90 protein-coding genes (1 of these 90 running past the window's edge) are annotated in these 115,343 nt (G+C 35.2%); 20 read left to right on the top strand and 70 right to left on the bottom strand.

The features are described 5' to 3' along the window. From J2Y60_RS11120 to J2Y60_RS11100, 5 genes are all read right to left on the bottom strand, one after another. Positions 1 to 692: the 5' end (the start) of a RagB/SusD family nutrient uptake outer membrane protein gene (locus J2Y60_RS11120; RefSeq protein ID WP_309917809.1), read on the bottom strand. The gene continues 1,108 nt to the left of window position 1, outside the view; the window shows 692 of its 1,800 coding nt (coding positions 1-692); it begins with the start codon at positions 690 to 692; its stop codon lies beyond the left edge, outside the window. 12 nt (positions 693 to 704) lie between these two features. Then, complete coding sequence (locus J2Y60_RS11115; RefSeq protein ID WP_309917812.1) at positions 705 to 4,052, bottom strand: TonB-dependent receptor; 3,348 nt, start codon at positions 4,050 to 4,052, stop codon at positions 705 to 707. A gap of 155 nt (positions 4,053 to 4,207) precedes the next feature. Next, a complete protein-coding gene (locus J2Y60_RS11110) occupies positions 4,208 to 5,206 on the bottom strand; it encodes a FecR domain-containing protein (RefSeq protein WP_309917815.1) in 999 nt (332 codons plus the stop codon). A gap of 99 nt (positions 5,207 to 5,305) precedes the next feature. Then, positions 5,306 to 5,905 (bottom strand): sigma-70 family RNA polymerase sigma factor, encoded by a 600-nt coding sequence (locus tag J2Y60_RS11105; RefSeq protein WP_309917818.1) that lies wholly within the window; start codon positions 5,903 to 5,905, stop codon positions 5,306 to 5,308. Positions 5,906 to 6,112: 207 nt separating this feature from the next. Next, positions 6,113 to 7,480 carry a replication initiation protein gene (locus J2Y60_RS11100; RefSeq protein WP_309917821.1) on the bottom strand — a complete coding sequence of 456 codons (1,368 nt, stop codon included), beginning with the start codon at positions 7,478 to 7,480 and terminating at the stop codon, positions 6,113 to 6,115. A gap of 934 nt (positions 7,481 to 8,414) precedes the next feature. Here J2Y60_RS11100 and J2Y60_RS11095 point away from each other — a divergent pair. Continuing rightward, the gene (locus tag J2Y60_RS11095; protein WP_309917825.1) at positions 8,415 to 9,374 is read left to right on the top strand and encodes a ParA family protein; all 960 of its coding nucleotides are present in this window, start codon (positions 8,415 to 8,417) and stop codon (positions 9,372 to 9,374) included. Between the two features lie 7 nt (positions 9,375 to 9,381). Further along, positions 9,382 to 10,269 carry a hypothetical protein gene (locus J2Y60_RS11090; RefSeq protein ID WP_309917828.1) on the top strand — a complete coding sequence of 296 codons (888 nt, stop codon included), beginning with the start codon at positions 9,382 to 9,384 and terminating at the stop codon, positions 10,267 to 10,269. A 282-nt stretch (positions 10,270 to 10,551) separates the two neighbouring features. Here J2Y60_RS11090 and J2Y60_RS11085 read toward each other — a convergent pair whose 3' ends face one another. The 4 genes from J2Y60_RS11085 to J2Y60_RS11070 all read right to left on the bottom strand — a co-directional run bounded on the left by J2Y60_RS11085 (position 10,552) and on the right by J2Y60_RS11070 (position 13,385). Then, positions 10,552 to 11,376 (bottom strand): type 1 glutamine amidotransferase domain-containing protein, encoded by an 825-nt coding sequence (locus J2Y60_RS11085; RefSeq protein ID WP_309917831.1) that lies wholly within the window; start codon positions 11,374 to 11,376, stop codon positions 10,552 to 10,554. 75 nt (positions 11,377 to 11,451) lie between these two features. Next, on the bottom strand, positions 11,452 to 11,631 hold the full coding sequence (locus J2Y60_RS11080; protein ID WP_409014223.1) for a putative quinol monooxygenase: 180 nt from the start codon (positions 11,629 to 11,631) through the stop codon (positions 11,452 to 11,454). A gap of 203 nt (positions 11,632 to 11,834) precedes the next feature. Next, positions 11,835 to 12,506 (bottom strand): type 1 glutamine amidotransferase domain-containing protein, encoded by a 672-nt coding sequence (locus J2Y60_RS11075; protein WP_309917835.1) that lies wholly within the window; start codon positions 12,504 to 12,506, stop codon positions 11,835 to 11,837. Between the two features lie 318 nt (positions 12,507 to 12,824). After that, entirely contained in the window at positions 12,825 to 13,385 is a 561-nt protein-coding gene (locus tag J2Y60_RS11070) for a Crp/Fnr family transcriptional regulator (protein WP_309917838.1), read from the bottom strand. A 214-nt stretch (positions 13,386 to 13,599) separates the two neighbouring features. Between J2Y60_RS11070 and J2Y60_RS11065 the strand changes: the two genes are divergently transcribed. Further along, a complete protein-coding gene (locus J2Y60_RS11065) occupies positions 13,600 to 14,883 on the top strand; it encodes an ATP-binding protein (protein WP_309917841.1) in 1,284 nt (427 codons plus the stop codon). Positions 14,884 to 14,916: 33 nt separating this feature from the next. Here J2Y60_RS11065 and J2Y60_RS11060 read toward each other — a convergent pair whose 3' ends face one another. Both J2Y60_RS11060 and J2Y60_RS11055 read right to left on the bottom strand, forming a co-directional pair. Beyond that, positions 14,917 to 15,636, bottom strand: a complete 720-nt coding sequence (locus tag J2Y60_RS11060) for a LytTR family DNA-binding domain-containing protein (RefSeq protein ID WP_309917844.1) — start codon at positions 15,634 to 15,636, stop codon at positions 14,917 to 14,919. Then, on the bottom strand, positions 15,626 to 16,654 hold the full coding sequence (locus J2Y60_RS11055) for a histidine kinase (protein ID WP_309917848.1): 1,029 nt from the start codon (positions 16,652 to 16,654) through the stop codon (positions 15,626 to 15,628). The genes J2Y60_RS11060 and J2Y60_RS11055 overlap by 11 nt, the downstream gene beginning before the upstream one ends. A 205-nt stretch (positions 16,655 to 16,859) precedes the next feature. Here J2Y60_RS11055 and J2Y60_RS11050 point away from each other — a divergent pair, with 205 nt between their 5' ends. Then, entirely contained in the window at positions 16,860 to 19,244 is a 2,385-nt protein-coding gene (locus J2Y60_RS11050; protein WP_309917852.1) for an outer membrane beta-barrel protein, read from the top strand. A 284-nt stretch (positions 19,245 to 19,528) separates the two neighbouring features. On the opposite strand, the gene J2Y60_RS11045 is transcribed toward J2Y60_RS11050, so the two are convergent. From J2Y60_RS11045 to J2Y60_RS11035, 3 genes are all read right to left on the bottom strand, one after another. Further along, on the bottom strand, positions 19,529 to 20,152 hold the full coding sequence (locus J2Y60_RS11045) for a pyridoxamine 5'-phosphate oxidase family protein (protein WP_309917855.1): 624 nt from the start codon (positions 20,150 to 20,152) through the stop codon (positions 19,529 to 19,531). Between the two features lie 8 nt (positions 20,153 to 20,160). Beyond that, positions 20,161 to 20,337: a hypothetical protein gene (locus J2Y60_RS11040; RefSeq protein WP_309917858.1), complete on the bottom strand. Its 177-nt coding sequence runs from the start codon at positions 20,335 to 20,337 to the stop codon at positions 20,161 to 20,163. 65 nt (positions 20,338 to 20,402) lie between these two features. Beyond that, positions 20,403 to 20,933: a TetR/AcrR family transcriptional regulator gene (locus J2Y60_RS11035; protein WP_309917861.1), complete on the bottom strand. Its 531-nt coding sequence runs from the start codon at positions 20,931 to 20,933 to the stop codon at positions 20,403 to 20,405. Positions 20,934 to 21,696: 763 nt separating this feature from the next. Between J2Y60_RS11035 and J2Y60_RS11030 the strand changes: the two genes are divergently transcribed. From J2Y60_RS11030 to J2Y60_RS10995, 8 genes are all read left to right on the top strand, one after another. Next, the gene (locus J2Y60_RS11030; protein ID WP_309917864.1) at positions 21,697 to 22,128 is read left to right on the top strand and encodes a hypothetical protein; all 432 of its coding nucleotides are present in this window, start codon (positions 21,697 to 21,699) and stop codon (positions 22,126 to 22,128) included. Positions 22,129 to 22,484: 356 nt separating this feature from the next. Further along, positions 22,485 to 22,733: a transposase gene (locus J2Y60_RS11025; protein ID WP_309917867.1), complete on the top strand. Its 249-nt coding sequence runs from the start codon at positions 22,485 to 22,487 to the stop codon at positions 22,731 to 22,733. A gap of 35 nt (positions 22,734 to 22,768) precedes the next feature. Then, positions 22,769 to 23,563: a transposase gene (locus J2Y60_RS11020; protein WP_309959115.1), complete on the top strand. Its 795-nt coding sequence runs from the start codon at positions 22,769 to 22,771 to the stop codon at positions 23,561 to 23,563. A gap of 270 nt (positions 23,564 to 23,833) precedes the next feature. Next, complete coding sequence (locus J2Y60_RS11015; protein ID WP_309917870.1) at positions 23,834 to 24,607, top strand: alpha/beta hydrolase; 774 nt, start codon at positions 23,834 to 23,836, stop codon at positions 24,605 to 24,607. A gap of 41 nt (positions 24,608 to 24,648) precedes the next feature. Beyond that, positions 24,649 to 25,467, top strand: coding sequence for an alpha/beta fold hydrolase (locus J2Y60_RS11010; RefSeq protein ID WP_309917873.1), 819 nt, complete (start codon positions 24,649 to 24,651; stop codon positions 25,465 to 25,467). Between the two features lie 24 nt (positions 25,468 to 25,491). Continuing rightward, a complete protein-coding gene (locus J2Y60_RS11005; protein ID WP_309917876.1) occupies positions 25,492 to 26,289 on the top strand; it encodes an alpha/beta fold hydrolase in 798 nt (265 codons plus the stop codon). Between the two features lie 123 nt (positions 26,290 to 26,412). Next, positions 26,413 to 27,279 carry an alpha/beta hydrolase gene (locus J2Y60_RS11000; RefSeq protein ID WP_309917879.1) on the top strand — a complete coding sequence of 289 codons (867 nt, stop codon included), beginning with the start codon at positions 26,413 to 26,415 and terminating at the stop codon, positions 27,277 to 27,279. A gap of 376 nt (positions 27,280 to 27,655) precedes the next feature. Then, on the top strand, positions 27,656 to 28,237 hold the full coding sequence (locus J2Y60_RS10995; RefSeq protein ID WP_309917883.1) for a Crp/Fnr family transcriptional regulator: 582 nt from the start codon (positions 27,656 to 27,658) through the stop codon (positions 28,235 to 28,237). 342 nt (positions 28,238 to 28,579) lie between these two features. Here J2Y60_RS10995 and J2Y60_RS10990 read toward each other — a convergent pair whose 3' ends face one another. The 7 genes from J2Y60_RS10990 to J2Y60_RS10960 form a co-directional block, all read right to left on the bottom strand. Then, complete coding sequence (locus tag J2Y60_RS10990) at positions 28,580 to 29,047, bottom strand: hypothetical protein (RefSeq protein ID WP_309917885.1); 468 nt, start codon at positions 29,045 to 29,047, stop codon at positions 28,580 to 28,582. 357 nt (positions 29,048 to 29,404) lie between these two features. Continuing rightward, positions 29,405 to 31,987, bottom strand: coding sequence for a hypothetical protein (locus J2Y60_RS10985; RefSeq protein WP_309917888.1), 2,583 nt, complete (start codon positions 31,985 to 31,987; stop codon positions 29,405 to 29,407). A 30-nt stretch (positions 31,988 to 32,017) separates the two neighbouring features. Further along, a complete protein-coding gene (locus tag J2Y60_RS10980; protein ID WP_309917891.1) occupies positions 32,018 to 33,139 on the bottom strand; it encodes an AAA family ATPase in 1,122 nt (373 codons plus the stop codon). Continuing rightward, positions 33,139 to 34,371 carry a VWA-like domain-containing protein gene (locus J2Y60_RS10975; protein ID WP_309917894.1) on the bottom strand — a complete coding sequence of 411 codons (1,233 nt, stop codon included), beginning with the start codon at positions 34,369 to 34,371 and terminating at the stop codon, positions 33,139 to 33,141. The genes J2Y60_RS10980 and J2Y60_RS10975 overlap by 1 nt, the downstream gene beginning before the upstream one ends. Before the next feature lie 50 nt (positions 34,372 to 34,421). Continuing rightward, positions 34,422 to 35,135 carry a hypothetical protein gene (locus tag J2Y60_RS10970; protein ID WP_309917897.1) on the bottom strand — a complete coding sequence of 238 codons (714 nt, stop codon included), beginning with the start codon at positions 35,133 to 35,135 and terminating at the stop codon, positions 34,422 to 34,424. Between the two features lie 4 nt (positions 35,136 to 35,139). Further along, positions 35,140 to 38,874 carry a hypothetical protein gene (locus J2Y60_RS10965; RefSeq protein WP_309917899.1) on the bottom strand — a complete coding sequence of 1,245 codons (3,735 nt, stop codon included), beginning with the start codon at positions 38,872 to 38,874 and terminating at the stop codon, positions 35,140 to 35,142. A gap of 1,271 nt (positions 38,875 to 40,145) precedes the next feature. After that, positions 40,146 to 40,574: a helix-turn-helix domain-containing protein gene (locus tag J2Y60_RS10960; protein ID WP_309917901.1), complete on the bottom strand. Its 429-nt coding sequence runs from the start codon at positions 40,572 to 40,574 to the stop codon at positions 40,146 to 40,148. 117 nt (positions 40,575 to 40,691) lie between these two features. On the opposite strand from J2Y60_RS10960, the gene J2Y60_RS10955 reads away from it, so the two are divergent. From J2Y60_RS10955 to J2Y60_RS10945, 3 genes are all read left to right on the top strand, one after another. Continuing rightward, positions 40,692 to 41,492, top strand: coding sequence for an SDR family oxidoreductase (locus tag J2Y60_RS10955; protein WP_309917905.1), 801 nt, complete (start codon positions 40,692 to 40,694; stop codon positions 41,490 to 41,492). Between the two features lie 44 nt (positions 41,493 to 41,536). After that, complete coding sequence (locus tag J2Y60_RS10950; protein ID WP_309917909.1) at positions 41,537 to 42,400, top strand: alpha/beta hydrolase; 864 nt, start codon at positions 41,537 to 41,539, stop codon at positions 42,398 to 42,400. A 133-nt stretch (positions 42,401 to 42,533) separates the two neighbouring features. Then, positions 42,534 to 43,538, top strand: coding sequence for an NADP-dependent oxidoreductase (locus tag J2Y60_RS10945; protein WP_309917911.1), 1,005 nt, complete (start codon positions 42,534 to 42,536; stop codon positions 43,536 to 43,538). 270 nt (positions 43,539 to 43,808) lie between these two features. Here J2Y60_RS10945 and J2Y60_RS10940 read toward each other — a convergent pair whose 3' ends face one another. From J2Y60_RS10940 to J2Y60_RS10915, 6 genes are all read right to left on the bottom strand, one after another. Further along, the gene (locus J2Y60_RS10940; RefSeq protein ID WP_309917913.1) at positions 43,809 to 44,153 is read right to left on the bottom strand and encodes a hypothetical protein; all 345 of its coding nucleotides are present in this window, start codon (positions 44,151 to 44,153) and stop codon (positions 43,809 to 43,811) included. Positions 44,154 to 44,286: 133 nt separating this feature from the next. Next, complete coding sequence (locus tag J2Y60_RS10935; protein ID WP_309917916.1) at positions 44,287 to 44,880, bottom strand: TetR/AcrR family transcriptional regulator; 594 nt, start codon at positions 44,878 to 44,880, stop codon at positions 44,287 to 44,289. A gap of 6 nt (positions 44,881 to 44,886) precedes the next feature. Next, positions 44,887 to 46,170 carry a TolC family protein gene (locus J2Y60_RS10930; RefSeq protein WP_309917918.1) on the bottom strand — a complete coding sequence of 428 codons (1,284 nt, stop codon included), beginning with the start codon at positions 46,168 to 46,170 and terminating at the stop codon, positions 44,887 to 44,889. A gap of 136 nt (positions 46,171 to 46,306) precedes the next feature. Next, entirely contained in the window at positions 46,307 to 49,429 is a 3,123-nt protein-coding gene (locus tag J2Y60_RS10925; RefSeq protein ID WP_309917921.1) for an efflux RND transporter permease subunit, read from the bottom strand. Between the two features lie 38 nt (positions 49,430 to 49,467). Next, the gene (locus J2Y60_RS10920; protein WP_309917925.1) at positions 49,468 to 50,505 is read right to left on the bottom strand and encodes an efflux RND transporter periplasmic adaptor subunit; all 1,038 of its coding nucleotides are present in this window, start codon (positions 50,503 to 50,505) and stop codon (positions 49,468 to 49,470) included. Positions 50,506 to 50,674: 169 nt separating this feature from the next. Further along, positions 50,675 to 51,586, bottom strand: coding sequence for a helix-turn-helix domain-containing protein (locus J2Y60_RS10915; RefSeq protein ID WP_309917927.1), 912 nt, complete (start codon positions 51,584 to 51,586; stop codon positions 50,675 to 50,677). Positions 51,587 to 51,971: 385 nt separating this feature from the next. Between J2Y60_RS10915 and J2Y60_RS10910 the strand changes: the two genes are divergently transcribed. Continuing rightward, positions 51,972 to 52,136, top strand: coding sequence for a hypothetical protein (locus J2Y60_RS10910; RefSeq protein ID WP_309917929.1), 165 nt, complete (start codon positions 51,972 to 51,974; stop codon positions 52,134 to 52,136). A 274-nt stretch (positions 52,137 to 52,410) separates the two neighbouring features. On the opposite strand, the gene J2Y60_RS10905 is transcribed toward J2Y60_RS10910, so the two are convergent. The 17 genes from J2Y60_RS10905 to J2Y60_RS10825 form a co-directional block, all read right to left on the bottom strand. Then, positions 52,411 to 54,030, bottom strand: coding sequence for a glycoside hydrolase family 31 protein (locus J2Y60_RS10905; protein ID WP_309917932.1), 1,620 nt, complete (start codon positions 54,028 to 54,030; stop codon positions 52,411 to 52,413). A 39-nt stretch (positions 54,031 to 54,069) separates the two neighbouring features. Beyond that, positions 54,070 to 56,211 carry a LamG domain-containing protein gene (locus J2Y60_RS10900; RefSeq protein WP_309917935.1) on the bottom strand — a complete coding sequence of 714 codons (2,142 nt, stop codon included), beginning with the start codon at positions 56,209 to 56,211 and terminating at the stop codon, positions 54,070 to 54,072. A gap of 1 nt (position 56,212) precedes the next feature. Next, positions 56,213 to 57,724, bottom strand: coding sequence for a GH39 family glycosyl hydrolase (locus J2Y60_RS10895; RefSeq protein ID WP_309994626.1), 1,512 nt, complete (start codon positions 57,722 to 57,724; stop codon positions 56,213 to 56,215). 69 nt (positions 57,725 to 57,793) lie between these two features. Beyond that, positions 57,794 to 58,558, bottom strand: a complete 765-nt coding sequence (locus tag J2Y60_RS10890) for an SDR family oxidoreductase (RefSeq protein WP_309918070.1) — start codon at positions 58,556 to 58,558, stop codon at positions 57,794 to 57,796. A gap of 18 nt (positions 58,559 to 58,576) precedes the next feature. Continuing rightward, positions 58,577 to 59,587: a zinc-binding dehydrogenase gene (locus tag J2Y60_RS10885; protein ID WP_309917940.1), complete on the bottom strand. Its 1,011-nt coding sequence runs from the start codon at positions 59,585 to 59,587 to the stop codon at positions 58,577 to 58,579. 52 nt (positions 59,588 to 59,639) lie between these two features. After that, positions 59,640 to 60,026: a VOC family protein gene (locus J2Y60_RS10880; protein ID WP_309917943.1), complete on the bottom strand. Its 387-nt coding sequence runs from the start codon at positions 60,024 to 60,026 to the stop codon at positions 59,640 to 59,642. 78 nt (positions 60,027 to 60,104) lie between these two features. Continuing rightward, positions 60,105 to 60,524 (bottom strand): VOC family protein, encoded by a 420-nt coding sequence (locus tag J2Y60_RS10875; RefSeq protein ID WP_309917945.1) that lies wholly within the window; start codon positions 60,522 to 60,524, stop codon positions 60,105 to 60,107. Next, positions 60,524 to 62,581 (bottom strand): heparinase II/III family protein, encoded by a 2,058-nt coding sequence (locus J2Y60_RS10870; protein WP_309917947.1) that lies wholly within the window; start codon positions 62,579 to 62,581, stop codon positions 60,524 to 60,526. Before J2Y60_RS10870 ends, J2Y60_RS10875 begins: the two co-directional genes overlap by 1 nt. A 1-nt stretch (position 62,582) precedes the next feature. After that, positions 62,583 to 63,272, bottom strand: coding sequence for an RraA family protein (locus J2Y60_RS10865; RefSeq protein ID WP_309917950.1), 690 nt, complete (start codon positions 63,270 to 63,272; stop codon positions 62,583 to 62,585). After that, positions 63,272 to 63,970 (bottom strand): SDR family oxidoreductase, encoded by a 699-nt coding sequence (locus tag J2Y60_RS10860; RefSeq protein ID WP_309917953.1) that lies wholly within the window; start codon positions 63,968 to 63,970, stop codon positions 63,272 to 63,274. Before J2Y60_RS10860 ends, J2Y60_RS10865 begins: the two co-directional genes overlap by 1 nt. Continuing rightward, positions 63,967 to 65,625 (bottom strand): sodium:solute symporter family protein, encoded by a 1,659-nt coding sequence (locus tag J2Y60_RS10855; RefSeq protein WP_309917956.1) that lies wholly within the window; start codon positions 65,623 to 65,625, stop codon positions 63,967 to 63,969. The genes J2Y60_RS10860 and J2Y60_RS10855 overlap by 4 nt, the downstream gene beginning before the upstream one ends. A gap of 2 nt (positions 65,626 to 65,627) precedes the next feature. Beyond that, a complete protein-coding gene (locus J2Y60_RS10850) occupies positions 65,628 to 67,127 on the bottom strand; it encodes a glycoside hydrolase family 88 protein (RefSeq protein WP_309917959.1) in 1,500 nt (499 codons plus the stop codon). Positions 67,128 to 67,134: 7 nt separating this feature from the next. After that, positions 67,135 to 69,090: a DUF4861 family protein gene (locus J2Y60_RS10845; protein WP_309917962.1), complete on the bottom strand. Its 1,956-nt coding sequence runs from the start codon at positions 69,088 to 69,090 to the stop codon at positions 67,135 to 67,137. A gap of 98 nt (positions 69,091 to 69,188) precedes the next feature. Beyond that, positions 69,189 to 71,102 (bottom strand): heparinase II/III family protein, encoded by a 1,914-nt coding sequence (locus J2Y60_RS10840; RefSeq protein WP_309917965.1) that lies wholly within the window; start codon positions 71,100 to 71,102, stop codon positions 69,189 to 69,191. A gap of 99 nt (positions 71,103 to 71,201) precedes the next feature. Further along, on the bottom strand, positions 71,202 to 72,659 hold the full coding sequence (locus tag J2Y60_RS10835) for a GH39 family glycosyl hydrolase (protein ID WP_309917969.1): 1,458 nt from the start codon (positions 72,657 to 72,659) through the stop codon (positions 71,202 to 71,204). Positions 72,660 to 72,783: 124 nt separating this feature from the next. Next, on the bottom strand, positions 72,784 to 74,496 hold the full coding sequence (locus J2Y60_RS10830) for a RagB/SusD family nutrient uptake outer membrane protein (RefSeq protein WP_309917971.1): 1,713 nt from the start codon (positions 74,494 to 74,496) through the stop codon (positions 72,784 to 72,786). A 64-nt stretch (positions 74,497 to 74,560) separates the two neighbouring features. After that, positions 74,561 to 77,620 (bottom strand): TonB-dependent receptor, encoded by a 3,060-nt coding sequence (locus tag J2Y60_RS10825; protein WP_309917974.1) that lies wholly within the window; start codon positions 77,618 to 77,620, stop codon positions 74,561 to 74,563. Between the two features lie 284 nt (positions 77,621 to 77,904). Here J2Y60_RS10825 and J2Y60_RS10820 point away from each other — a divergent pair, with 284 nt between their 5' ends. Beyond that, positions 77,905 to 78,657 (top strand): IclR family transcriptional regulator C-terminal domain-containing protein, encoded by a 753-nt coding sequence (locus J2Y60_RS10820; protein WP_309917977.1) that lies wholly within the window; start codon positions 77,905 to 77,907, stop codon positions 78,655 to 78,657. A 147-nt stretch (positions 78,658 to 78,804) separates the two neighbouring features. Here J2Y60_RS10820 and J2Y60_RS10815 read toward each other — a convergent pair whose 3' ends face one another. Further along, positions 78,805 to 78,963 (bottom strand): hypothetical protein, encoded by a 159-nt coding sequence (locus tag J2Y60_RS10815; RefSeq protein ID WP_309917980.1) that lies wholly within the window; start codon positions 78,961 to 78,963, stop codon positions 78,805 to 78,807. A gap of 308 nt (positions 78,964 to 79,271) precedes the next feature. On the opposite strand from J2Y60_RS10815, the gene J2Y60_RS10810 reads away from it, so the two are divergent. Next, positions 79,272 to 79,439 carry a hypothetical protein gene (locus J2Y60_RS10810; RefSeq protein ID WP_309994625.1) on the top strand — a complete coding sequence of 56 codons (168 nt, stop codon included), beginning with the start codon at positions 79,272 to 79,274 and terminating at the stop codon, positions 79,437 to 79,439. Positions 79,440 to 79,450: 11 nt separating this feature from the next. Here J2Y60_RS10810 and J2Y60_RS10805 read toward each other — a convergent pair whose 3' ends face one another. Genes J2Y60_RS10805 through J2Y60_RS10795 form a run of 3 tightly spaced genes read right to left on the bottom strand, consistent with a single transcriptional unit; the run spans position 79,451 to position 83,372 of the window. Continuing rightward, entirely contained in the window at positions 79,451 to 80,260 is an 810-nt protein-coding gene (locus J2Y60_RS10805) for a TIM barrel protein (protein ID WP_309917983.1), read from the bottom strand. 36 nt (positions 80,261 to 80,296) lie between these two features. Then, positions 80,297 to 81,133, bottom strand: a complete 837-nt coding sequence (locus tag J2Y60_RS10800; RefSeq protein WP_309917986.1) for a phytanoyl-CoA dioxygenase family protein — start codon at positions 81,131 to 81,133, stop codon at positions 80,297 to 80,299. A gap of 58 nt (positions 81,134 to 81,191) precedes the next feature. Next, positions 81,192 to 83,372 (bottom strand): alpha-galactosidase, encoded by a 2,181-nt coding sequence (locus J2Y60_RS10795; protein ID WP_309917989.1) that lies wholly within the window; start codon positions 83,370 to 83,372, stop codon positions 81,192 to 81,194. 126 nt (positions 83,373 to 83,498) lie between these two features. Between J2Y60_RS10795 and J2Y60_RS10790 the strand changes: the two genes are divergently transcribed. Further along, positions 83,499 to 84,380 carry an AraC family transcriptional regulator gene (locus J2Y60_RS10790; protein WP_309917992.1) on the top strand — a complete coding sequence of 294 codons (882 nt, stop codon included), beginning with the start codon at positions 83,499 to 83,501 and terminating at the stop codon, positions 84,378 to 84,380. A gap of 6 nt (positions 84,381 to 84,386) precedes the next feature. Here the strand turns inward: J2Y60_RS10790 and J2Y60_RS10785 are convergent, their stop codons facing one another. The 3 genes from J2Y60_RS10785 to J2Y60_RS10775 are packed head-to-tail and all read right to left on the bottom strand — an operon-like array spanning position 84,387 to position 87,975. Further along, positions 84,387 to 85,580: a Gfo/Idh/MocA family oxidoreductase gene (locus J2Y60_RS10785; protein WP_309917995.1), complete on the bottom strand. Its 1,194-nt coding sequence runs from the start codon at positions 85,578 to 85,580 to the stop codon at positions 84,387 to 84,389. Positions 85,581 to 85,630: 50 nt separating this feature from the next. Next, entirely contained in the window at positions 85,631 to 87,016 is a 1,386-nt protein-coding gene (locus tag J2Y60_RS10780; protein ID WP_309917998.1) for a Gfo/Idh/MocA family oxidoreductase, read from the bottom strand. Positions 87,017 to 87,057: 41 nt separating this feature from the next. Next, positions 87,058 to 87,975 (bottom strand): sugar phosphate isomerase/epimerase, encoded by a 918-nt coding sequence (locus tag J2Y60_RS10775; protein WP_309918001.1) that lies wholly within the window; start codon positions 87,973 to 87,975, stop codon positions 87,058 to 87,060. Positions 87,976 to 88,086: 111 nt separating this feature from the next. On the opposite strand from J2Y60_RS10775, the gene J2Y60_RS10770 reads away from it, so the two are divergent. Continuing rightward, on the top strand, positions 88,087 to 88,971 hold the full coding sequence (locus J2Y60_RS10770) for an AraC family transcriptional regulator (RefSeq protein WP_309994624.1): 885 nt from the start codon (positions 88,087 to 88,089) through the stop codon (positions 88,969 to 88,971). Here the strand turns inward: J2Y60_RS10770 and J2Y60_RS10765 are convergent, their stop codons facing one another. From J2Y60_RS10765 to J2Y60_RS10675, 19 genes are all read right to left on the bottom strand, one after another. Continuing rightward, complete coding sequence (locus J2Y60_RS10765; RefSeq protein WP_309918006.1) at positions 88,972 to 89,403, bottom strand: cytochrome c; 432 nt, start codon at positions 89,401 to 89,403, stop codon at positions 88,972 to 88,974. It abuts the gene before it with no gap. A gap of 75 nt (positions 89,404 to 89,478) precedes the next feature. Further along, positions 89,479 to 90,780, bottom strand: coding sequence for a PQQ-dependent sugar dehydrogenase (locus J2Y60_RS10760; RefSeq protein WP_309918009.1), 1,302 nt, complete (start codon positions 90,778 to 90,780; stop codon positions 89,479 to 89,481). 68 nt (positions 90,781 to 90,848) lie between these two features. After that, positions 90,849 to 92,147: an acetylxylan esterase gene (locus J2Y60_RS10755; RefSeq protein WP_309918011.1), complete on the bottom strand. Its 1,299-nt coding sequence runs from the start codon at positions 92,145 to 92,147 to the stop codon at positions 90,849 to 90,851. 103 nt (positions 92,148 to 92,250) lie between these two features. Then, complete coding sequence (locus tag J2Y60_RS10750; RefSeq protein WP_309918015.1) at positions 92,251 to 93,021, bottom strand: ThuA domain-containing protein; 771 nt, start codon at positions 93,019 to 93,021, stop codon at positions 92,251 to 92,253. Positions 93,022 to 93,042: 21 nt separating this feature from the next. Further along, entirely contained in the window at positions 93,043 to 95,109 is a 2,067-nt protein-coding gene (locus J2Y60_RS10745) for an alpha-galactosidase (RefSeq protein WP_309918019.1), read from the bottom strand. A 10-nt stretch (positions 95,110 to 95,119) separates the two neighbouring features. Next, positions 95,120 to 96,223 (bottom strand): right-handed parallel beta-helix repeat-containing protein, encoded by a 1,104-nt coding sequence (locus tag J2Y60_RS10740; protein WP_309918022.1) that lies wholly within the window; start codon positions 96,221 to 96,223, stop codon positions 95,120 to 95,122. A 101-nt stretch (positions 96,224 to 96,324) separates the two neighbouring features. After that, complete coding sequence (locus J2Y60_RS10735) at positions 96,325 to 97,797, bottom strand: endo-1,4-beta-xylanase (RefSeq protein WP_309918025.1); 1,473 nt, start codon at positions 97,795 to 97,797, stop codon at positions 96,325 to 96,327. Between the two features lie 32 nt (positions 97,798 to 97,829). Beyond that, positions 97,830 to 99,746, bottom strand: a complete 1,917-nt coding sequence (locus tag J2Y60_RS10730; protein ID WP_309918026.1) for a glycoside hydrolase — start codon at positions 99,744 to 99,746, stop codon at positions 97,830 to 97,832. 39 nt (positions 99,747 to 99,785) lie between these two features. Then, a complete protein-coding gene (locus J2Y60_RS10725) occupies positions 99,786 to 101,255 on the bottom strand; it encodes a hypothetical protein (protein ID WP_309918028.1) in 1,470 nt (489 codons plus the stop codon). Between the two features lie 23 nt (positions 101,256 to 101,278). Beyond that, a complete protein-coding gene (locus J2Y60_RS10720) occupies positions 101,279 to 103,060 on the bottom strand; it encodes an endo-1,4-beta-xylanase (protein ID WP_309918033.1) in 1,782 nt (593 codons plus the stop codon). 32 nt (positions 103,061 to 103,092) lie between these two features. Beyond that, a complete protein-coding gene (locus J2Y60_RS10715; protein WP_309918036.1) occupies positions 103,093 to 103,950 on the bottom strand; it encodes a sugar phosphate isomerase/epimerase in 858 nt (285 codons plus the stop codon). Positions 103,951 to 103,983: 33 nt separating this feature from the next. Next, positions 103,984 to 104,931, bottom strand: coding sequence for a nucleoside hydrolase (locus J2Y60_RS10710; protein WP_309918038.1), 948 nt, complete (start codon positions 104,929 to 104,931; stop codon positions 103,984 to 103,986). Between the two features lie 156 nt (positions 104,932 to 105,087). Continuing rightward, a complete protein-coding gene (locus tag J2Y60_RS10705; protein ID WP_309918041.1) occupies positions 105,088 to 106,533 on the bottom strand; it encodes a hypothetical protein in 1,446 nt (481 codons plus the stop codon). A gap of 16 nt (positions 106,534 to 106,549) precedes the next feature. Then, positions 106,550 to 107,557 (bottom strand): hypothetical protein, encoded by a 1,008-nt coding sequence (locus J2Y60_RS10700; protein WP_309918044.1) that lies wholly within the window; start codon positions 107,555 to 107,557, stop codon positions 106,550 to 106,552. 46 nt (positions 107,558 to 107,603) lie between these two features. Further along, positions 107,604 to 108,689, bottom strand: coding sequence for a glycosyl hydrolase (locus J2Y60_RS10695; RefSeq protein WP_309918047.1), 1,086 nt, complete (start codon positions 108,687 to 108,689; stop codon positions 107,604 to 107,606). A gap of 43 nt (positions 108,690 to 108,732) precedes the next feature. Then, complete coding sequence (locus J2Y60_RS10690; RefSeq protein WP_309918050.1) at positions 108,733 to 110,904, bottom strand: SUMF1/EgtB/PvdO family nonheme iron enzyme; 2,172 nt, start codon at positions 110,902 to 110,904, stop codon at positions 108,733 to 108,735. A gap of 23 nt (positions 110,905 to 110,927) precedes the next feature. Next, positions 110,928 to 112,406, bottom strand: coding sequence for a glycosyl hydrolase family 28 protein (locus J2Y60_RS10685; protein ID WP_309918055.1), 1,479 nt, complete (start codon positions 112,404 to 112,406; stop codon positions 110,928 to 110,930). Positions 112,407 to 112,444: 38 nt separating this feature from the next. Then, positions 112,445 to 113,569 (bottom strand): glycosyl hydrolase, encoded by a 1,125-nt coding sequence (locus tag J2Y60_RS10680; protein WP_309918058.1) that lies wholly within the window; start codon positions 113,567 to 113,569, stop codon positions 112,445 to 112,447. A 34-nt stretch (positions 113,570 to 113,603) separates the two neighbouring features. Further along, complete coding sequence (locus J2Y60_RS10675) at positions 113,604 to 115,115, bottom strand: glycosyl hydrolase family 28 protein (protein WP_309918060.1); 1,512 nt, start codon at positions 115,113 to 115,115, stop codon at positions 113,604 to 113,606. Positions 115,116 to 115,343 lie beyond the last annotated feature (228 nt).

Here is a 115,343-nt window from a genome sequence, read left to right as displayed (position 1 = left end):
TCAGTCGCTTCTCCTACATATTTTTCCCATGTTGCCTCATAAAGTAAAACTCTAGCTTTGAAAGCCATCGCTGCCCATTTACTCACATGTCCTTTCTCGGCAGTACTAATGGTTTGTTCAATAGGCAAGTCTTTAATTGCTAAGTCTAAGTCATTAATGATTTGCTTAGTCAATTCATATCTGGTTGCTCTTTTTGAATATAGTTCTGGCGAATCAACATCAAGAACGGTAGTAATGATAGGTACTCCACCAAAACGTTTTAATAAAAAGAAGTAGTGCCATGCTCTAAAAAAATAAGCCTCTGCGACATATTGTTTTATTCCCTCTTTATTATCTGGGTACTCTTGGGCTTTTTTTAGGAGTATATTATTATTCCTAATATATTTATAAGGGTTTCTCCAGTAAATATCTATGGCATTTGTGATGCCCCCGCCTTGTCCATATACAGTAGTTTTGGTTGTTAAGTCAGACCCTACATCCATCCAATCATAAATGGAACTATCGTCTATTTTTCTCCATGAAATCATTTTGGTGTAGAAATCATTTGCTGCGGCTTTGAACTGTTCGGGTGTATTGAAATAGACAAATTCTGTTGTTTGATCAATGGGCTGTAAATCAAGCACTTCTTCTTCACAACTCAACAGTCCTATGAATAGTATGATAACTTTAAAAAATGTATATCGTTGTTTCATTGACAATACCCTTTAAAAATGTAATTCAAGACCCATCGACCAAGTTCTGGCAAAGGGGTACGTCTGATTAGTGTTTTCGCCAAACTCTGGGTCAAAGCCATCTTTGATGGTAGTCCATTCCCATAAATCATTACCCGATACATACAAACGACATTTATCAAGACCTATTTTTTTAACTAAATTATTAGGAAGTGAATACCCCAACACAAATGTTTTTAGTCTTAGATAACGGAGCTTCTGAACCATAATATCGGTATTATTATAATTCCAGTTATTTCTTTGAGATACTAGAGAGAGCCTTGGAAAAGCGGCATTAGTATTATCGGGCGTCCAAGTATTTCCTAAAAAATTAGGATTTTGATTCACATACATCACCCTAAAAGGAGCATTAAGATAACCCCATCTTAACATATTTTGACTGCCAACTCCTTGCAGAAAAGTAGTTAAATCAAACCCTTTCCACGTAAAGCCCATATTAAAACCATACGTAAAATGTGGGGCATTATCTCCGATGTACTGTAGGTCACCTGTGCTTCCGTTTTGATTAGCATTTCCTATCGCACTAATGTATCCATTCCCATCTAAATCAAGTTTTCTCAAATCGCCAGGGCGTAGTTTCTGGGTGCCTACGGTAGGTAGTTCTCCATCATTAATGGCTGTATATTTCGCATAATAAGCATCTACTTCTTCTTGCGTTTGAAAGTACCCATCTGTTTTATACACAAAAATTGCGTTAAGAGGATAGCCCTGTATTTGGGATACCAAACCCGTATTCCAAGCGTTCTTGCCTTCCATGGCAATCAATTTATTTCGATTATCGCTTATGTTAAAAGAGAGATTATAGGCAAAGTCTTCTCCTATTTTATCTTTCCAGTTTACCTGAAATTCCCATCCTTTTATCGCTAATATGCCATTATTAGTTTTGGGAGCAGTTGCACCCAATAGCTCTGGATACGCGACATCCACCAGCATTCCACTATTTCGTTTCAAAAAATAATCAAATGAACCACTTAGTTTATTATTGATAATGCCAAAATCAAACCCTATATTTTTCACACTAATACGTTCCCAAGTGCGGGTAGTACTAGTCATTCCTGTCAAAGAAGCCGTTTGTTGAATCGTGTAAGGTTCTCCGAAAATGGTAGTGCCTGTATTAATCGTTGACAAATAATCGTAAAGTCCTATACCCGACTGTCCGCCTGTCTCGCCATAACCACCCCTGATTTTCAATTCATTAATAAAAGGTATTTCTTCCATAAATTTCTCTTTGGAAATCAGCCATCCTACCGAAACGCTTCCGAAAGTAGACCACTTAAAGCCCTTTGCAAAACGTGAAGAGCCATCCCTCCTACCTGTCAATTCAAGTATATATTTCCCTTCATAATCATAATTTAAGCGACTGACATAAGAAAACAAACCCCAGTGGCTTGCTCCTCCTGCATTGGTAGCATTAACAGGGTCAGCGGTATTTAAATCATACAATCCTGGATAGAGAAGGCGCATTCTTTTACCCATTAAACTTTTGTTGTCGTTGAGTTCAGTAGTGATACCCACCATTGCAGAAAAACTGTGCTTAGCAAAAGTCTTTTTATAATCCAGAAAACCTCCATAATTTTGATACGTAGTATTATAAACATCTTCTTGAATGGTTGGATCTGGGTTTTGGATATTTGTAACCCTGTCCCCTATCCAATTGTATAATTTGTAGGTTTGATAATACTGTTTTCGCCATCCTCTGAGGTTGACATTAGATAGTTGACTACTAAAGGTAACATTCTTCCATAATTTGGCAGAAAGCTTTAAATTAAGCCTTATAATATCGTCAGTCGTCGTTACTCTCCCACTTTCTGCTGTTTTGGCTATAGGGTTCCGAAAACCAAAATCATCATACCAATTTCCTTTACTATTATAAACAGGAAAGATGGGTGGGTCATACCATCCATCTCCAATACCAGCAATCGGGAAAGAAACTTCTCTCTTATCATAAGAAATACCCGTTTCAATTTTTACTTTTTCTGAGAGCGCATAGTCATAATTGACTCGCATATTATATTTTTTTTCTCCATCATAAGCAGGCTTCAATAGCCCTTTATTGTTAGCATAAGCTAATGAAATTCTGTAATTTGATTTATCTGTACTACTGCTTAAACTAAGGTTGTGTTGCTGAGATACTGCCATACCATACAACGCTTTCATCCAGTTATTATCTTGATATACTTGCTCATAGCCTGTTAAGGGGTTATTCCATAGAAATGTTTCTCCACGTTTCATTTTTTCCAGCCTTTCTCTGTCATAAATCCAATAATAGCCCAAGCCATCTTGCTCAGAGGCTTCTAATAATAACTGGGCATATTGTGACATATTAGATACAGGCGTTGTTCTTCCTAAAGTAGAAGCCCTGATATTGGAATGGTAGGTTAATTTCATTTTCCCATCCTTTCCTCTTTTGGTCGTAATCAAAATTACCCCTCCAGCAGACCTTGCACCATAAATAGCAGCCGAGGCATCTTTCAACACACTAATTGAAGCGATATCGTCAGTATTCAATTGACTCAGCTCCCAAGTACCTAATGTAGGAATACCATCAATCACTATCAGTGGATCAACATCAGTAATGGATGATTCTCCCCGAATTCTGATTTTTAACCCTTCATTGCCAGGTCTTGAAGAACTCCGTGTAATCACTAAGCCAGAGGTAGAACCCTGAAGGGCCAAAGCCGCATTACTAATCGCCCTATCCTTAAATGTCTCTGCACCAATGGTAGCAATCGACCCTGTAAGATTTTGTTTTTTTTGAATACCATAGCCTACTACTACTACTTCTGACAGAGGACTATTATCAATTTTGAGGGCTACTTCTATCAAGCGTTTGTCATTGATAGCAACTTCTTCCTTCAAATAGCCAATGCTAGAAATGATTAATACGGCGTTCTCTTTAGGAACAGTTAATGTAAAATTACCTTCTTTATCGGTTGAAGTCCCTTTAGAAAACCCTTTGATAAGGATGCTTACTCCTTGAAGGGTTTCATTTCCATCTTCACTCTTTACTTTTCCTTTGATGATTACGCCTTCAGCAGGTCTATTCGTTGTTTTTTTTATCTCAACGCCTATTTTTTTTTTTATGTTAATAGTGGGGTCATAAATAAGATAAGATTGTTCGTTAAATTTTTCAAATTTAAACGAGAAGGGTTTAATAAGGAAGTCGAGCGTTTTTTCAAGGGTAGAATATTTATTAAGTGCCGACAATTCGACGGTTTTATCGGCTAATAATTTGTCATTGTACTCAAAAATTACATGATGATGTTTACCTAAAATTTCGATGGCTTCGACTAATGAAATTTTTAAGGGTGAATTAGACAACCCTTTTTTTCTTTGTGCAGTAGATTGGCTACATAAAGAAAAACACATTAAAAGCAGTAAAAAGATATTTCTAAGTAATTTTCGATACATTAATTTATTAGCCAAAAATAATGCTAGTTTCTCTGTTACTAATGAGCGTCGTTACAAAATCTATATTATTTTAAATGTATATTATCTCCCTTTTTAGTGACTTGTATCGGATATAGTTTTTGTAATTTCACAAAGAAAACATCCACTGAATCCGTCGGGAATGAACCTGTAAATGTTTCGTTTTTCAAGGTTGGGTTATCTATTATTATGTTTATATCATACCATTCCTTCATCATTACCGCAATCTCTGCCAAAGATTTTTGTTTAAAAAGTGTTATTTTATCTTTCCAAGAGGTGTAATAACGGGTATCTATTTCTTGTTTGATGAGCGTAATTTGCTCTTGAGATTGACTAACACCTTCACCAGGGCGTAATATTACAGTGTTGGCTATATTATTTTCATCTGTAACTTTTACTGAACCATGCTGTAAAGCAATATCTTTTTTATCCCTCCGATTTGACACGCTAAAAATAGTACCAAGTACTTCAACATTCAGATTGTCGGCATGCACTACGAAGGGGATTTTTTCACCATTAACTTCTTGCTTACTTACTTCAAAAATAGCATCGCCCTTTATCCATACTTCACGATTTGAATTTGCATACCACCCATTTTTATAAATAATGGATGAGTTTGCATTCAGTGTCACAACAGAGCCGTCGTTGAGTAAAACCTTCTTTGTTTCTCTAAAAGTGGTACTCGTTTCTTGTGTTCTGAAGCGATAAAAATACAATGCGACCGAACAAATAATTATCAATGAGCAGGCAACTGCCAACCAACTCCAGTTACTTTTTAGTCTTACTTTTTTATAATTACTTTGGTCTTTTTCAAGGTTCGATTCAATATACGACCACATTTTAGCGCGTTCTGACGGTGTCCATTTTTCATTAAAATCAACTTTTTTAATAAAGTGCATGGCATTATCTATCTCTTTTTTCTTTTCTGGATGTGCTAAAATCCATTGCGTCCAAAACTTATCACTATCCTCATCTGGTGCTTTTACCCATTTTTGGAAAAAATCATCCATTATAAAATCTTCTATGTCAAATTCTAAATAGTTCATTTTCAAATGGGAAGCTATTAATGATTAAGGATTATATAGTTAAAGATATAAATTATGGCTTTTGTAACCTTTCCAGTATTTTTTTATTAAGAAAAAGCATTAATTCCTTAATAAACAAGCAAATAACAATAGCATCAAAGGCAATAACAGGTCTATTTTATCAGAAAGATTATGTCTTAAACTTTTGATGGCTCTGTATAAAGTATTGCGAAGAATCTGATAGTCTAGCCCTGTCACTTCTGAAATAGCTTCGTAGCTCATATTTTCAAAGAATCTTAGAAATACCAATTCTTGTTGTCGTGGTGGGAGCGTCCTAATAGCACCTTGTAAAATATTATCAATGTCAGGAACATCTAATTCTGTTATTTGGCTATAATTATTTACGAAATAATCGTCATCAGAATTCGTATCTAATTGTTTTCTATCGTCAATAACACTTTTTAGAATAATCCTTCTCAGTGAAGCTATTAGATAATATTTTACAGAATTTGGGGTAGTCAAGTTTTTCCTACGATTCCATATTTGGACAAAAAGCTCTTGAACAGCATCACGCACTAAATCCCTATTATACACTATCGAAAGTCCATATTTCAAGAGGGTATCAGCATATTTTTGGTAAAAATATCCTAGTGCTTCTTGATCTCCATCAAGAAGGCGTAGCCACCAATCGGTTTCAGTATTTGGTAATTCTGAATACAAGTTTTAATAATTTCAAGAAAAAACATCATTCGTATAATACGCAAGATAAAACAAGAATCTAGGGTTTACAAAGAAAAGTAATGATGATGTTAAAAAAGCTTTTAAGACTTACTATAAAATGAAGGAGGAATTTATCTAAATTGACAATATTAGTTCATGCCGTTATTAATGCTTATTGTCGTTTTTAGTTAGAAATTCTTATTATAACTACTGTAAGCTGTGTAATCTATTATGAAGCCGAGTCATTTCTTTGTTGAATTGATTCATTAATGACTGATATTCAGGAAACATTTCAAATAATATTGCTGTTCGCAACCCTTTGATGCTATCTCGTTCTAAATTATTTTCTAACGATTGCTTATGATCATAAAAACTATTCGCTTGAATTTTATCAATTATTTGTTGGTAAAGAACAGGATTTTCTAATAAATAGCGTTTATCCAGCCCAGCAAGCGCTTTTTCATATTCCTGTTGTAACATATTGATGTTTTCTTTTAACATCGATATTTCGCTATTTTTTTCAGTATTACGCTTAACTACTTTTTTTACTTTTTCTTTCTTTACTTCGTATTTATCAAAAAGATTAGGCGTATAAACCATTGTATTGAGGAATCCACCAATATTTTCTATGCTTTTCCCTGATGCTAACGTATGGAGGGTATAGGTAATAGCTCTTTCTACTTGCTCTGCTGGCACCTCTCCTACCCACTTCTTTACTTGCTGTATGGTAACATATTTTTCTACTTTCTGAAATAATGTTTCAACCACATTATCAACAGCAATTATTTCTATGCCTTTTTCCGTAGTTTTTGCAGAAGCAACAGATTCTACTTTCAATCGTTGGTTTTTTGTATTCTCGAAAATATAGAAAGTAACAGCTACTACTTTCCTTTTCTGAATTTCTTCTTCAAACTGAAAATATATATCTGTGTACTTAGCCAAGTCTTTTTCTGCTCGTTTGATTAAGCCTTTAAAATGACCATAGAGTTGGTATTCGTGTGATTCTATCGACAGCAATTCCTTTAGTTCATCCAGCATGAACTTTCTTTTGCCTATCTTTTGGTATTGTTTTAGTAATTCAAATAGCCTAACAGAATAAATACTGGTTAGACTCAGAATATTTCTGATATCATATACTAAGTATCTGGCTTTTAGTTCTAATAAAAATTGTTTGAGCGCAGGATGAAAACTAAGCTTGATATAATTTTCCTTAGCGCCTTCTTCTGGGTTAGCCGTTGATGCCACTAAGTGTGTTTTAAAATACTCTCGCTTTCCTTCGGCTGTAGTGCGAAGTATTTCAACTTTTTTATCAAGCAATTTTTCAGCAGCTTTTTTTATACTATCGTATACTAACCCTGAGTCATGCAAATTAAACTCTCGCACGATATCTCCAGTGTTGATAGTATATTCATTAAAGTCTGTATCATTATGTTTAATAAGTGTTAGCATATAAGCAAAAACCCTTGTTTCCCAAATATCAAATTTATATCGGGCTTCTACCAATTCGTTAGCTTTTCGAATTAGCTTAATATCCGAATCGGTGGTTAATGGAGCTTTTTTCTTTTTGGTTGCCATTCATTAAAAAGGTAAATGCTCGTAAAAATATGTGAATACTTATTAAAAAACAATAAATATATCACATTAAAAAATGGATGTGATATATTGAATTTTTAAAGGTAATTAATTACTCCGAATTATTTGTGATAGATAAATAAAGCCTTTTGTATTTTTGAAAGTAACATTTTAATAAGATAGATGTTATTACATTTATTTTCCGTATCCGTTGTGATAGTTGATAAGTCATGGTTCTCTATAACTTCTATTATAGAATGACTTTTCAAAAAACACATTAATTACTCCGAATTATTTGTGATAGTTGGATACAAAGAATAGCTAAATAATAGGCATATCAAAGGTAATAAGACATAAAAAGATGATTGGTATAATTGGTACATTTAACATCGGTTAAATAATCATTAAATGTGAAATATTAAGGAAAAGATTGTACAAAAAAACATTGAAAATTAGCTTAAACACATTTCCGAATTATTTGTGATAGATAAAACTATTGACATTTATACACAAACGTTACTACGTCAATATTTGCTCCGAATTTTATGCGATACTTCTCCGAATTATTTGTGATACTTCTCCGAATTATTTGCGATAGATAAGTGCCTTTTTCCGAATTATTTGTGATAGATACCGAATTATTTGTGATAGATAGGCTCATAATACACTAATTTTCAAATAGTTACAACGGCAGAAAGTATTTAAAATAATAAATTAAAATAAAACAACATTGTTATTGTTTATGTTTTTTATTAAAAAATAAAACTGAAATTGATATTTGACTACTATTAGTAGTATCCAAATATCATCAAGAGATACTACTAATAGTTTAAAATTAGGCTGTAATATATAACCTCCTTAATATAAAAAATGTATTTTACTTAGTAATATTAAATACAGGACTTATATTTGCACAACTTATTTTATACTATAAAAAATGCTGACAACCGAATTATTGATAAGATTCTTGAATAGGAATCCGGCCTTAACAATCACAGGCATTGAGAAAGAAGCGGGCATGCCTACAAGGTCGCTGACGCAAATTATTAATCTCAAAAGAGAACTATCAGATAAACAACGCTTGAAACTATTACCGATTTTGATGAAGTATGGTTATAGCGAGACGTTCAATTTAAAAGCTACTACAATTGCGATTGCTAATAACAAGGGTGGCGTTGGTAAAACAACCACAACGGCTTATCTAGGAGAGGCATTATCGAACAGAGGGCTAAAAGTACTTTTAGTAGATTTAGATTCTCAGGGAAATTTGAGCCAAATTTTTAATGTAACTACTGACGAGGGACAGGTGTTCAATTCGTTGATTAATTTTAATGAAACGTTGCATATCAAGCAAATTACAGAAAATCTGCATATTGCACCATCTGATTTAGAATTGCAAAAGGCTGAGTTATCTCTGCTTTCAGCTCCTGCTAATCAACAACGTTTACAACGAGCTTTAGTACCATTTTTAGATGTGTATGACTTTATTTTAATAGATTGCCCCCCTTCCCTATCTGTTTTGACGTTAAATGCCCTAAATGCGTCTAATTCATGTATTGTAGCCATGCAGCCTGAAATGAATGCTGTGAACGGGTTAAATTCTTTGTTTGGTGTAATTCTTGAAACACAAATTTTATCTAATCCAGGACTGAGAATAGAAGGCATCTTGTTTACGATTGTTGAAAAGAATACTGTGCATATTGGCTTGAAAGAAGCTGTTCGTGAAACGTATAGCAGCGTAAATATTTTTGAAACAGAAATTAAGAAAGGAATAGAAATCAAGAAAGCACAAGCGCTTAAATCACTAATTTTTGACTTTGATAAGAACTCAGCCGCTGCTAAGTCTTATGATCAATTGGCAGTAGAGCTTCTTAATAACTTGAACAATAAAAAGTAATCAGGGAATGGCAAAAAAGATTGATTTTAAAACACAGATGAAATCTAATGTTACGCAGACAGTAACTTCTGGTTTGATTTCTAATGAAACAATAAAACAAAAAATAGTTATCTTAGATGAGCTCAAGAATCTTATTGAGCCTTTGCAAGAGGAAGAATTACAAGGTTTAGAGAGCAATATTCTTGCCAATGGATGTAAAGATTCTTTAATCATCTGGCAGACTACCGAAAAAGTAATAAATCCAGAAGCTATTACAGATACTGAACGGTTTGTATTAGTAGATGGACATAACCGTTATAAAATTTGCACCAAACATAACATTTCTTTTAATGTTATGCTGATGTTTTTTCATAGCTTACAGGATGTCAAAAATTACATGCTTGACCTTCAGATGGGTAGGAGGAACCTGAGCCAAATTCAAATGGCATATTATCGTGGGCTGAGGTACAATAATGAAAAAATTACGAGCAAAGCTGAAAATTTTAGCAAAGACGCAGGTGATGAAAAAACATCTCAAAAAATAGCAAAGCAATTTAATGTAGATGAAAAAACTATTCGCCGTGACGGTGAATTCGCGATTGGATTAGAAAAACTTAGTCCCGCTTTTAAGAAAGAGGTGCTTGCCGGGAAACAAAAAGTTTCAAAGAAATCGGTACAACAACTAACGAAAGTGGCCGTAGATAATTCGATAGAATCTATTGAAGATTTAGAAAAGGTATTGTCTAAGAAAGATAGTGCGGAAACAACTCTTGTAACGGAAAGAAAAATAAATAGAGATACTATTCTAACAATTCAGAATATGCTTGAGAAAGTATATGAAACCAATAGTTTAGATGATTATCAATCTTTAAAAGTAAAAGTAGAGGAACTAGGAAAGATACTTTCTGAGGCTTAATTAGAAATTTTCTCCAAGTGGACATAATGTCCACTTGGAGAAAACCATGTTTAGCTTTACATCTGTCGTTTGGCATTAAATTGGATTCATTTAACTAAGTAATCATTTTAACATTTACAATAATCATACAAAGCACTGTTTTTATTTGGGATACTGTATGTATTAAGCCATTAAAATACGATTGTTACAGTGCAAAGAACCAAATTGTGCTGGTTAAAAAATATCTATTTTAATAACTTTATCTTTTAAATGTTTGAATGAAAGTATTAGTAGAATCTGAGCTTATTTTTGGGTTAACCAGTTTTCTACGGCTCTCGAAAAATCGGCTACGTCAATAGGGTGTCTGCTAGTAATAATGTTTCCGTCTGTTACTACTGGAGCTTCTAGTACATTGCCACCAGCATTTTTTAAATCAACCTGAATATTCCAATAGCCTGTTAGTTTTCTTCCTTTCAAAATATCTGCCGAAGCCAGTACAACAGGAGCATGGCAGATAGCTGCTATGAGTTTCCCTGATTTATTGAACTCCTGAATAAACTTAATTACGTCTTTGTCATTGCGTAAGTTATCAGGATTCCATGCACCTCCTGGAATGAATACAGCATCATAATCTGCTACTTTTATCTGATCTGCCGTTCTATCAAATTTTATCCACCCTACTGGTTGAATATATTGAATAGCCATTACATGAGTTTTTGACATTTCAGGATAAGAAAGTCCGAATCTTTCTGGAGCTGGGTTGAATTTTGGAGCAACGATTTCCACTTCAGCACCTAGCTCTTTGAAATACCATACTGGACCTGTCAATTCAATTTCTTCAAATCCGTCGGCTACAATTACAGCTATTTTTTTCCCTTTTAAAACAGTCTTATTTTTTACGGGTGTGAAGAAGAAGTCTTTCAACGCTTCATTACCCGGAGCATTCAATAATTGACTAACTGGCATATTAACAACAGCAGGCTGAGTAGATAATCTATTGATAATTTCTAACTCATTTGAGTGATTTGTTTTCATTTCCTTTGTGCTTTGTTTAGTTTGAGCATTAGTATTTAATGTTGCAAGCAAACAGAACGTACTTGCAACAATGAGTTGATATATAGTTTTCATTGTTTTAACAGTATTAGTACTACTTTCTTTGATACTTTCCGAAGAGTAATGCTCAGATAATTTGTGCTATTTTTACTATATTTGATGGGTCGAATAAACTTCTCTATTAGCTAATAGCGGGACAATTTTGTTGACAACTATACTTTGAAAATGTGCTGAATTTCTATGATCATTCAATGCACTCTCATCTTTATACGCTTCCGAGAATTGCAATGTGTTTGTATCTGTTTGACTTTGATGGACTTTATAAAACAGATTGCCAGACTCTAATCTACTTTTTGGGCAACTTCATTTAAAAGGTCTAATACGTTTGACAATTGGCTTTCTGAAACCTGCCATTTAGCAAATACAAAAATTGCATTTGAGCTCATGTCTTTACAAATTTGAGTTTGTTTGAAAATTTTATCTGAAAGATAGTCCTTGCTCTTATGATTCAGATAAGAGCAAGGATAGGAAATTTAGGCCGCTAAGATGGCAATGATTTTTTCGGCAACACCTTTGGCAGAAGCTGGATTTTGACCAGTTACAATGTGTCCATCGGCGATACTATTGGCAGACCACGGTTCGGCAGCGTGGAAGATAGCTCCTTGCTTAATAAGTGCCGATTGAAGGTCGAATGACACATCAGGACGAGCGTAATTATCTTCTTCAGCTGTGGTAAACGAAGCAACATTTTTACCATTCACTAAATAGCTTCCATCACTCAATTTTACATTTAGTAAAGAAACAGGGCCATGACAAACAGCACCTACTACAGCACCACGTTCGTAAGTATCAGCGATTACTTTTTTCAACAAAGGTTCTTCGACCATATCTACCATCGGAGCTAAACCACCCGGAATGAAAATCGCATCATATTGACTTACATCAACGTCTGATAGTTTAGTTGCTTTTTGCATTTTAGCCCAACCATCACCTGTTAAGAAAGCCAAGTTATCTGGGTCGTCAGCTAAAAATAAGGCATCTAAATACGGCGTGTCGCCAGTTAAAGTTGCAAAATCAATTTGGTAGCCAGCTCTTTTAAATTCAGCATAGGGGTGGGCTACTTCAGGTAAAAATGTACCTGTTCTTCTATTATGAGGACCAATTGCATTGGCATTTGAAGCGATGATTAATACTTTGGTTTCCATGACTTTAAATAGTTTAATTGTTACATCTAATAGTAGAATTTGAACATCATCGTGAGCTGCTCCATGTCGATTTTGTTCTGATTTCTGATGTAAAATTACTAGGTGTAAGCCCCCCAATCGAAGGAAGTAAATCACTTTGTTTCTGTGATTTGAGTCACACAAAACACCCAAAGCGTACAGATATTGATATTTTTTGGTGACTGTATATTAGCTAGTATATATTAAAAAAAATGTAGCTATTATTGACCTATTTTAACTAGCAAATTAGTCCGTTTTCATAGGTTTAAAGATTTGACTAAAAATAGAAATAGCTGTTTATTATTGATACAAACGGCTCAGGGTTTCTCGGCTTACTCCTAAAAACTCTGCGATTAACTTTTTGGGTATTTGTTGCATTAAGTTAGGGTATAGTCTAGCAAATTCCTCATAACGTTGTTGAGGTGTTCCCGAAAGTAAAAGCTTGATTCTTAATTGTAGTGCAACATAACCATTGGTCAGTTTTACTCTAAAAAAATGTTCCATTTTATGAAAAGTTGCTGAAAGCTTTTCTCTATTTTGCAGAGTTAAACATAACACTTCACCTTCTACCAAACATTCTATGTACATGGTTGCATCTTTTTGTTTAAAGAAAGAAGGATAATCTGACATCCACCAATTTTCTTGTGCAAATTGTAATATATACTCTTTCTCTTGCCCATCAATATAAAAGACTTTATAAATACCAGATAGCACAAAGTACTCATGTTTTACTTCATCGCCTTCGCTGAGAAGGTATTGCCCTTTTCTAACTTTTTTGAGCGTGAAATGAGTTTTTATTTCTTCAAACTCCTCATCATTGATGGGGGCAATATGTTGAATATGTGTTCGTAGTTTTTCCATGCGATATAAATTCACTTTTTACAAATATAGAGTATAGTCAAATTTTAGTCGCAAATACGATGGCTTTATTTTAGATTATCTTGTAGTTTGCTTTTCAGCTTCATGACAAAGCCGATGTATTTAAGGGTTATAGGATTTTTGTTTGAATAAGTGTATATGCTTTCACTTATTCATTGATAAAAATGTATATTTGTACAAATAATCAAACTAAAAAATGTTAAGAGACCTTTATAAAGATTTAGTTCATTGGAAAAATTCACCCAATCGAAAACCGCTTATCTTGCAAGGAGCAAGACAAGTTGGAAAAACTTGGCTGATGAAAGACTTTGGGAAACAGGAGTTTGACAATACAGTTTACCTAAATTTCGAGAGTAGCGAAAGACTAAAAAGCTTATTTTCAGTCGATTTTGATATACAACGTATCATTACTACGATTGAAATTGAAGTAGGCTACAAAATTCTGGCAGACAAATGTTTAATTATTTTTGATGAAATTCAAGAAGCTGATAAAGGACTTACTGCTCTAAAGTACTTCTACGAACAAGCATCCCATTATTTTATTATCGCTGCTGGCTCGCTTTTGGGCGTTTCTTTACAAAAAAGCACTTCTTTTCCAGTGGGGAAAGTAGATTTTTTGCAGATGTACCCGATGAGCTTTGCCGAGTTTTTAGAAAATACGGGTCAGCAATTACTCTTAGATCAACTTAAAGTTGAAAATTGGGCTGTAATAGATACCTTTCACGATAAATTGGTCGATTTACTACGACGGTATTATTTCGTTGGAGGAATGCCTGAAGCGGTTGATAATTATATTCAATTTCAGGATTTATACCAAGTTAGAGAAATTCAAAACAAAATCCTACTGGGTTATGAAAACGATTTTGCCAAACATGCTCCAATCGAAACAGTGCCAAGAATTCGATTGGTTTGGAGCCATTTGATTAGCCAATTGTCTAAAGAAAATAGAAAGTTTATTTACGGACAAATCAAGAAAGGTTCAAGGGCAAAAGACTTTGAAACAGCAATCAGATGGCTTACGGATGCGGGTTTAGTACTGAAAGTAAATATCGTTGAAAAACCCAATATTCCGCTAAGTGCCTACGCAGATATTGATATTTTCAAATTATTTTGTTTAGATGTGGGCTTACTCAATGCGATGGCAGGTATTTCGCCAAAAATACTTTTAGAAAAAAACAGTATTTTAACGGAATTTAAAGGGGCATTAACCGAGCAATTTGTGGCACAGCAATTGAAAATCAAACATGAAATCTATTATTGGTCTGCTCAAAACGCTACGGCTGAAATTGATTTTATGATTCAAAAAGAGCAAACAATTATTCCGATAGAAGTAAAGGCCGAAGAAAATCTCAAATCGAAAAGCTTGAAAGTATTTGTAGATAAGTTTAAAACACAACAGAATATACGTTTTTCAATGAATAACCACAGAGTACAAGACTGGATGATAAACACTCCATTGTATGCGGTGAATAATTTATAAAAAGCCTTTTAAACAGAAATTACTAATGAAGAATCAATTGCTAATTCCCAAACTTTTCAAAAAATCTGCTCTGTAATTTCCGCCGATGGGTATTTCCGTTTTACCAATAAATACCCTATTTCCTTCAACATGGCTTATTTTGGATTTATTTATCACAAATGACCGATGAAGTCTTAGGAAATTTTGATTGGGTAATAATTCTAAAAAATCACTAAATGTCATGATTGGGAAAATAGTCTGATTTTCGGAAACAATTAGTACATTATTTCCTTTGGCCTCAGCATAGAGTAATGAGCCAAAATCCACTTTGTGTATTTTTCCATCAGCTTTTATAAAAGTAAAATCTTCTGTGGTTTCTTCTATCGATTTTATAGAAGGTTGTTTTAATAGCGCTAGTTTTTCTTTGACTTTATCAACAGCAATAATAAACCTATCCAAAGAAAAAGGTTTGAGCAAATAATCTATTGCTGAAAGGTCAAAGGCATCAAGGGCGAACTCCTTGTATGCCGTAGTAAATATGACACAGGGTGGATTTTTAAGTGTTTTTAAAAATGCTATTCCATCCAAAACAGGCATATTAATGTCCAAAAAAAGTAAATCAACAGATTGACTTTCTAATATTTTCTTAGCGACAAAAACATTTTCGCAACTCGCCAATAGCTCAATTTCAGGCAAATGTGAACAGTATTTTTCTATAATTTGTCTGGCTATAGGTTCATCATCTACAATAAGACACGATATTTTATTTTCCATTTATCCTGAGTTTTACTTCGTAGTTAGTTGTAGTCTCATTGATTTCCAAATCATACTCGCCTTTATATATCAAATCCAACCTTTTTTTTACGTTATCTAGGCCAAATCCACTATGTTTTTGCTTGTCATTGTACATATTATTATGTGAGTTTACAACCGAAAATAGTATTGAATTTCCCCAAGTTTTTAGGTTTATTTCTATATTTATCACATTATCCAGACTGTTTTTGGAGTGTTTAAACGCATTTTCTACAAAAACAATCAACAGCATAGGAGCTATTTTAAAAGGTTTTTGAGGGTTACTTTCTTCAAAGTCTATTTTCAAGTTTAGGCGTTCGCCTAAACGTATTTTTTCAAAATCAATGTAGTTTTTTATATAGTTTATTTCCTCTGTCAGTGGCGCCATAATATCTTTGGCATCATACACCGAATATCTCAACAAATCTGATAGTTTCAGCAATAAGTTAGGTATTTTTTGATGGTCAGTTAATGACAAACCGTACAGATTATTTAAGGTATTAAACAAAAAATGTGGACTTAGTTGAGACTGAAGAAGCTGTAATTCGGATTGACTATGCAAAGCTGTTGTGTTGGCTACGTCTAATTTTTGTTCAGTACGCATGCGTGTGAGCTTTATGAGTAGACCAATTAAGATACTGATAACAAAATAGATAATCAACGCTATAGCGACAACTAAGAATTCCTGATGAGTGATAAGTGTGTCTATAATGGGCATTAAAGATACTATCAGGGCGAAAGTCAACCCAATCAGCACAATAAATACCAAATTACTGATATGCTTTCTTTGCCATAAACTGGCCAAAAAACGACCTACAAATACACCAATCAACAATAAAATAGTTGATATTAACGCTATCTCGTCGTCATTATTCTTGAAAAAAATATCTGCAAATGCCATAAAGATGGTAAACAGGAGTATAGAAGCTATAAAAGATAGCCCTAAATAATTGCCGATTTTAACGGCTTCTTTTCCAAATATTTTTTCTAAAAAGCTCATTTTGTTTTTTTCTACAAAATTGAATACCCTTATGTATAATTAAAATTATTGACTTCAAACGCCATTATTTGACTGACGAAATCGCATTTAAACCTGTTAAAACCTTTGTCAGTCCTTTTGCTATGTTTGTCCCTTCAAAATTGATTTCTGTCAGACTTGTTTTCTGGGCAATCCCAAGAAAACAAACTTTGTCAAAAAAACAATTATGAAAAAACTATTTCTATTACTAATCCTATCAGGTCAAATATTGGCTCAAAATAAAAGTATAGTCGGGAGTGTCAAAGATACTCAAAATGAATCGGTGATTGGTGCTACTGTCAAACTTATGAACAGTATCGACTCAAGTTTTGTGAAAGGAGGAATTACTGATATAAATGGAAATTTCTTTATCCAAAATTTATCTAGCGGCAGTTATTTTTTAGAAATCACATCAATGGGTTTTTTGAAATATAGAAGTGTAAAAAAAACATTGGACGAACAGCAAACAAAGGTAGAATTGCCCGTTATTATCCTTTTGCCTGCCAAGAGTACCACTTTAAACGAAGTAGTAGTTAGTGCTAAAAAACCGCTAATTGAACAGGAAATCGACAAAACGGTTGTGAATGTAGGAACGATGATATCGGCAGTATCCAGTAATACCCTTGAAGTTTTGCAAAAAACACCTGGCATATCAGTGGACGCCCAAGGAAATATTAACCTCTATGGAAAAAGTGGAGCAATGGTTTTGATTGATGGTCGCAGTACCTACATGAGTGGAACAGACTTGGTAGCTTATCTTAAATCTTTACCGGGTGGTTTGTTAGATAAACTCGAACTGATGGATAATCCACCTGCAAAATATGATGCCGCGGGGTCTTCTATCATCAATATTATTTTAAAGAAGAACAAAGCAAGAGGTTTAACGGGAAACCTCTCTTCAGGTATGTCTATGGGGCAAAAACTGAGAGTCAACAATAGTGTTAACTTTAACCTTAATCGCCAGAAAATCAATTGGTTTTTGGGAATAGACCAGAGTTTAGACCAAGACTACACAGAAGAAACTTCACAAAGGACAATTTTTAATGATGAAAAAATAAGTATAACCAATATTCAATCGAAAAACTACAGCGATTATAAATCTAATAGTTTGAATGGAAGATTTGGAGCAGATTTTACTTTAAGTGAAAAAACTATTTTGGGCGTGCAGTTTTTTTTACAAAATAGACCCCGTTCTGATGAGGCAAACTATGTAAATACGACAGCCACTCAAGAATTCAAAGGCAATAATAATGGGACCAATAATTGGAACTCAAAGTCCGCCAATGTAAACTTCAATCATAAATTCAATAACAAGGGGCATGAGTTATCTGGGGATTTGAATATATTAAACTACCAGTCAGAAGGCTTACGAAATTTTAATAGAATAACAGAAAATGAGCTTTTTGACAACAAATTATCTAACAATATTAATATCTATAACTTCAAAACAGACTATTCACTACCATTGGGCAAAGGAGCCAATTTAGAAAGTGGATTAAAGTCGAGTTTTGTAAAAAACGATAATGATGCACTTTTTCGAGACGAATTTGCCGCAATCATTTACAGCCGAAGTAACCATTTTATATATCATGAAAACATAAATGCAGGATATATAAATATCAGAAAACCAATCAATAAAAAGTTGAGTTTACAAATGGGTTTGAGAGCAGAAAATACCAATATCTTAGGAGAATTACTAGCAAACGAAACTATTAAATACCAAAAATTTAATCAAAATTTCACCAATATTTTTCCTAGTGTATTTTTAAGTTATAACCTAGACAGTTTAAAAAACCACAACATTAGTTTTAATTTCACAAGGAGAGTAAATCGACCTAATTATCAGCAGTTTAATCCATTTCTAAACTATGTAGATGCCTATAATTACACCCAAGGCAATCCTGATTTACAGCCGTTTTACTTGAACTTAGTACGATTTAGATATCAATATAAATCTATTTACACAATGGGTTTTGGCTATGACGGAGCGGATGGAATTCTGGGAGAAGTTACCATCAGAGAAGGCGAAACATTTATCCGAAAACCATTTAATACGGGCATTGGCAACAGAATATTTATTAATCATAATTTAACACTGCAACCGACCAAATGGCTAAGCTCAACATTCTATTTTCAAGTGGCTCGATTCGACATTAAAAGTAACATAAACGGAGAAACAAACCATACAGTATTTTTTACTGGAAGAGTATCTACCACCCAACAAATTAGTTTTGGGAAGGGGTGGTCAAGTGAACTTACGGCTCAGTACAAAACCGAAGAAAGAATCTATCCTACAACAGTGTTAGCTCGGACATCTGTTTACTATTCGATGCAAAAAAAGATTTTGAAAGACAAAGGAGCGATAAAACTGAATATCAACGATATTTTTCACTCAGATACTTATCGAGAACGGATAGAAAACTTTCAGAATATTTACCAAAATAGGGTTAATATAAACGATACTCAGCGAATAGGCTTGGCATTTAGTTATAGATTTGGCAATGAAAAATATGCCAGAAAACGACGAAATAGAGACAATTCTGTAACCGAAGAAACAGAAAGAGTCCAATAAGGCGTTGGGAATTTCAGTTTTCCCCTCTATTCATCTCCCAACTCCTTAAATAGATTAATCATTTGCAACGCCAAAAGCGTTGATTATATTGGAGCCTTCAAAATAGGGGAAATTGTACTATCCAGAAAGCTCAAGGTCGAAGTTTTTAGGTATATTCATTTGTTGTGAAATATTCAAATTTTAAAATCAATAACGCTTTTGGCAGAAAATTGGCAATAACAAACCTTATAATCTGTGAGAGGAGTGAGGTTATTCCTTTTTTCTACATTTAGTTAAATGAGGGCTCATTCAATCAAACCCAATTTAGCCTTCAAATCAGCAACTTCGGCTTCTAAGTTTTTGATGTGTTGGTATTGGGGCTGTAAAACCTCTTCAATTTCTTCGATTGTAAATCGAGGGGTAATATGTTGTGGGCAATTCCAGTCGTAGGCTTCAACATGGAGTACCATTAGGCGTTCTGGGCGAAACTTATAACCATCCAAATCAAGCAAATGATGTAATTCTGGATTGTCCTTTAGTGCTACAATTTCGGCTTTAGCGTATATTTTTAATCGTTTTTTATTTGGATAGTCTACTAAAAATAATGCTACTTTGTTGTTAGTAGCCATATTACCCACCGAGATATATTGCATGTTACCTTTGAAGTCAATAAATCCCAACCGATTTGCATCCAATACCTTTAAAAAACCCTTGGGTCCACCACGGTGTTGGATATATGGAAAGCCATTTTCGCCAACAGTTGCCATATAAAAACTATCTCTTTGGGCAATAAAATGTTGTTCATATTTGCTTAACCCTTCGTACATAGTTTGGCTTTCCATACGGGCATAGTTTGCTCTGCTACCAAATTGTTCTTGTAATTTTTTGGCAGCAGAGCTAAATCCGATTTCTGCAAAATTCTTTGCCATGATTTTATTTATTTATGGGTGTCTTTATTTTCATGTTCTGCCAAAACTTTATCCCATAAAGTATCACCACATTCATCAGGAATAACTATTTCTTCATTATTATCAAGAAGTTGTACTTGCTTTGGTTGACTCGCTAATAATGTTGCTAAGTCTAATTTTTTCGGTTGCGTTTCTGTAATTTCCATTGTCTTGTGTTAAAAATGATTTTTACAAAAACAGACTTGTCTGTTTTTGTCTTTTAAATAAAAAACTATAATAATTTTTCGACGATTCTGCGAGTAGCTTCAATAGTCCAATTTTCTTTAAAAACTTTACTGCTTGCCAAAGCTCCCTCAAATAGTATGTACAATTCATCAGCAAGGGCTTCATTATGAATAGGTTCAAGAATTTCGATAAACAGCTCACGTATTTTATTCTTTTGGTCTTGAATTAAAGCAAGTACGCCCTCGTTGTTTTGTGGAATTTCTGCAGCAATATTTAAAAAATGACAACCGTTAAAGTTTGTTTGATTTGAAAATTTAACCAAAAAATCAAAGATACTAAGCACCTTTTCTCGTGGTGTTTGTTTTTGGTTGACTATGCTTCTCAAAACTTCATTTGAACTAACAGAGGTGTTTCTCAAATAGCTTTTCAATAAATCGACTTTTGAAGGAAAATGAGCATATAGACTGGCTTTGGCAATGCCCGCTTCAGCTATTATTTGATTGATGCCAGTTGAGTTATAACCTTGTTCATAAAATAATCTTGCGGCTGTATTTTCTATATTTTTTTTGGTTTCCATTAATTTCTTTTTGTTACAGGACAAATGTAATTAAAAGTTTTTATAAAACATACAGACCTGTCTGTTTTTTGTAAAACTTTTAATTCAATATTCTTGAATGGACTCTTATTTTTCAAAACATCAATGAAAGAAAGTGCAAAGCTCGATAATTAGTTAAAAAAAGTCACACATAAAAGCTTATAATTCAGGGACTGTAACTTATACCAATCACTATCATTTATTGAGGGCAATTGCTTAAACATTCCTAGATGCTATGCACTGTAACACAAAAGCAACCATTTCGAATCATAGGATTGAGTAGTAAATTTCTAGCGATTACAGTTTCAGTAGGGGAGGGGCAAAAGAATAACTGGACATTACTACCTGAGGCTACTGAGATACGGCTAGTCTAGCAGTAGTCGGCTTCTGTGTTTTATTTTATGGAATTATTATTCGATTTGAAAATTTTGGAAGAGCAGGTTTTGCCTGCTTTTTTTGTTTAGGGGGCTTGTTTCTCATTTATTGTTATACCCATGTTTTAAAGTAAGTCTTTCGAGAATTGTTAGTTCGTTTGACCGATTAAATTTAAAGTAAGAGAATTATTAGGAATGAATAAGGAAACAACTAACTTAGTAAGTACAATAAATTGCACAACAATACAAAAATCACAATATCAATAGTACAACAAATCTTTCGTAAAGACTCTTCGCCAATACTCACATTGGGCGTCATTTAAAATGACCCGCAACAGACATATTTTAGACAAAAGAAAACAAGAGGTAATATGCCCATAAAAAGGAATTCAGTTCAAACAAGTATTACATTAGAAGAGTTTTATCTTGACTTATCTACAAGAAACACTAATTCTTATGTGGACGTTGGAAAGGAAATGCTACTTTTCGTTGAACTTATAAATCAAACATTTACGGAGACGTTACTTTGGGGGATGACATCACACGCAAGACTAGTAATTCAAAACGCAGACGATTGGAAAGCAGATTGGTTTGTAATAGTTAGCAACATAGGAACCAAAGAATACTATTTTGAATATTTAGTACCTGAAAACAAACAACCGTGGACAAATGCTTTTGTCCGTGGAGAAGCAAGAACATTAGCCGATGCTAAAAAATATCTTTTAATCGCAATGAGAGAAAGTGGCGGTTGGCCAGAAAATGCTGAATTGAAAATGCTTTTAGAAGAAAATAACTTACAATAATATAACCACATCGTACATTTTCGTCTCAAACTAGTAGTAGGTTGTTTCTTACGCCTCAAAATGTTAAAGAGCGTCCCGCTCATATCTTGCATGAAATTTGAAGTCTCATAAAAAAGTACAATTTTTACAATGAGCTTCAAACAGAGTAAAAGGAGTATCCTGAGCGTCCCGCAAACACGTTCTTACAAGTAACGATATAGTCATTCGAGCCAAGTCTCCTTTTATTTTCTTTTCAGCGTTAGGACTAAGTACACAAGGAAATAGCGCTGTTTATTATCCTGTATTAATGAGCAAAAACGATAAAAAGTTGTCTGATTTGAAGAGCTGGTTTTCAATCAATTCAAACCCTTATCGTCATGAGTAAATTCTTAAAGTATGCCGTTGGACTAGATGTTTCCAAAGACCATTTCCATGTTTGTTTATCAGTAATTGACACGTTACAAAAAGTAACAATTAAAGCAATTCGTAGTTTTGCTAATCAGTCAAAAGGTTTTCAAGAGCTTGCACAATGGGTTAAAAATCATTGTAAAGAAGCGGATATTCCTATTGTTTACCTGATAGAAGCTACTGGGACGCATAGTCAGGAGTTTACCACGAAAATTTAGCATGGTTTCTCCATCATTTAGGCTGTCATGTAACCATTATTTTACCCAAAAAGGCTAAACACTATTTTAAGAGTCTTGGTCTAAAAAGTAAAAATGATACCATTGATGCCAAAGGTTTAGCCCAAATGGCTGCCGAACAAAATCTTGATGTTTGGGAGCCCATAAGCCCTCAAATAGAGGAGTTAAAGGCATTAACTCGTCATTATTCTAATTTACAAGAACAAAAAACAGTTTACAATAATCAAATTTATGCTATCGAAAGCAGCCACCATCATGACAAATTAGTGTTAAAAGACCTTTATGAATTAGTCGAATTAATGGAAACTAAACTTGTTGCCATTAAAAAACAAATTGATGTCGTTATTGAAAAAGATTCCATTTTAAAAGAAAAATTTGCCTTAATTTCACCGATTCAAGGAGTAGGTACTCTTACTATAGCCACCATCGTTGCTGAAACAAATGGATTTGAGTTTTTTGATAACCAAAGACAAGTAACTTCTTATGCGGGTTATGATGTAACGGAACGGCAATCAGGTAAATTTATTGGTAAAAGAGCCATCTCAAAACAAGGGAATTCTCGAATTAGAAAAATTCTACATTTACCAGCTTTTAATGTAGTAAGATTTCAACAACAACCCTTTACAAATCTTTTTGAACGTGTTTATGAACGAACTAATATGAAAATGAAAGGCTATGTAGCGGTTCAAAGAAAAATTTTATTGCTTATTTTTTCTCTTTGGAAAAAGAATGAAAAGTATAATCCAAATAAAGTAGCCTCGATGAACGAGGCTACACTGGATGAAGTTCAAGAACTTCTCCTTCAAGAGTAGCAAATATAAAAATAATTATATTCAAAAATTAGTTTTTTCAGACAGTACCTCGTACAATGTATCAGGGATAAATATTCCTTTTGCCTTGCAACATTTTAATATATTCAATAAGCCCTTTCGAGCCTGAGGCTCTTTCTTTTCTGGCAACTACACGATAGAGTACAGCGAGGAAAAAAATAAAAAATTTAACGAAATTTCATTACTTGCCGCAAGACAAGTGCTGCCGGTTTTATTCCCTTTTTCTTTGCATTGTATTAAACAAATAATATTATGCAAAACGAAAAAATCAACACACATGAGGAATTAAGTCCCTCATCTTCTAAAAGTACAAACACTATTGTAATTGTTCATGGAGCATGGTCATCTGCTAATGACTGGCATCATGTTGCAGGATATCTTACATCTGAAGAGATTAACCTTATCACAGTAAATCTTCCTGGTCATGGTACTGATGAAACACCTGTTTTGGATATTAGTTTTCAGCTTTATGTATATGAAGTTTTAAAGGCTATTGGTAATGCAACAGATGTTACCCTTGTAGGTCATAGTTTTGGTGGAATAATAGTTAGTGAAGTAGCAGAACTTATTGCTCCGCAGATAAAAAAACTAATTTACATCGCTGCTTTTGTTCCTAAAAATGGAGATAGTTTACTATCACTTGCACAAACCGATTCGGAGAGTCATGTAGGTGAAAATCTTATTGTTGATGAACAAGCGGGCGTTGCCAGTATAACTAAAGAGGCTATTACAGATGTTTTTTTAGCTGATGCACCAAAACCAGTGTCGGATTATGTAACTAATAATCTTAGACCAGAGCCTTTAGTCCCATTATCTACTTCTGTCGCTTTAACTGATGCTAATTTCGGTAAAGTTAACAAGGTATATGTTCACAGTCAAAATGACCATACAATTAGCTATTCACTTCAGCAAAAAATGGTTAAGGATGCAGGCATCTTAAGAACTTATTCGCTTCCTTCAAGCCATACACCGTTTATTGTATTTCCACAAATACTATCGACAATTATAACCCTCGAAGCTAAATAAAACTCATTTCACATTATAAATAACACTTTAATAATACAATCATGAAAAAAATAAGATTAATTCAACTTATCATAGTTGCTTGTGTCTTTATCATATCATCTTGTTCGAAAGATGATATACAGCCCGAAAAACCTAAAAGTTATGTACTTGTTCATGGAGCATGGCAGGCTCCCTTTGTATGGCAGACAGTAAAAACTAACCTTGAAAAACAGGGTAATAAAGTAATTGTTGTTGAACTACCTGGCCATGGTAGTAATTATACTTCTCCAAGCACAATAACACTAGATGTCTATAAACAAAAGGTAATTGATGCACTTTCAACAATTGATGGAAAAGTTATTTTAGTAGGTCATAGCTTGGGAGGTATGATAATTTCTTCTGTTGCGGAAGCCGTGCCTTCAAAAATTGAAAAACTAGTCTATGTTGCCGCTTATTTACCTGTTTCAGGTCAAACATTGGATAAACTGGCACATATGGATCCTTATTCTCAGCTTGGACCTGAGGGTATTCTAATTTTTGATAATGATGCTTATACTGTCGATGTAAAACAGGACCAAATCATTAATCTATTTATTCAGGACGGCACTCAGGAAGTTCAAAGCCTTGTAGTAAAAAACTATCGAACAGAGCCTTTAATTCCATTTATTAATCCTGTGGTACTTACTGAGCAAAATTTTGGATCAGTTAAAAAAGCATACATCAAAACTTTACAAGATCACGTTGTGTCGCCGTATTTACAAAGCAAAATGATTGAAACAGGTAAAGTTGAATCTGTGTACGAAATAAATACAGGACATAGTCCATTCCTTTCTCAGCCCCAAGAGTTGTCCTTGATATTGACAAAAATAGCAACTAACTAAATATTAACAACTAACAAATATATCATGAAAAATTCAATCTTATTAGTAGCAACGCTATTGATTACAACTATTACAGCTTTATCACAAACGAATAAAGCTAAAAACGAAAACACAATTGTAATAATCCATGGTGCATGGTCATCGTCAAATGACTGGCAGCACGTTTCAGAGGATTTAATTGCCGGTGGTAATTCGGTTGTTTCCGTTAATCTTCCCGGACATGGAAGTGACAACACTCCAATTTCTAAAATCAGCTTAAAACTTTATGTTGATGAGGTTAAAAAAGCCATTGGAAGCAAACAAAATGTTGTGCTGGTTGGGCATAGCTTCGGTGGGATTGTGGCAACCCAGATTGCAGAAGAGATAGCGCCTCAGATAAAAAAGATAATTTACATTGCAGCTTATGTGCCAAAAAATGGAGAAAGCCTCTTAACTATTGCTCAAACGGATGCAGAGAGTCATGTTGGTAAAAATCTTATTGTAGATGAAAAAGCAGGCATTACAAGTATAAAAAAAGAAGGTATTGCTGATGTTTTCCTTGCCGATGCTCCTAAGCAGGTAGCAGACTATGTAAGTAATAATTTAAAGCCTGAACCATTAGCTCCTTTAGCGACTTCAGTAACTCTTACTGAGGGCAGATTTGGCAAAATCAATAAAGTGTTTGTTTACACCTTAAATGACCATACAATAGGTTACTCACTTCAGCAAAAAATGGCAAAAGATGCAGGTATACAGAGATTATATTCTCTTCCATCAAGCCATACCCCTTTTATCATGTTCCCGCATGTTTTGGCACAAATCATTACCTTGGAAGCAAAATAAGTATGGCTTAAATAAATTAAAATAAATATCACAGTTTAGGATCATTTTACTCAGTAAGCTTCGGTTGAGTTTTCATGAAAATAGAGTGATTCTTAACTTAATTCTAAATAACATCAAAAATAAATGGAAACACCAGAAAATATTTTCGTATCTGAAAAATTTACCCACAAGACAGCACCAACAAAATCTATCAACGTAAATGGTAGTGATTTTACCTACCGCTCTTTTGGACGTAAGGAAGGAATACCAGTAATATTTTTACAACATTTTACTGGGAACATGGATAATTGGGATCCTGAAGTTACAAATGCAATTGCCAGTAATTACCCGGTAATATTATTTAATAACAAAGGAGTTGGAAGTTCTAAAGGGACTACTCCTGACAACGTATCTGCGATGGCACAAGATGCTGTTGACTTTATTCGTGCCTTAGGTTACAGTAAGGTTAACCTTTTAGGTTTTTCTCTCGGCGGCTTTATAGGACAACATATAGCTGCGGAATATCCTGAACTTGTGAATAAGCTTATATTGGCAGGTACAGGATCTATAGGAGGAAAAGCAATCGCACAACTAGAGTCACATCTGGAAAAAGCATTTGTTGATGGACCTGACAGGGTATTGATTAACCTTTTTTTTAGCAAAACTCCAAAGAGTATTAAAGCTGGTGAAGCTTTCTTAGAAAGGCTTGCTGAAAGGAAACTAGACAGGGATTTGCCGACAAGTCAGGCTACAATTGAAAGTCAGGCCAGGGCCATCATTGGCTACGGTTTAGCAACAGACGAAGGAAACAAACAGCTAAAGGCTATTAAACAACCTGTACTTATTGTTAATGGGAGTGAAGATAACATGGTTGATTCGATTAATTCCTACATAATGCTTCAGAATATTCCAGATGCAAAACTGGTACTTTGGAGTGATTCAGGTCATGGTGGAATTTTTCAGTATTCGAGAGATTTTGCCCATGAAGTAAATACATTTTTACTAAACTAAATCAAATTATAATTATGCGAAAACTAATTGGAAACATTTATTTCCCACTGTGAAGAGGTAAATCCCAGTTTCCTAGTCGGACGTCGAAAACGACATCCTGCATTAACATGTAGAGATAGGCGTTTATATCCTTCTATCTCTACATGAATTTAACGGACAAAGAGGTTTCAATCCAAAATATATGCGTGTAAAAAAGAAAGAATCATTTCGAGGTTGAATTTACCTAATGATTTAGCGGTATTCAATTTTGAAAAAATGTCTCCTTTTTGTCTCTCAGAGGTATTATTTTTTACTTAATTATTTGAGTAATAGATTAATTTTGATACAAACAGTCTTGTAAAGAAGCTATTGAACATAATATTAACAGTACAAATAAATGGACAAACAAGGGTTAAAAAATTATATTATAAAAAATTTATCATTTCCAGATCATATTCTTGATGAGGTAGTAGAATATTTTGAAGAGATTACTATTTCAAAAAATGATTTTTTTCTAAAGGAGGGAAAGATAAACGATCGCTATTTCTTTTTACAGAGTGGTTTTATGAGGGCATTTACATATGATAGCGATGGTAATGAAGTGACTACTAATTTTTATCAAAAAGATAGTGTAGTATTTGAAGTGTCATCATTTTATTTAAAAACCAAATCCACAGAAAATATACAAGCGGTTACAGATTGCAGAGGTTATGCAATTAGTTACGAACAATTAAATTTATTATTACATACTATTCCAGAGTTTAGGGCGTATGGGGTGAAAATGCTGGCTAGAGAATATGTGTTATTTAAGAAAAGAGCATTAGAGTTAATAAATCTTAGTGGTGAAGCCCGATATGAAAACCTGATTAGTAGTAATAAAGAAATATTTCAATTTGCCCAGCTCAAACAAATAGCTTCTTATCTAAATGTTACGGATACTTCATTAAGTAGAATTAGAAGGGAATTTTTAAAAAAATAGATTAGTTTTAGTACTCAAACTGATTGTAGGTTGTTTCCTACCATCTAAAATGTTAAAGAGCGTCACACTCGCAAATGTATCAGGGATAAATATTCATTTTGCCTTGATACATTCTTATATTTTCAATAAGCCCTTTCGAGTGTTAGGCTCTTCCTTGTTTTTGATCTTAGGATTTCCTCCTAAGACTAGTTGAGGGTTGATACTGTATTTTGAGCCATAGTCTATTGATTCTTATCTAGTTTTGCTTTCATAAAATCGGTTGCACATACCCAAGTTTAAGATAAGGTTTTTTGATTTAAGGTAAGGGAATAATTGTTTTAAAACGTCTCCTCTATTAACGTATTATTTGATGAGTCTATTGATGTTGATTACGTCCGAACCTAATTCATCACCACGACCAAGTTGTATGAAAAATTTGGCAATAGTTGGGTTTTTGGTAAAAGGACTAAAGTTATTAGGGTCGATAATTCCATGACCATGCGGATTATTGGCATTGATAACTTCTACTCTGTCTGCATAAATGGTAAAATTGCATGGTTGAGCATTAACATACTCTCGATGAACAATAAGGTTGGCAACAATTTCTCTGAAAATCTTATTACGCAAACTAACTCTTTGGTCGCCTTCCATATAAAATTTATCGGGCAAATGTTTGGCTACAAATGCCATCAGTTCTTCATAAGCATCAATCAAATTGGTTTGAATGTAGACACGGTCGTCGTAGCGGTAAAGTTCCTGAATTCTTACCAAAGCGTCTATTTTATAATGTGGTAAAATCTGCTGAATAACAGTATCTTTCCCAAGTAACAAGGCTGAGGCTAAGGTGTAACCCTCCTTACCACTTTGAAAATCATGTTTCCATAAACCTGCGGTTTCAAGTAGCTATTTATCACTTAGCGTTAGCCATGGGTGATTATAGTTTTGGCTACGAATTAAATTTCTAATTTTGGGAAATAAGGCTTCATTAAAATCTTCAAAACGCAAAGCTGAGTAAATAGTCCCCTCGGTAAAATAGGAACTTTTGCGGTTGTAAATTTGAGCAATCTGATTTACTTGTGTCACTTTAAAATCGCCATCATGACTACGGTCAAAGACGATATTGTCTGTTTGTTGGTATTTATGTATATTTTCAATATTTGGTTTGATTAAAGAGAATGATAAACTCTTTTATCGACAATAAACTCTAAAATCTTTAAGTTTTTTCATTTTAGAAATATCAAGCGATGCTTCCGTAAGGTTATTCGCAGATATAGTCAATTTTTTGAGTTTTTTGAAATCGGATAATTCGGTTGGCAAATCTTTCTCTTCCGTATTAAAGTGTAATGCCTCCAAAGTATCTTTATGCTTTAATAATGCAGGCATTACATTCCTTATTTCACAAAGACCCATTCCCAACACTTTTAATTTACCATTCAGTTCTGGTTGAGATAAAATGAAAGAAAATTCAGCATCGGTAAAATTCAAAAAAACAGTAAGGCGATGCGGCTTTACTAAAAATTGACTATAAGTTTCCATAAACAGGTCATTACGATAAGGATTATCTTTACTTTTATGAGTTGAAAAGAAGTGTAAAAGATGATTTTTCTCCCTTTTGTAATAGGTTACAGCGAATTGTGAGACATCAAAATCTGTGTCATATACATGATATGTATCATAAGGACATCTATGTTTTAAGTTAGTTTTATCAGAAAGAATCTTTTGACTTCCTGTTGAAATCTTAACTTTCAATAACTTTTTTAGCGTATTCTTTACATTATCATCTGGCGAGGTTTTAGCAACTACCATCAAATCTGGAATGAGTATGTCTGCAATTCCGCCGCCTTTTATCATTTCAATAACAATCTTGTCATTTTCAACAGCATTCGACCAAATAAGTTCTCTCAGATTATCTAATTCATTGCTTTCTAAGGTTTGGATATAACCGGGTTGAAAATCTTTTATTAAAGTATCTAATGCTACTTCACTGATAAACTGGTGCGGATAATCCCAAAATTTATCGGGAAGTTCAAAGCTCTCGCCAACCACGATTATTTCCGTATTTGCTTCAATTTTTGCTTTATAGTTGCTTCCTAATGCAACCAATTTATCTTTATAATAACTTTTAACATTTTTAGTTTTTCCTAAAAGAGCAATTGATTTTTGTGAAAGAATTTCTAAATTTATCGTTTTAGTTGCATTAATTAAATCTAATTTATCCCAAGCTAATTGTTTAACTCTAAAACTCTTTGCATTGAAAATTCCTAAAAATGCGTTTTTAAAATCACTGATTTTTTCTATTTCAAAACTTTCTTCAAACAAAAGGCTTCCAATAACTAATTTGGTTTCCTTCGAGATGGTTGAATCTTGAGTAATTTTAGAAATATCTTCAAAATCGACATTGTGATTTTTGTAATATCCAGCTTTAATACTGTTTAATGAAGACCATAAAAGCGTTTCTTTGGAGAGTGTAATATCACCGTAGGCTTTAATTTTTTGGAGAGAGGGGAAATTTTCCCAATTATTCATTTTTAAATTTCCAATATCAGAAAATGATATTTCAGATAATTGAGGGCAAGTATTCCATGTTTCAGGTATAGTTCTTAGTGCATGTAGACTATTAATACTAATTTCTTTAAGGTTAATATTTTTAGAATTAAAAGGAGGTAATTCTTTCAATACTGAGGAATTTGAAAAGATAATATTTTTAACATTTGTCAAATTCTGCCAAGTCTCAGATTTAAGGGATTCATTTTGACAGTCATTTATAGTTAGATATTCAGTTTGATTGAGGCTCTCTAAATCATCATCAAAAAAGCTATGGGATAGAGAAATATAACTATAAACATGATTAGTTGGCATTTTTGGAGGCAACAAAGCTCCACCGAGGGATATACTTGTAAGTAAATTTGATGTAAATAGTTTTTCGTTTAGTTTTACTGAAAATTCAGATTCACAACCCAAATGCATATACTGTAATGAAGGCATTTCACCTAATAAGTCCCCTAAAAAATTCAGATTTACATGTAAATTCAAGAATTTTAGATTTGGATATATATCAAATTTTAATATCTCTGTCGAAGTACCACTTCCTACATAATTGAGATGAAGGCTTTCTATTTGAGTTAAATTCTCCCAACCTTGCGGTAAATATTCAAGGTTATTTAATGCCACATTTTTTAGTTCTTTCAACTTTGAAAAGTCAAATAAACCTTTGATTTTTTGAGACGAATAAATACTTAGATTAACAAGTTTTGGAAAGTTTGAAAAGTCCAAATCTAATTTATCATTAGACGGACTTAATTGAAGGCTTGTGAGGTTTGTTGCTTGATTTAGAGAACTAATTTCATTTGAGTTCGTTAAATCAACTTGATTAAGGCTTTTTGAAGCGAGTAGTTCTAGCGAAGGTTCAACAAAACTACAATCAAGGTGTAACCTATTTAATTTACAACCATTGTTTGATTCTAAGATACATTTCACTCCATCACCCATCTCATAAATTTCAAGATGTTTTAAAGATGGTTTCAATATATTTTTCGGCAACTTTGTAAGTCGGTTCCTCCTATCAATAATTAACTCTTCTAAATCAAAAATGTCTATTAATTTCTCTAAGTACTCATCGTGATTTATTTTAAGTGCCTGAAAGCCTGTATTACTAAATCCTAATCGTATTCCTTTGATATTAGGGTAGTCACGTTTTAGTTCTTCGAGAGATATTGGTTTAACTAAGTAAACGGTTTCTGTTGTATCGTAATTTAATTTACTTGTCAACATAATTTTAAACTTTTAATTAGATTTAACTTTCTACATTTTAGACAATAACAACTTGCCAATTTCTGGAACTGCGTATAATTTTTTCATACTTTTCTTTTCTGATTTTATAATTTCTTGTGCCATTGCCAAACGTAAATCATTTGGAATCAACTCTAAGAGAATAAACTTTTTGAGATTATCAAATTGCTTATCACTTAAATCCTCTTTACCAAAAAGTAGATGATTCGTCAATCTGGTCATAATTACCGACAAAATATCAAGACGTTTTGTTTTGGCTTCCACCAAACCCCTAATTCGGGAATCAATTTGCTTGAAGTCTGTTGAGTTCAAAATCTCCTCAGCACCAATCAATTTACTCAAATCCATGTTGATAAAATTCACAAAAGCTACTGTCGTTTGTCGGTCCAGACAACCATCTCCAAGCATTTTTACCATCTCTAAATCTTCTTTTAGATTTTTGATGGTACTGATGGCATCAAAAAATTGAACTAATGATCTTGGCGTTGTTCTATCGCCCGAAACGATTTCAGGGTAGGTCAATACAAAGTCAATTCCCCTTGAATCTACCTGGGCTTGTTCCGCCCATTTTGCCCAACTTTTCACATCAAATTCCATCGTGACGTGTATCATCCGTGTGAGCATGGCATCGTCCATAGTTGTTACAGAATAATCGCCGCCGTCTGGATTGGCAGTCAAAATAATCAGCCATTTTTTCGGCATTTTCCAACTCACTAATTCATAGTTTTGCAGTAATTGCATAATTCCACGCAGGATTCTATCATCGGCACGGTTCACATCATCAATCAGAAAAATGCCCTCTCCTTCTTCATTTGGTACCCATGAAGGCGGAATCAATCGAGTAATACTATTTCCTAAATTATCGGTTTCAATTTTTGGCATACCTACCAAATCGCCCATTTCTTCAAATTGGGCAGGAGCAATATAAACGAATTTATATCCTCTTTTCAAGGCTGCATCACGCACCATTTCCGTTTTTCCGATACCATGTAAACCCCATATACAAATGGGCGTTGGTGGTTTTAAGGTGTTTTCAAACGAGAAATCCAATAAGTGATTGATGAACTTTTCAACTTCCTGACTATTGGCTTTTGAACCGTAGGTTACGTACTGAAATTGTTTTTGCTTTGACATTATGCTTGTAATTTGGCTTTTCTTCCTATTAAATTTTCAAATATTTCGTCATTGGGAGTAATTCCCTCCCTACTTATCACCCAAAGTACAGGTACTTTTGAGCGTACAGTCGGCACAGCGGCATGACCATCCGTAAAGTAAATGAGGGCATCTGGGTTATAAATGTCGTTGGCATAAACAATGGGGGGGGTGAAATCCGTACCACCGCCACCGTGAATAACCTTTGGGGTTACACCTTTATAATCGTAAACGTGTTGAATTTCTGCATCACATTCAACTACTCTCACAACGCTTCCACGTTTCCAGATGTGATATAATTCTGAGAAAAAATCTTGATATTCTTCTTCAGAAATACTGCCTGATGTATCAATGGCAATTAATAATTTTTGTTGATGTTTTATCTTAATACCTGGCGTTGTACCGTACCGTTTTGAAGGCCGTTTCAATGTGTTTTTTACTTTCGTTTTACTACTACTTTCCGAAAATAATTTAAGCACTCTCCGCCAATTAACTAAGGGTTGTTCTTTGATTAATAGAGCATTAATTTGTAATTGTACTCCTGCGGGAAGCAAGCCAAATTGCGTGCTTGAAGTTTTGTTAGTGGCAATTCTGATTAGATTTTCCATTTGGGCATCCAGAACATCCTTTTCAACATTGGTTTGCGAATATATTTCCTTCCAAAGTTCATGCCTTTCCAAACCGTGCGATGAGCCTGAAATGGATTGAAGATTTTTGCTTGCCACTGAATCACAAAGTCCACAGCCATTTTTACAGTCTTCTTGAAGCACTTTCAGTTTTTCGTAATAATAAAAATACGTCTGGTCTTTTTCGAGATTTAATTCTGGGAAAGTCTCTAAAAAAATGGATTCTGAGGGTAATTGAATTCTCTCAATGTATTGATTAACTACCAGATCCATCGCAATATTGAGCAATCGCCTATCTGCGGATGGTTCATTGACCAAAAGGTGTTTGAAAACCAGATGCAGCACTTCATGTTTCACCACACCAAAGCGATGTTTTTTGTCTTTCAATTCATTATCCCAAAATAAGGCATTAATAATCAGGACATAGGTTTTATGCCTAAGCCCAACTGCCATCGTTTTGATGTGGGAATCTTCAAAAACAATTTCTTTATTTAAAGCACTAAAAAGATGGGAATAAAAAGGTTCCTTTAATAGTAGTTCAATGCTTGTTTTGGTTACTTCTTCAAGAATACGTGCGGTGTTATTCATATATTGTTAATCCATTTGGTATTGAAGTATTCTTTCTAATAAGATGAAATTTAGAACTCAGGGTTGAATGCTGTATTGGGCAATATTTCTTTAAGCATTTCTTTTGTTGATATTCCTGTACAATTATCGTAACTACCAATACAAGCCTTTTGGAGCGTATCTCTTAATTCACCTATCTCAGGAGGAATATTGAATACATTTTTCATTCCACAAAATCCGATGTCTGTGAGATTTGTTAGATTTTTGATACTAGGAGAAAAACCCTTCAAAGAACTCCAACAAGCATACAAGACTTGCATTTGCTTAATTTTGTAAAAAGACTCAGGTAAAGACGTGATTTTAATCTTATCTTTTTGAGAATAATCCGCTAAACTTAAATACACGAGAGTATTTTTATTATTCTCAATCCATAACTTCACAGCGTTGTTATCAGACTTGTAATAGGTTTTCTTTTGTTCTCTACTCAGATTCCTCTTAATTTCTTTAAAGTAGTCCGCAACAATCTTTGTCTCATTTACCAAGCTACCAAAACCAAAACATAAACAGAAGTGCTTGCAAGTATAATTTCTTATCATGGCTGATTCTATTTTTGCTCGTTCTTTTTCGGAAGATAAAGTCAGTAAGTCTGGATTACCCTTCATTATAAAAAAACCTAACTCTACATTCGTATAATCATCGTTTTCTATCAGGGAACAAACGTTTTTTACCATGTTTGTGATTTCTTTTTTTGAAAGTGTCGTCATCACTTTTTTAGAATTTTCCATGTTATTAGTTAGCGATTCGTTTGGTCTCAATTAACTCATTCATTTTTCTGTAAATATCAGCACTCTTTCCTCCAAATTGCTTCTGACCATAAAAATTTGGAATACTATCAATATTTGGTAAAATCAAATCTTCTGTACGATTTGCAACTCCAACTCTTGCTTTTAATTGAAAAATTGAAAATGGTATTTTTGTAATGTTAGTTTGATAAAGATATAAAACTCCTTTTATATCAAATGAGCCTATGTTTTCGGGAATTGATAAAATTGGATTTTTATTTAGATTTAGTTCATAAATACAAATTTCAGAAAATATTTTAGGAATTTCACTCATTTGGTTATTCTCTAAATTGATATCAAAACTACGCTTTTTGTGAAGCAAATTATTGAAAATATTACCTAACGATATTTTTTTATTACCAAGACTTTCTATCTTATTATCACAGAATCGAAGTGATATATTACTATCAGATTTAGAACCAATACATATCACAGAGTACGGTAATTCTGTAATATTTGTGGAAGTAACATTAAGTCTATTCAACTTACTACATTTATAAAAGTTGTCTTCCAGTTTAGTAATAGGAATATTTGCTAAATGTACCTCTTCAATTTCTTCAAAATTTTCAAAATTTAGATTTAAGTTGCTAAGCTCATTATTGTCATGACAGGTCAATGTTTTTAAGTATTTAGAATCTTCAAATACATTAAGATGTAGCTGTAGGTTAGTATTGTGTAATCTTAAATTTTCAACTTTCCCGACAATAGGTTTGAAATTTTCAATTTGGGTAAAGTTTACGTTGTAAATATCCAATTGTTTCAAATTATTCATTTTGGGCAATAATGGCACTGCTAAATGAGTAGATTTTTCATCTCCCCAAATACCAGATAATGATAATGATTCTAAATTTCCAAACATTAAAAACTCCATCGGAAATTGATTGAAAATCACATTACTAAATCGAATTTGTTTGATATTATTATCACGAAAAAAAGGAAATGATTTCTCTAAATCAAAGGTTTGACCATTCCCATTGAAGGAAATACTATTTAAAAAATCTAAATCCATTAAGGTAGGTGAAAATTCAGTCATTGCATTGTCAATCCCTAAGTTGCCCAAATCATATAAAAGCCAAGACTTATCACTTGAAGTCTTGCTAAGTTTATGAAACCGCACCATTTTTGAAGCTAAAACACAGGCAAAGTAATCCAAATCTTCATGGTGGAATAGATGATGTGGTTGGCTGTTTCTTAGGCTATCTTTCCAGTTGTTTTTCAAGAAACTTTGTAGTTCAATTGAAGCGTATTTTCTAAATAGTTTTCGTGATTTTTTTCGTATTTCATTATCATCGTGAAATAGATGAATGACATACAAATAACTCAAAATAATCTTATTCGCTCCCCCACCCTCAATTAATTCAAGGATTAGTGTGATGTTATCATCTTCTTCATCCGTTGATTTTAATAGTCTTGTAATTTGTGAAACAAGCTCCTCATTGATTTCTTCCATCAAATACGGCATATCCTCCGAAAACACTTGGGCTTTGAAATAATCCTCTAAAATAAAGGGTTTATTTGCCTTCATGATTTCCTCAATATTGTCTTTAATTTTACTCGAAAGTAAGATATGCGTGACGCTATCATCCAACTTTTTGGAAATATTTGCCCCTCGTTTTTTTAGGTTCTCTTGCAATTCTTTCGAGGTACTGAACGTTGGCGTTCCAAAAAGATAAATGTTCACGCCATTCAAGGATGGATTACTGACGAAGGGATTTTCTAACAGTTCGCCAATCTCATCAAAATGCCCAAGAAGCAAAGCAAAGGCAATTTTTTTCTGAAAATCATTCTCTAATTGAAATTCATTTATTTTAACTACGGCTTTCTTTTCTAACTCAATGCCACCGTATATTCTTGATAAATCCACTCGTTGAAAGTCAAGTAAAGCGAATTCTAAGGGAATACCAATCGGAGATTTATCATTTGAATTATACTGATTTGTCAGATTACATCTCTTCAATTTATTGAGTATAGCAATATTCTCTGGGAAACTTCTCTCTGCAAACTGATACGTTAATTCTTCAATACTTTCGGACTTTTCTACCAAGTCCAACACATCAGCAAACGGTACTAGATAAACCTCAACCCTTTTTAGCGACTTCAATTCATATAGATTCTTGGGGAATGTTCTTCTATAATAACTTGAATAGGTTTCAAGGTAAGGTAATTTTGAAATGGTATCTTCCACATCCAAATCTCCTAAACCATCAAATCCAAAAGTGCTTAGTTTTTTTAGATTTTTCATGCCTTCGGGCAATGCTTTAAACGTAGCATTTGTAATCCCTAAGTACGAGATGTTTGTTAGTAATTGCAAAGATTCAACCTGGTCTTCAAAGACATTGCAGTTCAATGATTCGAGGCTTTTCATGTTTGATAAACCCACAAAATCCATGCGTAAATCTGGCTGCCCATAACGATATATCCGTTTGATTGTCTGAGACTTGTAAACTGATGGGGGCAAATTTTTAATTGTATTTATTGCATTAATCGAAAGGTCTTCCAGGGATCCCAATTGGTCGAAAAAATCAGGCAATTCGCTGATATTGGCTTCTTTATTTTCACCATCATAGAAAGAAATATACAGTCGTTTGAGTTTTTTCAAGCTGAATATCTCCATCGGAAAAGTAGTATAATCTCTGGGATTTATCGTCAAATCTTCAATGTCATGAGAGAAGAAATTTTCTCCTTTTTTTTTCAAATCAATGCTTGGTAAATTCTTCTTGTTTAGTTTTGAAAACTTACCTTCTTCCAAACTTTTCCAGAGGGTAGCCACTTCAAAATTAGGATTGTTACTCAATTTCAACTCTTTCAAATTAGGTAAATCTCCCAAATATTCTGGTAAAGTTTCTAATTGATTTTGTTCCAGATTTAACGACTCCAAATTTGTCATTTGAGAAATAAAATCAGGTAATTTTGCCAACTGAAAATTTGTTAAATTCAAAGTTTTTAAATTCAATAAATCCTTGTGGACATCCAACAAATGCTCATTCTTTAACCGCACATTTCCATCATAAACCAATTCTTTCAAATTAGTCATTTGCTTGATACTTTCAGGAAACGAATGCAAATCATTTTCCCTCAAATTGAGCGTATTGAGGGCTTTCAGTTCCTTAATACCTTCTGGAAGTCGTTTGAAAGAACAGTTTTTTAGGATTAATTTCTGCAAAGAATTACCCATATTTGTGCAAAATTCTGGGCTCAAATCTTTGATTGAGCAATAGCTCATTTCTAAATATTCCAATTGTTTCAGCGTATTGATTTGAGCGGGAATTTCTTTGAAAAGATTGGTGCGAAGAATGAGGTATTTTAGGCTTTGAAGCTTGGCAAATTCCACAGGAATAGCTGTGCTTTTGTTGCCCCAAAGCGTGAGTGATTCAAGGTTTTCAAGGTCGCCGATGCTACTGGGCAGATTCCCAAATTCAATTCGCATCAACGCCAAACCTCTTAGGTTTTTGAGGGTTGCCAATTGTGGCAACACAAAGTCAATTTGTAGTCCTGAGTTATAACTTAAATCTAATTCTAAATAGGGGATTTTTTCTAAGGCTTCATATCCCTTGGGGAGGGTTTTCAATCGTTTGCCTTGGAGGTCAATTCGGATTTTTTGTTCAGGTGCAGTGAGGGCTTCTTCTATGGTGTTATAAACTTTGATACTCGTTTGTATAGAAGACATTTTGTATTTGTCCATATTTAGTTTGTTGTTTTAAATAAGTGATTATCTGTCAGTAAAAATAGAAAATAAAATTAAAATAACAGCAATGGGATAAATGCGGACAACTGGGGTGAAAGAATAATTATCCTAAATTTCTTTTTTTAAATAGTTTATGTTATTTCGATAATTTTGTTCAATGGAATGGGGTAGCAAACCAACACTTAACGAATCGTCTATATTTGCTTCAAAAGGTTAATTCAAAATAAATCAAGTATGTTGTTATCGTATGCGATGCCGAATAATACTTCTAAAATCAACTAAACTTAATTCCTAAATAGTAGGTTAGATTGCTGGTATTACTGGTCAAAATCTACAAAAATTTGGTATTGTGAGATTTTATCAATTAAACATCGTTTTAATGGAACACCAAAATTAAAAAAATGAGAATTTTGAAATATTTGAAAATCCTTATGTGGCTCAAAAAGTCATCACATTTCTAAGGGGAAACTCCAGTTTAAATTTTGCTCCATATAATGATTTCAATTTGAAATCACATACGTAATCATTTTTAAAATTAATAACTATAGCTTGGAAACATTGATATGAAGTTAAAAACAATGTTGAAATCATTTAACGGTGAATCCAAAATCAGAACTAAGAATCAGTAGAATCAAGAATCTGAATCTAAAGACCAGAGCGGGATTCCAAGTATCAGGATCAAGACGAGTATTGCGTCTATAATATACCGCTGGAATACCTCAAACTAGTCGTAGGTTGTTTCCTACGACTCAAAATTTTAAAGAGCGTCTCGCTCGTACAATGTATCAGGGATAAATATTCCTTTTGCCTTGAAGCATTTTAATATATTCAATAAGCCCTTTCGAGCGTGAGGCTCTTCTTTGTTTTAGGTCTTAGAAAATACTAAGGTTAGTTTGGGGTTGATACGTCAGGATTAAAAATGGATAGTTTAAGAACGAAAAGAGCATTTCTATACATATAGCTTTCTCATATCATTATCAATGATTAGCATCCTTAAAAACTTGCCTTGATTCTATTGTCTGGTCTTCTTGAAATTGTCAGGCTGTTCAAAGGTTTCGATATAGTTTTAGAACGATATATTTATAATATAAAAATTTATGGAAACAAATTAGCAAAATATAGTGAATGCCTTGATAGATACAATTATCACAGGCAAGTCGAAGAAAAAAGAAGTATGTTTAGTAGTAATTTTTCCAAAGTAACCCATCTATAACTGATGAATTACTTTGGAAAAATTTATTTCAAAAGAACAAACCCTTTGCCTTTAACTACACCTCACTTTTCTCTTCTTCCAATTGCTTTTTCAATTGCTCAGTAATGGTTTTTATTGCTAACTCTTTGTTTTTCTTGGCATCATTCACCATTTCCTTTAAATCTTCTGGTATAGTAAAATATTTTTCTGCCCAAAGGTGTATTTCAAAAAGTATAGGCAATAAATCTATTCCCTTATGTGTAAGCCTGTACAAAACTTTTGCTTTGCTATCGGGGTGTTCCCGCTTTTCAATAATTTTATTTTCCTCAAGGGCTTGCAGTCTTGCGGCTAATATATTGGTGGCTATTCCTTCCGCCGATTTCAAAAAATCTCCATAGGTTGATTTTTGATACAACATTAAATCCCTTACAATTAACAAAGACCACTTGTCTCCAAATATTTCAAGAGAACAACTTATTGGGCATTCAGACCTCATTTTAGACATTTTATAAAAACATTTTAATAAATAACCTGAAAATCACTTGCATTTTGAAAGCGGTTTGTATATTTGCACTTTCAAAATGCAAGTAAATTTACAGTGTTCTTAATTAAAAGTAATAACATGAAACAAAATATTTTAATAACAGGTGCTTCTTCGGGCTTTGGTTTACTTATCGCAAACGAACTGCACAGAAAGGGTTACAATGTAATTGGTACAAGTCGCAACCCTGAAAAATCTGAGTCAAAAGTGCCATTTAGAATGATAGCATTAGACCTTGACTCAGAGCAATCCATAAGCACTTTGCCTGATAGAATTTTCAAGGAAATAGGTCAATTGGATATTCTTATCAATAATGCAGGCTTTTTAGTTTCAGGAATCGCTGAAGAAACACCTATTGAGTTAGGCAGACAACAATTGGAGACTAACTTTTGGGGTACTATCAAGGTGACAAATGCAGTGTTGCCATATTTTAGAAAACAAAAATTTGGTAAAATAATAACTGTAGGCTCAATTATAGGGCTTGTTTCATTTCCTAATGCTGCTTACTACGCTGCTTCCAAACACGCACTGGAAGGCTATTTTAAAGCCTTGAGATATGAGTTGAGTGAGTTCAATATTAGTGTTGCTATGATTGAACCGTCGGCTTTCAAAACAAATATTGTGGATAACTCATCAACGCCATTAAATAAAATTGAAGATTACAATCCACTTCGTAGAAAAATTGAAAAATTCACCAACGAATTAGTAACGCAAGCCGAAGACCCCGCAATAGTTGCAAGTAAAGTGCTTAAAGTAGTTGAAACTGATAAACCTAAATTCAGAAATATCGTAGGGAAAGGCACTTCTGTATTAATCAATTTACAACATTTTGCCTATGGGGTTTTAGAAAAAAATGTTCTCAATCAATTAAACAAATCTTAAAAATGAAAAATACTTTTTTTCTAATAGTCTTAATAATTCTAAAAATGACAACGTCAAATGCACAAAGCGTAAACTATTCTTACGCTACTGTCCCTACTCAATTTGTAGAAGCAAACGGGATTAAATTCGCTTATCGTTCTTATGGCAAAACAGGTGATATTCCAGTTATCTATTTTAACCACCTAACGGCAAATCTTGATAATTGCGACCCAAGAATTATGGATGCAATAGCAGGAGAGCGTCAAATTATTTCTTTTGATTATCGTGGTGTAGGTGCAACGACTGGCGAGCAAGGAACAAGTATTTCTGACATGGCAAAAGATGCTATTTCGTTTATTCATGCCTTGGGTTACAATCAAGTGGATATTGTGGCATTTTCGATGGGTGGTTTTATTACTCAGGAATTACTTTTGATAGAACCCACTTTGGTACGAAAAATAATACTTGCAGGCACTGGCTCAAGAGGCGGAGAAGGAATTAGCGATGTGGTTGGCTTAACTTATAAAGATATTTTTAAAGGACTGTTGACATTCAGAGACCCTAAGTTTTATCTATTCTTTACCCAAAATAAAGTTGGAAAAGATGCTGCAAGAGATTTTTTGAAGCGATTGAATGAAAGAACTGAAAACCGTGATAAAAAAGTAAAACTAAGTGTGTTGAAAAAGCAATTGAAAGCCATTGAAACATGGGGGCATGACACTCCAGTGGATTTGAGTGTTTTCAAACACCCTGTTTTAGTAGCTAATGGCGATAATGATAGAATGGTTCCTACACCAAATTCTTACGATTTGGCAAAGCGATTTCCAAATGCTGAACCAGTAGTAATTTACCCAAACTCAGGGCATGGTGGTATATTTCAATATCACGAAGAGTTTCTTAAAAAAGCTATCCCATTTTTAACAAAATAAATATCAAACAAATAAAAAGAATATCAACTTACTGTTCATTACTGTTTAGCAGTCGATGCTTATGATATTTTTGAAACAATCACTTTTGTAAAAGATGGTAAACAAGTTAATTAATTTAATTGAAGTAAAAATAATGAAAGCATTCATAGTTAAAAGCTACGGCAAGAAAAAAAAAATACATTTAGAAGATTGGGCAGTACCAACCGTAAATGAAAACGATGTTTTAGTACAAGTTCATTCAGCAGGTGTAAATTTATTAGATTCACTCATTAGAAATGGCGAATTCAAATTGTTTTTACCTTACAAACCCCCATTTATAAATGGTCACGATGTGGCGGGAATTGTAACCAAAGTTGGTTCAAAAGTTAGCAAATTCAAAGTTGGTGATGAAGTGTATGCTCGTCCTTCAGACCATAGAGTTGGAACTTTTGCCGAATACATTTCTATTGATGAGAAAGATGTTGCCTTAAAACCAAAAAATCTTTCGATGGAAGATGCCAGTTCTATTCCTTTGGTTGGTTTAACTTCTTGGCAGGCATTGGTTGAAGTTGCCAATGTAAAAAAAGGTCAAAAGGTTTTTATTCAAGCTGGCTCGGGTGGTGTTGGCACTTTTGCCATCCAGTTAGCCAAATATTTGGGGGCTTTTGTGGCTACAACCACAAGTGCTAAAAATATTGAGTTAGTAAAAAATCTTGGTGCTGATTTGGTGATTGATTACAAAACACAAGATTTTTCTAAAATATTAAAAGATTATGATGTGGTATTGCATAGCAACCGTGAAAAGATAGTTTTAGAGCAATCATTGGGCATCTTAAAAAAAGGTGGTCAACTCATTTCGTTAGTTGGCCCGCCAACACCAGAGTTTGCGCAAGAAATAGGTTTGCCTTGGCATTTGAAATTTGTCACCAAACTTTTAAGTGCAAGTGCCAAGAAAAAAGCCGAGAAACTTGGTGTGAAATTTCATTTCCTATTTATGAGAGCCGAAGGGAAGCAATTAAATGAAATTACGAAACTTATTGAAGCTGGTATAATTAAACCAATTATTGATAAAGTGTTTTCATTTGAGCAAACTAACGAAGCACTGACTTATGTTGAAACAGGCAGGTCGAGAGGCAAAGTTGTTGTTAAGGTTAGATAGTTTAATTTCCCCAACTGGTCGTAGCGTCAGGATTAAAGAAAGGATGATTTTAGTACGAAAATAGCACTATATTATAGCCAACTAAGTTGTTAGTTGATATATTGCCAATCCAATTTCATGGCTTTCAGCTATATTTAGTGATTTTAAAGCTCATTTAATTGATAATCCATAGGTAATTTATGTAACGTTATTTCCTAAATTATTGGTAGCATAATAACGTTACATTTTGAAACTGAATAAGAAAATAAACAAACATTTCTATAAGAAAAATTATTCAGAGATTCGTTTTATTAATCGTCTAAAGTCGCATTCAGCCCTAAAAATGCTACATTCTATCATGCAAAAAATTTGATTGAGCTGATTCATGATTATTTTATTGTCGGTTAAGTATGCCTGTTTTATTTGCAAACAAGTATAAATATTTTGGGTATGTTGCTCGTGTAAGGATGAAAGCTCATCTTCTATTTTCTCAAGTTCTTCTGTCTTTGTTCCTTGAATAAAGTGCTGCTTTAATAATATGATGCCTTCCTGAATATATTGCATATTATCACTCATCATTTCGTGATATTGCTGTACCAGAAAAAAAATTCTTGTATTTGACATTGATGTTTCCATGCTGTTTATGCTTTTTAACAAATGTTATGGTTATCAACTTAACGTTTAAATTGGCGAGTGATTTGTATTAAAATACAATTTTGCTATCTGAAAATAGAAAAGTTTTTTAGGTGTAGGTTATTATTGGTTTAAGCTAGAAAACATCTTTTTTCAGAGCCATTTTTTGCCCATTATTGTTGAGTAATGAACGTAAGAAAGCATCATTAGAGCAAGAAAAAAAATTGATTCTATCAACTTCCACTTGGAAGGACACATCACTTATAATTTTTTTTATAAACCATAAATGTACTTTGATTATCAATTCAGTATTACTTCGATAAATATTTTCTGCCTGTCCTCTAACAATATTTTGCATTAAGAAAGCGTATAATTTTTCATCAGTAAACTGCAAAAACAAACTATATGCAGAACTATATTGTATTAAATCATGATAGAACATCGGAGAAATAGTCAATACGTTGACCTCTACATATTGGAAATAATACCTTATTTCAGAAATTGCATTAGGTGAAATACTTGGCCAAACTCTAATGTACCGCTCAATTTCATTTAATAAGTGCTTTACAACATTTTCTATCAAAGCGGACTTATTGATAAAGTATTCGTAAATTGTTTTTTTTGATACTTCACATTTAATTGATATTTCATCCATTGTTACGGCATTAATACCCTGTTTAGCAAACAGGGACATTGCCGTTTCAATAATATGGATTTGTTTACTCTTCATTTTATTTTATCTCAACTCTCCAACAGCCTTTTTATAATTGGCTATATTAACTTTATACTCCACTTTGGCGTCTATATTACTACTATAAGCTTGTTGCCAAATCACCTGAGCTTCTAGTACATCCTTTCCAGTAATTGTGCCAGCTTTATAGCGGTCATTGGCCAATCTGAGGTTTTCTTCAGCTTGTTTCATTGAATGTCCTGTTAGCGCAATCTTTTTTACTGATTGGTTAATTTGCAACCACGCACTTTGTGCTTGAAGGTTAATTAACTCTTTTGTTCCCTCTAATTCCCATTGTTTTGCTTGTATGTGCAATGTTTGTTCTTTTACTTTCTTGGCATTTTTTCCCCAATCAAAAATAGGAATAGATACATTCAATAAGCCGTAATAAGACGTCATTGAATTTTCACCATTACTAAAATTAATTTTTTTACCTACACTGCTAAACCCAGATAATGAAAAACCTATTTGGGGTTTAAGGTCTGCTTTAATTAGCTTGGTTTGAATTTGCTCAATCTCAATGGCTTTTTTTAGTAAATTGATTTCAGGTCGATTGTCTGCAATTCCATCGAAAGACTGCGTCGCCATTGCACTGAAATTTCCATCAACTGAATCTTTAATATCGAAATCTGTATGATTAGATTGTCCAATGATTTGTGTTAAATTGAGTTTTGCCAAAACCAAGCCATCATTAGCTTTTGCTATGTTCAAATCAGCTTCATTCATATTTACCTCTACTCTTAATAAATCATTCTTATAAGTAAGTCCAGCATTTACTGCATTTTCGAGTTCAGCATGAAGTTGTTGCAACATTTCTTTGTACTTATTGGCAAGCACTATTTTATCCTTTACTTGAACAATCTGCCAGTAGGCATTTTCTACTTCAAATAGCACATCTACTTCGGTCATTGTTTTTTGCTCTTCTGTTATTTCAATAGCTTTTGAAGTAGCAACTTGACCCAATTTTATTTTTCCACCAGTATAGATAGGTTGTGTTGCTGAGACAGAACCATTTAATAGGGCAGGGGGAAGTAATTTGTCAAGAGGTTTTCCGACATGAACCCCCATGATTGAAGCATCAAAAGACGGGCGATTGTTGAGCCCAGCGGCCTCATTAGCAATTTTGGCTGCTGCAATTTGAGATTGTGCCGCCTTTATTTTTTTGTTTTGCGTCACTGCCAGTTGTCGGCATTCTTGAAGAGTTAGTGTAACGTTTTGTCCGTCACAAGGTAAACTTATCCCAGCAATTATTGTGACTGTTAATACTTTCCAATACTTGATAAAATTCATCTTCTTATTTTTAGTTTTTATCGAACTCACTTTAGTTTAGGAACATTTGGGGGATTCCCTCTCACACATAGGATTAAAAGATAACCTTCATCTCACTTATCCCCCTCAGCCCATTTTATTGTACTCATTTAAAATCTTAGAGATGTTCAGGCTTGTATTGAATTTCTACGTTTGCATCAAATTCATCGGCAGGTTCAGGTACTGGTTTTACAAATTTGTAATAAAGCACAGGAACAACAAACAAGGTAAGTACCATTGAAATAATTAGACCAAAAGCTAATACACTTCCAAGTGGAGCCCATAGTGGGGATTTGCCAACAATCATTGGGACAACACCTACTGCCGCTGCTGCTGAAGTAAGGAAAATAGGACGCATTCTACGTTTTGCAGAGGCTAAGGCGGCTGCTTTAATGGTATAATGATGTTCTAAAACCAATTCATCAGCATAATCAACGAGGATAATTCCATTACGTACTACAATACCAATGAGACTGATAACGCCCATAAAGGCAGTCATTCCTATTGGATTATTAGTGAGATATAGACCAAGAAAAGCTCCAAGTAAACTTAATGGGAAAGTTGATAAAATAATTAAGGTTTTAGCTAAACTCTTAAACTGGATTAGCAAAGTAATAAAAATCAATATTAAACTCACCCCTAAAGCGTTGAGCATTCCGGGTGCATTTTCAGCATTTGATTCATAATCACCTCCATATTCAATACTTATCCCTTCTGGTAAATTTAGTTTTTCAATTTTAGGCTGAATTTCCTTCAGAATATTCGAAGCTCTGATGCCATTTTGAGCTTCAGATAAAACAGAGAGTGTTCTAATGCCATTTCGGTGTGCAATAACCCCAGTATGCCATGAAGGTTTAAGTTCTGCTACTTCATTCAAAGGTACTTTCGTTCCATACATTGTACTTAAATGCAAATTTCCCAATTGGTTTACATCCTTTCTGCTATTTGCATCTAATCGAAGAAAAATATCAATGGGTTTATCTCCTTCCCATAATTGAGAAACTGCAAAACCTTTTAGTCCAGCTCCCAGCGTTTGAGTAATTACCTGATTGGGTACCCCCAAACGAGCAGCAATATCTTCTTTTACATTTAGACTAATACCTAAGTAATCATTTTCGTAGTCGGTACGTACCCAGTTTGTGCCTTTCGCTTGGCGTAAGATATCCTCTATCTGTAAAGCCACACGTTTCTGGTCGTTGATGTTATTGCCAATTACTTTTACAGCTATCGGAGAGCCTTCTTGAAAACTCAATTGTCGGAATCTAATATAAGCGTCCTTTACTAAGTATTCAAGTTTAGGACGATACTCATGTACAATATCATCAGTAGCCTTGTTATCAACGGTTGTGATAAATAATTGCGCAAAATTTCTGCGTGGAATTTCTGGTGCATAAGTAGTCTGAAAACGAGGTGAACTAGTACCTACAAAACTTGCAACACTCACAACTCTTTTGTCTTTTTTCAAAATAGCTTCAACTTCTTTCACGGTTTTATCCGTTTCAGAAAGAGCTGTTCCATCAGGCATCCAAACTTCGATATTGAATTGATTACGTTCGCTAGTTGGAAAAAACTCCTGATCAACTTTACTAGCAATTAGGAAGGCCATTAATACAGCGATTACTGCAGAAACCATCGTTGTTTTTGGCCATCGGAAACAAAATTCAACAGATATATTAAATATATTTTGTAAATAATCTAATAATGATTTTCTCGGTGGGCGGTCAGACACTTTGTGTTTTAGCCCTTTTTTGATAAATACATAACATGTATAAGGTGTTAAAAATAAAGCAACTAACATAGAGGTAATCAATGCAATGTCAACTGTAATAGGTAAAGAGGCCATAAAGTCTTTGGCTATACCATTCATAAAAAATGCTAATGGTGCAAAAGCAAAAATAATAGCTAAAGTGGCGGTAAATATGGGCAAAGTAAGTTGGGTTGCTGCCTGCCAAGCACCAGTCCACGGCGTAATACCCTCATCTAGTTTTTCAATGTAATTATCCACCACCACAATGGCATTATCCACTACCATTCCAAGCACAATAATAAGTGCTGCCAGTGAAACCTGATGTAGTTCTACACCAATCATATTCATCAACCCAAAAGTGATAAGAATGGCAATAGGTGCTGCAATAGAAGAAACCGCTGCCATACTGAAAGGCAACAATAACATTACTACGATGATAACAGACGCAATAGCCATTCCGAACTCAATCATAAAATGGTCGATACTTTCAGCAACAACCTCTGGCTGATTAACTATCGTTTCAATTTTTATGTCATCGGGAAAGCTACTTTGAAGTTTTTTTAGTTTCTCCTCAACCTTTTCTCCAAAAGCTACAATATTGTTGCCAGGCTGCATCTCTGTTGAAATCAGCATCACTTTATCATTTCCAATACGAATGTATGAAGACTCCTCTTCATAACGTCTTTCTATATACGCAACATCTTTTAGTCTTACTATTACTCCCTTAGGTGTTGTATAGATTACTTGATTGGCGATATCAGCTTCTGTTTTGTATTGACTGTTCGTAAATACAGGAATAGTATTTTTACTGATTGTCATTTCTCCAGAATAACCTGTAATGTTTTGCATTTGTAATGTTTTGACTATCGTTCCCAAGTCAAAGCCATATTGTAACATTTTTTGGTCATCTACAGTAACATAAATTTGTTGTTTCTGCCCGCCAGAGCGATTAATTTTTGATACTTCAGGAATTGTTTTTAGTACATCTTCCATCTTATCAAGATACTTCTCTAGCTCTGCATAACTCCTTGTCGAAGAAGAGACAGCTATGATTTGAGCCGTTACATCCCCAAAATTGCTATTTGTAATTGGACCAATTACACCCGCTGGAATATTACCACGAACAACGGTATTAAACCCATGCTGTAAAGTAGCCCAAAATTTCTTTCTATCTTTTACGCTTGTATGGAGCTCAACTGTGATAAAGACCTGTCCATCTCTTGTTTGCGATTTTGTTTTTTGTTTGTTTACTTCTTCAAAAGAGAATAAATATTGTTCTATTTTGGAAGTTACTTGTTTTTCCATTTGTACCTCATCGGCACCAGGATAAAAAGCATACACCATTGCTACTGGCGTATCAATTTTAGGGTCTTCGGCACGGGGCATATTCCGAAGGGAATAATAGCCAAATATCAATAACAAGCAAGTTATAACTATTGTTACCTCCTTGTATCTCATTGCAGCCTCAATAAAATTTACCTTTCGTTTTTCCATTTTTTTATTTTGCTAAAAACTGACATTGATGTATCATTTTAAAAACTTACTAATGAGCCATCTCTGAGTTGAGTCTGACCTTCCACAATAATTAAATCCCCTTTAGTTAGTCCGTCTTTTACAATTGCTTCTTTACTTCCAATAAGACTACTTATGGTTATACGCTTCCGAACAGCCTTTTTCTCTGCATTGACAACAAATACATAAGTAATGTCATCTGCATCTCTAAGTACTGCCGTAGCTGGAATCGTAATTACAGGGACATACTTATTTGGATTAATTGTTACATTAGCAATCATGCCAGGTAGTAATTTTTGCCCGATATTATTCAAAAGGATTTTTGCTGAATAGGTTTTTGAAACAGCATCTGCTTGTGGATTAATAATTGATATTGTTCCTTTTACTGAATCACTTAAGGTCGGAATAAAAACATTTGATTGCATGCCTACTTTAAAACTTCCAATCTCATTTTCTGGGACAGTGATTTTAGCATAAACTTTATCTGTTTTAATAATGGTGAATGCAGGAACACCAGGAGCGGCCATACTTCCACGTTCAATCAACTTCTCTGTAATAATACCCGACATAGGAGCATACAATTTACTGTCAGAAATATGTTTACTATTAATACTTTTACTGGCTTTAGCCTGAGCTAGCTTTGTTTTAATATCGATATAATCTTTTGCTGGAAGACTTCCTTTTTGATAAAGTTCATTGAGTCGCTGATACATGTCTTCGGCTTGTTCTAGGCCTGCATTGGCAATAATTAACGCATTGTCGTATTCGGTAGCATCAATGCTTGCCAAGAACTGACCTTGTCTTACAAACTGACCTTCTTTCACCGTAACGTTGTTGATTACACCAGGTACTGCAAAACCTATTTTGGTAATTATATCTGGCTCGATAGTAGCAGAATAGCTAAGTTTCTGGCGACTATTAATTTCTTCAACTTGCTGAGTCGTTACCTTAACAGCCTTAGGTTTATCTTGCGTTTCTGTAGGCTTATTTCCACAGGCTGAAAGCATTAGGGTGGTCACTAATAAAGGGAAAACCTTTACGAGATTTGACTTTATCATAAGGATATTCATGTTTAAATGATACTATAATTTGATGCTACAAAGTTGGCACACCCAATAGCATTTAAAAAGGTCATGAATTCGCTAAGATTGGTCAGAAAGTCGTTTTTCTATTTTTTGAAATGATAAGAAGTTGAGATTATTTTACAAAAATTAATATCGTAACGAATTAATCTAATTTGCGATATTCTTTTGGAGAAATTCCAGTATGTCTTTTAAAGAACTTTCCAAAGAAAGACTGGTCACTAAAATGAAGTTCTTCTGCAACTTCGGAAATGCTTAAATTTGAATCACTCAAGATTATTTTTGCTTCTTGAATAACAAAGTCGTCAATAATTTCTCCTGCACTTTTTCCAGAAATTTCTTTGACGGTTTCAGTAAGGTATTTAGGTGTAATATTTAGCTGAGAAGCATAAGCCTGAACATTGCGTTGAAATTTAACTTTTTGTTGTAAAAGAGATACAAAGTTCATCACCAAAGTTTCTTTTCTGGACAAATTAGTACTTTTAAATATTGAGTACTTTTTAGCAAAACCGCCTAATTCGTATAGAAGAATATTAAAATGAGTATAAAGTAGTTCTTTCCCAAAAGGATGTTCTTTTATATCAACAGTACGATATGAGATTTGCTCCAACAGCTTTTTTAGGGTATTAGCATCTTTAGGCTCTAGCGTCCAAAGAGGTAAGCTTTGATAAGTCAAATAACTAAAAACTTCAGAGATATTTTTAACTGTATCGGTCGCTTTAGTCATAAAGTTAGCATTAAAAGCTATACTTGATACAAGAGCATCTTTTGTAGAGACAGAGCGTTTCAAATCGTTTGGAGAAACAATAATAATACTGTTTTTCTTAGCACTGTACTCTTCTAAATTAATATCAATTCTTATCTCTCCCTCTAAAACGAGGAATATGATGAAACAGTCTGTACGAAAATATTTCTTGAAGATTTCAAGCTCAACCAAAGGAATATTCACTTTTATGCTAAAATCATCTGATTTTATATCATAAAGTTCAGGCTGTGGATCGTCTATCATTAAATCTGTTAATTTATAGACTGGTACACTATTCTCTTTGGGTTTCATATATGTAAATTCAACTCTTTGCTTGAGAAAATAATTCGACAGTTCGTAAATTTATTACATAATTTATAATTTTCAAGTCTTGTGTTTTCATAAAAACTATTTTAATAATCATTATTTGTCTTCTTTTAACCAGATTCAACTCCTTATGAAACTCTAAAAGTAATTCTTTATATTGATTCAAATAAGAGGAATCGCCATATAAGTTACCATCTTCTTTATATATTAGTTAATGTTTTGCTCATGAAATAGGGAACTAGCATAGTTTAATATTAGTTAACATAACATAAATTATAATACAAGCCACATGCTACTAAAACTACTTGACACATAAATGATAAATCATGAACATCAATGAGTTAAAAAAAATAAAAGAAATAAAAAGCTGATGAAGCCAGAAATCAACAAAGTCAAGGGCTTAGAAGCCAAAATAAAATGGCTCAAAAAAGAGGTAGCATTGAGGGTAATTCCGCAGGTGATTGAGACCTACAATAATTACGGACTCCATGCCACAATTCTGGACGAAATGAAAATTAAGAAGATATTCATATAACAAAACAAGGTTTTATAATGTGTTGAAAAACAAGCTAAAAGGTTTAATAGAAACTGTCAAGCTATTTTAGACGCATACGAAAACTCATACCTATGTTAGGATTACAAATAGTAGATAAGAGTATTAAAAATACTGGATTCAATCGGTATGTAGAATGCTAATTGAATCCAGCAAAGCCATTAAACAAACTTAATAAAAATAGTTTCTTAGCATATCTATGTATTTTAACTTTTTTAAACCCTATACATGGTAAAATCCCTCTGCCTCATAAATATTAATCTTGCAAAGTAAAGTATGGAAGACGATTTAGTGGTACATTGATTTGAATGCTTTGTCCGCCTTGATATTTTTTTCCTGTTTCATCAATCCAATTGCCTCTTGGTAATTTTACAGTTCTTGTATATCCTTTATCAATCATGGGAGTCACTAAATATTTATTACCCAACATAAATTGATTATCACAAGATTCAAACCCTTGTTGAGGAAAAACATATTCTAAATGCCTAACTATGGGTTCGCCATCAACTGCTGCATTTTTGGATAACTCTATGATATAATTACCCATTTTAGCATGTAATTGTGCTGCTTCACGAACGATATTCAAGTGTTTTTCATCCAATACTCGCCAAGGAGCTACCGAAAATTGCATCATCGGCATCAAGGCTTGTATTTGAGCCGAGCGAACCATTAACTCTTGGTCAAATTTAGTATAATCTATGTTTTCAAAAGTTGATAATAACCCACCACCAATCATGTCTGGACAAGTAAAAGGATGACCAATCAAGCCAGCAGATAACATATCTGGCACGAGTAATTTTAAATCGTCCCAAGAATATTGTTTGTCTTGTAAACGTTGAGCAATAGGTTGATTACCATTTTTCCAACCAGCCCTAAATTCATTGAAATCGAATTCAGCTCCTAATTTACCAAACATTTCTGCTTGAATAGGTCCCGAGGTGTTGGTATCTTCATTTGGAAAAACCTTTGAGCCTTTTGTATAAAAATCAAAGTCCACAGCATCAAATTTAAAGCCATCAATTCCATAAGTATTTTGTAAATTTTTCAATTTTGTTCTTAACCAATCAATCGCATTTGGTTTAGATAAATCCAAACAAGCACTATAGCCATTCCACCATTTTATGATAGCAGGACTTTTGCTATCTTTTTTAAGTACTAAACATTTGTTTTTGGACAGATATTCAAACTCTTTACTGTCGGGACTTACAAATGGTGTAAGCCATAACATTACTTTAAACCCTTTGCTGTGTAGTTCGTCCACCATTGCTTTAGGGTTTGGAAATTTACTTGGGTCAAAACTGAAATTACCATAGTCTTTCGACCAAATGTCATCAATCATAAATACTCCCGTTGGGAAATTATTTTTGATAATATCGTTGGCATATTTCAATACTTTGGGCTGGTCTTGATTATAATTTAGTTCAATCCACATATTGTACTGGGGCATTTTGAACATCAATTCATTAGGTGTTTTTCCAGAAGGAGGAAAATATTTTTTCATTGCCCCTAAATATGCTTCACGTAGTGTTTTGCCAGCAACAAAAGCCTCTATCTTTTCAATATCTGAATGGATAATTAAACTGCCGTTTTTCAATTCAAAAGCAAAAGGTTCGTTACTCCAAACATAACGACCCAAATTTGAAATCAACAACGGGGCAGCTTGATTCCCCCTGTTATCCTTCCGTAAATCTTTTAATTTTTCGTCATCCTGATAAGGCTGGAATGTTAAATCCTTCAAGGGAGTATTGCAAAATGCTTTGGCGGTATAAGCACCATACCATTTTTCGTTTTCTAATGATTTTATTTCTGATATGTATACCTCGGCGTATACATTTACCGAAAAAAGGATAAAGAGTAGTACAAATATTTTTTTCATGTTTTGATGTTATTTCACAATTCTTGTTAGAAAATATATTTATTTTTTTATAGGAAGTAAGCTAATATTTAGGGGTTTAATACTTTTCTTTTCTATCCAAACGACTAAGTCTGTACCCTCTAAACTATCTCGAAAACCATAGCGAAAGGCTTTGCTTCTAGCCACAGGAATATTATCAATTTTGAGAGAAACATCATGATTTCCCCAATTTTTAACAATAATTGAGGCATTTTCAATAGGTGAATTGCTATTAGCCTCTAATGTAAAATTCAATGCGGCTAGTTTTTTAGAAGATATTACATGATAAGCTCTTTCACTTGGTACATAATAACCTCCTGCATAAAGTGAATTATCTGCTAATTTAATTTTAGCAGGTTTTGACCATGATTTTGTTAAATTAATTAAATCTTGTGCTTTTTTGCTAGTTAAGCCATGTAGCATAATTTTGGTATGAGAATCTTCCGTCAATTCATAAGCATCCCAATTGGCGTTGGAAAGCGATGAATGTGATGCATAATCAGAGTCCATTGCATAGCGTCCATCAGATGCTTTTTGTGCTGCTGGCCAATGATTCCACCATGGATACATACTTACATCTCTTCGTAATTCCCCATTATATATATTCCATTTTGGGTGTGCTTGTGGATCGATGATTACAAAAGGTTTTAATATTGATTTAGTATTAATTACATGAATATTGGCTGATTCTGGTAATTGAACATACCCCTGTTTATCTGCTTCTGTGGGTATTCCTTTACTCCAATCGTAAACATGGGTTTCGCCTTTCATGTTCGCAAGTGTTAGCCCTTCTGGCTCTAGCACCTGTTCTGGGCGTTGTCCTGGCTCCATTACTACAATCCCCTCATGCCATTCATGTGCTGACTGAGGTTGAGAGCTATACAAGGTTATTTTCCGAGTAGCTACACCGTCTGGATAAATAGTGTATTGTTCATCTGCCCATTCACCAAAACCAGTCAATGAGTCAACTCGAGCCATTTCGTTCCAATTATCAATCAAAGCATATCGCCAATGAACTACCACCCTAGCATCGTTAGTCTCAATGATTCGAACATTTGAAAACTGGCAACGTTTATCAGACATGGGTTCATGAGAGCCTTTGGCACTCCAAGTTTCTAAGAATTCATTATTATACCAAATACCATTTTCTGTTATCCAATGTGGTATATAGCTTGTACCGCGCCAAAAAACAAATTTGCTGGCATTCTCATCAAAATTAATCACTACATCAGCATTGTCGCCCATGGGCCAAGGTTTGTCCCACGACTCATAATACTTCAATTTAGCATAAACGCCCCCAAATTTTGTTGGTTTTGCATCAGACAAAGGCAAGTTACGAATTGCAAGTTCAGGCACTTGAGAAGGTTTAGTATTTTGATAATATTCTACTATTTCTGAACTCTTTAAAGCATTATCATAGATTTTAAGTTCATCTATTAAACCATCAAAAAAAGTATAAACTGCCTCTGTAGCATTAGGACGAACCGTTCCTTCTGGTTTTTGGCGTAGGGTACTCTTCCCCACAGAAATCTCTTTAGAACTTGCTGGCACAAAATCTCCTATCGATTTCGCAGAAGCAACCAGCTTACCATTCAAATATAGCAAAATACCCTCTGACGGGGAATAAACTCCTTGGATGTAAACCCATTGACGAAGTTGAATTTTTTCACCTGACTGTACATCAATCAATTTATCTTCAATATAAACTTTGAAACCAGCATGACCATTTGCATCCACACCTAGAAAAAAACCTTTCTTTGTGCCAATGTTTTGATCAGCAACTGGACACCAATGAGTAGGATATGCCCCTAATGCAATCCAAGCACCAACGCTGAAATCTCCCTCAATATCATTTTCTAATACTGCTTGAACAAAACTTGTATTACCATCTAATTGCAAAGCATTACCAATTACACCTTTTACTTGTTTATGAAAAACTCCATGTATTTTTCCTCTTGTTGTTGAGTTTTCATCCTTAACGAAATAAGAACGATTAATTTCTGGGGAAGGAATTCCTCGGCGAACCAAAGGCTTAATTTGTTCTTTTTTTTCGATTGTATCAAAATTACAATACAAAACAGTTTTGCTTTGACTGTATAAGAAACAGAATTTAAAATAAAATAAAATTAATAAAGCAACTCTCATGATTTCTAAGATATACATTTTACTGAATACTAATCAACGATTTATCTGCTAATAATATCGGGGCATCGTAAACAGGAATATTACTGAAAACATATTTGTTTCCTACTTTTGTCCATTGATTAACTGGGATTTCATAGACACCTCCCGTAATCATATCCACATAAACAGGCTGGTCGAAATTACCATTGATTACAGTAAAATTCAGGTTTTTGGTTATGTTGGTATTTGTTGGAATGGCTTCGTCTGACCAGATGCTAAACAGTTGCTTTCGGGATTGAACATTTTCGTAGCCATACACTGACAAACTTCTATCTGTACCTTTATTATACTTTATTTCTCCTCCAATTAATTGGGCTTCGCTGTTGTGTGTTGGTTCGAGTTTTTTGATTCTTTGAAGAGAATTATCAAAAACAGAAGCTACATTTTGCATAGCATAATAAACCATTTTAGGGCGAACCACCCTGTTTAAAGAATCAGCCTCTAGAAGCCCCTTTACATTTTTTTTACTAATGGGTCCTCTAGCTACACCATAATTCATCTCGATAATTCCTAAAATACTTGATTCAATATCATGCCCTAAATCACCCAGCATTCTACGAATATTCCATTTGGCTTGCGAAAGCTCAGTCCAGTCATAATCCCCTAAAGCACCTCTACCACCACCACTAAACGAAGGCGAGCCATTTTCTCCTTGGCGAAGTTTAACGCTTGGTGCATACTTATCTAAAATAAGTCTTAGTTCTGCTACACGCCCATAATTTGCATCTGGATTATAGACATAGTCATGATAGGTCATATTATCAAAAAGTTTCATTTTCCCTTTTTGATGAATAGTTTTAAAGAAAATATCTGCATATTTTAAATCTATATGCCCCATAGCCAGCCCCGATATTTTAGCATTTGGCTGGTTTTTTTTGATGATTTCAGCCGTTCTGATATTCAAATCTGCTACTTTTTCGGGTAGGTTAATTTCATTATCCCCAAAATTTGGTTCATTCCAAATTTCCCAGTCTGTTACTTTATTTTTGTATCGCAAAACCAAGGCTTCTACCCATCTATCCCACGCTTTTAGTGCTTCTGATGAGGTAGGTATCCCAGCACTTAAATTAACACCACCCCCACCTTCATAAATGGGGTTGCCATACGAGGTTTCCAGCCAAGGCTGAAAACCTTGACTGTAGGCATCATCAATAATTTTATCAAGCCATTGCCAGTCGTATTTTCCTTTTATTTTTTCTGTTTTAGCCCAACCAGCCTGCATCCTTAAACGCTTGATACCCAAAGGGGCAATATAGGCTTTATATTGCTCATAATCAGCCATATCTCGGTCTAAGGTTTCACAGCCAAGTATCCAGTTAGATGATGTGATTTCATGAGTATTCTTTGGTTTGATTGTACCAATTTTGGTAAAAGGTATTTTCAAATCGGTAGTTACTCTGTCATTAGAGGTGTCTATCTTCTGAGAAAAACCTACTGAAATTATCATGAACATGTATAAACATGCTAACAGAAAACGCTTAAAAGTATTCATACAATATGATTTTACTTGATTCAAAATATGCTAATATATTAAACTTCGATTATTTTTTACTTCCGACAACTACCTTCCCATCCATCCACCATCTACTGTTACAATGGTACCGTTTACGTAACTGGCCGCATCTGATGCTAAAAATAATGTAATACCTTTAAAATCATCGGGCTTACCCCATCGACCCGCTGGAATTCTTGATAAAATAGAGGTACTTCTATCGGGGTCATTACGTAGAGCTTCTGTATTATCGGTAGCGATATAACCCGGAGCAATGGCATTAACATTAACACCTTTACCTGCCCACTCATTGGCTAAAGCTTTTACTAAACTACCGATTGCCCCTTTACTAGCTGCATAGCCTGGCACCGTGATTCCCCCTTGAAAGGTAAGTAATGAAGCTGTGAAAATTATTTTTCCATTACCTCTTACTACCATTTCTTTACCAAATTCCCGAGCTAAAATAAATTGAGAATTAAGGTTAACCTCTATGATTTCATCCCAATACTCATCTGGATGTTCTGCTGCAGGTTTTCTAAGAATATTGCCTGCATTGTTCACCAATATATCTACAAGAGAGTGTTCTGCTTTTACTTTGTTGATAAAATCATACAAAGCTGAACGGTCTTTAAAATCACATTGGTAAGCATAGAATTTTCTGCCCAGTTCTTTTACTTCTTGTTCTACTTGGCTATCTGTTAGTTCTAGCGATGCCGAAACACCTATAATATCAGCTCCTGCTTCTGCTAAAGCCAATGCCATTGCTTTGCCAATACCTCTTTTACAGCCCGTAACAATGGCTGTTTTTCCTGTTAAGTTAAAGCTATTTAAAATGCTCATTTTCAGTTCTTATTAAATTTCTAGTAAATATTTCATGCCAGCAGGGTTTTGATCAATCATTTCAAAAACCTGTTGTGCATCTTCCAAGGGTGAAATTTGAGTTATCATTTTTTCTAAAGGCAACGTGCCTCCAGCCGCCAAAGCTATTGCTTCATCAAAGTCTTCTGGTTCATAAACCCTAGCTCCTACCATTTTAATTTCTCTCCAAAAAAAACGAAACAAATCAACCGTCTTAGGCTCAGCATGTATGGCTACCATTACTATTCTCCCCCTTACTCTCGGTATTTGGGTCATGGCTGTTACGCCAGCTTGAACGCCCGAAACCTCAAAGACTACATCTGCCATAGCTCCATCCGTGAAATCTTCTACAGTTTTTACTAAATCTTGTTCAATAGGATTAACCGTTTCAAAACCCAGAGATTGAATAAAGGAAATTCTGTTAGGATTCACTTCAGAAATCAAAACATTTGCACCTTTATGCTTGGCGACTAGTGCAATTAATAAACCAATTGGTCCGCCACCAATAATAACAGCATTTTCTCCTGCCTTTAATTCGCCAAGGCGGACATCATGACAAGCAACTGCCAAGGGTTCTATCAATGCTCCGAGGCTTAATGATAGGTTTTCTGGCAAACGGTGAAGTGTAAACGCTGGCACATTCCAATAGGTCTGCATCCCCCCTGCTGAATCTATCCCGATAAATTTTAAGTTCTGCCCGATATGTCTAAACCCATTGTCTGCTGGTACTTCTTCGCCCGGATTTAGTGGACGAACGGTTACTTTTTCACCAACCTCCCAATCTGTTACTCCTTCGCCCAAGGCATCAATTATGCCCGATACCTCGTGTCCTATAATTTGAGGTGGTTTTACACGGGCATCCATTTTACCATGATAGATATGGACATCTGTACCACAGACACCGACGAATGCCATTTTTAAGCGAACTTCACCTTTCCCCAAAGGGATAGGTTCTGTATTTTTAAGATTAAAGGAATGATTCCCTTCATAAAACAGTGCGGTCATATATCTTCCCTAATAGGATATTTATGGTATGAATATTTTTAAAATGCTTTTGTTACTTTGGTCTTTCAACCAATTGAAGGACGTTTCCTTCAGGGTCAAAAAAAGTACGAACCCTACCCCCACCCGTAGCTGGGGAAAGTACACTCGACCATTTTATTTGATGTTTGTCTAAATGTATTATGCCTGCCTCGATGTCGTCAACTCCGAAAGCTACGTGCGACCAACCAGGTGTCAAGTTTGTGCGTATGGGGCGAGGGTTATTGTCTATCGGTAAAATTTCTAGAATAACGCCATCGGGTGCTTTTAATAGCCATATTGGTCTGGGGTCTTTAAAAATCACCTCAAAGCCCAACACTTCACAATACCAAGTAGCTAGTGCTTCTACGTTTTCAGCAGCAAGTGCTGGGTGATCTATACCTTTAATACTAAATTTTTCCATTTTTTCTATAGCTCTCACAAAGCCCAATTGTTAAGCTTGAAGAGCTGTTTACTTTAAAATTATAGTTTATTAAAATGATTAGAGAGGGGATGTCCTCTCTAAAATTTGTAAGAGATTACCTTCTATATCTAAAAAATTACGGACTCTTCCACCACCAATTGCGTTTGAAAGTTCGCCAGCCCATGTAATATTGTGTTGGTCTAAATAACAAATGGCTTGCTCTATATCTTTTACCCTCAAAGCCAAATGCGACCAACCGGGCGTCCAAGTAGTGCGTTTTTGCCTCGATGTATCGTCTTTTGGCATAATTTCGAGCAAAGTTCCGTCTGGGGCTTTTAGCATCCACACAAGTTTTGGTGGTTCGGTAGTTCTATATTCAAACCAAGGCTGATAACCCAATACTTCACAGTACCAAGTAGTTAGTAATTCGACATCATCAGCGGCTAATGCCGGATGGTCTACCCCCATCATTCCAAGTATATTTGTTTCTACTGCCATTATTGAATGTGTTTCAGTTGGTATTGTTCTCCTTCTTTTTGTATTTTCCAGGTTCTACCATGACCAGAAACCATAGAAAAACTATCTTCACTACTACCATCTAGTTTAAGTGTCCATTGCTTTTCATCGCTCTTTAGGGTGTAGCTGTTCTCATTTGCTTCAAATGCCCATTTTTCTATTCTATCAGGACTGTCCAAGGCAATGGCATGAACAACCATCCGACGACTTTGATTAGCCTTTTCGGTAAATCTAAATAATAGACTTTCGCCAGAAGACCCCTCTCCTAGTTGGTTTGGCTCTGGATGATAAGCGTCATGCAAAAAACCATATACTGGGTAAGCCCAATCTCCATTACCCCCATGAAAAATTTTCATACCTGCTTGGGGGCGTTTTATGGTTAAACAAGCACTCTCCTTTTGCCATTCTGTTTGTCCATCTCGGTTGTTTACTACCCAATTCCATAATGTAGTAACTGGTGCAACAGCGTGGATTTTATCGACAATGAATAAAGTATTGCTCCCTGCTAAAATCCAAAAACGAGAAAACTCTTCAATAGGATAACCATAAGCCTCTGCTACCTCAGCACCAATTACCGAAATCACATCGTCTTTTGTACAAATCAATCGTTTATCACCTCTCAATACCTTATCGCCAGCTTTTCCATTACTTATAATTCTTCTTGGGAATACACTTTTTTGCTCGAGTAAAGAAGCCTTTGCCAAGTCTTCTTGCAAGCCTAATGATTCTTTATCTATCAGAAAAGTACAAGTATTATGTGTTTGTGAGCTACTTTCTAAACCATGAATTAGGTTACGATAACAGCTGTGTCCAGGGTCTGCCAATAAACGTTCTTGATTATGTACCAAAATGAAACTATTCAAATCGCCATGCAAATGCCCCAATCCGTTAAGTGGCTCACTTCCACCATTGATGGCAACGATTGTTTTGCCATCCCAAGCATCTCGAATAAAAGCATTTCCATTACTGAATGATGCCGTTAGGGCTAAACTTGCTTGCTCTGGTGAAATACTTTTTGTTTCGTAAGTTAACAAAGGTAAGGTCAGAAAACCCCAATCGTTTCTCATGCCCAAAGTAGCCAAATCATGTGGTCCTTGGGTGGGTATAGCACTATAATATTTTTCAAAAAGCCATTTTGCCAAACCCCTTTCTTCCTCGACATTGCTTCTAGTTGCAATGTGAAGGAGTACATCTCCAGAGGGGCGAAATATGGCAGCACTATCATTAAAGTTTGCTGCTCTGGCCCTAGGTTCATCACCCCAACCTTTTAATGGTTTAGAATAAAACATACTGTTAACAAACCATGCTATTGAATTTCCTACATTGGCTAATGAAGTTTCTTTATTGGTATTACTCCGAATGATGGCTTCATTGACAAAAGTCAAAGCCAGTAATAAATAATTTCCATACTGCAACGATTCTCCATACGAACCATCCTCTTGCAAGGCATCTTGACAAAGTGTTACTTCGGGTAATAATTCATTGACTGATTTATCGTCTGCTAAAACCACCGAGGCAACAATTGCCCCGCTTACTAAAATACTTCTCCAATTGGCTAAATGATTGTTTTTAGCTATCCATCTACGGCACAGGACTAACCCTTTTTCTTGTAAGGCAATTTTTATTTCTTCTTGTTCGCTTTCAGTAAAAACTTCTTTTGCCAAATCGTACACTGCCGAAATACCCCAGCAAAGATGTGCTGTTTCCAGGTGTCCTGTGTATGGCTCTGAATGATCACGAAAGGCTGGACCAACCCAATCATAGGTCGATTTTCTAACAATGATTAGTGTTTCTGTTTTAAGCCAATATGCTAATGCTGCCGTAGGTTTTAGAGCATAACTCATAGCAGCATCCGAAAGGTATTCTGCCGCTGAATGCCACCAAATGGTAGTAGGGTTGAATCCTAACAAAGTGCCTGATTCTACTCTTGCATATACTCTTTCTTGAAGTGCTTTGAAAAACTGAGTCAACAGTGTATCGCCATGCTCAAGAGCATTAAGAATTCGCTGTTTTTCAGTACTATTTAAAAAGATTGCCATATCAAAAATATCCTCCGTTTTTCACAACATCTGTTGGCTTCATGCCGCTTTCTACCATTTCTCTGATTTCGTCTTCTTTGAATAGTAATTTCTCAGCAGCAACAAGTACATCGTAGGCGATATCTTGTGGTATAGAAATTACGCCATCAATATCACCAAAAATCCAGTCCCCTGGGTTTACAATTACTTCGCCCATTAGGATTGGTTTAAGATAATGGTACATCCTAAAACGTCCTAACATACCAGTATTTGATTTGAATTGGTGAAACACAGGAAATCCCAATTCTAAAATAGCCTGAGTATCTCTGATTCCATTGATAACCGCTCCCCTACAGCCTATTTTTTGGGCTGCCATGGTCATTACTTCGCCCCATTGCGAGGTTACTTTATCACCAGTGCAGTCCCATACTACTACAGAATCTTCATATAGAGCTTCTAGCATTTCAGCCCTCATTTCAAATTCCCCTTCGGTAGTAATGTCTGGTCCACCTTTTACCGTAAATGCTAGCCCTGCCAACTTCATTTCTTCTCTAAGAGGTTCAAAACAAGCTGGCAAACTGGTTGCGTGCATTTGATAATTAAATCGAAGTACATCATTTACTGCACCTGTATAAAGTCGAAGGTAACGTCCCCTCATTTCGGCAACCGAAATCGGGAAAGGTGATTTAGAAATATGTCCGTTGGTGTTCATTATGCTAAAAATTTCATGTTATCAAAATTGATTTCTCTGATCAATACATAGTCGGGCTGGTCTAGTACAAAAACAATAACCTTAGCTACATCTTCTACTTTCAGGAATTTCTCGCGTGCTACTTGTCGGTCTCCCCAATAATTGCTGTCAGTAGGGCCTGGGTTTATATCTGTTACTTTTATGCCTAGTTTCAACGCTTGGTCTGCCAAGCCACTGCTTAACCCTCTTGCTCCAAATTTAGAAGCACAGTAAACAGGCGCAGAAGCATTAGTGCGTTGCCCCCCCATTGAAATCACCGTTAGAATATGCCCCGATTTGTTATTTTTCATGATTTTCAATGCCTCACGATTACATAGAAAAACACCTTTTACGTTGACATCAAACATCTGCTCGAAAGTGTCCAGTTCTGTAAGTGAGAGGTCATTGGTTACCAAGCCCAACCCTGCGTTATTCAATAGTGCATCCACTGTTCCAAAGGCTTGTAAGCAAGCATCAAACCCTGCTTTCACATCAGTTTCTGAGCTGACATCACCTTTAAAAGACCGTAGATTTTCGTGTGAAATCTCATTAGTAAGTTGATTGGTACGACTAAAATCAAAAACCTTTGCACCAGCCTCTAAAAGCATAAGGGCTGTTGCTTTGCCTATTCCGCTAGAAGCCCCCGTAATAAATACTACTTTGTTTTGTAAATAACTCATTTTGATTGGAGGTTACGTTTTCTAAAATATAAGAAAGATGCTGAAACAAGGCACAATGTCCCTGCAGCGAGTGCCAATTTTCCACTAATAAGGTTACGAGATGGGAAACCCATGATGATAAACATAAGCCCTGTAAGCCCAAATGCAATGCCGTACATCAATTTGATAGTATCTCTGAATTTATCGTTTACATTAGTTTCCTTTTCGGGTACAAAAGGCACTGTGAGCTTATGGAAAAAAGTATCTACTTTTTGGTTATATGCTGAATCTTTGGATGGAAATAAGCCTGAAACTGTGAAAATGGTAATACAGAAAGCTATTTCTATTAGCGTGGCTACTTCCCAGCTAATGGCTTTATTGGCATTCATAACAAAGCCCAATAAAGTACCTAAAAACAATGTTGCTAAAGCTCCCCATGGTTGAGGTTTTCGCATCAAAACACCAAAAATCACAGGTACGATCATCGGAACTGCAAAAACACCTCCTAGTAATTTATTGGCTTCAAAAGCACCACCAAAACCTGACACGAACAAGGCTCCTATAGTAACTATTGCCCCAACAGCGAGTGTCATAAGCCTACCTACCAAAAGCGACTCTTTACTACTGGCGTTAGGTCTGAAAACTCTCTGATAAATGTCTCGGGTAAGTACGCTTGCCGTTACGTTATATTCAGCACTTAGAACCGACATCGTAGCTGAAAACATGGCGGCCATCATTAGCCCCATAATGCCTTCAGGAAGTAGTTCCAAGCAAAGGCTAACGTATGCCATCTCGGGGTTCTGTAAATTGGGTAAAATAACACGAGCTGCTAAAGGTGGAAATAGAAAAATAACGGGGAAAATAAAAAAGAAAAAAGCCGATAACGCCGCTAATTTCTGTCCATCTTTTTCGGTTTTTGCACTATAAAAACGTTGAATAAATGTCCAATTACCTAAATAACGAATAATGAGTAGTGCATAATAGGTAATTAACCATAAAGGCATTCCTTTTTTACCATTAAACCATGTCATGTTTTGTGGTATTACAGCTTGCATATTTTCAATCCCCCCTGCTGCCGTGTAAGACAGCGGAACAAGAATTAATGTAGCAAAGAAGAGAATTACAAACTGTACCACATCGGTTACAATAACCGCCCAGAAGCCCCCAATTACGGTGTAGAGCGTCACCACGACACCACAACCAATAACAGCAGTTTCAAAAGATATACCTGATGCTGCTGTAACGAAAAGCCCAATCGAATAGAGTTTAATCATGTCGTCGAGTAGTTTAAACACTACACCACTCCACGAAAATATTTGTCGGATAGGGGCATTGTAGCGCGTTTCTAAAAACTCTACTGGACTCATGATACCTGTTCTTTTCCAGCGTTTAGCAAAGAAAAATATGGCAATTAACGAAGGAAAAATAGTTGCCCAAAGTACGGTAATGGCAACCAAGCCGTCTGTATAAGCAATGCCACCAAAAGCTACAAAAATAACAGTACTGAATTTGGTCATAAAATTACTGATACCCCCAGCAATCCACGAAACACCACTTCCACCTTTGAAATAATCGTTAATATTTTTGACCAATCTGCCCATAAAAATTCCAATACCCGACATGATAATCATGTACAGAATAATGGCAGAGTAGTCTAGTGCTTGTAGTTTATTCATGTTTATTTAATGGTTAAATGGGCTAAAAATCCCAATGTGTATGGGGATATTACCCTAAATCCGTTTTTTTGTAAAGCCTCTCCACCTTTGTTTACTTGGGCTGTGCCTGTCAGGTAGCCATCGGGTGCGAGGTAGGGAAAAAGTCCTATACTTGCATTCATTGCTGCTTTTTTGGCGGTTTCATTCAAAAATCCATGTTGAAAACCAACCTTCAAAGCGGCAGCAATACCTGCTGTTCCTGAGGTTTCAAATCCTGTGTCGGGCTGGTGAAAAAAGTTGTACCAAAGTCCGTTGTGTTGTTGGTAAGTCAGCACTTTTTCAACTGATTTCTTGAAGGAAATTGTAAGTGATTCTTTCTCTGTACTTTCGGGTAAATGCACTAAAGTTTTTGCCAAACCCAACAAGTACCATGCTACTCCTCTGCTCCAATTTTCAAAGAAAAGTTCGCCTTGCTCTGTTCCTCTTTGATAAATACTATTACCTTTTTCTAACACTTCAATCCTTGATTTTAACGTCTCTATAGACAGCTTAACTAAATCTGGGCGATTCAAGACTTTTGCTAAAACTGCTAAAGGATAGCTAACCGTATAACATTCTTCGGTTTTTACCATTCTATTGTTGCCTGTTCCATCGGCTATTACTCCAAGTGTATTGGCGTGTGCTTCACAAAAAGAAATGGCGGTTTCTAAAAGTGGGTGTGTTGGGTTGGTTTGTGCTAAAATGGCAAATGGCAAAATAGATTCTACTGTATGGATTTTTTCTATGGTTTTAATATTATTCAAATTACAGTACACCAAGCTATTGTTGGCAAAATACAAGTTTAACTGCTGTTCCAAAACGGTTTTTGCTTTGGTAGAATGTTTGCTCAGGTCTAGCAAACCGTCCCACACGATGCCTTGTTGCCAACCAAACGTTTGTAACGAGCCAAACGAAAGTAGGCGGTCTTTCCAAGCATCTTTTTGTAATTCTTCTCCATACACTAAAAGGTGTGGTAAATAGGCTTGGGGGGCGGTTTTCTCAGAAGAACTTCCTGTAAAAAACCAAAAAGGTTTTGTTCCTTCTATCATTCTTAAGGTTACCCCTTCTGAAAAAACAGCCTTTATATGCTTTGCAGGGATCTCTAGTTCAAAGGGCTGTAATAATGCTGCAAAGCGAAAATCCCAAACGGCAATTTTTTTGCCAGAAATGGCAGTTCTTACCTCTAAGACTAATGTTTCACGCACATCAGTGGCACTTGTAATTCGTAATCTAACAAATTCTGTTTTATCAGGAATGGATTGATTCCATGATAATTTCACCTCTTGCCTTAATGAAATTTCACCAAATGACAAGTCGAAAGGAATATATTTACCCTCTGGTAAGGTCGCCTCCGAACCACTTAGTTTTGCTAACAAGTACTGATAATTACTTTTTTTATCCCTACTGCCAAAAGCTGTAGCTACAGCTGTAGCCATAGTAGTTGCTATTGCAAGCATTTGTCGTCTGGTAAAAAAAATGTTCATATTATATTTATTTAAAAACCAATTTAGGTAATTCGCTCTCTATGTATTTCAACCAATCCTCCTTCGTCTCGAACTGTGGAGCTTTGTTCCAACCAGCACCTACATAATAGGTAATAGGTTTCCCTGAGGTTGCCTTCACCAAAATAAACTTTTCTTTTTCATAATCTTTAAATCCTTTAAAATCAGCTGGGTTTATCATAATGCTTGTACCTAACTCACCATTTTCGGGCATATACGATTCCCAAATTGTGAGCGAACCTTTTTTAGCATCAGTAATTATCTCAGGTTTTTTTGCGTAAGCAATGCCAATACCGACTGTCAGAGGTTGTTTTGAATCTGTCTGAAAAGTGCTAACAACTTTAAAGAAGTTAGTCCTCGTTTTCATAGTAATTACTTTATGTTCAGAAACTTTGAAATCACCTACTTGCCATGGGTCGAAAATTAATTCAAATGCAATTTCATCCTCAGTATTTTTTAGAATGCGATGGCTTATATAAGGCTTGGAGATATAAGGTTTATTATCATGCCAAATTGCTGTTCCGCCATCTCCACGACTGAAACCTACATGGAAAAAATCACAACCCTCGCCGTGGTCTATATGATATTCTACTCCTTGGGCATTCAGACTATACCATTTATCAATGATGGGATAATCAACAGATTTTGTCCAAACATCAATTCCGCTACTAACTCTGTCTTTTACAGGAGACCCATATACCCTAAAGGCAACTCTATCGTTTTCCCAAAGAATATTACCATTGGCTTCGGGCATGTAACGTATGTAGGTTTGTGGTTTAATGGGTTTACCAAAATCGGTAACATAGCAACCCATACTTTTGGGGAGTGTAATCTCTTTGATGCCCATGTTAGAGGCTTGTGTAAAAACTAGAACTACAGGTCCAAAAGCGTGTGGGTCATTAAGCTTCCACTCTTTTTTGATATAGTCTTTTTTAGTCCCTTTCCCAGGACATAAGCATCCAGAACAAGTATTACTCACAGAGCCATCGGAAGAGATGTACGAAGTATAGCCACTTAAACCCTTAATAAATTGAGGCAAATATGACTTGGCTAAAACACCTTTTTCAATACAGATACCAATCCCAAAAAGCATCAAACCACTACCCGAAGTTTCAATGTATGAAGTGTGGTCGGTCATTTCCTGATTCCAAAGTCCTTGCTGATTTTGGTATTTTAGAACTGCCAAAAAAAAACTTTTTGCCAGTTCATTTACTTCTTGTTTTCGTGGGTGCGAATCAGGCAAATCTCGTACTAATGTAGCCAATGCTAAAGCTCCCCAGCCATTTCCACGGCTCCAATTATCTTCTGAAATAGATTTTAGCCCAACAAATCCTCTACCTTGATGTATTAACCCGTTTGGGTCTTTTAGTATTCTAAACATCTCTACTGTTTGATAAACAGCCAAATCTAAGTATTCGGGTTTATTGAAAGCTAAACCACTGTAAAGCATATAAGGTGTTACTGGAAAAGCACAGTCTATCATAAATTGGTCAAGGCTGTCTTTAAGCCACGGGGCTGTCAGAAGCCCCTCCGAAGTACGCTTTTGATTTTTGTACATCTTGTTGGCATATTCCAAAACATGATCTGAAAAAAGATTCGTCTTTTTCAAAAAATTCAAGTAAGCCACTCCCGAACCCCCAGCCTCGTAGCTAATAAGGCTTCCTCTACCTTTTATTTTCTTAGATTTAAAATCCTCAAACAAACCCACAGTTTGGTTTAAAATACTAGCATCTTTTTGTGTGGCAGCAAGTTCACTCATGCCTTGCATCAACAAACTGCCAGGGTACAAACCTAAGTCTATTTCAGATAACCCTTTTTTAAGTACAAGTTTTGCAATGGCTTCAGTATCCAATTTATCATTTGTTGGTTTGCTTTTTTGAAAAGACGCTTGCACGTTAGCTAAGCCCAGCACCCAAAGGAATTGTATTAAAATATATTTTTTCATTACTCTGATGGTTATTTTTATTCCTTGTATTGGTCTTTCATACTCTTATAAAAAGGGGAGAATTATTCTGTCTGATTGATTTTAGCTTCACCGTCCTTTTACTGAAATTTCACAGCACTCGGATAAGTTCTAATCTGAATGTTACCGATTGAATGAGCATTGGTTACAACTTTTATCAAAATTCTAGTCAAATTAGGGTTTGGTGAATCTTGTATATTTTGTGGTTTTGAAACATCTTCTATGATAATTTCGGGTAATATCATTTTATCACCCTTATTTTCCACTTTCAGTTTTAATGATTTACCATCCTGTTCAAGCAAAACTCCATAAGAAGTAAGTGTTACCTTTGCTTTTGTAAGCCATTGAAAGCTGGCCTCAACACTATTTGCCCTTGTTTTCCAAGTATCCTCTATCACCATTGATTTATCTGAACGTAATTCAATTTTACGGATTACTTTTTCTACTTGAGAGGCATAAAGCGTACTAAGATCTAGTTCATTTGTGTTCATCCCTTGTTTCGTTGGTTTTAGTACACCAAAACCAGAAATATCTTGACGAGCATTATTAAACCGCAATATATTATGCCCTTCTGGCCCGCAACGGAAGGTTGTCCAACGATTACTGTTTTGCGAATAATCCCATAAGTCCAACTTTGCAGCACGCATTTTATCATAATTTTCTGTACCCAAATCCAATGCCCAACGTACTCCATCAGCTTCAAGTACAAAACTGCCAACATCCATGTGTCCATGAGAATTATTAGGTGTTCCGCCCTTTATGGCTATAAAGCTGGCATTGGCGTCGTCCCATCCCGAACGAATTACAGCCATTGGAAGCCCGCCTTTGGCTGTCCAATGCACAGGGGCTTTCGTATTTATTTTTTGTTTAAGGCTTGGTTTCCACCAGAGTATCTCAAGTGGAAAATGCCTGTTTGGTATTACTTTTTTGCCTCTCGCTATATCAATACCCTTCACTGTGGTTTGGTATAGATTACTCAAATCCTTCAGTTCATCTTTTACTAAATCATATCGGTTTAGTTCTCGCCCAAACCATAGCATAATGGGTTCGTTAAGGTTTTCGATGTGATAGTCTGAATAGTTAAAATCTTCACCTGTAGGACCAACCATCTGATTGTTGTAGTCGGCAGTTTTCAAAAAGCCTTCCATTTTGTCTATGCCAAAAGCTTTACCGAATACTGACCGCAACGCTTCTATTTCAAACACATAAAAACTAGTTCCGTAGGACCAATAACTTGGCCCTTCTGGATATGAACCGTCTGGTGCGTATTCTACACCAGCATAAGGAATATTTTTTAAGCCTCGTTCTACAATCTGCCGTGCTAATTTTGGTTCATATTCAGCGATTGAAAGTGCCGCAATCGTCAATCCTGCATGACAAACTGGGTTCCAATTGAAATTACCATTAACCCAACTTTTGTTATTTTCTGCCTCTTTTACTTCTAATGAGGGCAAAAGAGCCTTATTGATAATGGCATTTATAATTAATTCTTTTTCAGAAGCCGTAAACTCATCATGAAGCCAGTCAAATGCAACACCTGCCGCCAAACAGGCTTCTCCTACATCCAAAAAATGCCCTGTACCCCAGTTTGTTAATGCCGCTAATTGAAGTACTTCTGCTTTAGCTTTTTCTAGGTACTGCTTATCACCAAAAATTCTGTAACTCAATGCCAACGAAAGTATTCTGCCTTGTACATTTCTACCTGTACCAAAAGTATTAATGGCGTTTGGATAAACGATTTTTTCGGCAACTAGCTTTTTATCTGCATCTGTTTTAAGTAATGCTAAAAGTTGATTAGTTACATCATCTTTCTGTTGTTTTAATGATGCTATTCTAACATCGTTTGCAAATAACCTGGGATGCTCTGGCAATTTTTTCCAGTCTTCGTCCGTAAGAAAGCTAGCCGTTTTAATAGATACAACCTGAGCTTGTACTTCTAAAACGTATAAAATCAGTATCAAGATTAAAGAAATATAAAAGGGTTTTTTATTCATTTTTTGTTTGAATGACTTTATAGTTAGAAATGACATCTCCCATCATTTATCCCATGCTTATCCCAACTTTATTATAAATATGATTTTAGAGTTTACTAATTATCTATTTTGTATACTTAAAAGCTCTTTTTCTATAATTAACACAGGCGAGTCGTACACTGGAATTTGCTTGAAACTATAGCGGTTTCCTGTTCTGCTCCAAGCTGATTTTGGTATTTCATAAATATGCCCTGTCATTAAATCTACCAAAACTGGTTTTACGAAATTGCCTGCTTCAATGGTTAAATCGATTGGTTTTGTTAAAAAATCGTTGGTGGGTGTTTGAGCATCCAACCAAAGAGTAATTACTTGTTTTTTAGTGGTTAAGTTTTGATAACCAAAGACCGAAATAGATTCTTTGGCATCAGTACTGAATTTAACATTTGGGTTCAGTTCTAATGAATTATCAAAAATTGAAGCTAAATTTTGTAAGGCATAATACGCTACTTTTGGGCGAATAGCGGCTTTGGTTAAGTCTGATTGAATGATGCCTTTCATATTCAAAACTGGTTCTTTTCCTTCGTACCTAATATCTATAATAGTAAAAACAGAGGTTTCGATGTCCCTACCTAAATCGCCTAATAGGCGACGCATATCGTATTTTGCCTGAGAGTATTCTGTCCAATAATACTTATCAAGAGCATAGCTCGGAATATAATTTGACGGAGCTCCGTTTTCGCCCTGTCTCAGTAAAAGGGTTTTAGAATACTTATCAATTACTTTTTTCAAAGCCATCACTCCTTTGTAAGAATCTTCTGGACGAAAAGCGTAGCTATGATATGAAATCCAATGAAACAAATCTAGTTTTCCTTGTTCAGCAATTGGCTTTAAAAAGCGATCTAAATATTCAGTATTGGTATGCGATGCAAAAGCCAAACCTGCAATTTTAGCCTCAGGCTGAATTCTTTTGATAATTTCTGCTGTGCGTATATTTAAGGCTGCTACTGTTTCTGGACTATTATTTTGCATTGGGTGATCTGGCTCGTTCCATACTTCCCATTCTTTTACTTTGCCTTTGTAGCGAACAACCATCGCCTCTACCCAACGGTCATAAGCTGCGTATCCTTCTGGCGAGGTCATGATACTATTCAATAAACCCTTTGCTCCGCCACCTTCGTAGATGGGGTTTCCATAAGATGTCTCTAACCAAGGTTCTATATTGTTGGCTACGGCAAAATCAATAATTTCATCCAGCCATTGCCAATCATATATGCCTTTTACTTTTTCGGTTTTGGCCCAGCCAGCTTGCAATCTTATTTTTTTAATGCCCAATGCAGGTAAATATGCCTTATAAGCATTAAAATCAGTATAATCTCTATCCAAAGTTTCGCAACCTACAGTAATTCTTGAGGATACAATTTCTTTAGTTGAACGCGGTTTTACCGTTCCGATTTTCTTGTAAGCAATCGAAAAAGGGGTTTTTACTCTATCGCTCGATGTATCTATAAACTGTGTGAACCCTTTTGTAGTAAAGAGTAATTGCACAGCTAAAAGTAGGATTTTATTATTTTTAAACATCATTACAGAGTTGTGTTAATATCGCGTTAATACTTATTACCTTACTTTGCTTGTTTAATTTTATCTACAGTGATTGTAGCAGAGTCATTCATTATTTCTTTGAAATTAAGATTATCTTTAATGCCTAATATCCTGGATTTTGTTCAAGTTTTGCATCTTTGTTAGCCTCAATTTCTGAATATGGAATTGGGAATAAAGCATTGAAAGGTTGTATCGTTGGTCCGCTAAGTGCGTTATATTTTTTAACTCTTTCTACCAATTTCCCCATGCGTGAAAGCGTAATACGGCGGTCTTCTTCGTACATTAATTCTCTAGCTCTTTCATCCAAAATATAATCTAGCGTTACTTCGTCGGCTGTTACAGGTTTGGCTTTAGCCCTGTTTCGCACCAGATTGATATCGGCGGCGGCGGCGGAAGTATTGCCTTTAAGTAACTGAGCTTCTGCTCTCAACAAAATAGTTTCGGGCAGGCGAATCATATACATATCTCTGAAAGTAGCACCTGCCGACGTTTTCAAGGTTAATTTAGTTTGGTCTTGAACCACACCTGCTGGGTGTTGACCCGGAGTAGTGATTTTAGATGGATAAGGAAACCAACGCCATCTACTTGTAGCATTATTCCAGTTTGGTGCTGGGAAGTCAATTAAGCTTTTGCCAAAAAATCTTGTTGAAAGTGGGTTAGTATAAATAAAATCTCTTGGAATGTTAAATGGCGATGTTCTAATATCAGTCACCGAAGCATCCAGTTTACGGTTATCTTTTTTTGGGTCTAACCCCCAAATTTCGTAAGTCCAGTAATCAGTAGGCTGAACAAAAGCAACCCCTCTACCTCCAGAATTTAAAGTGGAAGCCGAAGCACCATCAACTAAAGCAGGTTTCCCATCAGGGTCAGACATTGAGAATGTAGCAGGAGCAGCTACCCTTTCTAAGTTGTTCATACCCGTTCCAGATGAGGTTAATACACCTCCGATTATATCTAACTCGTACTGAATCACCCAAATAGACTCTGTATTGCCTGATTTTCGGTTCTGATTCCCCACTCTGAATAAATCATAGAATACGTCACCTGGTTGGTTTTTCAAACTACCAAAACGCTCGGTCATCAATTTTAAATTCGATTTTTCAATCACTTCGGTAGCAGTAGCAATGGCTTTGTCGTAATCTTTAAGGGCAATATACGTTTCTGCCAGTAAATGATTGGCTACTGCTTTGTTCAGTTTTCCGTCTTTTACAGCATCAACATTTGGTAAGTTGGTCGCTGCATCGGTGGCATCTGCCACAACTTGCTTTAACACATCATCTTTTGGGGTTCTTGTAAAATCACTTTTAGGAGTGCTTACTTCATCAATAATCAAAGGCACGTTCCCATATAAATGCACCAATTTGAAATAAGCATAAGCCCTAAACAATTTGGCTTCACTACTAAATGTTTTCTTTTGGGCATCGGTCAAATTTGACTTTGCCGCCCGTGAAATAATTGTGTTAGCATTCGAGATAATCTTGTACCAACGAATCCAGTGCTGCTTTGGAATATCGCCCTGTGGGGTTAACCCAACGGCGTAGCTGCCCAAACGATCTGTTGCCAAACGTGCATTGAAAGCCAAGTCTGTACCTAATACTTCTGAATAAATAGTTGCACCAGCATCTACACTCTGAATGGCACGTACTCTGGCATATAAATCGGTAAGAGCGGCCTCAAAGTTTCCAGCATTAATAAATGAGTTTTGTGGACTATAAAAATCTAAGGGAACTTCTTTCAAAAACTCTTCTTCGTTACAACCTGTGTTGAGCAACAAACCGCTTGCCAAAAGAAATATTTTAAATATATTATTTTTCATTTTTTTAAAGTCTTAGTTGATTTATTCAATTAAAGTCTCCTCTTTCTGAGTGAGATTAGAGGGTTTAAAAAGTAATTTCAAGACCCAAAGAATATGATTTTAGGACAGGGAAAGCATTAATAGAGGTTACGCCTAAGGCCGTGTTGACAGTGCTACCATCTGTAGGAGTTAATGTCGTATTAGTTTCAGGGTCCCAACCGTCCCATTTAGTGAACGTGAATAGGTTTTTACCACTCACAAAGATTTTTGCGTTAGTAGCACCTATTTTCTTGGCGACTTTATCGGTAAGACTATACGACAATGAGATGTCTTGTAGTCTTACAAAATTTCTTTGGAAATACTGTCTTCCTCCAGCTGGTGAAGATACCCATGGGTTTGGATATTTGCCGTTGGGGTTACGTGGTGACCAGAAATCGGTGAAATCAAACCAGTTTGAGTTAGTGGCGTTGCCAGACGTACCGTTGTAGCCATAAGGGTAATTGGCACTTAAATAGCTATTACTACCCCCTTGAACCGAATTAATAAAAGCACGCAGTGAAAATTGCTTGTAAGAAAACGTATTTTGAATACCGAATTGATAAGCAGCTTCTTTATTGCCCAATATTTTTCTATCATCAGCTGCCGTTATTTTTCCATCACCATTCAGGTCATTAAACTTATAAGTTCCTGCCTGAAAACCTGCTAATTTCTCGTCGGCTAGTTGATAGATACCTTTTACTTCATAATCGTAAATTGTGCCAATTGGTTTTCCAATAAACAATCCACTTGCTACAAGGTCATCTTCTATGCCATCGTTATTTTTATCTTCCCCTAGAATGCTAACTACTTTATTACGATTACGGGTAAAATTAAGGGTTATATCCCATTTAAAATCTTTTGTTTTTAATGGAGTCCCATGAATCATAAATTCAAATCCAGAATTGTTTATTTGACCTAGATTGGTGAATACATTTTGAAAACCAGACGTTTGTGGTAATGTTTTTTGCCATAAGAGGTCATAAGTATTTGAATTATAATACTCAATGTTTCCGTCGATACGGTTATTTAGTATAGCATAGTCTAGTCCTATGTTAATACCACGTGTTCTCTCCCATTTTAAATCGGCGTTAGCCAGTGTAGCTACAGACCTACCAATAGAAGTAAGTCCACCATCACCAAAAACATATTTTGAAGCATCATCCGACGAAACACGTGCCAGTGAACTATACCTACTTACTTTATTACCGTTTTCGCCATAACTACCTCTGATTTTTAGGTAATCAATTACTCGAATTTTCTTGAAGAAATTTTCTTCTGAAATTACCCAACCTAGTCCAACTGAAGGAAAAATACCCGTTTTATTGTTTTGTGAAAAACCGCTAAAACCGTCACGTCTAATCGTTGCTTTTATTAAATATTTACCTCCATAATTATAGGCTATGCTTCCCATTTGGTACAATAATGATTCTTTCCAAGCTTCAGATGATATTTTTTGAATCTCTGCTTGCTGTAAACTATTGTAGGATAAGTTTAAATCTGAAAAACCAGTACCAGAAGTAACTGTACGATTGAAGTCCGATTTGTTGTATCCATAAACGGCTGTTATGTTGAAATTATGTTTACCAAAATTATGTGAGTAATTAAAGATATTATCCAGTGTTTGGTCGTACTGAGTTGCATCATTTTTAGAAGCAGAGCCTGTTTGCCCAGCTCCGTAAATACTTGCCGAGTAGTTTTTGAAAAACTTCAAGTTATTCCCAAAATTTAGCCGATAACTAAATCCGGGCAAAGCAGGGATACGTACAATTCCGTAGAAATTCCCGACAAATCTATTTTCAACTTCATATCGGTCGTTTTCTGTTGCTAAAAATGGGTTTACATTAAAATCACCAATTGGGTTAATCCTATAATTTCCATTATCATCTTTTGGTAATACCAAAGGATTTGTACCTACAATTGAGTTCATATCTGGAGCATCCTTAAAAAAATTAGTAAACGAGCCTGACGTATTCGCTCCTAATGTTAGCCATTTAGCAACTTCAGTATCTAAGTTAATACGTATGGTATATCGTCCATAATCATCATTTTTGATAAACCCTTTTTCATTGGTATATCCCCCAGACATAAAATAGTTTGTCTTGTCTGAACCACCTGAAATACTGAGTGCATGATTAGTAATAATTGAATTTTGTGTTAATGCCCCATACCAATCAAAGTCATTATCAGTACTAACGCCCGCCAAGGATACAGGAAAAAGCTCAGAATTGGCAAATGTCCAAGTAGGATCTGGTACAGTATAGCCTGATTCTTTGGTGAATGCTTTTAGATAGTTTATATCTTTTATTTTTTCTAAAAAGGCATCTCTTCGGAGTAGCTTCGCATTCACTGTCGGAGATGAAACAGCATAACTGCCAGAGTAAGTAATAGTGGGTTTTGTTGCAGTTCTTCCCGATTTTGTAGTAATTAAAATTACCCCATTGGCTGCCTGAGAGCCATAAACGGCCTTACTACTTGGGTCTTTTAGAACATCTACATTCGCTACATCAGCAGGAGCAATATCAGAAAGACGACCATTGAAAATAATTCCATCAACAATAATCAATGGAGAAGTATTACCGTTTAAAGTAGAAGTACCCCTTATATTGATTGATGCTTCATCGCCGGCACGATTAGTTTGACTAATTGTTAAACCAGGCAAAGAGCCTTTCAAAGATTGTAAAATACTTACATTCGGCGATTCCTTAAAGGCAACAAGATCTGCCGAGGCAATTGAACCTGTTAAGTCCTTCTTCTTTTGTGTTCCATAACCAACTACGACGATTTCTTCAAGGGCATTGGCTTGAGGAAGTAATGAAACGTCAATTATTTTTTTGTTACCTACAATAATCTCTTGAGAAAAATACCCAACAAAAGAAAAAATAAGCGTCGTATTTGGATTGGCAATTTTTATACTATAAACTCCATTTGCAGAGGTTGTAACTCCGATAGATGTTCCTTTTTGAATAATGTTGACACCGGGCAGAGCTTGTCCGTTTTCATCAGATACTGTACCCGAGATTGTTTGGGCTGTTGCAGGCAGTACCAAAATCCATAAAATAATCCAAGATAGATACTTTTTAGATTGTTTTGTAAATATTGTTTTCATTGGATACTTGATTATACTTTATCATTGTTGAATAATACTATCACAATACAATATTATTAAACATAAAAATAGCAAGCAAACATTTGAATAAAAATATTTATAAATAGTAAAAAAACAAGATTGTATTATTATAATAGTACAATTCATAGTTAATATTTGAATAAACACATATGTTTTAGCCTTAAAATGGTTATATTTTAAATTTTCCAGTGAAAACTAAATTTGTACATAAACTTTTAGTTTCTTTCAGAAAAAGATTATATTTACTCTCACAATAATAAAGTATGGTACAAGTAATTATCAAAGCATTCGACATTCTGGAGTTAGTAGCTAGAAAGAATGGACAGGCAATATCACTCACCGAGATTTCAGAGGAACTCAATCTGAATCAAGCTACAGTAGCCAATATCATCAATACGATGGTATCTAAAGGCTATTTAGAACATATCGGCAAGAAAAAGGGCTACAAATTAGGGCTTTCGGCATATAGTCTTACCAATGAAGTTTCGTATGAAAAAGATTTAGTAAATGCCGCTAAAGATGTGATGGATGAGCTAACGAAAAACCTGAACGAATCGTGTATATTAGGTGTATTACAGAATTTTAAACGATATATTTTGCACGTAGTAAATTCTAATCATGATATTCAAGTACAGATTCGGTCGGAACGAAACGTTTATGAAACCGCTAGTGGACGCTTATTGATTGCCTACCTTTCACCTAAAGACTTAGATAGATTCTTAAAACAAAATGGGTTGCCTGATAAATTAATCTGGGAAGAAGCAACTACTTTGAAAGGCCTAACCAATGCCTTAACAAAGATTAAGGAAGAAGGGGTTTCCAAGACATCATTCAAGGATAAACATTTAAAAGGATTTGCCGTGCCTATTTTTAGGAATGATAAAGTTGTGGCTGGACTTAGTATATTTCTCCCAGAGTATAGATGCCCCATTTCCAGAGAAAATGAAATTATTAAAAATTTACTTAATGCTTCTGTCACTATTTCAAAAAAATTAAGTGATACTTCGTCACTGTAATTATAATCATATCTTCATATATTGTAGTGTCGGTATGAAAATTATCTGAATAAGCTATTTAATGACTTATTCAGATAATTTTACATTTTTAACTTTTCTAAATACACAAATAAATGTTGGAAATCTTTTGCGTACAATCTCATTATATTACCTAGCCAAAATAATCATTCCATACAATAGTCCTACTACTACATAGGCAGAATTAATGGTAGCATCAATATCAAAAGGGGCAAAAACGCCATCTGGGCACCCTACATCTTGCAACCATTTATTTTGAATTTCATACCAAGTTCCTTTCCTGTCCACGTACTTTTTGGCAGTAGGCAATTCAAAAGGGAGTATCGCTATTTTTTATGAGTTGATAGATTTATTTGAGCAACATCAAACACTTGGGCTAGGCTTTACTATTTTATAAAAGATTATATCATAGCACTGCAATTTGTCAACGAGATTCTAGTTGCTTTTCAAGAAGACCTCGGCACATCATTGCATGCTGAAATTAGGATATTGAATTTATCGATTCATCATCGTTTAGGTAATTTTGATTACTTGAGTTATGATTTGTTATCACTGGAAAGAAAATTGAAAAGAAATACCATGCCCTAGAAAAAGTAGTGATTCAGGTATTCAGAAATGTTTTTACGCTTAACAGACGCTCTCAAAAACTATGGAATACGTTTAATGAGCTATCAAAAATGCCTTATCATCAACCCATTATCAAAAATCTGAAATTAGATAAATGGGTATATAGTCGATTGTTTGAGAAGCATAGAAACGAATAGATTATCCTCAATTAAGCGTTATATCTCTCTTTCAACAAATTCATCATATATACATTTATTTCCCATTGGTTAGCGACAGGCATTTGTGTATAAGGCAGTACGGGCATATAAGTAGCTGGGCCAAATTCGGTAGTAACAGTTGGTTGAGTTCCTTTTTTTTCATGGGTTGCTACTACTTTATCCCACCAAGCCAGATGTGTATCTAAGGTTTCTTTCCATTCTGGGGCTCTTGGGTCGTTAACTTGAGGTCCTTCAGGGTGGCCTACTCTGCTATGAATGTGATTGGCATGGTCTATCGCTAGGGTTACAGCTTCTTGCTGATCATCCAATAATGACTCGTGGACGTTGCACCAATGAGAAATATCTAAACAAATGCGTAAATCAGGGATTTTTGTAAGGTATTCATAGGTAATATGAGCCGCAAACAGACTTTTTCCACGATGTGTCTCATGAATAATAGGTACACCCGTTTCTTGACTAATACTCCTTGCCAAATCAAATAATTGCTTATTTTGTTCAAAACTAAAGTAATCTTTCCCAGTTTGGCAATTGATAAAAATCGGATTGGCTGCAATAAGGTTTTTTAAGTACTTCTCGTAGTTTTGTGCATGTTCGTCAATATTTTTTTCATGAGATTGCCAATATTGCCCGATAAACTCAAGTTCAAAATCTTTTAGTACGCTCAAGATTTCTTGTTTTTCATCTTCTTCAAAAGGTAGGTGCATTTCTACACCATCGTAGCCAGCAGATTTTACATTCTGGCAAAAAGTGTGAAAAGGAAGTGTATTGCCCCAATGAGGGGCATAAAATTTAAGTTTCATAATCTGCTAAGTTGCGTATTTATAAAATTAATAATTCTACTTCAAAGCAACATCTGCTTCTTTAAGTAAAAAGTCAGCAGCCTCTTCGCTTAGTCCAGCAGTTTCCCACGTTAGCAATGCTTCGTCTGGTACAATATCAATTGGGGTGATGCTTGAATTAGAAGAGGCAGAATCGTTATAAGGAATATTAGAAGCACGATTATAACATGAAATCATCGACCAACGAGGTTTATCAGATAGGTTGGCTTCTGAACGGTGTAATAAATTACTATGAAAAAATAGTACATCGCCAGCCTCTAATTCTACATACACTAAATCCATAGTTTGTAGGGCTAAATCGACATATCTTTGCGATGCCCCAACTTGTTCGCCCGAAAAACCATGCTCTACTCTTCCCATTTTATGCGACCCCTTAATTACTTGCAAACAACCATTTTCTGGGTTGGCATTGGTAATGGCTACCATTACCGACATCATTTGATCGGGCAATAAAAACTCATTTTTATACCAATAACCATAGTCTTGATGCCACTCCCAAGCACCGCCTACACGTGGTTCTTTTTGCATGAGTTTTGAATGAAAATGGCAAACAGAAGCATCGCCGTCCAACAACTTATCAACTGCATTAACCAAGCTTTCGCTTCTAGTCAGCAATCCGTAAATATCATTCCCAGGCTTGTACCATAACGAAAGTTTACTGCGTTTGCCCGAACTATCATTTACATTGATGGCATTTTTGCTAACGGTACTATCGTCTATTGCTATTTGGTATAATTTTGAAGCTTCTTCTTGGTCAAAGAAACCCTTAAGAATCAAGTATCCGTCTTGATTGTATTGTTCTATCTGAGCTGGATTTAATAATTGCCTTGCCATGTTGTTATTGATTAATATTTGGTTATACTAAAAAAGCTAGAAATTCATTGGTTAATGTTTAAAAAACAGTTATCTCAAAAAGCTGACCATTGTATTGCTCGTTTATTTTTACTTTAAAACCCGTTTCAGATAATTGCTTGCCTGTTGCTTGAATGATTTTTTTACCCGAAATGGCTTCTTTGATGATATAGTTTCTTTCAGGGTTGAGGTATTTTAGGGTTACGAGTCTTTCGGTTTCTAAACTTCCATGTTTAAATACACCTATAATACCACCCGATTTTGTATCGGTATTAATTCGCTGAAAACCGTCCCATAAGCCTTCTTTAGGTTCGCCGAAGCCCGCTAAATCTTGTCTGAAACTCATTATTTGGTGTTTGTTTTCCATTGCCTGTAACCAGTCTGCATAGCTCCTATACTTTTTAAAATCGGGTGTCGATAGTTTTCTTGGGTCACCTAACATGATAGGCAAAGCACCTGCCAGAGACTTAATGTGCATTTCCCAACCTACATCTTGCATTTCAGGATTCCCAATTACCAATGCGGTTGCTGGGATAGCAGGCGAACGCCACCATGCCATATTTCTTACTTTTAAATCAACATTTTCGTCGGGTGGGCCATAAAAATTAGATAGCCAATCACCTTCAGCGTGTTTCAACATGGCATAGTCAATCAGTTGCAACCCTCCCATTGTTTCTAAGGTACAATCAATAAATAAGTTGGGTTTTGCTGCGTGCAATTCATCAAAAAGCCTCCAAACGTTTTCATAATTCATATAAAATGATTCATGCTGATCTTTGTGCTGATGGTTTTTAGCATAACATCCAGTATTTTCTTTGCCAAATCTGTATGGACTAGTCACAACAGTAAAATCGAGTTTCAGGTATTCAAGTCCGTATTCTAATGATAGTTTCATCAAAACGTTTTTGATATAATTATACCAATCCGTACTAAAACAAGCCGTTCTCATTTTTAAATCATCTTCATGCAAATTTGCAGGATTTAGATTTTGGTCTAATACAAACCATTCTGGGTGTTCTTTATAAACTTTACTATCGGGCGACGCACTGCCTACGCTTACCCATAAGCCTGGCTTCATTCCTAAAGATTTGATATAGTCGAACACAGGTTTTAGGCCGTTTGGAAACTTCTTCTTGTCAATCATCCAATCTCCATAATTATCATTCCAGCCATCGTCAATAATAAACTCCTTCATGCCAGCATCCGCAGCAGATTTCGCCAATTCCATGACCAATTTTTCGTTAATATCCTTACGAAAAGGCACCCAAGTATTATAGATAAAAGTGGGCTTTTGCGATAATTCTGATAGCCTAATTCCAACATGTCTACGTACAAAATCTGGCACAGCGGTATTAAGTATTTCGTCTGGGTCTTTATGGTTATTATAAACCATTGTAAATACTTGGGGTGTTTCAAAGGATTGCCCTTGTTGGATATGTTTTCTAAAAGGGAAACGAGAATCCTTGTGTGTTAATCCGCTACAGATTGTTGGTTCTTGCCAAAAAACTGAGGTATGTTTAATTACTCCAGCGGCTTCGTTGCCAATTACTATACCTTGTTGCCAATCGCTATTGTGTACTGTTAGCAGGGCGTCTTGCATATTCCCATCATAAGGACCGATAGAACGCCTTCTGCCATAGTCGTGGCAAATCCAACTGAATGTAGTTGCATAGTAGCCCGTTACATTAAATTTTTCAATATCTACTGATTCTAATGATACACTTTTATCTGATAAATTTTTAATTACCAAGCTTTTACGAATCACTGGTAAATTAGGGTATAGTAAATACTTGAGCGTAAGTTCTACTTGTTTGTCTTCGCTCAGAATTGTCACAGCTGCACCATCTCCTTGTTTGGTATCAGTAATTTTTTGAATACCAATCAAAGTCCAATTACCTTTTCCAGCATATATTTTATCGTTAATCTCAAATTGAAATTCTGGATTATTCTTTTCAAAGTACTTAAAAATACCTACTACAGGTTTGTAAGAGGTTGTACCAACGCTTCCTGATGCACTTGGTAGCTTTATATTTCTCTGGACAAATCCGTTGTTTAAAATCAATTCACTATCTGTCCATTTTGCAAAAGAATACTGAGCCTTCACAAAACTTATTGTAAATAGGTTTATTACAAAAAATAACAAACAATTTTTTGCAATATCCTGATATTTAATAAGATGAATACTTATTTTTTCTTTGAAATTGATTTTTTTCTTATTCATTTTCTATTTTGAGATAATTGATTTTGTATTTTATTAATACAAAATTCGTCTATTCAAAGAAATAATACCTAAACGATTTTACTAATTCCATGGATTATTTTACTTTTATCAAAAAGGAATATAACTATGCAAAAAAGTAGTGGTTTTGAAGGTGAACTAATTATTGAAATACCCAAAATGGTAGTTAATACCATTAAAGCTTTGCCATTAATTCAATACCTTTATATAACTCGAATGGGCTTTTACCCCAAAGCATTACATCATTATTATCAGCGTCCACAAGGTATTTCAGAAACAATTTTAATTTACTGCACTCATGGTAAAGGCTGGATTAAAATTCAAAATGATATAGTTGGTGTTTCGGCTGGAGAAATATTCGTTATCCCCAAAAATATACCTCATTCTTATGGTGCAGACGCACAAAATCCATGGACTATTTATTGGTTTCATTTAGAAGGGAACAACACCAATGATGCAACAAAAGCGATTATGAATAATGTTAGCCAGAGTGTTCAAGTAGGGTTTTCGGATGAACGAAATGAACTGTTCAAACAAATAGCCAATACGTTACTAAAGGGCTACAGTACTACAAATCTGTTATTTGCTAACCTCACTTTGCCTTATTATCTATCTACTTTTATTTCACCAGAGTTTTTTCAGAAAATAAATGATAAAAATCAACCCGCGAGTTCAACCGACAAAGCCATTAAGTTTATGCAAGAGAACCTTTCTAACACCCTAACGCTTGATGACATCGCCCAGTCAGCCCACCTTTCAATATCTTTCTTTTCCAGAAAATTCAAGGAAGATACTGGCTATGCTCCAATCGAATACTTTAATCATTTACGCGTTCAGAAAGCTTGTCAATTGCTTCATTTCAGTACTTTACGCATCAATGAAGTTGCCTCTGAAATCGGTATCGACGACCCATTTTATTTTTCAAGATTATTCAAACAGCAAATGGGCGTTTCGCCTGTTCAATATCGCAAAGGCGAAAGTAATAACTGAACAAGCCTAGGCTACAGTGGCTATTTCAATAATTTCACCCGTTGCTTTTTTCTTTAGAATAACCTTTTTATCACCATTTGGTAGCACTTCTTCTTTTACCAGCCAGTGGTCATTATCATATTCTTTATAAACAGAGGGTTTTGTTTGGTCTGTCAAACCTCGCCAAATTGGTAGGTTTACATTCTCCCATTGTTTACTTTTGGCAGACAAGAAAGCGGCATCTAAAATGGCATTTACCACATAGCCGTCATAAAAGGTTTCTTGAGGTAGGCGGTTATTTTCAATAGCATCGAACATATCGGTAAACATATTCGGATAACCCAGTTCATGGGCTTCGTCGCCTACAGGGAATAGCCACCCGTTATTAACCTCAGCTTTTTCGGCTACATAATTCGCACCTTTTCCCGTACTAAATACCTCAAAACCAGTTCTTAAAAAACTATTAAGCCAAATAGAGCCTTCTGTACCCACTACTTCATCTCGCAGGTCCATACCCCCCCTAAAAGTCCAGCTTACTTCAAACTGTCCGATAGCTCCGTTTTCAAATTTTACTAAACCAATAGCATGGTCTTCGGCTTCTATAGGATGTACTTGGGTATCTGCCCAGCACATTACTTCAATAGGCTTTATATCTTTACCGATAAAATTCCTGCTGATTTCTACACAGTGGCAAGCCAAGTCGATAATTGCCCCACCACCAGACTTTTCTTTGTCCCAAAACCAATCGCTATGTGGGCCAGGATGTGCCTCTCTAGATTTTGTCCAGAGTACTCTGCCAATACTGCCTTGCTGTACACTAGCAACTGACTTTAGGAATTTTGGAGTATAGCATAAATCCTCTAGATAGCCTGCAAAAATTCCAGCTTCTTCTACCAAGCGTAGCATACGTTCCGCTTCTGCGGCTGTTCTACCCAAAGGCTTGGTACACAATACGTGTTTTTTGGCTTTAGCACAAGCACTTACGGCTATTTCGTGTAAATGATTGGGCAACGAAATCAATACTACATCCACTTCTGGATGATTGATAGCTTCATCCATCTCATCTGTAAAATGGGCTAAATGATAATCTTCTGCAAATCGTTTGGCTTTGTCGATATTCCTAGAATAAACGGTATAAATAAAATCTTTTCTTCTTTGGGCATGTAATGAAGTGGCATAAAAACGAGCAATAAAGCCCGAACCCAACATGGCAATTTTCATTGGCTAAATAGTTATTTACTGATACTTATCAATTTATTTCTATACAATTATTAAAACAGTTTCATCTTCTCTGCATCCCAATTCAAGGCTTTATTTTTTTCAGCACTGATATTGCAGGCAATAGACGGTCCTGCTGTTCTTAGCCCAAATGTTGCATCTTCTAGTATAGGTGTGTTAGAACGTATACCATTAAAAAATGTTATCATGTGGTCTAGTCTGTCATCATAATTGGCAGGAGGTGTAAATTCAATCGTTTTTCCCATTTCGTATCCTCCTTTTGAATTGCCATACTTATCGTTATACCATTTTTTGTAGTCTTCTTTTTGTTGGGCAGAAAAGCTATCAAAAGAATCATAACCACCATATCCTGGAGCAACGCTTCTTTTGAGGGTTTTAATTTTAAAATCATTCCAACCAATATCTATTGCCCCCTCAGTACCGATAAGTTTAAGCCCGAAACCACCCTTACCTTCGCCACTTGCCAAATTGATACGTGTGTATAACTGAAAAGATTGTAGTGTTTTAGTTTGAGGATAAGACATAAAAGAATTGATTAAATCATAGGCATCGCGTCCGTCTTTCCAATAGTTTACTTCACCCAAAGCGAATATCTTGTTAGGTCCTATCGAGCCAGTGATGGTATGCAAACCTGTAAGTAAGTGAACAACCAAATCTCCAGCCGACCCCGTACCATAGTCCTTGTAGTTTCGCCATCTAAAAAAACGTTCGGCACTGAAAGGGACTTTAGGGGCATTTCCTAGGAATCTATCAAAATCAATTGTCTCTGGCGAGGCATCTGTTGGGATAGAATATTGCCAAGCTCCTTTAGCATCTGTTCTATCACAATAAGCCTCTACATAACTAAGCTCACCAATTACCCCTTTTTCAAAGTATTTTTTGGCTTCTAAAACGGCAACACTACTGGCTCGTTGGCTACCTACCTGAAAAACCTTGCCTGTTTTCTTTTGAGTTTCGATAATAGCATACCCATCCTCTATTTTCTGAATCATCGGCTTTTCGCAATACACATGTTTGCCTGCATTCATGGCATCTATTGCCATTTTTTGATGCCAGTGATCGGGTGTGCAAATCAATACTGCATCAATGTCTTTCTTGGCTAAGAGTTCTCGGTAATCTTTTGTAATAAAAATATCGTTTCCCCATTTCTCTTTGGCTCTATCTAATCTGCCAGTATATAAATCACAAACAGCTACCAGTTCAACACCATCAACTTTAAGGGCGGTATCGGTGTCGTAATGACCAATAATACCCGAGCCTATTAAGCCAATTCTGATTTTATCGTTGGCACTTACTTTTGTATGGTTATTCAACGTTTTGTGTAATATTTCGTTGTTGGCATTAGCACTGGCACCAATTGAAAGAGCTGCAACTGAGCCACCAACATTTTTTAAAAACTTTCTTCTTGAATTTTCCATTGTTATTGTTTAGGACTGTATTTTGAATGTTAGGTTAAAAATTATGACAAAAACGTCTCTTTGATAGCAGCAAGGTCTTTTATATGAGCATTCACAACATCCATGGTATTGGGCGAATTAGTTTCCAAACATTGTTCTATAACAATATGTGGTTTGATGTTCATTTTTGAAAGTTCTTTTGCCAGTCTGGTATAATCAATATCGCCTTTAGCAGTAAATGTTTCTGCCCAGATACCAGCTACTGATTGTCTAAGGTGCAGTTCAACAATTCTCTTGCCGTATAATTTCAATACATCAAATACGGCAGCTTCTGAATTTTCAGAACCTCTATAAACCCAGTGAACATCAAAACAAAAAGAAACATTTTGAGGAGTGGTATTGAGCAAGATATGATGGAACTCTCTTGCACCCGCCTTTAATTCAATATCATGAGTATGATAGGCTAATGTTAAACCCATTTGGCGAAGTTGATAGCCCAATGTTTCCATTGCCTGTGCTTGAAGGGCTAATTGAGCATCACTTTTTAGCTGGGTAGAACCCCATTTAATAGGACTTGGGTTGGTAACAATAATTTTTGTGCCATACTGTTTAACCACTTCTGCTATGCCCATTATCGAACTGATAGATTCTTTTACAAGTGTTTCATCATGCAAAATACTATTTACATATATAGATGGTAAGGCAATGTTATATTTATTTAATACAGGTATTAATTGTTGTGCCATCTCTTTGCTTTCGATGCTTGGCTCATAACCTTTAATGCCTGTTTTGGCTAATTCTGCCATATTTTCTTCTAAATCTTCTCCCCATTTTTTGCCTGCTCTTTTATAAAAAGTAATCCAATTATAGCCATTGCAAGCCACTGGAAAATGGTTGCTTTTAACCAAAGCCGTTGAGGCTATCGAGATAGCAGGAATAAAAGCTAAGAAATTTCGTCTGTTCAATAAACTCTTTTCCATGTATTTGCAAGTAAGATAATATCAATAATTTTAATTGAAATTAATTTATGTACAAAAAAACAATGAATATTATTATATTTCCACTACAAAATAACTTATACCGATACTATTTTGACTAATTTGAAAACATCCAGAAATGCTGTATTCCAAAAGCTTCCTTTGGCAACTGGAAGTTCGTTTGTAATTAACCGTTACCAGTCCCCAAATTTTGAAACTCCTTGGCATTTTCATGAAGAGTATGAATTGGTGTACTGTGAAAAAGGATTCGGGAATAAATTTATTGGTGATAGTTTTTCGACCTATCAAGAAGGGGAAATAGCATTTATTGGTAAAAATGTACCTCACTTATTCAAAGCAGATGACTCCTTTTATCAGGCTGATGCAAGTATTAAACCGAGTTCTATTGTCATTCAGTTTTCTGAAGATTTTTTGGGGAAAGAGTTTTTTAATAGCCCAGAAATGGCAAGCATGAAAAAAATACTTTTATTATCAATGAACGGCTTAGTTATTCTGGGAGACACAAAAGAAAAAATCAAGCAAGTTATGATAGAAATGCTTGATTTAGGTAATATCGGAAGATTCGCTAAACTCATAGAAATATTTACCCTGCTTTCGATAGGTCAAGAATTACAACCTATTTCGGTAAACATTATCAGCGGAATTAATATTAATGATAGTTTAAAAATGAACAAAGTATTAGAATACACTTTGTTACATTTTAAAGATGATATTTCTATTGCAGAAGTAGCATCACTGAGTAATCTTTCAGAATCGGCTTTCTGTAGATATTTTAAATCTAGAACTCAAAAAAGCTATTTAAGCTTTGTCATCGAAATGCGATTGAATGAAAGTGGTAGGATTTTAAGAGAGAGCAACAAGTCAATTCTTGAAATTTGTTATGAATGTGGTTTTAAAAATCTGTCTAACTTTAACCGTTTATTCCGCAAGCAGTTTAACCAAAACCCTATGGAGTATAGAAAAAATAGCGAACAATAATTACTTCTTTTTCTGACGTTGGCTTTTTACATACTCTGGCTTTATGGCTGATGCCTTGTTGCCAAAACTATTACGCACAAAAGTAAGTACATCAGCAATTTGTTTATCACTCAGGAAATCATGAGCAGGCATTTCATTAGAGTAACTATCCCCATTGATTTCTTCACCTTTCAAGCCTTTTAAAATCACATTGATTAATCGGGTAGAATCGCCCAAAACCCAGTCTGTTTTTATTAAGGGCGGATTCATATTAGGTACTCCGCTTCCATCTTCTTGATGGCAAGCCAAGCAATATGTTTCATAAATTATTTTCCCAGAATCCGATACTACCGATTTGGTTGATAAAGTACTTTTGGGCTGTTTTTCCTGCGAAACCCAAGCCGTAGTACCCATAAAGCAAATCAGCAGACTTGCAATAATTGTTAATTTCATTGTGTGAATTTTAAGCTGTAAGGAGTTAAGGCATTTAATACCTTCAAAACGTATTAAATGCCAAACCTTATTGTTCTACTGTTTCTGATACATCACTCGCCAAACTTTCCCTTTTACAGAGTCGCTAATATAAATAGAGCCGTCTGCACCTTGTGCTAAGCCAACAGGACGAGCTTTGGCATCACCTGGATTTTTGATTTCAGGACCGCCCGCAAAACCTTCTGCAAATACTTCATAGGCGCCAGAAGGTTTGCCATCTTTACCAAAAGGGACAAACGCTACAAAGTAACCTCCTTGTTTCAACGGTGCCCGATTCCATGAACCATGAAAACATACAAAAGCACCATTTTTGTACTTAGCAGGGAACTGATTACCCGTATAAAACATCAAAGCATTGGGTGCCCAATGTGCTGGAAATGCCATAATTGGTTTATCTTTGCCTTCACAACGTTCTTGGATTTTTCCATCCCCTCCGTATTCTGGAGCTAATACTTTTTTGTTCTGAAAACGGTCGTGATAACAATAAGGCCAACCAAAATCTGAGCCTTTTTTAACCAGTAAAAATTCTTCTGAAGGCAATTCTGCACTTTGCTCTACATTGTATAAGTTAGGGTATAAAGTTGTTAATTGGTCACGCCCATGTTGCATGGCATACAATTCACCAGTTGCTTTGTTCCAGTCTAATCCAACCACGTTACGCAAACCTGTTGCATAACGCAAACCATCGGCTTGCTTTTGGTTTTTCTTGTTGGCATCAAATTGCCAGATACCTCCATGCCACTCAAGAATAGGACAAGGATCCATCCCTTTAGAGCCTTTTTGGCGGTTTTTCTCTTGACAAGCATTTGATGGAGCACCAAAAGTTACATATAAATGTCCTTTGTCATCTAATTCTATTGATTTTGTACCATGTTCACTGTACAATTCTAAACCAGTTACAATCGTTTCAGGAGCAGATTCATTTACCTTACCATTTTTCATTGGATAACGAACCACGGACGAATCTGAGGAAGCATATAAATAACCGTTTCCTATTACGATGCCTGTACCTGTGAAATTTCCGAATGAAGTAGTTTCATCAGCCTTGCCATCACCATTAGTGTCCTTTAATACAATAGTACCATTACCTTGGCTAAGTTTACTTAAACGAACATAAATATCACCATTGCTATTTACCGTTAAATGACGAGCTTTACCGACGCCTTCGGTAACTAATAATGCACCAAAACCTTTTGGCAATGAAAGCCCTGCATTATCAGCATCTGCTTTAATTTTATTGATTTTAGTTTTATTAGCCTTGGGTGGATGTGTGTTTATTGCAAATACCGAGCTTGCCAACAATAGCATCAAAGAAGCTATAAGAATATTATTTTTCATTTTTTTTAAATAAAGTTTACTTTAAAAACTATCTAATTGTAAAGTAACCACCAAATTCAATAAAATGTTTACTTTCCTTTTAGTTTTTCTTGTAACCAAATATTCATTTTTTCTCCTTGCTCAGGGTAAGTCCAGTGACCAGTGTCAAGGGCTAAAAATAAATCCTTAGGGGCTGTAATAACATTATAAGCTGCATACATAGACGTGGGCGGACAGGTTTCATCATTGAATCCCCACGAGTACATCCCTGGGATTTTTACTCTTCTAGCAAAGTTCACAACATCATAATAGGGTATAGTTGCTAATTTTTCTTTTGTTTCATTGTAAGCTCTGTTCCATTTATCAAAATAGTGTGGCCACCCCCCAGCTCTTCCTTTCAAATAACCTGTAACATCAGCCAATGCTGGATAAAAAGCACCTAACCATTTTACTCTGCTATCTAAACTAGCCGTGATGATAGACAATGCCCCACCTTGGCTACCGCCTGTAACTGCTAAGTTTGTGCCATCGTATTGTGGCAAACTAGTCAAAAAGTCATTGGCTCTTACACAACCTAAATACACTCTTTTATAGAAAAAACGGTTGCGGTCATCTAAATTATAATTCGGATAACCATTTAAAATGCCTGCTCCTAAATCGGTATAAACAGATGGTTCCATATTAACAGGAATACCATGAATACCAATTTGCAAAGTAATAATTCCTTTCTCTGCATTATTAATATCACCACTATATGGACGTACCCCAGCCCCAGGTACTTGTAATAAAGCAGGGTATTTTCCTTCTTTTTTAGGCACACATAATATTCCATAAAGCCTTGTGCCTACTTTAAAGTTTTGAATATTAACATGATAGACGTTTACCTTTTCTGTGCATCGCTCTGGTAGAAGGGTCATTTTGGCATCTAAAGGTATTTTGGCTAGTTCATCTTTCGCTTCTTGCCAAAAAGTATCAAAATCAACAGGGTTTTCAACAGTAGGGCTAATACTTAGTGGCTCAAAACCAGCGGTACTTAAGTTTCTATATTCTTTCCCGTCAATTTCAGCAATAGCAATACAACGTAAAAACCCTGAGGTTGTCATTGTTCCACCGTCAATAACTTGTGAGCCATTGGCTAAAGTAATCGTTTCTTTTTTGGTAGGTTCTTGTTTTTCAGGCCCTATTTCATACCGTACTTTGGCATCTTTTACCAAATTACCATTTTTAAAAACAGCTAAAGTGAATTTTACTTTTTCTCCTAATTTGTAGGTCCAGTCAGGATGGTCGGTAGCGACTAATACTTTTACAAATTTTTCAGAAGGTTGTGAAAAAACTACGGGCAAACATAAAGCCCAAGTAATGACTAATAAAACGATTCTTTTAAGCATGAGTTTGATTTTTCTGAGCTAAAGATGAATAGAATATAATGTTACACCTACAAATAGGTAATTATTTACTGAAAATTAGTATAAATCAAACGTTAAGTTAACCTTAGTTGTTCGGATTAAAAATCAAGGCATTAGCAATGATTCTACTATAAGTAGGATTTTCAAAATCGCTTATTGTATGCCCTGGTTGGCTGTAAAAAAGCCAACCTTTACCTACATTCATGCACCAAGCAGAGCGATTTTGCATCAACGTTTTCCCTGTTTCATCATTAATTTTAAAGCCCATTAGTATAGTACGAGGACTCAAAAAAGTATGATTGATATAAGCCTCTGTATTTTTTAAAGAGAATCCGTCTATTTGCTTTCCTTTTTTCTTTCCTTCTTTGGTATAAGGTATTTTTTGTGAGTAGTTGATTTTATGAGTTGTAATAAAATGCTTTGGGGCAAGGTTTACAACATCTATATCAACATTACCAAGATATTTGTAAGCTTCGAGACTGGCTTCTTTTTTGGGTAAGTCGATACCCATAAATGGAAACCACAATTCATTTTTTCGTTTTGCTGAACTGATAGAATGGTGCAATAGGATGAGTTTTCCACCATTCAGGGCATAATCAATAAATGCTTTTTCGGGAATTACTGCTAAATCTTTGTGGATATACACGATTACTGCTTTAAAAGCAGTAATTGAATTGGGCAGTTCTGATTGTACAATAATCTTTGAATTAAGACCTTCCTCATTCTTTAAAAACTTTGCCAATACTTCCATTGCTGGTATTTCATCTGCTACTATCAATACATCTTGTGCTTTTATTTCACTAAATAGCAGTATAAAAAGTAATATAAGTATTTTGGTAAATTTTTGAATTTTCATTTTAGTCTTCCTTTTAACCTATTATTTTACAGAATAAGCGTATAAGGCAAAGCTATTGATTTCTGGTAAGTTAAAAATAATTTTACCGTCTTCAAGTACCTGACTTTCATAAGATTTACCTTTCCCAGCTATCAATTCAAGCTTTACTTTTTTACCTACTGACAACCAAGTTTTTACTGCTTTTTTAGCATCTGAATTGTTTTCTCTGAATACTATGAAATAACCTTTCTGCTCGTTTCCGATAGATTGTAAGCCTGTCCATGCTTTACCACTGGGTTCGTCACCTATTGGGAATATTTGTCCTGCATGAATTTTAGAATTGTGTTGCAAATAAGTTTTTATCAATTTACTAGTTGAAAAAGCTTCTTCAGGCAAACCTGTTCCTTCTAACCAAGCCAAAGGCTGTGCAAACATGGTGATAGCAAAAAGATAGTCAAAAGAATAATTTTTAGGGGCAAAAATATCATTTGCTGGATATTTATCTAGATTCCTCCATTTATTCAAAAATTCAATTTGTAAGTTTTGAGCTGGTAGGTACTTGGATAACATCCATAAATTACGAAGGGTAGTATATGGATAATAGTTTGTCCAGTCGGTATAGCGGTTTTCTAGGAAGATATTACCATATTCGTTTAGATAATGATACCCACCCCTGCGTTGAGCTGTTACATCAAGATTAAAAACCACTTTGTGGTCTGTTTCTCGACTTACTTTATCTAAAAATTTCCGAAAGTTTATCTCTGCTAATTTATCAGGTAAATTTACGCCATCAATTTTGAAGGTACGAATACCATATTTTTTATAAATCGTAATCAAAGCATCAGCATCTTTTTCCCAATACTCATTACTATTGTCTCTACTTGGATTAAACCATAAACAAACCTCAATGCCCAACTCTTTCCCTTTTTTTACAATGGGTACTAGTCCATTAGGGAATTTCTCAGGATGAGGCTCCCAGTAGTTTTTATTGTCCCAAATATTACTCAATGAGCCTCCTTTAAAAGCAGAATTAGATGAACGCCCCGACTGCCAGCCATCGTCTAATTGAAAATGTGTAATACCTAGTTTAGCTCCAGCTTCTAATTCTGCTAAAGCAAATTTTTCCTGAATACGGGTATCTTGCCCCCTATCACCCCAAGTATTCATCAATATCATTTCATCTCTACCTGCTTGTTGGGTTCTGATTTGTTTTTGATAATTTCTTAGTGCCATATATCGGTTTTTTTCATCGCCAGCATATACCCCTGTAACAAAACCATAACCACGACGCCACTCTGTTGGATGCAAATCACTAGGATTTAAACCCGCTCCGACTACTCTGAAACTACCGTATTCAGTAATAAAATCACTACCAGGATAAGCCAATTGTACATTAGAAGTTGGGGCTTCTTTTAAAATAAAAATCCCATTATCGCTAACATTATCATGTGCAAAAAGGAGATTGCCACGGTAGAAATTAGGACGGTACGATATTACTTTTACTTTGTTTACCAAACTGTTAAAACGGTCAGTAACGTCAAAAAACTCCACAGCATCAATATGCCAATGTCTACCCGGTAATTCAATCTTTTCAATCACGGGCATATTACTACCTGCATTACTTGATGTAAGCTTTTCGAGATTTACCATATCAGCAAGATTGACTCCCTGTTGCAACCAAGCACTTTTGGATGTTCCCTTGAAATATAAATCACAGGCGATGGACGCACAGTCTGGATATACACGAAATACTCTTTTGATAAATAATTGTTCTAATCTATAGCTAATTTCTACTTCCAGATGGGAGGGGACAATAGTGTTTTCGGTAATAAATTTTGTCGAAAATGTAGCATCCTCAGCTTTGTCAGTTTGTTCAGGAAAAGCCAAGTCAGGCTTATTGCTATTGATATTCCATACTTTACCGCTTGCTTTATCACTTAAAGATTGTGTGATGATATTACCATTATTCCATTTGTAGCTTCTGGAAATTTTGTTGTTTTCAATCACTAAAATGTCATTTTTTAAACTGGCACTACAATCGTTTATATTTTGTGCAAAGATCGTTTTAGCTGTTAAAAGAACAGAAAGAAGTAATACTATGTTTTTCATATTAAATGATTTAATTAGATTGTTGTATATGTTCTGTGGCATCTATCGGGAAACCCACCTTTGCACCATCAAGCAAAAAGTAAGTGTTGTTTTCATGAGTGAATTCTCCGTTTCTTGATATTCTTTCAGCAGGTTCACCCCCTAGAACAATAGTGTTGTTGCGTAAAATGAGCGTATTTTTTGTAGGTATTCCTCCTGCAAAATCCAAAAGGGAGTTCCATTTCATACCTCTCTTGGTCATAATAGTATTATTTTCGAGCTTAAAATTTTGAATATCAGCAGTAAATTTTTTACCTAAATGGAAGCAAAAACCCCCACTGTTGATTGAAATATTATCTGTAACGGTGATGTTTCTGGCTAAGCCACCTCCAATTTCCAAAAAGCCTTCGCAGTCTTCTGCATAGTTATGATGCACATAAGTACTATCGCCATTAGTATATGTTTCAAAAAAACCACCATCAGCACCATAGTCGTAGCTTGGGGCACTGCATCTAATGGCTCGGTTATAGGCAATTTCATTGTTTGGGGCAAAAACCCAATAAGCTACTGCACCATAGTCATCATCGTCCCCTTGTGTATTTTTCACCATTACTAGGTCATGAGCATAATTTTGTATAATTAGATTATAACTACCACTAATCATAACGCCCCCACCGCATTTCTCTATTTCACAGTTTCTTATAATGTTGTGGTCTGCTCCTTTTGCTAAGTAAATGCCTGCGTAATTAGCATCTTTTGCAAAAAAGCCGTCAACAATTATCCATTTTGCAGTAATGTTAATGGCTTTGGCCATTTTACCTGCATTGCTAAAAATAGGTTTTGGCCCTTCCCCAATTGACTGAAAAACAATAGGTTTGGTAGAGGTACCACTATCATTTATTTCTAAAGCAGTTTGCCAGCTAGAGCCACATTCAAAATTGATGGTATCGCCAGGTATAAAGTTCTTAGCATGAACAGGTACAAGAGATTTCCATGGGTTGTTACGCTCAGTTCCTGCATTAGCATCATCTCCTTGCTGACTGTTTACAAAATACTGTTTGGCTATCGCCTGATTACCAGCTATTTGAAAAGCAAAAAAGAGTATTATCCCAACATAAATGAATATTTTCTTCATAGTTATTATTATATTTTCGGAGATTCTCAGGGTGATGCTTCTAAGTCTATCTTTGCCTCTATTCGTTCTTGCTGACTTAAAATTTTATTAGTATAGGAGTTTTAATTAATACTGAAGTCTAATTTATTATTTCCTTTTTCTGTTAGATGGAAATTCATCGTTTGTTGGCTACCATCTTTTTTAGTTAACGTTATTTTATATTTACCATAAAATCCTCTAAAGGTTACTTGACCTTGGGCATCTGTTACAGAAATGATATTTTTGGTCATCCAATCGTGTTTAATCAATTTCAAAAGTCTATTATAGACTGGTTTAGGATTAAAGTCTTTGTCAAGGAGTCCACCGCCTTTTAGCCAAATCATTTTATCTGACAAACCCCACCAATGTATAGAAGCCATAGAGGGGTGACCGAACGCCAAAGTATAAAATTGTTCAGCAAATTCTGCTTGTGATTCTTCTGTCCAGATTCCCTCACGCCAAGACCCTGTAATTTTTTTCCCTGACGATTGTGGAATAAATTCTGTAATATGGAGGGGCAATCCGAGTTCTTGGTATCTATCAAAAGTTGCCACAATTTCAATAGGAGAAAACCACATTTCTCTGGGTTCATGTGCTTGTATACCTATTCCAGTAACAGGAGTATTACGCTCTAACAATACTTTAGTTAGTTGATATAGTTTTTCTCTTATAGCTGGCTTGGATATCAAATTAAATTCGTTCAAGATAAAATCCCCTTGGTGATTAGCATTGTAAGCCCATTTATACGATTTTTCAACCCAAGGAATGGTTTGTTGTATCGTAATATTATTCACATTGTATCTTGAACCTTCGTCAATTTTACTTTCGCCAAAAACAGAATCTTTAAGGGCTTCTTCCCAAGGAATGGTTGTAATAGGCTCGTTCACTACATCCCACATATTAATTTGGTCTTTAAACCCACCAACTAAATTATATATCCTAGCTTTGTATAAATCATTGGCCATATCGTGTGGGAGTTTCAATAGCCATTTGGGCGTTCCCGACATATTTGTCCAACCAAGGGTATGTCCTTTAGCAGTTACACCATTTTGTTTACACCAATCTAGCTTTTGCTGTAGTTGTTGCCATGCCTGTTTTCCTTGTTCTTTTTCGTAGGGTGTCCATTTTACCGTTAATTCTGTAAAATTGAAAAGAGCTTTAAATTTTTCTTGAAACTTAGTTACTTGTTCGGCACTTAGTCTAGAATCAAACATTTCTTCACTAAGATTTCCAAATAAAAAATCTTGAGACTCTTGATTAATCTCTACTCTGACATTTCTGAGTGCTTTTCCTTCGGAGTCTTTAAAAGAAATAAAAGCGTCACCTTTTCTTATTTTTTCAATATTTTCTTTAGCCTTTGCCAGCAAAGTTGCCTCTACTTTTAATTTATCCTCTGTTTGCCCTTTGGCATTTTTTGGAAGAAACAAATTGCAGATAACAGTTATTAATAGTATTCGGGCTATGGCAGTAAAATACTGTTTGACAATAGCTTGACTACCTGCTATTTGAAAAGCAAAAAAGAGCATTAGTCCAACATAAATGAATAATTTCTTCATGATTGTTATGGTTTTGAAACGCGTCTCAATTATTATTCAAGGGTTATAAAACCCTTCGCTTTTATTATTTTTCCATCATAAATACTTTCAGTATCACCAAAATTCACAATGGCTTTTTTACCTGAAGCAAAGACGGTCTCTTGTACTTGATAATCTGATGAAACAAATCGATGAGAAACCATTTCATCATAGCCAATTTTCTGTAACCAAGGGGCTATATTTTTATAGCTTTCCACAAAGGTTCGTTTAAATTTATCCCATCTCGGACGGTCTAAACACCAAATAGGGGCTGTTCCGTAGAGTATATTAAACAAGTCTTTTTTCCACCATATTTCTGGCATATGATGGTTGGCATCATCCCATCGCCAAGTGGTAACTATGGCATCATGATATACTAATTGATATAAGGGTACTCTTATTTTTTCGTTAATTGCCCATTTCAAATAATTTTTATCAGCAACATATTCGCCAACCATAATAGAAGGACGAGACGGATGGCTCCAGTCGCCATAATAGTAAATAGTTTTTTTTTTCTTTCTATCGGGCGAACGATACAACATACGGTGTAGGGTTGTCATACCATGTGCATAGGCTGTAGTAGGTACACCATAGTCTGCTCCCCACTCCATTCCCATAATCATCTTATATTTATTGATAAACAAATGATGAATATCTATTACTGCTTGTTTGTACTGCGAGCGTGTCAGAGGGTTATCTTTACTATAACATTCAAAAATGCCACTTGCTAAAAAACCATCAGAAAAGAATGACTCATGTGGATAAATGCTTAACTCTCGGTCTGTTCTTAAAGATGGAATGTATGGCAAAATAGCTTTGGGATTGATATCATAACCAAAGCCAGAATAGTGTAATTTGCCATCTTTTTGTTTTAAAGTTATTTGGTTGAAAAGTCCTGGAAAAGAAAAACGATTTAAAAATGTCCCCGTAGTACTCGTAGTATTTATAGTACCTATGGTATCACGGAGTTTGGCATCTCTAAAAAGTTCATATACTCCCGACAAATAGCCAAGCTCTTTAAGCTTGTTATCATAGCCAATTTCTGGATAAGGAGGGTGATTGGGATTCCATAAAACAAAAGCTTTTTCAATACCAGCTTGTTTTAATTCTTGTGCAAATGATACCTCTCGACCATTATCCCAAAGATATAGGTGAACACCCCCCATCATTTTCTCGATAGCTGGAAATTCCTTCTGTTTCTCTTTTAGAGTAATTTTAGCAGAATTATTAGCCCAAACATTTTCTCGATATTTTTTACATTGTGCTACGTAACCACCTTTATCAAAAAAATGATAGGTTACTTTACGGTTGTAACCGAAGGTATTTTTAGATGAAAGCCATACAGGTTCAAAGGTAATAAGACCGTTTTCTTTTTTAACATTGATTTCGCCATCATCAGGAGTATTTAGAATAGCCATATACCCTGTTTCAAAAAGATTATCTGTTATACCCATCCAAGGCATTGATAAGCCACTCATCGAATACATTTTATTTCTGCCCAAAGGGTACTCGGTATCTGTAACTGGAAGCAAAAAGCCTTCTCCGTCTGTATATAACAAGTAATGATTTGAATTAGGGGTTTGAAATGCAGAAGGAAAGCTCAAGTCTTCAAAAAGCATTTTTTCACTCGCTTTTATATCTATTGTTAATGACGCTGTTTCATCAAGGGTAAAAACCAATTCCAATGGGTATTTACCCGACAGTGTTACAAAAATAGAGTTGTCTTTCTGAGTAGTTTTTACAACTGTAAACTGGTCTTTTAGGGCTGTTTGTTGCCAAACTTTCTGGCAACGTTTATCAATGACAGTAAGCAGTGAGGTTTTGTCATTAAACTGTACCTCTAAAGATGGATTTGTCATTTTCCAGACTTTGCAATAAGCAACAGCAGGCAATACGACAAGGGTAATTAAAAACAATATTATTTTTTTCATAGATATTTTCAAACGTTAGAGATACTTTTTATGCTGTTACTATTTTTTTAAGCCTGTCAAATCTGAATCGATATGGATAGTGCCTAAGCCAGGCTCTACCTTGACAGAGAAACTCTTTCCTAATTCAATACTTCCATTGGTTTTCAAAAATATTTCTTTGCCTTTACTATTGTTTTTGATGAGTGTAAAAACTCCTGAGCTTTTATAGATACAATTACTTAAACTGATATGTGTTTCGGGATAGGTATCAAAATCCTTTGCATGACGAAAATCAATACTGTTATTCTTCAAGGTTGAATTTCTGATTGTTAAAATATCAATTGGTGTTGAAATATTAACTAAGGCTTTTTTGTTATCGCTTACTACTGTAACATTTTCAAGCGATATTTCCCCTTGCACAGGCATTGGTGCACCCGAATAATACGAATGTGCGTAGTTAATATCATAGCACATAATTTGAAAGGGAACTCGCATACTTTCTAAAAAAATATCTCTGAATACTACTTTTCTGACTACCGCAGTATGGATAGTATCACTTTGATGAAATGTCCATTTAATACCATCTAATTCCTTAATGCCACTATCAAAGGTTGGTTTGGTAACAGACTTATATTTCTTTCCATCAATCTGAGCTAATACTCTGTAAATTTTCCCGTCTGCCACTACGGCATCGCCATGTTTTACTTCTATCCCTTCTTTCCAGTCTGTCCAGCCAGAAGCTACAATTTTAGCAAAAGCACCATCCCAATGTTCGGTTCGGAGGTCATAACAGTTTTCAATAATACCATCTTCAATGTCGCCAAATTCTGGATTAGCAGTAACCCAGTCGCCCGCGGCCAAGGCTATGGCATCGTCTGCTGTTTGAAATTGAGCATTACTAATCTTAAACCGTTTGCCTTTTCCAAAATGAATACCATCTTTTTTACCTTTTATAATTACATCATTAATCAAGAGGTCTTCAAAGGTGCAGAAATGGAGACAGAACTGTTTAGTGCCAAGGTCATTACAACGAAAACGTTCTATTTTTACATCTTTGGCATAGAAAAAAGCTACTTGTCCACGTAATCCATAAATGGCATCATCCCACCCTTTTTCAACGGCATTTACTTGAAGATTTAGCCCAACAATGGAAATATGGTAATTGTAAGTTCTCGACAATGCACCTTTATTAAGAAAAACCTGACAGAATGCCCCCTTCTCGGCTACTTTTTGAATAGTTGTGCCATCACCAAAAATAAGAGAAGTGCTATCGCCAATATAAACTGTACCTGCCAACTTATAAGTGCCAGCATTACTGATAATAATTGTACCTCCTTTATCGACTGCCGCTTGTAAAGCCTTGGTATTGTTTATTCCTGATTCAGAAGGTAAAAATCCAAAATCTGCAGCATTAGTAAATCCATTAGCATTATTGGGGGATGAATATTTTTGTAATTTATTTAAATGATAATTACCCCAAACAGAATGTATGGTAAAGAGGAAACATAAAGCCCACATCAGTCTTTTCATATAATTTATAGTATTGTTAAACATTAATTATCCATTTTCATTACCAATGTTCCGCCTTTACTATCGAGCGAAAATGGTTGCTTAATGGACTTCCCTCTATGCTTTACTGTAATATTATAAGCTCCATTAAAGCCTCTAATAGTGTAAACGCCGTTTTTATTAGTTTTCCCGTTTTCGTTAGTATTCCAAGTTTTGCTTACGAGTTCGGTAAATACTTTTCCATGTGGACGAATGTTCCAATTTTTATCCCATAAAGCTCCTGCGGGTATCCAATGGGCATTTTCCCAAAAACCCCATTGGATAAGTCCTATTGTGGAAGGATGACTAAAAACTGCCGTCATAAAGTCTTTTAGGTAACGGGCTTTGAAGTCATCATCATCGCTAGTAATATCAAATTCTGTTATTTGAATGGGCAAACCTAATGTGGCAAAATGATCTAATTTAGCAATGATAAATTCAATGCCTGGGGGTGTTCCACCGATATGTCCTTGCTCCCCGATGGCATCAATAGGTGCTAAGTTTTCCTTTAAAAATTTTATGTTATTATAAAAACTATCACTCCCTACCCCTTCACTATGAAACATGGTATAGTCGTTCAAAAACAACTTTACTCCTTTAGTGTTTTTGCTAGCTGCCTTAAACCATTCTACCATCATTTTTTTACCTCCTAATGTATCCATAATATTATGATGAGCATAAGGCTCGTTCACAACATCCCACTCCACAAACTGGTCTTTCATGGCAGTGGTTTGCTGATCAATTTGTTTTAAAATAGTAGCATTTAAGGTAGCCTTATCGTTTTTTAAATTAGCTAAATGTGGAGAATGTTCCCATGATGGCCAAACCATTACGTGCCCCCTGACAGGTATATCATGGTCTCTGAACCACTTTACTCCTTTTTGAGTCTGGGCTTGGTTGAATCTATACCAGTTTCTAGCTTTCATTTCGTTTTCTAATACTACTTTATTAAAGTATCTTAAAAGGGTATCGCGGTATTTTTGTGCATTTGGACTGATGGTATCCAATATCATTGCTGAAGATGTAGCCGTACCCCAACCAAAAGCTATTTTATTTAAGGTCACAGTCACATCGGCTTGTGGAATGGGTTTACCTGCTTTATCAATTACTCTTATGGTTAAATCACCTTTTCTGTATTTATCAATACGTTCTTCGGCAGTTTTTCGCCATGCTGCATTGGGGGCATCGCCATCATAATGCACAATACTTTTGGGTAAATCTTGGATTTTTACCGACTGTTTATAATTGATTAATGATATACCCCCTATTTCAAATACTTGGGGGAATTTGCCAGACTTTATCATCAAAGCCATTTCTCCTTTGTCTACATCTCTTCCAGCTATAAAGGGGATTTGGGTTAATATCCATTTTGAGCCAAAAGAAATACCCCTTTCAAACAAGGGAGGCCAATTGTACTTACCACCAACGAAACGGTCTAGTGCAATTTCCATAAACGATTCGCCCGTTTCTCTTTTGCTTTGTATAGAACGACTGTAAAAAGAAAGCAAAATCACATCGCCTTTACGAACTGTTGAGTCAATACCATAGCGTAGAACAAAGCTATCGTTACCACTTTGATTAACCGTGGAAATACGATAAGCCTTGCTAAATGGCTGGTCACTTACGGATGCTAATTCAAGGATAGCACCATATTTGCTAGTGGGCTTGAAGAGTAATGTATCATTTACTAACAATGAAAACCCTTTTTTGCTCTGTGCATTAGTATGGAATATTTGAACTACTGTTGCTAAAATAGCAAGAAAGACTTTAACTATTATTTTGTTCATTTCAGTTTTTAAAAAAGGAAAGTTGAAGGGTATTATCTTTTCAAACTCTTCAAATAGGCTATTGATTTAGGTACTTGAGTACCATAACTTGGGCTTTCGTCCTCAATATAAAAATGTTCGATACTTGATTTATTAGCAGCTTTTAATACGGAAGGAATATCGATTTGTCCTGTACCTAAGGCTACATCGTTTTCTACAGGGGTACCGCCAGATAAATTGCCGACAATACCTTTTCGTAAATCTTTTACGTGCATGAGTTTAAACCTTTTTGGGTATTTGGCAATTAATGCTGCTGGGTCTGCTCCTGGGAAAAAAGTCCAAAGAATATCAATTTCAAAGCTTACATATTTAGGGTCTGTTTTTTGGATGATATAATCCATCAATGTGCCGTCCTCGTATTTTTCAAATTCGTATCCATGATTATGGTAACAAAAAGTTAGTCCGAAGTCGTCTTTTAATTGCTTACCAATCTTATTGAAAGTTTCTACCGCTTTTTGGGCATCTGCTATGGTAAAAGGAGGTTTTTGCATAATCCATGCCACTCGTACATAGCTTGCACCTAGCGTTTTGGCATTTTGCCCTACCTCAGCAGTTTTGTTTTGAGCATCACTATAACTTACCCCAAAAGATGAACATTTTTGTCCACGGTCGTCTAGTAATTGACGTATCTCGCTTGCTTTTTTGCCAAAAAGATTTGAGAATTCAATATCAGTAATGCCCAAGCTTTTGAGGGTATCCAAGGTAGCAGCTACATCTTTGGCAAAACTATTTCGGAAAGTATATGATACCATTCCAGGTGTTTTTGTAAAAAGAGGTTTACCTTTTTGAGCGAAAAGAACACCAGTATTCATCAACAAAATGAATAAAAGTAATTGTCTGTATTTGAACATGATAGTTTTGTTTTAAATGATAAATAAATTTCCTTACTGATTTTTCTTGAGACTTTTCAAAGAGTTCCAATAGAATTGTTTCATTTTGTTTACATCCATTTGTGCATATACTTTAACCAACCGTTGAGTATTCTCTGGTGGAGTCAATACCTCTTGAATGGTTATAAAGGCTGGTTTTTGATACGCTAATATCAAGGCTACATCCCAAAGAGTTCTGGTAGTACTTTCAGGGTTTGTTTCTTCCCAACGTTGTTTTAGATGTTTTAATACTGGATTTTTGTCATTCAAAACTGCATATAAATCATCTCGTTCAAACCTAAAAGGAAGTGCTGTACTTGTAGGCATAATAATGAGTTCGACCTTTGGATTATTCAATAAATAATCAAATGCGTTGAGGTCATTGCGGATATTAAACTCACTTTTGTCCCAGTACTTCTTTTCAAGATTGTACTTAGCTCCTAATAAATAACATTGAATATGACTAGCGATTGATGTATCCAACGCAATTGCCGAAGCAACATTAGTTAATGCCCCAATGCTGATAACATGGAGTTTTTCATTAGGCTTTAGCTCTTTAACTTTACGAATAATCTGTTTTGTTGCTTCAGAGTTTCGTGGTTCTTGACTCCCCCAGGCCCTTCCCATTTGTCTGTCAGCTCCTATTGGATGAGGAATATAACTTTTCTCCATCAATGCCAGAATCTCTTCATTTAACTGCTGCGAAATATTTACGGTATTGATTCCCTTTGTAGGATATTGATTCCACTTCTGAAAAGCAACTAAATCTGGATTGTTGAAATGGGCAGAGCTTATTCCAACTAAATCAATGGTATTATCCATCAGCAATTGTACAATGGCGTAAACGTCATCGGTTTCGTTGCCAGTATCAGTATCCAACCATACCTTTTGTTTTTGACTAAAGAGGCTACTGCTAAAACATAATAACTGAGCAACAATAAGTAAATATTTGATTTTTAGCATATTGTATGTTTTTATAATTATTTTATGGTTTGAAGCACCATATTGTGTAGTGCTATCTATTGGGTTTCGGTTTCATCAATTGCTATTACATAAATCCATTATTTTGTGGATAAATCTGATATAAAAGCTATATTTGATGTGATTAATGTTAAATGGTTATTCAAAAGTAATCCCTGTTGCAAACTCATTTTTATCCATATTCCCTTCCGATAAAGAATTTACTTTTACGCCTCCAATTTTTAGGTTTTTGAATTTGATGCCCTTAATGGGGCTGTTTATTGTTCCATATAAATCGCCCTCGTCTGGATTTTTATCATCAATGGTAACATCCTCAAAAATCCAGTTATCAAGGCTTTTGTATCCAGAATTGAAAATGATAAATTTATTGGTATTATAATTACTTGTTTTGGGGTGTGCTTCAACCCTAATATTTTTAAATGTAATATCGTTTACACTCATATTTGTTCCTGTTGTTCCGTCAATAACGATTAGGCCAACACCACCATCTTTACCAATGAGGTTAATGTTTTCAAAAACGATATTTGAGGTTGATTTTTGGTTATTAAGCCAATATAACCGTCCCCAAGGTCCCCCCCAAGCAACAAGATTTGATACTTTGCAATTACTAGCACCGTGAGACATGATGATATCGTCATTATTAAAAATAAAACAATCATCTACAATATGGTTATTACCATTTACCCAAATACCATCTGTATTACCATTCCAAGAAATCAATTTTAAATTACGAAATTGATTATTGAATGTTAAGTTACCACTGTTATAGATGGGGATTGTCCATCCACAACTATTAGCAATAATTAATCCTTCCATTTGTAAGTTACTTATTCCATTACCTTTAATGGCTGAGTGATCTCCAAGCCATGGAACTTCACGGGATTTGTGTTTCCATTCGCCCATTGTAAGAATTCCCCTACCCTTGATACTAACATTTTGAGTATTGTATGCTGTGATAAAAGAACCTTCGACCACAGCACCCGCAGCGATATAAACTGACTCATTCGTTTTGATGGTTTTCTGCAAACCAATGTTATGCACACCCGGACCATAATAATAAGTAGCAGTTGTATTTGGAATATCTGGGGCTTCGGCAAAAAGGAATAATGGATTTTTTAGATCATTAAATTCAACAGAAATCTTTTTGGGTTCTGATAATGTAAAGGTTATTACATTTCCATTTTTAGTAGGATTAATCCCAAAGTTCAAGGGACGAATCGTAACATTATTAGCAGTAGAATTAAATGTTACTTTTACGTCAACAGAGGTTTTACTGAAAGCAAAACTGGTAAATGAAGCCGACGTTTGAGGTTTAGAAATACCACCAAAGTAGGTATCAACCCAGTAATTATCCGTTTTATAAACAAAACAAGGTTTGTATTCTGTTTCACCTGTTTTTCGGATTTCAACGGTATAATCATTGGATTGAGTAAGGTGTTCAACAGTACTTAAATTCCCTGGTGATGGGTATATAGTTAGTATACCATCGTTGACAATAGTTGGATTTATTGGGCTGGCTATTTCTTTTTTGCAACTAGAGACTAACCCTAGAAGCAAGTAAACCACTATTGCGTATGCTTTCATATTTCTTTGTTTTTTATTATCTCTTCTTCCACAGTTTAAAATCATCCCAATAAATCTGTAAAGTCTTTCCTTTAGATTTTACAAAATGCACTACATCTTTAGAGGTATAAAGTTTTAATGGATTATACCCAGTTATTCCGTTAGGATTGAGGTCTGTAGTGTTATGAGTAAAGTTTGTTACATCAGCAACTGTTTGTGTTTGTTCACCATCGGGAGTAATTGAAATGACAAAACGACCATTCTCTTTATTACCCTCTTTTATGTAATAATTCATGGTAAACCATTTTCCAATTGGCACTTTTACATTCGTATTATTTGCATTCCAGACTTCAATCTGCCCGTTATTTTCGGCATTTAGTATAAAATTTAAATCGCTACTTTGGGCGGTTGGTTTACCTATTCCTAAAGATATTCTAAACCCATATTTTTCATCTTTCACCCACCATTCATTATTCCAAAACTCCGAAATAGTGAGCCAGCTTATTTTTTGGGGATAGTTTTTTAAAACATTAAAATCGTCTGTCAGGAAAACCCTAACAGATTGGGAATACTCTTTAAACCCACTTTTTATACCATATAGATTGGCCTGAATACGAGCTTTTTCTTGGTTTTCTGAAGCCAGCCATGCATCATCTAACCAAAATTGTAATACATGGTTTGCTAGATTTTTAGGCTCTGGGATAACCTTTGCAAATCGTTTGGTGGCATCGCCACCTGTGTATTGAATTTGCATACTATTTCCTTTCAAAATAGTAGCCCAATCGTTACTCCAATCGTTCTTTGAGGTTAGGGTATTGTCTCTTCCCTCAATATGTTCATAGGGGGCTCCGTAGTCATTCGTATTTAAATCTTGTACAACTTTGGTGCTACCCTCGAAACCCGATTGAAAGACTAATTCTCCTTTTAAATCAGTTTCTTCATTTTGTTTACTTTTAATTTCCTGCGAACTAGCACAGCTTAAAACCAATAGCATCATTAATGCTGTATGGCTTCCTATTAAAATTAGGAGTAATCTCTTTTTCATTTTATTGCTACATTAAGTTCATGCTAATGGTAAGTAGCATTTATTATTATTTCATCTCATCAAGGGTAACTGCCGCAGAAAGATTCATCATTTCTTTGGCATAAGGGTTGTCAATGATGGCTCTCCTGACTTTTACCTTTAGCCTAGGGTTATACCAGCTATGCCATTGCATAAAATACCCAGCTTTACCTTTATACTTTTTTACGATTTCTGTTTCATCCAGTACTTTTGTTCCCTTGTTATCAATATCGTCTCCGCATTCTGCGATGACAATCGTCTTGTTGAGCTTTTTGAGTAATTCATAATTATCTGTAAAATCTGGAACAGGAGCTTTGTAAATATCCATTCCAACAATGTCAACGTAGGAATCGCCTGGGTACATAGTCAAAACGGCTTCTTTGGTGGATGAACTAAAAGGATTATTGGGAGCATATACCCAAACCAAATTATCCAAGCCCATTTTACGGAAGGTTTTGTGCATATCTTGCCAAAGTATTTTAAAATCTTCAAGATTGGTAGGCTGCTTGTCATCATTTGGACCCCACCAAAACCAAGAGCCATTCATTTCATGGAAAGGTCGCCACAGTACTACAACACCAGCATCTTTTAATTTTTTTAAGGCTTTTGCTACCTGCATTAGCTCTGTCCAATAGCTCGCTTTTGCTTTTGAGTCTGGTGCTATTGATAGAAGGCTTTTTAGATTGATACTATCTTTGTTGATAATAGCATTCCAATTACCATTATAGCCATCTTTAAATGGATTGTCGGCACACCAAGTTAGTGTTACAATTCCTCCTTTATTCCAATGGTCTATCATCATTTGATTAATAACATCGTGTGGCACATTGGGTCTAGAACCATATTCCAAGCCCAATAAACCGGGGTATTTTCCTGTTTGGGAATGCAACTCTTCGAAAAAAGTTTGATAGCCCCTTACTTGGTTATTGTCTTCCCCAGCACAGTGTTGTCCTACTACGATTAGGCTGTCTTTAATAAGCCTATCGAAATATTTAACAATACCTTTTGGTGTACGGTCTTTTAATTTTATTGAAGCAGATTTTTGTGCAAAAAGATTTATTGAATATCCCATCACCAAAATGGTGGCGACAAAAATATAACTGTTTTTTTTCATGTTCATTTACAGCGATTAAATCATTCGATTAAGTCAATTTTACTTATTTCAAAACATCTACCACACACCTAAAACCTACCGTTGCACACCTATCTAGTCCCGGATAAGTCATCAAATACTTTGCTCCAAAAGACGTATCCATAGCCCCTTGGTCGGCATACCATTCCGAGCCTCTATTTCTGTACCATGCTCCGCCTCTCAAAATATAATAATTATTATAGCCGTCAGTACGCTCGCTTTCAGTTAGTTGCCATACATTGCCACTCATATCGTACAATCCCTGTTTAGTTTTACCTTTTTCAAATTGGGTTACAGGGGTTGTTCTTAAATACTGCCCAGCATTTACTAAGGTAGAATCATAGTTGTTTCCCCAAGGGTATAGAGTTTCATCTTTACCATTTTGGGCAGCCCACTGCCATTCTATTTCTGTGGGCAAACGCTTGCCTGCCCATTTAGCATAAGCACGGGCATCATCCAAGGTTATCCAAACCACAGGATGTTGTTCATATCCTTGGGGAGGCTTGTTATTAATCCAATGTTTTAGAAAGTTTTCTGAATGCTTTGGTTTGTAATTGCTGGCTTTCAAAAAGTCAGCAAATTGTTGATTCGTCACCAAGGTTTTGTCTATCGCAAAAGACTCTAGTTTTGCCTTTACCTTTCCTTTGGTGATTTCGTTTCTATTCTGGCTGTATGAAAAGTCCACAAAATCGCCAATAGGGTAAAAACCACATTCACGTTGCCTGAAACTAAAAGTCATTGTTACAGAATCTTTAGAAACAGGGATACTTACCATGCTTTTAGGCAAAGTTGTTTCAATGTATTTTTTTGTCGATACAACTGGTTTTAAGCTATGCTTAGGTAACTTATAGGTAGTGCTAAAGTCTGCTTTTTGATTAATGATTGACTGTTTTTTCAAGAAAGTATAAAAAGCAGGATTTAGTTCACTTGATGGAATAGACAATATACAAGCAATAGCTTTGGGTTTCAATTCAGCGAACAACCCTACTTTGCCATTTTCAATGCTTGTTTTAACTTCTTTACCCGCTATTAAGTCAAAATATTTTACATCTTTTACAGCCTCAACTTCAAATAATTTACCTGTAGCTATTTGCTCTTGACGGTTAATTATCGTCCACAGTTTTTTATTACCTAACTGCCATTGGCTAGCGTATACTCTATTGAGTTTAATTGGAAAAAGAGGGAACCATTCTCCTTCGGTAAAAAAAACACTGTATTCACGTTGAACAGGCAGCATGGAGTTGATTAAAGAACGGTCGCGTGGGTTCAATTCATTAACTGTTCCAAATACGTTCTCCCATAAAACTATTCCACAACCATTAATCCAAGCGTTTTGAATTAAGGTAGATTGTTCATGACTGAAACGTGATAATCGGTAAATCAAATGTTTTTGTTCTAGCCAGCGGTTACGCACAAGGGCTGGCACTTCAGCAAATTCCAGATGTTTGTTCTTTTCTGACCAGCCAACTTCTAACCATGATTGGTGTACTTGGTTCAATGCCTCAGGATTAATTGGAATTTCAGACTGAAAAACAGCACCACGATTACTACTTTGCATTTTTTGAAAGAAACCCTCGACATTTGAAATAGTATCTAAATAAACGCCATCTGCTCCTGTTTCTTTTAGTAAATCAAGCAATTCATCTTCGTCAGTTTTGCCTTTATTTCGGGCTGTATTATCCCAAGGATTATAGGCAATCATCATTTTTTTGCCCATTTGATGTAATTCATCACATAGTTTTTTTAGTCCAGACACACCTCCTGGCAGATTTCTATAGAACGAATATTGGGTTCTGTTATCAAAACCCAATTGCGGGTAAGTCGGCCAAAGCACTACTACATCAACCCCTCCATAATTGTTTTCGTATTTTTTTACACAATTACGGATGTCGTAGTTACCGTTTTTATCATACAGATGGATATCATTTGCCATCAGAAAGTAGGTACTATATGCTTTTGAAGCCCATTTGTAATGGTTATTCTGATAATTATTACCCTTGTAATTGATATATTTTAGCGTAGAATCTCTCCATATACGCATGGACAATCTCCATTCATCCCACTTGTCGGCTGAAGTTGGAGCTTCAATTAAGTGATAATATTTATCAGATATTTTATTGATATTTTTGTTTTGAGCATTAGCTTCTTTCACAAAACATAACAATACCAGAGCAACAAAAACTATTTTTGATAACATAATCAATCTTTTTTTTAGCAAAATCAATCTATCACTTCTAGCTTTTCAGCCTTACTTTTCACTAGCATTGTTTTATTGTCAATTAGTTTTTTATCATCAGTAAAAACACTTTTTAATTTCACATTCTTTACATCATCTAAATAGAAAGCTGGTCGAACATCATTAGCAAGATACGTAACCGTTATATCCTGCATTGTTAACCCTTTAACGTGCTTTATATAAAATGCACTGGCAGGTAATTTTAAACCAAACGTAAGTCTGTTTTCTGGGTAGCCTTTTAGGTCTTCAGGTGTTGTTGAAGGGAATGTCTTCAGAAAATCATCATTAACAGCAATTGGTACAGTAATATGAATATCAGAAAGCTTAATTTCTTCGGTTGGACTGTCTTCCAACCCTGCAATAATAGAAGGAATAATACTTCTACTTTCGGCACTCACATGGCTGATACTGATATTTTTTATACCAGAAGGTTTGTTTTCGGGATTTAAAAACCGCTTGCCAACTCTTATAAAAAAGGGTGAAAGTACATCTGTCATGATGATATTTGAAAAATGAATATTTTCCATTGTTCCCCCATCAACTGCCAAAACAACTATGCCTGTATTTACGCTTTGTATTTCAGGATTATAAACAACCTCAGGGGTCATTTTCCAATGTCTATACCCATTGAATGAACTTTTCTTTACGACACAATTATTGACAGTGATGTTTCTGAAACCTGTACGAGAACCTGTTCCTAGCTTGATACCATTGCATAACGAAGAGAGGACACAATTGCTAACGGTGATATTCTCGCAGAATTTATTTATATATTCACTCTTGAAACAAAGGGCATCATCTTCTGAATCAATTATAGAATTAGCAATAATAATGTCTTTCCCATCAATATCCAGACCATCGCAATTCCAATTTACTAGACTTCTAAGATAGATGCCATCAATTAAAACTCTTTCACAGCCTGAAATAGAAACCGTTACTTGTGCTGAATTAAAGATGTCTATATCCTTCAAAACGACGTCTTTGCAAGAGATAAAAAATATGTTTTTGGGTTTACCATCCTTATTCAAACCTAATTGAAAGGCATTACCTTCACCAGCTCCCTTTAGTGTACCTTCACCTATTATACCTATGTGATTAGCATTATCGGCAATCACAAGAGCTTTCATAGTCTCTACATACAAACCATTATGCGTTATCGTACCATATTTTTTAGCAGCTAAAATGTTATGTTCTGGGTAATCGACAGGGTTATAACTTCCCTGTAAGATCGCCCCAGCTGAAAGCTTTAGATAAACATTAGTCTTTAACAAAACTGTACCTGTGAAAAACCTACCAGCTGGCACAACAACTTCGCCACCACCCTGACTATGGCATTTATCAATAGCCGATTGAATTGCCTGAGTGTTCAAGAAAGTAGTGTCGGTTTTTGCACCAAAATCTAGAATATTATACGTTTGAGAAAAAGTATAATGACCTTGCAACATGGCAAATAATATTAGCATAGGTCTAATATTACATATTTCAGGTATTATTTTACGTTTCATTTTATTTCATCTAGTGTTACTGCCCATTGGTGATTCATCATTTCTTTGGCATTTGGGTTATCAATAATTGCTCGCCTTACTAATACATTCAATTTACTGTTCTGCCAACTTGCCCATTGTAAAAAATAACCCGCTTTACCTCTGTATTTTCTCAAAATATCCATTTCATCTAAAACTTTAACTCCTTGATTATCAATATCATCACCACATTCAGCAATCACGATTGTTTTGTTAAATTGTTTGAGCGATGCATAATTCTCAACAAAGTCTGGAACAGGAGCTTTATAAATAGACATTCCGACAATATCTACATATTCGCTTCCTGGATACAACAGAGCCAGTGAATTACGCACATCCTGATTCCATGGGTCACTTGGGGCAAATACCCAAATGAGATTATCTAAACCCATCTGAGTGAGGGTTTTGTGCATATCTTGCCATAATAAATGATAGTCGCTAACTTTTTCAGGGTTTTTAGCATCTTCTAGTCCCCACCAAAACCAATTACCATTCATTTCATGAAAAGGTCTCCAAATGACTACAACCCCTGCTTTTTTAAGGCTTAATAAAGCTTTTGAAACAAACGTTAATTGATTTCTATATGCTGTTTTTTCTTTTGAATCAGGGGCAGTTGATAGTAATTTTTTCAAATCAATTTTCCCATAATCTATTGCTAAACTCCTATCAATTCCTTCAAAAAAGGGGTTATTAAATGACATTCCCACTGTTACAAGCCCCCCTTTTTTCCAATGATTAATCGCTAATTGATTGATGATTGTAGTATCTTGACCCATTTTTTGGCTGTAATGTAAACCTAATAAAGCAGGATATCTACCCGTTTGTGTGTTCAAATTCTCAAAATAAGTCTTGTAGCCCTCAGACGTGTTGAGGTTGGCAGGAAAACAAGCCTGTCCTACAACAATCAAACTATCTTTGATAAGTCTGTCAAAATACTTTAAGATACCTTTGGGTGTACGGTCTTCGAGTTTTATCGAAGTTGATAGACCATTTGTGGTTATGGCTGAATTTGTTGAAACAGCAATTTTGGCTATTTCTTTTTGACAAGACCCTAATGTTGGGGTTAATAAACACATGAAAATTGTTATTTTTTTAATATTCATTGTTTGTTATTTTTTAAAATTATATTCCATGTCATCAATCAATCACTTCAATTTTTTCACTATTTTTTGAAAAAACATTAGCTCTATTATTTCCAATTTTTATATCATTGATAATCACATTTTTTAATCTGACTACTTTCGCATCATCCATATAGAATGCTGGTCTGACTTCGTTTTCGACACATTTCACCGAAATATCGTTCAAAACTATTCCTTTAGCATGACGAATATAAAAAGCACTAGCAGGGATTTTCAAGCCAAAGGTAGACCGGTTTTCGGGATACCCTTTTGTATCTTCTGGAACAATTGCTGGAAAAGTTTTTAGAAAATCTGAACTCACACCTATCGGCACTACAATACTAATATTTGAAAGCCTGACATCTTCTACTGGGCTTTCTTCTAAACCTGCAATAATGGAAGGAATAATACTTCTGCTTTCTGCCCGAATATTTTTAATATTTAAATGACGCATAATAGAAGGTTTGCCATCCGAGTTCAGAAAACGTTTTCCTACTCTGATAAATATTGGACTCAAAACATCGGTCATAACAATATCCGAAAAGCTAATATTTTCTACAATTCCACCATCAACACCCTGAATTACAATACCTGTATTTACACTTTGTATATCATGCTGATACACCACACCTGTGGGTAAAGTCCAGCGGCGATATTGATTAACAGATGGCTTTTTAATTACGCAATTATTGACTGAAATATTACGAAAACCCGTGCGAGAACCCGTACCGAGCTTGATACCATTGCAAGGGGTATAAAGTACACAGTTGGTTACGGTTATGTTTTCGCAAAACTTATCTAAATATTCACTTTTAAAACAAAGTGCATCATCTTCAGAATCAATAATGCAGTTAGAAATAGTTGTATCATTCGCATCAATATCTAAACCGTCATTGTTAAAATTTACTAACGTTCTGAGGTAAATTCCATCAATCAGCACCCTTTCGCAACCCGAAATAGAAATACAAACTTGAGCGGCATTCAATACATCAAAATCTTTTAAAATAACGTCTTTACAACCCATAAAAAAGATATTTTTGGGCTTACCGTCTTTATTGATACCTAGTTGAAAAACGTGTGCTTCGCCAGCTCCTTTTAGTGTCCCTTCGCCTAATATACCTATATGATGGGCGTTATCTGCTATTACAAGGGCTTTCATAGTCTCTACATACAAGCCATTATGCGTTATCGTACCATATTTTTTAGCAGCTAAAATATTATATTCAGGGTAATCAGCAGGGTTATAGCTTCCCTGTAAGACCGCCCCTGCTGAAAGCTTTAGATAAACATTAGTCTTTAACAAAACTGTACCTGTGAAAAACCTACCAGCTGGTACAACAACTTCACCCCCACCCTGACTATGACATTTATCTATAGCGGATTGAATCGCCTGAGTATTCAAGAAAGTAGTGTCAGTTTTTGCACCAAAATTTAAGATATTATAGCTTTGTCCAAAGCTTGTTTTGCTTAGAATTAGAGCTAGTAAACCAAATATTAGTTTATATATATTCTTTTTATTAATCATCATTATAAAATTTATTGATGCTTATTTCTAAAACTGACGATGTGCCATATACGTATTTGTTTCAAAACCATATTATTCATTTAGCAGTAACCTATACGTCTTTAACTGAAATTGATTAAAACTCGCTTTCAACATCGAGGTTTTCATAACATTTGTGCGAAAATTTACGGTTTTTAACTAATAGATTAGTTGTCTTGCTACATTGATTTGAAAATAAACCTACCATTCTTG

The organism is Arcicella sp. BE140 (assembly GCF_031456255.1).
Taxonomy (GTDB): Bacteria; Bacteroidota; Bacteroidia; order Cytophagales; family Spirosomataceae; genus Arcicella; species Arcicella aquatica.
This window is presented reverse-complemented; position numbering and strand designations above follow the sequence as displayed.

Coding starts and splice junctions, on each gene's coding strand:
- J2Y60_RS10750 (WP_309918015.1), bottom strand. CDS start 93,021: ATGAAAATTCAAAAATTTACCAAAATACTTATATTACTTTTTATACTG.
- J2Y60_RS11110 (WP_309917815.1), bottom strand. CDS start 5,206: ATGAACTATTTAGAATTTGACATAGAAGATTTTATAATGGATGATTTT.
- J2Y60_RS10755 (WP_309918011.1), bottom strand. CDS start 92,147: ATGCTTAAAAGAATCGTTTTATTAGTCATTACTTGGGCTTTATGTTTG.
- J2Y60_RS11100 (WP_309917821.1), bottom strand. CDS start 7,480: ATGGCAACCAAAAAGAAAAAAGCTCCATTAACCACCGATTCGGATATT.
- J2Y60_RS10845 (WP_309917962.1), bottom strand. CDS start 69,090: ATGAAAAAATATATTTTAATACAATTCCTTTGGGTGCTGGGCTTAGCT.
- J2Y60_RS10820 (WP_309917977.1), top strand. CDS start 77,905: ATGGTACAAGTAATTATCAAAGCATTCGACATTCTGGAGTTAGTAGCT.
- J2Y60_RS10860 (WP_309917953.1), bottom strand. CDS start 63,970: ATGAGTTATTTACAAAACAAAGTAGTATTTATTACGGGGGCTTCTAGC.
- J2Y60_RS11040 (WP_309917858.1), bottom strand. CDS start 20,337: ATGGAAATTACAGAAACGCAACCGAAAAAATTAGACTTAGCAACATTA.
- J2Y60_RS10685 (WP_309918055.1), bottom strand. CDS start 112,406: ATGCTAATATTATTTGCCATGTTGCAAGGTCATTATACTTTTTCTCAA.
- J2Y60_RS11055 (WP_309917848.1), bottom strand. CDS start 16,654: ATGAGCTTTTTAGAAAAAATATTTGGAAAAGAAGCCGTTAAAATCGGC.
- J2Y60_RS11045 (WP_309917855.1), bottom strand. CDS start 20,152: ATGGCAAAGAATTTTGCAGAAATCGGATTTAGCTCTGCTGCCAAAAAA.
- J2Y60_RS10760 (WP_309918009.1), bottom strand. CDS start 90,780: ATGAAAAATAATATTCTTATAGCTTCTTTGATGCTATTGTTGGCAAGC.
- J2Y60_RS10745 (WP_309918019.1), bottom strand. CDS start 95,109: ATGAAAAACATAGTATTACTTCTTTCTGTTCTTTTAACAGCTAAAACG.
- J2Y60_RS11050 (WP_309917852.1), top strand. CDS start 16,860: ATGAAAAAACTATTTCTATTACTAATCCTATCAGGTCAAATATTGGCT.
- J2Y60_RS10785 (WP_309917995.1), bottom strand. CDS start 85,580: ATGAAAATTGCCATGTTGGGTTCGGGCTTTATTGCTCGTTTTTATGCC.
- J2Y60_RS11035 (WP_309917861.1), bottom strand. CDS start 20,933: ATGGAAACCAAAAAAAATATAGAAAATACAGCCGCAAGATTATTTTAT.
- J2Y60_RS10975 (WP_309917894.1), bottom strand. CDS start 34,371: ATGAATAACACCGCACGTATTCTTGAAGAAGTAACCAAAACAAGCATT.
- J2Y60_RS11000 (WP_309917879.1), top strand. CDS start 26,413: ATGGAAACACCAGAAAATATTTTCGTATCTGAAAAATTTACCCACAAG.
- J2Y60_RS10790 (WP_309917992.1), top strand. CDS start 83,499: ATGCAAAAAAGTAGTGGTTTTGAAGGTGAACTAATTATTGAAATACCC.
- J2Y60_RS10935 (WP_309917916.1), bottom strand. CDS start 44,880: ATGAAGAGTAAACAAATCCATATTATTGAAACGGCAATGTCCCTGTTT.
- J2Y60_RS10795 (WP_309917989.1), bottom strand. CDS start 83,372: ATGAATAAGAAAAAAATCAATTTCAAAGAAAAAATAAGTATTCATCTT.
- J2Y60_RS10985 (WP_309917888.1), bottom strand. CDS start 31,987: ATGTTGACAAGTAAATTAAATTACGATACAACAGAAACCGTTTACTTA.
- J2Y60_RS10945 (WP_309917911.1), top strand. CDS start 42,534: ATGAAAGCATTCATAGTTAAAAGCTACGGCAAGAAAAAAAAAATACAT.
- J2Y60_RS10930 (WP_309917918.1), bottom strand. CDS start 46,170: ATGAATTTTATCAAGTATTGGAAAGTATTAACAGTCACAATAATTGCT.
- J2Y60_RS10850 (WP_309917959.1), bottom strand. CDS start 67,127: ATGAACATTTTTTTTACCAGACGACAAATGCTTGCAATAGCAACTACT.
- J2Y60_RS10940 (WP_309917913.1), bottom strand. CDS start 44,153: ATGGAAACATCAATGTCAAATACAAGAATTTTTTTTCTGGTACAGCAA.
- J2Y60_RS10925 (WP_309917921.1), bottom strand. CDS start 49,429: ATGGAAAAACGAAAGGTAAATTTTATTGAGGCTGCAATGAGATACAAG.
- J2Y60_RS10910 (WP_309917929.1), top strand. CDS start 51,972: ATGAAGCCAGAAATCAACAAAGTCAAGGGCTTAGAAGCCAAAATAAAA.
- J2Y60_RS10715 (WP_309918036.1), bottom strand. CDS start 103,950: ATGTTCAAATACAGACAATTACTTTTATTCATTTTGTTGATGAATACT.
- J2Y60_RS10720 (WP_309918033.1), bottom strand. CDS start 103,060: ATGAACAAAATAATAGTTAAAGTCTTTCTTGCTATTTTAGCAACAGTA.
- J2Y60_RS10980 (WP_309917891.1), bottom strand. CDS start 33,139: ATGTCAAAGCAAAAACAATTTCAGTACGTAACCTACGGTTCAAAAGCC.
- J2Y60_RS10775 (WP_309918001.1), bottom strand. CDS start 87,975: ATGGAAAAGAGTTTATTGAACAGACGAAATTTCTTAGCTTTTATTCCT.
- J2Y60_RS10695 (WP_309918047.1), bottom strand. CDS start 108,689: ATGAAAAAAAACAGTTATATTTTTGTCGCCACCATTTTGGTGATGGGA.
- J2Y60_RS10950 (WP_309917909.1), top strand. CDS start 41,537: ATGACAACGTCAAATGCACAAAGCGTAAACTATTCTTACGCTACTGTC.
- J2Y60_RS10725 (WP_309918028.1), bottom strand. CDS start 101,255: ATGAAAAGACTGATGTGGGCTTTATGTTTCCTCTTTACCATACATTCT.
- J2Y60_RS11015 (WP_309917870.1), top strand. CDS start 23,834: ATGCAAAACGAAAAAATCAACACACATGAGGAATTAAGTCCCTCATCT.
- J2Y60_RS11075 (WP_309917835.1), bottom strand. CDS start 12,506: ATGGAAACCAAAGTATTAATCATCGCTTCAAATGCCAATGCAATTGGT.
- J2Y60_RS10735 (WP_309918025.1), bottom strand. CDS start 97,797: ATGAAGAAATTATTCATTTATGTTGGACTAATGCTCTTTTTTGCTTTT.
- J2Y60_RS10995 (WP_309917883.1), top strand. CDS start 27,656: ATGGACAAACAAGGGTTAAAAAATTATATTATAAAAAATTTATCATTT.
- J2Y60_RS10965 (WP_309917899.1), bottom strand. CDS start 38,874: ATGGACAAATACAAAATGTCTTCTATACAAACGAGTATCAAAGTTTAT.
- J2Y60_RS10895 (WP_309994626.1), bottom strand. CDS start 57,724: ATGAATACTTTTAAGCGTTTTCTGTTAGCATGTTTATACATGTTCATG.
- J2Y60_RS10690 (WP_309918050.1), bottom strand. CDS start 110,904: ATGTTATCAAAAATAGTTTTTGTTGCTCTGGTATTGTTATGTTTTGTG.
- J2Y60_RS10960 (WP_309917901.1), bottom strand. CDS start 40,574: ATGTCTAAAATGAGGTCTGAATGCCCAATAAGTTGTTCTCTTGAAATA.
- J2Y60_RS11060 (WP_309917844.1), bottom strand. CDS start 15,636: ATGGAAAATAAAATATCGTGTCTTATTGTAGATGATGAACCTATAGCC.
- J2Y60_RS10675 (WP_309918060.1), bottom strand. CDS start 115,115: ATGATGATTAATAAAAAGAATATATATAAACTAATATTTGGTTTACTA.
- J2Y60_RS10680 (WP_309918058.1), bottom strand. CDS start 113,569: ATGAATATTAAAAAAATAACAATTTTCATGTGTTTATTAACCCCAACA.
- J2Y60_RS10955 (WP_309917905.1), top strand. CDS start 40,692: ATGAAACAAAATATTTTAATAACAGGTGCTTCTTCGGGCTTTGGTTTA.
- J2Y60_RS10915 (WP_309917927.1), bottom strand. CDS start 51,586: ATGAAACCCAAAGAGAATAGTGTACCAGTCTATAAATTAACAGATTTA.
- J2Y60_RS11070 (WP_309917838.1), bottom strand. CDS start 13,385: ATGGAAAAACTACGAACACATATTCAACATATTGCCCCCATCAATGAT.
- J2Y60_RS10840 (WP_309917965.1), bottom strand. CDS start 71,102: ATGAATAAAAAACCCTTTTATATTTCTTTAATCTTGATACTGATTTTA.
- J2Y60_RS10830 (WP_309917971.1), bottom strand. CDS start 74,496: ATGAAAAATAATATATTTAAAATATTTCTTTTGGCAAGCGGTTTGTTG.
- J2Y60_RS11005 (WP_309917876.1), top strand. CDS start 25,492: ATGAAAAATTCAATCTTATTAGTAGCAACGCTATTGATTACAACTATT.
- J2Y60_RS10970 (WP_309917897.1), bottom strand. CDS start 35,135: ATGGAAAATTCTAAAAAAGTGATGACGACACTTTCAAAAAAAGAAATC.
- J2Y60_RS10805 (WP_309917983.1), bottom strand. CDS start 80,260: ATGAAACTTAAATTTTATGCCCCTCATTGGGGCAATACACTTCCTTTT.
- J2Y60_RS10765 (WP_309918006.1), bottom strand. CDS start 89,403: ATGAAATTAACAATTATTGCAAGTCTGCTGATTTGCTTTATGGGTACT.
- J2Y60_RS11085 (WP_309917831.1), bottom strand. CDS start 11,376: ATGAAAACTATATATCAACTCATTGTTGCAAGTACGTTCTGTTTGCTT.
- J2Y60_RS11095 (WP_309917825.1), top strand. CDS start 8,415: ATGCTGACAACCGAATTATTGATAAGATTCTTGAATAGGAATCCGGCC.
- J2Y60_RS10855 (WP_309917956.1), bottom strand. CDS start 65,625: ATGAATAAACTACAAGCACTAGACTACTCTGCCATTATTCTGTACATG.
- J2Y60_RS10800 (WP_309917986.1), bottom strand. CDS start 81,133: ATGGCAAGGCAATTATTAAATCCAGCTCAGATAGAACAATACAATCAA.
- J2Y60_RS10865 (WP_309917950.1), bottom strand. CDS start 63,272: ATGAACACCAACGGACATATTTCTAAATCACCTTTCCCGATTTCGGTT.
- J2Y60_RS10825 (WP_309917974.1), bottom strand. CDS start 77,620: ATGAAAACAATATTTACAAAACAATCTAAAAAGTATCTATCTTGGATT.
- J2Y60_RS10710 (WP_309918038.1), bottom strand. CDS start 104,931: ATGCTAAAAATCAAATATTTACTTATTGTTGCTCAGTTATTATGTTTT.
- J2Y60_RS11010 (WP_309917873.1), top strand. CDS start 24,649: ATGAAAAAAATAAGATTAATTCAACTTATCATAGTTGCTTGTGTCTTT.
- J2Y60_RS11025 (WP_309917867.1), top strand. CDS start 22,485: ATGAGTAAATTCTTAAAGTATGCCGTTGGACTAGATGTTTCCAAAGAC.
- J2Y60_RS11090 (WP_309917828.1), top strand. CDS start 9,382: ATGGCAAAAAAGATTGATTTTAAAACACAGATGAAATCTAATGTTACG.
- J2Y60_RS10780 (WP_309917998.1), bottom strand. CDS start 87,016: ATGGAAAATTCAAGAAGAAAGTTTTTAAAAAATGTTGGTGGCTCAGTT.
- J2Y60_RS10875 (WP_309917945.1), bottom strand. CDS start 60,524: ATGGCAGTAGAAACAAATATACTTGGAATGATGGGGGTAGACCATCCG.
- J2Y60_RS11065 (WP_309917841.1), top strand. CDS start 13,600: ATGTTAAGAGACCTTTATAAAGATTTAGTTCATTGGAAAAATTCACCC.
- J2Y60_RS10880 (WP_309917943.1), bottom strand. CDS start 60,026: ATGGAAAAATTTAGTATTAAAGGTATAGATCACCCAGCACTTGCTGCT.
- J2Y60_RS10885 (WP_309917940.1), bottom strand. CDS start 59,587: ATGACCGCACTGTTTTATGAAGGGAATCATTCCTTTAATCTTAAAAAT.
- J2Y60_RS10905 (WP_309917932.1), bottom strand. CDS start 54,030: ATGAAAAAAATATTTGTACTACTCTTTATCCTTTTTTCGGTAAATGTA.
- J2Y60_RS10700 (WP_309918044.1), bottom strand. CDS start 107,557: ATGAAAAAGAGATTACTCCTAATTTTAATAGGAAGCCATACAGCATTA.
- J2Y60_RS10870 (WP_309917947.1), bottom strand. CDS start 62,581: ATGGCAATCTTTTTAAATAGTACTGAAAAACAGCGAATTCTTAATGCT.
- J2Y60_RS11030 (WP_309917864.1), top strand. CDS start 21,697: ATGCCCATAAAAAGGAATTCAGTTCAAACAAGTATTACATTAGAAGAG.
- J2Y60_RS10730 (WP_309918026.1), bottom strand. CDS start 99,746: ATGAAAAAAATAATATTGTTTTTAATTACCCTTGTCGTATTGCCTGCT.
- J2Y60_RS10740 (WP_309918022.1), bottom strand. CDS start 96,223: ATGAAGAAAATATTCATTTATGTTGGGATAATACTCTTTTTTGCTTTT.
- J2Y60_RS10920 (WP_309917925.1), bottom strand. CDS start 50,505: ATGATAAAGTCAAATCTCGTAAAGGTTTTCCCTTTATTAGTGACCACC.
- J2Y60_RS10900 (WP_309917935.1), bottom strand. CDS start 56,211: ATGTATATCTTAGAAATCATGAGAGTTGCTTTATTAATTTTATTTTAT.
- J2Y60_RS10835 (WP_309917969.1), bottom strand. CDS start 72,659: ATGTTTAAAAATAATAAAATCCTACTTTTAGCTGTGCAATTACTCTTT.
- J2Y60_RS10705 (WP_309918041.1), bottom strand. CDS start 106,533: ATGAAAGCATACGCAATAGTGGTTTACTTGCTTCTAGGGTTAGTCTCT.